106 protein-coding genes (1 of these 106 cut by a window edge) are annotated in these 115,343 nt (G+C 67.4%); 87 read left to right on the forward strand and 19 right to left on the reverse strand.

Going from position 1 to position 115,343, the window contains the following annotated elements; translation table 11 throughout:
- Positions 1-145: 145 nt before the first annotated feature.
- From M2317_RS06635 to M2317_RS06650, 4 genes are all read right to left on the reverse strand, one after another.
- Entirely contained in the window at positions 146-388 is a 243-nt protein-coding gene (locus M2317_RS06635) for a hypothetical protein (RefSeq protein ID WP_429458510.1), read from the reverse strand.
- A gap of 94 nt (positions 389-482) precedes the next feature.
- On the reverse strand, positions 483-1,208 hold the full coding sequence (locus tag M2317_RS06640; RefSeq protein ID WP_429458512.1) for a hypothetical protein: 726 nt from the start codon (positions 1,206-1,208) through the stop codon (positions 483-485).
- Complete coding sequence (locus M2317_RS06645) at positions 1,205-1,657, reverse strand: hypothetical protein (RefSeq protein ID WP_429458513.1); 453 nt, start codon at positions 1,655-1,657, stop codon at positions 1,205-1,207. Before M2317_RS06645 ends, M2317_RS06640 begins: the two co-directional genes overlap by 4 nt.
- The gene (locus M2317_RS06650) at positions 1,657-1,854 is read right to left on the reverse strand and encodes a helix-turn-helix domain-containing protein (protein WP_429458515.1); all 198 of its coding nucleotides are present in this window, start codon (positions 1,852-1,854) and stop codon (positions 1,657-1,659) included. The genes M2317_RS06645 and M2317_RS06650 overlap by 1 nt, the downstream gene beginning before the upstream one ends.
- Positions 1,855-1,955: 101 nt before the next feature.
- Here M2317_RS06650 and M2317_RS06655 point away from each other — a divergent pair, with 101 nt between their 5' ends.
- The 3 genes from M2317_RS06655 to M2317_RS06665 all read left to right on the forward strand — a co-directional run bounded on the left by M2317_RS06655 (position 1,956) and on the right by M2317_RS06665 (position 4,288).
- Positions 1,956-2,516: a helix-turn-helix domain-containing protein gene (locus M2317_RS06655; protein WP_429458517.1), complete on the forward strand. Its 561-nt coding sequence runs from the start codon at positions 1,956-1,958 to the stop codon at positions 2,514-2,516.
- A gap of 265 nt (positions 2,517-2,781) precedes the next feature.
- Complete coding sequence (locus tag M2317_RS06660; protein ID WP_429458519.1) at positions 2,782-3,600, forward strand: tyrosine-type recombinase/integrase; 819 nt, start codon at positions 2,782-2,784, stop codon at positions 3,598-3,600.
- Positions 3,590-4,288 (forward strand): restriction endonuclease, encoded by a 699-nt coding sequence (locus M2317_RS06665; protein WP_429458520.1) that lies wholly within the window; start codon positions 3,590-3,592, stop codon positions 4,286-4,288. Before M2317_RS06660 ends, M2317_RS06665 begins: the two co-directional genes overlap by 11 nt.
- A 64-nt stretch (positions 4,289-4,352) precedes the next feature.
- On the opposite strand, the gene M2317_RS06670 is transcribed toward M2317_RS06665, so the two are convergent.
- The gene (locus tag M2317_RS06670; protein WP_376177065.1) at positions 4,353-4,841 is read right to left on the reverse strand and encodes a YajQ family cyclic di-GMP-binding protein; all 489 of its coding nucleotides are present in this window, start codon (positions 4,839-4,841) and stop codon (positions 4,353-4,355) included.
- A gap of 187 nt (positions 4,842-5,028) precedes the next feature.
- Here M2317_RS06670 and M2317_RS06675 point away from each other — a divergent pair, with 187 nt between their 5' ends.
- The 10 genes from M2317_RS06675 to M2317_RS06720 all read left to right on the forward strand — a co-directional run bounded on the left by M2317_RS06675 (position 5,029) and on the right by M2317_RS06720 (position 15,791).
- Entirely contained in the window at positions 5,029-6,258 is a 1,230-nt protein-coding gene (locus M2317_RS06675) for a sugar ABC transporter substrate-binding protein (RefSeq protein WP_429458521.1), read from the forward strand.
- 64 nt (positions 6,259-6,322) lie between these two features.
- The gene (locus M2317_RS06680) at positions 6,323-7,936 is read left to right on the forward strand and encodes an ABC transporter permease subunit (RefSeq protein WP_429458522.1); all 1,614 of its coding nucleotides are present in this window, start codon (positions 6,323-6,325) and stop codon (positions 7,934-7,936) included.
- A 1-nt stretch (position 7,937) separates the two neighbouring features.
- Positions 7,938-8,825, forward strand: a complete 888-nt coding sequence (locus M2317_RS06685) for a sugar ABC transporter permease (RefSeq protein WP_429458524.1) — start codon at positions 7,938-7,940, stop codon at positions 8,823-8,825.
- Between the two features lie 163 nt (positions 8,826-8,988).
- A complete protein-coding gene (locus M2317_RS06690) occupies positions 8,989-10,866 on the forward strand; it encodes a glycoside hydrolase family 13 protein (RefSeq protein ID WP_429458526.1) in 1,878 nt (625 codons plus the stop codon).
- Between the two features lie 241 nt (positions 10,867-11,107).
- Positions 11,108-11,260: a hypothetical protein gene (locus M2317_RS06695; protein ID WP_429458528.1), complete on the forward strand. Its 153-nt coding sequence runs from the start codon at positions 11,108-11,110 to the stop codon at positions 11,258-11,260.
- Between the two features lie 86 nt (positions 11,261-11,346).
- Positions 11,347-12,504 carry an ABC transporter gene (locus M2317_RS06700; protein ID WP_429458530.1) on the forward strand — a complete coding sequence of 386 codons (1,158 nt, stop codon included), beginning with the start codon at positions 11,347-11,349 and terminating at the stop codon, positions 12,502-12,504.
- Between the two features lie 120 nt (positions 12,505-12,624).
- A complete protein-coding gene (locus tag M2317_RS06705) occupies positions 12,625-13,005 on the forward strand; it encodes a hypothetical protein (protein ID WP_429458532.1) in 381 nt (126 codons plus the stop codon).
- A gap of 154 nt (positions 13,006-13,159) precedes the next feature.
- The gene (locus tag M2317_RS06710) at positions 13,160-13,807 is read left to right on the forward strand and encodes a spermidine/putrescine ABC transporter substrate-binding protein (protein WP_429458534.1); all 648 of its coding nucleotides are present in this window, start codon (positions 13,160-13,162) and stop codon (positions 13,805-13,807) included.
- Positions 13,808-13,953: 146 nt separating this feature from the next.
- Positions 13,954-14,955 (forward strand): ATP-binding cassette domain-containing protein, encoded by a 1,002-nt coding sequence (locus tag M2317_RS06715; RefSeq protein WP_429458536.1) that lies wholly within the window; start codon positions 13,954-13,956, stop codon positions 14,953-14,955.
- Positions 14,952-15,791 (forward strand): ABC transporter permease, encoded by an 840-nt coding sequence (locus M2317_RS06720; RefSeq protein WP_429458538.1) that lies wholly within the window; start codon positions 14,952-14,954, stop codon positions 15,789-15,791. The genes M2317_RS06715 and M2317_RS06720 overlap by 4 nt, the downstream gene beginning before the upstream one ends.
- Positions 15,792-15,878: 87 nt before the next feature.
- Here M2317_RS06720 and M2317_RS06725 read toward each other — a convergent pair whose 3' ends face one another.
- Positions 15,879-19,076: an ATP-binding protein gene (locus M2317_RS06725; protein WP_429458540.1), complete on the reverse strand. Its 3,198-nt coding sequence runs from the start codon at positions 19,074-19,076 to the stop codon at positions 15,879-15,881.
- A gap of 250 nt (positions 19,077-19,326) precedes the next feature.
- Between M2317_RS06725 and rpsL the strand changes: the two genes are divergently transcribed.
- The 11 genes from rpsL (at position 19,327) to M2317_RS06780 (ending at position 31,262) form a co-directional block, all read left to right on the forward strand.
- Positions 19,327-19,695: a 30S ribosomal protein S12 gene (gene rpsL, locus M2317_RS06730; RefSeq protein WP_017201609.1), complete on the forward strand. Its 369-nt coding sequence runs from the start codon at positions 19,327-19,329 to the stop codon at positions 19,693-19,695.
- A gap of 5 nt (positions 19,696-19,700) precedes the next feature.
- Positions 19,701-20,171 carry a 30S ribosomal protein S7 gene (rpsG, locus tag M2317_RS06735; RefSeq protein WP_264156984.1) on the forward strand — a complete coding sequence of 157 codons (471 nt, stop codon included), beginning with the start codon at positions 19,701-19,703 and terminating at the stop codon, positions 20,169-20,171.
- Between the two features lie 111 nt (positions 20,172-20,282).
- Positions 20,283-22,397 carry an elongation factor G gene (gene fusA / locus M2317_RS06740; protein ID WP_429458545.1) on the forward strand — a complete coding sequence of 705 codons (2,115 nt, stop codon included), beginning with the start codon at positions 20,283-20,285 and terminating at the stop codon, positions 22,395-22,397.
- A 146-nt stretch (positions 22,398-22,543) separates the two neighbouring features.
- Positions 22,544-23,734 (forward strand): elongation factor Tu, encoded by a 1,191-nt coding sequence (gene tuf / locus M2317_RS06745; RefSeq protein ID WP_429458547.1) that lies wholly within the window; start codon positions 22,544-22,546, stop codon positions 23,732-23,734.
- Between the two features lie 118 nt (positions 23,735-23,852).
- Positions 23,853-24,527: a VanZ family protein gene (locus M2317_RS06750; RefSeq protein ID WP_429458549.1), complete on the forward strand. Its 675-nt coding sequence runs from the start codon at positions 23,853-23,855 to the stop codon at positions 24,525-24,527.
- A 274-nt stretch (positions 24,528-24,801) separates the two neighbouring features.
- Positions 24,802-25,512, forward strand: a complete 711-nt coding sequence (locus tag M2317_RS06755; RefSeq protein WP_429458551.1) for an acyltransferase — start codon at positions 24,802-24,804, stop codon at positions 25,510-25,512.
- Between the two features lie 495 nt (positions 25,513-26,007).
- Positions 26,008-26,700 (forward strand): hypothetical protein, encoded by a 693-nt coding sequence (locus tag M2317_RS06760; protein WP_429458552.1) that lies wholly within the window; start codon positions 26,008-26,010, stop codon positions 26,698-26,700.
- Positions 26,701-26,754: 54 nt separating this feature from the next.
- A complete protein-coding gene (locus tag M2317_RS06765) occupies positions 26,755-27,741 on the forward strand; it encodes a glycosyltransferase family 2 protein (RefSeq protein ID WP_429458554.1) in 987 nt (328 codons plus the stop codon).
- A 117-nt stretch (positions 27,742-27,858) separates the two neighbouring features.
- Positions 27,859-29,007: a polysaccharide pyruvyl transferase family protein gene (locus tag M2317_RS06770; protein ID WP_429458556.1), complete on the forward strand. Its 1,149-nt coding sequence runs from the start codon at positions 27,859-27,861 to the stop codon at positions 29,005-29,007.
- A 48-nt stretch (positions 29,008-29,055) separates the two neighbouring features.
- Positions 29,056-30,192 (forward strand): UDP-galactopyranose mutase, encoded by a 1,137-nt coding sequence (gene glf, locus M2317_RS06775; protein ID WP_429458558.1) that lies wholly within the window; start codon positions 29,056-29,058, stop codon positions 30,190-30,192.
- Positions 30,189-31,262 carry a polysaccharide pyruvyl transferase family protein gene (locus tag M2317_RS06780; protein WP_429458560.1) on the forward strand — a complete coding sequence of 358 codons (1,074 nt, stop codon included), beginning with the start codon at positions 30,189-30,191 and terminating at the stop codon, positions 31,260-31,262. The genes glf and M2317_RS06780 overlap by 4 nt, the downstream gene beginning before the upstream one ends.
- A 19-nt stretch (positions 31,263-31,281) precedes the next feature.
- Here the strand turns inward: M2317_RS06780 and M2317_RS06785 are convergent, their stop codons facing one another.
- The gene (locus M2317_RS06785; RefSeq protein WP_429458562.1) at positions 31,282-32,229 is read right to left on the reverse strand and encodes a glycosyltransferase; all 948 of its coding nucleotides are present in this window, start codon (positions 32,227-32,229) and stop codon (positions 31,282-31,284) included.
- Positions 32,230-32,403: 174 nt separating this feature from the next.
- On the opposite strand from M2317_RS06785, the gene M2317_RS06790 reads away from it, so the two are divergent.
- Positions 32,404-37,281 (forward strand): glycosyltransferase, encoded by a 4,878-nt coding sequence (locus tag M2317_RS06790; protein ID WP_429458564.1) that lies wholly within the window; start codon positions 32,404-32,406, stop codon positions 37,279-37,281.
- Positions 37,282-37,335: 54 nt separating this feature from the next.
- Here the strand turns inward: M2317_RS06790 and M2317_RS06795 are convergent, their stop codons facing one another.
- Entirely contained in the window at positions 37,336-39,672 is a 2,337-nt protein-coding gene (locus tag M2317_RS06795) for a glycosyltransferase (protein WP_429458566.1), read from the reverse strand.
- A 52-nt stretch (positions 39,673-39,724) separates the two neighbouring features.
- Between M2317_RS06795 and M2317_RS06800 the strand changes: the two genes are divergently transcribed.
- The 5 genes from M2317_RS06800 to M2317_RS06820 all read left to right on the forward strand — a co-directional run bounded on the left by M2317_RS06800 (position 39,725) and on the right by M2317_RS06820 (position 45,794).
- Entirely contained in the window at positions 39,725-40,891 is a 1,167-nt protein-coding gene (locus M2317_RS06800) for a nucleotide sugar dehydrogenase (protein ID WP_429458568.1), read from the forward strand.
- Between the two features lie 232 nt (positions 40,892-41,123).
- Positions 41,124-41,849 (forward strand): ABC transporter permease, encoded by a 726-nt coding sequence (locus M2317_RS06805; RefSeq protein ID WP_429458570.1) that lies wholly within the window; start codon positions 41,124-41,126, stop codon positions 41,847-41,849.
- A gap of 25 nt (positions 41,850-41,874) precedes the next feature.
- Positions 41,875-43,557, forward strand: coding sequence for an ABC transporter ATP-binding protein (locus tag M2317_RS06810; protein ID WP_429458572.1), 1,683 nt, complete (start codon positions 41,875-41,877; stop codon positions 43,555-43,557).
- A gap of 66 nt (positions 43,558-43,623) precedes the next feature.
- Positions 43,624-44,727 (forward strand): hypothetical protein, encoded by a 1,104-nt coding sequence (locus tag M2317_RS06815; RefSeq protein WP_429458574.1) that lies wholly within the window; start codon positions 43,624-43,626, stop codon positions 44,725-44,727.
- A complete protein-coding gene (locus M2317_RS06820; protein WP_429458575.1) occupies positions 44,724-45,794 on the forward strand; it encodes a glycosyltransferase in 1,071 nt (356 codons plus the stop codon). Before M2317_RS06815 ends, M2317_RS06820 begins: the two co-directional genes overlap by 4 nt.
- A gap of 3 nt (positions 45,795-45,797) precedes the next feature.
- Here the strand turns inward: M2317_RS06820 and M2317_RS06825 are convergent, their stop codons facing one another.
- Positions 45,798-46,763, reverse strand: a complete 966-nt coding sequence (locus M2317_RS06825; protein WP_429458577.1) for a glycosyltransferase family 4 protein — start codon at positions 46,761-46,763, stop codon at positions 45,798-45,800.
- The gene (locus M2317_RS06830; protein WP_429458579.1) at positions 46,760-47,869 is read right to left on the reverse strand and encodes a glycosyltransferase; all 1,110 of its coding nucleotides are present in this window, start codon (positions 47,867-47,869) and stop codon (positions 46,760-46,762) included. The genes M2317_RS06825 and M2317_RS06830 overlap by 4 nt, the downstream gene beginning before the upstream one ends.
- Positions 47,870-47,993: 124 nt before the next feature.
- Between M2317_RS06830 and M2317_RS06835 the strand changes: the two genes are divergently transcribed.
- From M2317_RS06835 to map, 29 genes are all read left to right on the forward strand, one after another.
- Positions 47,994-50,102: a hypothetical protein gene (locus M2317_RS06835; RefSeq protein WP_429458581.1), complete on the forward strand. Its 2,109-nt coding sequence runs from the start codon at positions 47,994-47,996 to the stop codon at positions 50,100-50,102.
- A gap of 74 nt (positions 50,103-50,176) precedes the next feature.
- Positions 50,177-51,913 (forward strand): DUF4012 domain-containing protein, encoded by a 1,737-nt coding sequence (locus M2317_RS06840; protein ID WP_429458583.1) that lies wholly within the window; start codon positions 50,177-50,179, stop codon positions 51,911-51,913.
- A gap of 56 nt (positions 51,914-51,969) precedes the next feature.
- The gene (locus tag M2317_RS06845) at positions 51,970-53,496 is read left to right on the forward strand and encodes a sugar transferase (RefSeq protein WP_429458584.1); all 1,527 of its coding nucleotides are present in this window, start codon (positions 51,970-51,972) and stop codon (positions 53,494-53,496) included.
- A 697-nt stretch (positions 53,497-54,193) separates the two neighbouring features.
- Positions 54,194-55,441: a DUF222 domain-containing protein gene (locus M2317_RS06850; RefSeq protein WP_429458586.1), complete on the forward strand. Its 1,248-nt coding sequence runs from the start codon at positions 54,194-54,196 to the stop codon at positions 55,439-55,441.
- A 532-nt stretch (positions 55,442-55,973) separates the two neighbouring features.
- Complete coding sequence (locus tag M2317_RS06855) at positions 55,974-56,186, forward strand: hypothetical protein (protein WP_429458587.1); 213 nt, start codon at positions 55,974-55,976, stop codon at positions 56,184-56,186.
- 178 nt (positions 56,187-56,364) lie between these two features.
- On the forward strand, positions 56,365-65,211 hold the full coding sequence (locus M2317_RS06860; protein WP_429458588.1) for a DUF5979 domain-containing protein: 8,847 nt from the start codon (positions 56,365-56,367) through the stop codon (positions 65,209-65,211).
- Positions 65,212-65,925: 714 nt separating this feature from the next.
- Positions 65,926-66,234 (forward strand): 30S ribosomal protein S10, encoded by a 309-nt coding sequence (gene rpsJ / locus M2317_RS06865; RefSeq protein WP_017201594.1) that lies wholly within the window; start codon positions 65,926-65,928, stop codon positions 66,232-66,234.
- An 8-nt stretch (positions 66,235-66,242) separates the two neighbouring features.
- Positions 66,243-66,902 carry a 50S ribosomal protein L3 gene (rplC, locus tag M2317_RS06870; protein ID WP_264156988.1) on the forward strand — a complete coding sequence of 220 codons (660 nt, stop codon included), beginning with the start codon at positions 66,243-66,245 and terminating at the stop codon, positions 66,900-66,902.
- A gap of 2 nt (positions 66,903-66,904) precedes the next feature.
- Positions 66,905-67,567, forward strand: a complete 663-nt coding sequence (gene rplD, locus M2317_RS06875; RefSeq protein ID WP_264156989.1) for a 50S ribosomal protein L4 — start codon at positions 66,905-66,907, stop codon at positions 67,565-67,567.
- Positions 67,564-67,887: a 50S ribosomal protein L23 gene (rplW, locus tag M2317_RS06880; protein WP_429458591.1), complete on the forward strand. Its 324-nt coding sequence runs from the start codon at positions 67,564-67,566 to the stop codon at positions 67,885-67,887. The genes rplD and rplW overlap by 4 nt, the downstream gene beginning before the upstream one ends.
- A gap of 21 nt (positions 67,888-67,908) precedes the next feature.
- Positions 67,909-68,748 carry a 50S ribosomal protein L2 gene (gene rplB, locus M2317_RS06885; RefSeq protein WP_264156991.1) on the forward strand — a complete coding sequence of 280 codons (840 nt, stop codon included), beginning with the start codon at positions 67,909-67,911 and terminating at the stop codon, positions 68,746-68,748.
- 12 nt (positions 68,749-68,760) lie between these two features.
- On the forward strand, positions 68,761-69,042 hold the full coding sequence (gene rpsS, locus M2317_RS06890; protein WP_120229702.1) for a 30S ribosomal protein S19: 282 nt from the start codon (positions 68,761-68,763) through the stop codon (positions 69,040-69,042).
- Between the two features lie 25 nt (positions 69,043-69,067).
- Positions 69,068-69,466 carry a 50S ribosomal protein L22 gene (rplV, locus tag M2317_RS06895; RefSeq protein WP_194421677.1) on the forward strand — a complete coding sequence of 133 codons (399 nt, stop codon included), beginning with the start codon at positions 69,068-69,070 and terminating at the stop codon, positions 69,464-69,466.
- Entirely contained in the window at positions 69,466-70,224 is a 759-nt protein-coding gene (rpsC, locus tag M2317_RS06900) for a 30S ribosomal protein S3 (protein ID WP_264156992.1), read from the forward strand. Before rplV ends, rpsC begins: the two co-directional genes overlap by 1 nt.
- A complete protein-coding gene (gene rplP / locus M2317_RS06905) occupies positions 70,224-70,643 on the forward strand; it encodes a 50S ribosomal protein L16 (RefSeq protein WP_264156993.1) in 420 nt (139 codons plus the stop codon). Before rpsC ends, rplP begins: the two co-directional genes overlap by 1 nt.
- Positions 70,643-70,957 carry a 50S ribosomal protein L29 gene (gene rpmC / locus M2317_RS06910; protein WP_429458594.1) on the forward strand — a complete coding sequence of 105 codons (315 nt, stop codon included), beginning with the start codon at positions 70,643-70,645 and terminating at the stop codon, positions 70,955-70,957. The genes rplP and rpmC overlap by 1 nt, the downstream gene beginning before the upstream one ends.
- Positions 70,957-71,274, forward strand: a complete 318-nt coding sequence (rpsQ, locus tag M2317_RS06915) for a 30S ribosomal protein S17 (RefSeq protein WP_429458596.1) — start codon at positions 70,957-70,959, stop codon at positions 71,272-71,274. Before rpmC ends, rpsQ begins: the two co-directional genes overlap by 1 nt.
- Positions 71,271-71,639, forward strand: coding sequence for a 50S ribosomal protein L14 (gene rplN / locus M2317_RS06920; protein ID WP_025102399.1), 369 nt, complete (start codon positions 71,271-71,273; stop codon positions 71,637-71,639). The genes rpsQ and rplN overlap by 4 nt, the downstream gene beginning before the upstream one ends.
- Before the next feature lie 2 nt (positions 71,640-71,641).
- Positions 71,642-72,001, forward strand: coding sequence for a 50S ribosomal protein L24 (rplX, locus tag M2317_RS06925; protein ID WP_243229792.1), 360 nt, complete (start codon positions 71,642-71,644; stop codon positions 71,999-72,001).
- Positions 72,001-72,591, forward strand: coding sequence for a 50S ribosomal protein L5 (gene rplE, locus M2317_RS06930; RefSeq protein WP_429458599.1), 591 nt, complete (start codon positions 72,001-72,003; stop codon positions 72,589-72,591). Before rplX ends, rplE begins: the two co-directional genes overlap by 1 nt.
- 131 nt (positions 72,592-72,722) lie before the next feature.
- Positions 72,723-73,121 (forward strand): 30S ribosomal protein S8, encoded by a 399-nt coding sequence (rpsH, locus tag M2317_RS06935; protein ID WP_376180653.1) that lies wholly within the window; start codon positions 72,723-72,725, stop codon positions 73,119-73,121.
- Positions 73,122-73,128: 7 nt separating this feature from the next.
- A complete protein-coding gene (gene rplF / locus M2317_RS06940) occupies positions 73,129-73,665 on the forward strand; it encodes a 50S ribosomal protein L6 (protein ID WP_429458601.1) in 537 nt (178 codons plus the stop codon).
- Between the two features lie 2 nt (positions 73,666-73,667).
- On the forward strand, positions 73,668-74,027 hold the full coding sequence (gene rplR, locus M2317_RS06945; protein ID WP_429458603.1) for a 50S ribosomal protein L18: 360 nt from the start codon (positions 73,668-73,670) through the stop codon (positions 74,025-74,027).
- Complete coding sequence (gene rpsE, locus M2317_RS06950; protein WP_429458605.1) at positions 74,024-74,713, forward strand: 30S ribosomal protein S5; 690 nt, start codon at positions 74,024-74,026, stop codon at positions 74,711-74,713. The genes rplR and rpsE overlap by 4 nt, the downstream gene beginning before the upstream one ends.
- Positions 74,713-74,898: a 50S ribosomal protein L30 gene (rpmD, locus tag M2317_RS06955; protein ID WP_179432942.1), complete on the forward strand. Its 186-nt coding sequence runs from the start codon at positions 74,713-74,715 to the stop codon at positions 74,896-74,898. Before rpsE ends, rpmD begins: the two co-directional genes overlap by 1 nt.
- A complete protein-coding gene (rplO, locus tag M2317_RS06960; RefSeq protein ID WP_429458608.1) occupies positions 74,898-75,497 on the forward strand; it encodes a 50S ribosomal protein L15 in 600 nt (199 codons plus the stop codon). Before rpmD ends, rplO begins: the two co-directional genes overlap by 1 nt.
- Before the next feature lie 101 nt (positions 75,498-75,598).
- Positions 75,599-76,921 (forward strand): preprotein translocase subunit SecY, encoded by a 1,323-nt coding sequence (gene secY / locus M2317_RS06965; RefSeq protein WP_429458610.1) that lies wholly within the window; start codon positions 75,599-75,601, stop codon positions 76,919-76,921.
- Positions 76,918-77,514 (forward strand): adenylate kinase, encoded by a 597-nt coding sequence (locus M2317_RS06970; RefSeq protein ID WP_429458611.1) that lies wholly within the window; start codon positions 76,918-76,920, stop codon positions 77,512-77,514. Before secY ends, M2317_RS06970 begins: the two co-directional genes overlap by 4 nt.
- 2 nt (positions 77,515-77,516) lie before the next feature.
- Positions 77,517-78,344 (forward strand): type I methionyl aminopeptidase, encoded by an 828-nt coding sequence (map, locus tag M2317_RS06975; RefSeq protein WP_429458613.1) that lies wholly within the window; start codon positions 77,517-77,519, stop codon positions 78,342-78,344.
- 144 nt (positions 78,345-78,488) lie between these two features.
- Here the strand turns inward: map and M2317_RS06980 are convergent, their stop codons facing one another.
- Positions 78,489-79,427, reverse strand: coding sequence for a hypothetical protein (locus tag M2317_RS06980; RefSeq protein ID WP_429458615.1), 939 nt, complete (start codon positions 79,425-79,427; stop codon positions 78,489-78,491).
- Between the two features lie 383 nt (positions 79,428-79,810).
- Here M2317_RS06980 and M2317_RS06985 point away from each other — a divergent pair, with 383 nt between their 5' ends.
- The 7 genes from M2317_RS06985 (at position 79,811) to rplQ (ending at position 83,694) form a co-directional block, all read left to right on the forward strand.
- Positions 79,811-80,491: a DsbA family protein gene (locus tag M2317_RS06985; protein WP_429458617.1), complete on the forward strand. Its 681-nt coding sequence runs from the start codon at positions 79,811-79,813 to the stop codon at positions 80,489-80,491.
- A 188-nt stretch (positions 80,492-80,679) separates the two neighbouring features.
- A complete protein-coding gene (infA, locus tag M2317_RS06990) occupies positions 80,680-80,901 on the forward strand; it encodes a translation initiation factor IF-1 (RefSeq protein WP_005050493.1) in 222 nt (73 codons plus the stop codon).
- A gap of 65 nt (positions 80,902-80,966) precedes the next feature.
- On the forward strand, positions 80,967-81,083 hold the full coding sequence (gene rpmJ / locus M2317_RS06995; RefSeq protein ID WP_005050492.1) for a 50S ribosomal protein L36: 117 nt from the start codon (positions 80,967-80,969) through the stop codon (positions 81,081-81,083).
- Positions 81,084-81,214: 131 nt separating this feature from the next.
- Positions 81,215-81,589: a 30S ribosomal protein S13 gene (gene rpsM, locus M2317_RS07000; protein WP_017829190.1), complete on the forward strand. Its 375-nt coding sequence runs from the start codon at positions 81,215-81,217 to the stop codon at positions 81,587-81,589.
- 30 nt (positions 81,590-81,619) lie between these two features.
- The gene (gene rpsK / locus M2317_RS07005) at positions 81,620-82,018 is read left to right on the forward strand and encodes a 30S ribosomal protein S11 (protein WP_376180669.1); all 399 of its coding nucleotides are present in this window, start codon (positions 81,620-81,622) and stop codon (positions 82,016-82,018) included.
- 139 nt (positions 82,019-82,157) lie between these two features.
- A complete protein-coding gene (locus tag M2317_RS07010; protein WP_264157007.1) occupies positions 82,158-83,147 on the forward strand; it encodes a DNA-directed RNA polymerase subunit alpha in 990 nt (329 codons plus the stop codon).
- A gap of 34 nt (positions 83,148-83,181) precedes the next feature.
- Positions 83,182-83,694, forward strand: coding sequence for a 50S ribosomal protein L17 (gene rplQ / locus M2317_RS07015; RefSeq protein WP_429458625.1), 513 nt, complete (start codon positions 83,182-83,184; stop codon positions 83,692-83,694).
- 77 nt (positions 83,695-83,771) lie between these two features.
- On the opposite strand, the gene M2317_RS07020 is transcribed toward rplQ, so the two are convergent.
- Positions 83,772-85,349: an AMP-binding protein gene (locus M2317_RS07020; RefSeq protein WP_429458627.1), complete on the reverse strand. Its 1,578-nt coding sequence runs from the start codon at positions 85,347-85,349 to the stop codon at positions 83,772-83,774.
- A gap of 113 nt (positions 85,350-85,462) precedes the next feature.
- Between M2317_RS07020 and M2317_RS07025 the strand changes: the two genes are divergently transcribed.
- The 11 genes from M2317_RS07025 (at position 85,463) to M2317_RS07075 (ending at position 95,233) form a co-directional block, all read left to right on the forward strand.
- Positions 85,463-86,248, forward strand: a complete 786-nt coding sequence (locus M2317_RS07025; RefSeq protein WP_429458629.1) for a class I SAM-dependent methyltransferase — start codon at positions 85,463-85,465, stop codon at positions 86,246-86,248.
- A gap of 34 nt (positions 86,249-86,282) precedes the next feature.
- A complete protein-coding gene (locus M2317_RS07030) occupies positions 86,283-87,074 on the forward strand; it encodes a sulfite exporter TauE/SafE family protein (protein WP_429458631.1) in 792 nt (263 codons plus the stop codon).
- A 96-nt stretch (positions 87,075-87,170) separates the two neighbouring features.
- Entirely contained in the window at positions 87,171-87,533 is a 363-nt protein-coding gene (locus M2317_RS07035; RefSeq protein ID WP_429458633.1) for a hypothetical protein, read from the forward strand.
- Entirely contained in the window at positions 87,526-89,079 is a 1,554-nt protein-coding gene (locus M2317_RS07040; protein WP_429458634.1) for an ATP-binding protein, read from the forward strand. The genes M2317_RS07035 and M2317_RS07040 overlap by 8 nt, the downstream gene beginning before the upstream one ends.
- Before the next feature lies 1 nt (position 89,080).
- Complete coding sequence (locus M2317_RS07045; RefSeq protein ID WP_429458636.1) at positions 89,081-89,740, forward strand: response regulator transcription factor; 660 nt, start codon at positions 89,081-89,083, stop codon at positions 89,738-89,740.
- Positions 89,737-91,320 carry an SLC13 family permease gene (locus tag M2317_RS07050; protein WP_429458638.1) on the forward strand — a complete coding sequence of 528 codons (1,584 nt, stop codon included), beginning with the start codon at positions 89,737-89,739 and terminating at the stop codon, positions 91,318-91,320. Before M2317_RS07045 ends, M2317_RS07050 begins: the two co-directional genes overlap by 4 nt.
- A gap of 102 nt (positions 91,321-91,422) precedes the next feature.
- Positions 91,423-92,625, forward strand: coding sequence for a glycerate kinase family protein (locus tag M2317_RS07055; RefSeq protein ID WP_429458640.1), 1,203 nt, complete (start codon positions 91,423-91,425; stop codon positions 92,623-92,625).
- A gap of 59 nt (positions 92,626-92,684) precedes the next feature.
- Positions 92,685-93,131 (forward strand): FAS1-like dehydratase domain-containing protein, encoded by a 447-nt coding sequence (locus tag M2317_RS07060; protein ID WP_429458642.1) that lies wholly within the window; start codon positions 92,685-92,687, stop codon positions 93,129-93,131.
- Positions 93,128-93,529, forward strand: a complete 402-nt coding sequence (locus M2317_RS07065) for a MaoC/PaaZ C-terminal domain-containing protein (protein WP_429458644.1) — start codon at positions 93,128-93,130, stop codon at positions 93,527-93,529. Before M2317_RS07060 ends, M2317_RS07065 begins: the two co-directional genes overlap by 4 nt.
- The gene (locus M2317_RS07070) at positions 93,529-94,665 is read left to right on the forward strand and encodes a UDP-N-acetylmuramate dehydrogenase (protein WP_429458646.1); all 1,137 of its coding nucleotides are present in this window, start codon (positions 93,529-93,531) and stop codon (positions 94,663-94,665) included. The genes M2317_RS07065 and M2317_RS07070 overlap by 1 nt, the downstream gene beginning before the upstream one ends.
- A gap of 172 nt (positions 94,666-94,837) precedes the next feature.
- On the forward strand, positions 94,838-95,233 hold the full coding sequence (locus M2317_RS07075) for a VOC family protein (protein ID WP_429458648.1): 396 nt from the start codon (positions 94,838-94,840) through the stop codon (positions 95,231-95,233).
- Between the two features lie 116 nt (positions 95,234-95,349).
- Here the strand turns inward: M2317_RS07075 and M2317_RS07080 are convergent, their stop codons facing one another.
- From M2317_RS07080 to aceA, 5 genes are all read right to left on the reverse strand, one after another.
- Positions 95,350-96,552: a pyridoxal phosphate-dependent aminotransferase gene (locus M2317_RS07080; RefSeq protein ID WP_429458650.1), complete on the reverse strand. Its 1,203-nt coding sequence runs from the start codon at positions 96,550-96,552 to the stop codon at positions 95,350-95,352.
- Between the two features lie 37 nt (positions 96,553-96,589).
- Positions 96,590-97,024, reverse strand: a complete 435-nt coding sequence (locus M2317_RS07085; RefSeq protein WP_429458651.1) for a hypothetical protein — start codon at positions 97,022-97,024, stop codon at positions 96,590-96,592.
- Between the two features lie 37 nt (positions 97,025-97,061).
- Complete coding sequence (locus M2317_RS07090) at positions 97,062-97,463, reverse strand: hypothetical protein (protein ID WP_429458653.1); 402 nt, start codon at positions 97,461-97,463, stop codon at positions 97,062-97,064.
- Between the two features lie 131 nt (positions 97,464-97,594).
- Positions 97,595-99,244 carry a malate synthase A gene (gene aceB, locus M2317_RS07095; protein WP_429458655.1) on the reverse strand — a complete coding sequence of 550 codons (1,650 nt, stop codon included), beginning with the start codon at positions 99,242-99,244 and terminating at the stop codon, positions 97,595-97,597.
- Between the two features lie 152 nt (positions 99,245-99,396).
- The gene (aceA, locus tag M2317_RS07100; RefSeq protein WP_429458657.1) at positions 99,397-100,734 is read right to left on the reverse strand and encodes an isocitrate lyase; all 1,338 of its coding nucleotides are present in this window, start codon (positions 100,732-100,734) and stop codon (positions 99,397-99,399) included.
- Between the two features lie 123 nt (positions 100,735-100,857).
- Between aceA and M2317_RS07105 the strand changes: the two genes are divergently transcribed.
- Together M2317_RS07105 and M2317_RS07110 are read left to right on the forward strand one after the other, a co-directional pair.
- Entirely contained in the window at positions 100,858-102,309 is a 1,452-nt protein-coding gene (locus M2317_RS07105; protein WP_429458659.1) for a helix-turn-helix domain-containing protein, read from the forward strand.
- Between the two features lie 10 nt (positions 102,310-102,319).
- Positions 102,320-103,174 carry a hypothetical protein gene (locus tag M2317_RS07110; protein WP_429458661.1) on the forward strand — a complete coding sequence of 285 codons (855 nt, stop codon included), beginning with the start codon at positions 102,320-102,322 and terminating at the stop codon, positions 103,172-103,174.
- A gap of 27 nt (positions 103,175-103,201) precedes the next feature.
- Here the strand turns inward: M2317_RS07110 and M2317_RS07115 are convergent, their stop codons facing one another.
- Positions 103,202-104,296, reverse strand: coding sequence for a substrate-binding domain-containing protein (locus M2317_RS07115; protein WP_429458663.1), 1,095 nt, complete (start codon positions 104,294-104,296; stop codon positions 103,202-103,204).
- A gap of 195 nt (positions 104,297-104,491) precedes the next feature.
- Here M2317_RS07115 and M2317_RS07120 point away from each other — a divergent pair, with 195 nt between their 5' ends.
- The 6 genes from M2317_RS07120 (at position 104,492) to M2317_RS07145 (ending at position 111,329) form a co-directional block, all read left to right on the forward strand.
- A complete protein-coding gene (locus M2317_RS07120; RefSeq protein WP_429458665.1) occupies positions 104,492-106,426 on the forward strand; it encodes a DUF2264 domain-containing protein in 1,935 nt (644 codons plus the stop codon).
- A gap of 56 nt (positions 106,427-106,482) precedes the next feature.
- Positions 106,483-107,766: an ABC transporter substrate-binding protein gene (locus M2317_RS07125; RefSeq protein ID WP_429458667.1), complete on the forward strand. Its 1,284-nt coding sequence runs from the start codon at positions 106,483-106,485 to the stop codon at positions 107,764-107,766.
- Positions 107,767-107,833: 67 nt separating this feature from the next.
- A complete protein-coding gene (locus tag M2317_RS07130) occupies positions 107,834-108,760 on the forward strand; it encodes a carbohydrate ABC transporter permease (protein WP_429458669.1) in 927 nt (308 codons plus the stop codon).
- The gene (locus M2317_RS07135; RefSeq protein ID WP_429458671.1) at positions 108,757-109,677 is read left to right on the forward strand and encodes a carbohydrate ABC transporter permease; all 921 of its coding nucleotides are present in this window, start codon (positions 108,757-108,759) and stop codon (positions 109,675-109,677) included. The genes M2317_RS07130 and M2317_RS07135 overlap by 4 nt, the downstream gene beginning before the upstream one ends.
- Positions 109,678-109,680: 3 nt before the next feature.
- Positions 109,681-110,349 (forward strand): DUF624 domain-containing protein, encoded by a 669-nt coding sequence (locus M2317_RS07140; RefSeq protein ID WP_429458673.1) that lies wholly within the window; start codon positions 109,681-109,683, stop codon positions 110,347-110,349.
- A complete protein-coding gene (locus M2317_RS07145; protein ID WP_429458675.1) occupies positions 110,346-111,329 on the forward strand; it encodes a hydroxyacid dehydrogenase in 984 nt (327 codons plus the stop codon). The genes M2317_RS07140 and M2317_RS07145 overlap by 4 nt, the downstream gene beginning before the upstream one ends.
- Before the next feature lie 95 nt (positions 111,330-111,424).
- Here M2317_RS07145 and M2317_RS07150 read toward each other — a convergent pair whose 3' ends face one another.
- The gene (locus tag M2317_RS07150; RefSeq protein ID WP_429458677.1) at positions 111,425-112,906 is read right to left on the reverse strand and encodes a PucR family transcriptional regulator; all 1,482 of its coding nucleotides are present in this window, start codon (positions 112,904-112,906) and stop codon (positions 111,425-111,427) included.
- A gap of 109 nt (positions 112,907-113,015) precedes the next feature.
- Here M2317_RS07150 and gabT point away from each other — a divergent pair, with 109 nt between their 5' ends.
- On the forward strand, positions 113,016-114,389 hold the full coding sequence (gene gabT / locus M2317_RS07155) for a 4-aminobutyrate--2-oxoglutarate transaminase (RefSeq protein WP_429458678.1): 1,374 nt from the start codon (positions 113,016-113,018) through the stop codon (positions 114,387-114,389).
- Positions 114,390-114,516: 127 nt separating this feature from the next.
- A protein-coding gene (locus M2317_RS07160) for a flavin monoamine oxidase family protein (RefSeq protein WP_429458680.1) crosses the window boundary here: on the forward strand, positions 114,517-115,343 show its 5' portion. It continues 601 nt past the right edge of the window; the window shows 827 of its 1,428 coding nt (coding positions 1-827); the start codon lies at positions 114,517-114,519; its stop codon lies off the right edge, out of view.

Below are 115,343 nucleotides of genomic sequence, written 5' to 3' on the forward strand. Positions count from 1 at the left end.
CGGGTCCTGCGTCCGGAGAGCCGTGGTGAGCGCGGACAGTTCGGTAGGGGCGTCGCGGGTAGACCTGGTGGGCGCGGTGTCGGTGCTCGCGGGGAGTCGGTCGCGGGGAGTCGGTCGCGGACGGACGGGGGAGGAAGTAGCGCGGTCACGATTTCGCCTCCGGCATGGTCCGCTCGAGTGCGGCGCGCCACGCGGGCGAACCTTCGGCGAGTGCTCCGTCGTCTCGGGTGCCGCATCCGCACCAGCCCGACACGGGGTCGAACATGTGGCGGGCGCACACGCGACCCGGTACGGGCGAGATCGTGCGGGAGATGCGCGCTGAGCGCTTCCCCTGCGTGGTCGAGCCGATCCCGCCGCCGAGATCCGCGTAGGTCGGGCTGATGCTCATACTGGGATCCCTTCGAAGATGGCGATGACGAACGCGAGCGATGCGGCACATGCGAGCGCGCACGCGCCGATGTCGGCCCATCGCGGATGGATGCTCATGCGACGTCCCACAGCGGGTCACGGCTCTCGCAGAAGTTGCACGTCCCGTTCGGCAGCCAGCGATGCTTGCCAGGACCGCAATCGATGACACGGGGACTCATCGTCGTTGGGGCACGACGCGTCCTCGTGGCTTCCGCTGCGCGGCGATCGACCGCACACGCACGGCACGGCTCGGAGTGCTCCCAATTCGGATGGCGGAGACAGGTTCGGGCGGGCGCGCTCGCGCGCGTCTCCTCCTCTCTCTCCTCTTCTTCCTTGGGCGGTACGGACCGTACCGCCTGTCCGGTACGGTCCGTACCGCCTCTCGGGGCGGTTCGTACCGCCTCTCGGACCGGACTGCCGGTGTGATCCGTACCGGCAGTCGTGTCCACTGGCGGGACGATTCGTACCGCCAGATTCGAGTTATCCACAAGGGCAAGGGGAGAGCCGGTGCCATCCTCGAGGAAATAGGTGGATCGTCGCCCGGTATGCGCCTTGCCGTTCTCGTCGAGCACGACGTAGCCGACCTCGCGAAGACGCCTGAGCGACTGTCGTACAGCCGACGACTCAGTACCGGCGATCGCTCGCAGGAGAGCATCCTGACCGCCGAAGAACGACGGGCGAGGATCGGCGTCGCGGGCGGTCAGCGCCATGTAGGCGAACAGACGCATACTGCGGTGATCCTGGAAACGGTCGGCGTCGGCGAGAGCAAACGCGGCCTTCACAAGTCCTGCGCCCATCATGGCCGTGCCTTCCCTGTTGCTCTGGCGGACGCCAGAGCGTCCTGCGGGATGCAGATGAACTCACCGTGCTCGTCGAGTGGGTCAGGCGTGGCGAGTATCTGCCACGTCCCGCGGAAGGTGAACGCGTACCCACGCCCGCGGCGGTGGGGCGTTCGCTGCGCCACGTTCTCTCGGCGGCACCAGTTGTCGGGGCAGCGCTGTGCGTCGTGTGCGGTTACGCGGGTGTATCCGCTCGACTCCTCGACTTGCTCGAGCACGTGCACGCGATCGCCGGGAGAACCGTCGACGTTCCTCGGCCGGATGCGCACGACCGGCACGTCCTGCCACGCCATATCGTCGACGAGCGCGGCGACCGCGTCGCGACGAGCGTGTCGAAGCCTGGCTATCCGGAGATCCAGACGGGCGATCTCAGCACGCGGGTCCCGCGCTTGTCGTTTCGACGTGGTCATCACGCGTCCGCGAAGCCCGCATCGATGAACGCATCGAGGTCATCCGGTCGGATGCAGACGCGGCCTCCGACCTTGCCGACCTTGAGTTGTTTCGTGGCGATCAGCCAGCGAACTGAGTGCTCGGAACGTCGGAGGATCGTCGCCACTTCATCAACGAAGTAGAAACGCGGACGCTCCGTGGTGACCGTTTCAGCCATAGCCTGACCTTTCTAATAGCGCAGATGCTTGCGTTATAGCGAAGGTATTGGAACTTGCGTTATATGTCAACTAGTCTCTTTGCATGGGAGCTAGCGGGCGCATGCGTGGAAACGACATCGGCGAGATCGGTCGACGCGTCGGCGAGCGAGTCCGTCTCATTCGCCGTGAGCGCGAGATGACGCAGGAGCATCTCTCGGCTACGCTCGCTGCTATCGGCCGCCCGATGCCGACTGCGAGTATTGGACGGCTTGAGTCGGGTGACCGACGCGTCGATGTTGACGACCTGATGGCGTTGGCGTACGCACTCGACGTCTCGCCGCTGTCGCTGCTGTTGCCGTTCACGGACCGGCCCGATGATCGGTTCAAGCCGGCAGGTGTGGGGCGTGAAGTCGAGGCCGTCAGCGCGTGGATGTGGGCGGCGGGTGTAGGTCCGGGACGATATGACAGCGGCAATGCGGAGTATCAGGAGAAGACGTGGCGCCAGTTTCGCGACGTGTCGCACCCGTGGTGGCTTCAAGTCGATGTGCGCCTCGACGAAAGACTGCGTCCGGCGTACGGCGATCTAGGCCAGCCAGCATTCGAGGAAAATCGCAAGTGGACACCGCCCTGGTGGCCGAAGGGACCGGAATCTGCCGATGGCGAGCATCAAGCAGAGGCCTGATGGGGTCTGGCGTGCACGATACCGCGATGACGCCGGTAAGGAACATGCGCGTCACTTCAAGCTGAAGCGGGACGCGCAGCGGTGGCTCGATGAGGTCGCGGCATCCGTGGTTACCGGCCAGTATGTCGACCCGAAAGCGGGTTCTGTTCGGTGGTCATCATGGGCGGCGGATTGGATAGCCCGGCAGTCATGGGCTACCGGGACGACCGATGCGGCACGTACGGCCGTTGAGAGCGTCTCCTGGGCTGAAGATCCGATCGGGGGAGTGAAGCCGTCCCACGTCCAATTGTGGATCTCGGCGGAGTCGAAGCGCGGCCTCGCCGCCTCGACGATCCGCACGCGTCTGAACTACGTCCAGATGGCATTCCGCGCTGCGGTGCTCGACAAGGTGATCTCCTCGAGTCCCGCGGCTGGCGCGAAGGCGCCACGAGTCCGGCGCACCGAAGCGTCGATGAAGATACTCACGGCGGAGCAGGTGCACGCTGTGCTCGAGGCGTCCGGAGACTTCCGCGCGTTCGTCGAGGTGTGCGTGTTCGCCGGGTTGCGGCTCGGTGAGGCGGCGGGGTTGCAACTCGGCGACGTGAACTTCCTCGCTCGCACGATCAGCGTCAACCGCCAGGTGCAGGGGTCGACGAACAAGGCCGCGACCCTCGTTCCTCCGAAGTACGGCAGTGAGCGAACGATCTTCGTCCCCGGTGAGCTCACGGCGGCGATGTCATCGCATGTCGCGACCGAGGGGATATCCGCACCTGGTGCGCAGATGTTCCGGACGCCTCTGGGGCGATTGTGGCACCGCAACAACGCGGCCGACGAGTGGCGACGGATCCGCGAAGCGGTGAAGCTCGGCGACGACGTCACGCTACATACGCTGCGCCACACATTCGCGTCCAACCTGATCGCGTCGGGCTGCGACGTCGTCACGGTCCAACGCGCGCTCGGCCACTCGCAGCCGTCGATCACGCTCAACGTTTACTCCCACCTGTGGCCATCCGCTGAGGACAAGACGCGCGCCGCTACATCTGCGTTCATGTCTGCGGTTTCGCAATCGCTGGTGACCCTCGATAGGAGATCGAATGCCCTCTGAGGTAACGACCGACTCGCCTCTGAACATCTCCTCCTCCGATCCGGAATGGAGAGTCTTCGAGAAGGACGTCGCCAACATGGTCGCGCGGCTCGACGTAGGTACGAGCCGCGTCACGCACGATGCACGGTTGATGGGGATCAACTCCGAGGTCGAACGCCAGGTTGATGTGTTGATCGAGGGGATGCTCCATGGCATGCCCATATCGATCGCGATCGAGTGCAAGAAGTACGGCCGCAACATTGATGTCGGCGACGTCGATGCCTTCATAGGAAAGTTGCATGATCTCGCCGTCGATAAGGGGGCGTTCTACATCTACAACGGTGTCTCAGCGGGAGCGCGTACGCGTGCATCCAGCGCTCGTCATCCAGCAGTAGTGCTTCGAGAAGATCTTGGAGGGGGAATCCCCGACGACTGGGATGAGATCCTTCCCGACTGCCCGAATGAGAATTGCTACGGCGGCACCATCGCGTGGACGAGCAGTAAGCAGCCGGCCGGCGGCGCGGATGTTGAGTGGGGATACTGCGACTTCTGCGGGACGGTCGCTTTCTGCTGCCGAGACTGCGGGGAGATCGAGATCGCCGATGCGGGGGAGTGCTTCACTTGCGGTGCAAAATACGAGGTATCGACCGTTGACTACCAGTCAACCGATGTGGGCGACGTAGTACAGATAACTCGCGGAGTCGACTGAACTTCCCTCTTCTGGCGGACTCTCTGCGGACCGCTCCGAAGAAATCCCAGGTCAGAGGCTACCCCTACCGGTAGTTGATGAACTGCAGGTCGACCTCGAGGTCCGACCCCTTGAGCAGCGCGATCACGGACTGCAGGTCGTCGCGGCTCTTGGACTGCACGCGCAGCTCGTCGCCCTGGATCTGGCTCTTCACGCCCTTCGGGCCCTCGTCGCGGATGATCTTGCTGATCTTCTTCGCGTTCTCGGAGGAGATGCCGTCCTTCAGGGACGACACGATGCGGTACTCCTTGCCGCTCGCGAACGGCTCGCCCGCGTCGAGGCTCTTCAGCGAGATGCCGCGCTTGATGAGCTTGGACTGGAAGACGTCCAGCACGGCCTTCGCGCGCTCTTCGGAGTTGGCCTTGATGAGGATCTGCTCGCCGCTCCACGCGATCGAGGCGTCGGTGCCCTTGAAGTCGTAGCGCTGCTCGACCTCCTTGCGGGCCTGGTTCAGGGCGTTCTCGGCCTCCTGGTGGTCGACCTTGGAGACGATGTCAAAAGAGCTGTCAGCCATACAGGAAGTGTAGCGAGCCTGTCGATCCGACGAACTCTTGAAAACGCTTCCAGCCCGAGAACACGCGACTGGGTACGGTCCCAGGCGGTTCTCTCGCCATCCGTCGTTGCAAAAGCAGGTGATCTCGTTGCATACTGTAAGCGCTTGCAGTCCTGCAGGCCATCAGCACTCAGAGAGGCACACACCAATGAAGGTGAACAAGAGGGGCATCGTCGCCGCCGGCGTCATCGCCATGTTTTCCACGCTGACACTGGCCGGTTGCTCGACCGCCGGCACCCCGGAAGAGGGCTCCGGCGAAGAGAGCACCGGGTCGCTGACGGTGTGGGTGGATGCCGAGCGCGTCGATGCCCTGGCCGGAGCGGCCGAGGCGTACGAGGAGAAGACCGGCGTCAAGGTCGAGATCGTCTCCAAGGACGTCGACACCATCAAGGACGACTTCATCCAGCAGGTTCCGACCGGCAAGGGCCCGGACATCACCATGGGTGCGCACGACTGGCTGGGCGAGCTGTCCACCAACGGCGTGGTCGCGCCTCTCGAACTCGGCGACACCGCAGAGGACTACCTCCCGGTCGCCCTCCAGGCCTCCACCTACGACGGCACCGTCTACATGCTCCCGTACGCGGTCGAGAACATCGCGGTCCTGCGCAACGCCGATCTCGTCCCCGAGGCCGCGACCAGCTGGGACGACATGCTCGCGAAGGGTCAGGCCGCCGGCCTGGAGCACCCCTTCGTCGTCGAGCAGGGTGCTGAGGGCAACCCGTACCACCTGTACCCGTTCCAGACCGCGTTCGGCGCTCCGGTGTTCGGCACCGACGAGTCCGGCAGCTACGACGCGACCGACCTGCAGCTCGGCAGCGAGGGCGGCTTCGCATTCGCCTCGTGGCTCGGCGCGCAGGGCGCCGCCGGCAACTTCAACACCGACATCGACGGTGAGATCGCCAAGCAGCAGTTCCTCGACGGCACGGCCGCCTTCTGGCTGACCGGCCCGTGGAACGTCGGTGCGGCCACCGATGCCGGCATCAACGTCGCGATCGACTCCGTCCCGAGCCCGACCGCCGAGGTCGCCTCGCCGTTCGCCGGCGTGAAGGGCTTCTTCGTCAGCTCCGAGTCCAAGAACAAGGTCGCCGCGAACGACTTCCTGGTGAACTACATCGGCACCGAGGACGTCCAGCTCGAGCTGTTCAAGACCGGCAACATCCTGCCGGCTCTGACGGCAGCAGCGGATGCCGCGGCATCCGACCCGATCATCGCCGGATTCCAGGCCGTCGGCCAGGATGCCGTGCCGATGCCCGCCATCCCGGCCATGGGCTCGGTGTGGGAGTACTGGGGCGTCGCCGAGGCGGCCATCATCAACGGCGAGGACCCGACCGCGACGTGGCAGAAGCTCGTCGACGACGTCACCGCCGCCATCAAGTAACGAAGTGCAACCCCCGTCGGGGCGGACCAGGCGTCCGCCCCGACGGCTTCACCACGGGGAAGACATGACTGACACCGTCGAGGTCGACGAGGCCGCAACGCCGCCGACAAAACGCCAGCGCCAGGCGGCGCAGATCGCCGAGGCCGCCTCCGGCCGCACCGGATGGATGCTGCTGAAGATCCTGCTGCTCGCGATCGTGGACGCCGTCGCGCTGTACGCCGTCTTCGTACTGTTCACGCACCAGGAGTGGCTGGTGCTGGGCATCGTCGTCGCTGTCACGGTGCTGGTCAACTACATCTACTTCTCCCGCAAGCGGATTCCGGCGAAGTACCTCACACCCGGCATCATCTTCCTGATCGTGTTCCAGGTGTTCACGCTGCTGTACACCGGATACATCGGGTTCACGAATTACGGCACCGGGCACAACGGCAACAAGGATCAGGCGATCTCGTCGCTGCTCGCCTCCGCCCAGGAGCGCGTCGAGGACTCGCCGACGTATCCGGTCACGGTCGTCGAGCAGCTCGGCACGCTCGGCCTGCTCGTCACGGACCCCGAATCGGGTGACGCCTCGGTCGGCACGAACGAGCAGCCTCTGCAGGACGTCGACGCGACCATGGAGGGCGACAAGGCGGTCGCGACCGACGGCTGGACCACGCTGGCCTTCGCCGACGTGCTGTCGCGCTCCGAGCAGATCGAGAAGCTCTCCGTCCCCTTCAGCGATGATCCCAACGACGGTGCCCTGCGCACGCCGGATGGGCAGAGCGGTTACCTCTACGTCTCGACGCTCGAGTACGACGAGGCCGCGGACGCCATCATCGACACGCAGACCGGCGAGGTGTACTCCGACATCGGCACCGGTGCCTTCACCGCCGAGGACGGCACCGAGCTGCTGCCCGGTTGGCAGATCACGGTCGGCTTCGACAACTTCGTCCGCGCCGTCACGGATGCCTCGATCCGCGGACCGCTCATCTCGGTCACCATCTGGACGTTCGCGTTCGCGCTGATCTCGGTCGCGACGACGTTCTTCCTCGGGCTGCTGCTCGCGCTGGTGTTCAACAACACCCGGATGCGGTTCCGCAACGGCTACCGGATCATCATGATCCTGCCGTACGCGTTCCCCGCGTTCCTGTCGGCCCTGGTGTGGGCGGGCATGATGAACGAGAGCTTCGGCTTCATCAACCAGGTGCTGCTCGGCGGCGCCGAGATCCCGTGGCTGACGGATCCGACCCTCGCGAAGGTGTCCGTGCTGCTGGTGAACCTGTGGCTCGGCTTCCCTTACATGTTCCTGGTGTGCATGGGGGCGCTTCAGGGCATCCCCGAGGACGTCAACGAGGCCGCCGTCATGGACGGCGCGAACCCGTGGCAGATCTTCCGCCGCATCAAGCTGCCGCTGCTTCTCGTGACGGTCGCTCCGCTGCTGATCTCGTCGTTCGCGTTCAACTTCAACAACTTCAACCTGATCTACATGCTCACCGGCGGCGGCCCGCGCTTCAGCGACGTGTCGATCCCGGTCGGACACACCGACATCCTGATCTCGATGGTCTACAAGGTGGCCTTCACCGGCCAGACGCGCGACTACGGTCTCGCCTCGGCCTTCACCATCCTGATCTTCATCGTGGTGGCGACGATCTCGATCGTCAGCTTCCGCAAGACCAAGGCACTCGAGGAGTTGAACTGAGATGAGCACCGACATCGCCTCGCGTCGCCGCCGGAGCTTCGGCGGTTGGTTCGCCGACACCGGATGGCGCCACCTCGTCGCCATCGTGGTCAGCATCTTCGCGCTGTTCCCGCTGCTGTACGTGCTCTCGGCATCCCTGAACCCGAACGGAACCCTCACCGGGTCGAACCGGCTGTTCTCGGCGATCGGGATCGACAGCTATGTGCGGATCCTGACCGATCCGCAGAACCCGTACCCGCAGTGGTTCCTGAACACGCTGATCATCGCGGTCGTGACCGGACTGGTCACGGTCTTCATCGGCGCGTGCGCCGCGTATGCCTTCTCGCGCATGCGCTTCGCCGGACGCCGCGTCGGGCTCGTCACGATCGTCGTCGTGCAGATGTTCCCGCAGCTGCTCGCCGTGGTCGCGATCTTCATGCTGATGTCGACCCTGGGGGACTGGTTCCCCGCGATCGGCCTCAACACGCACACCGGGCTGATCCTCGTCTATCTGGGCGGTGCGCTCGGCGTGAACACCTACCTGATGTACGGGTTCTTCAACACGATCCCGATGGAGATCGACGAGGCGGCCCGCATCGATGGCGCCGGCCACGCGCGCATCTTCTTCACGATCATCCTGCGTCTGGTGGCGCCGATCCTCGCGGTCGTCGGGCTGCTGTCGTTCATCGGCACGGTCAACGAGTACGTGATCGCCAGCGTCATCCTCATCGATCCGGAGCAGCAGACGCTCGTCGTCGGCCTCACCAAGCTCGTGTCCAACCCGCGCTACGCGGACTGGTCGGCGTTCTCGGCCGGTGCCGTGATGGCGGCGATTCCGGTGATGGTGCTGTTCCTCTTCCTGCAGAAGTACATCGTCGGCGGCCTCACCGCCGGCGCCACGAAGGGCTGACCCCCGCCCCGGCCCGGGCCCTCGGCCTCGGGGCTTCTGCTACACATCTCCGAGTTCGCGCCAGCAACTATCTGTCGCATTCTCAGAGAAGTGCAGCAGAACCGGAAACATGGGCCGGGTAGGGTGAGTCGCCCGCACGCCGTCGACCCCACCGGGAGAATCCATGACCCTGCTGCCGCACCACGACGGCTCGCCGCTGCACGTCTCGAACGATGCGCCGGTCCTCGGCGAGGTGGTGCGGGTCCGGCTGCGGGTTCCGACCGATTTCGGGGATCTGGATGCCGTGCGCACCCGCTCCAACCCCGACCACGAGCCGGAGTGGACGGATGCCGTCCGCATCGGGACGGCCGACGGCTGGGACTGGTGGGAGGCGCCGATCACGGTGCGCAACCCGCGGCACGGGTACCGGTTCGTACTGCTGCATGCCGACGGCGGCATCCAATGGCTCAACCAGACCGGTCTGCACCGGATCGAGACGCGCGACGATGATGATTTCGCTCTCGTCGCGCACCCGGCGCCGCCGTCGTGGCTGCACGACAGCGTGATGTATCAGGTGTTCCCCGATCGGTTCGCGCGGTCGGCGCAGGCCGACGAGCACGAGATGCCCGACTGGGCGATCCCGGCATCCTGGGATGACCCTGTCGACCCGGTGTCGCCCGGTCGCGGTCGGCAGTTCTACGGTGGCGACCTTCCCGGCATCGCCGAACACCTCGACCACCTCGTCTCGCTCGGGGTGAACCTGCTCTATCTGACGCCGATCTTCCCTGCGGCGTCGAATCACCGCTACGACGCATCGAGCTTCGACCGGATCGATCCGGTGCTGGGCGGCGAAGCCGCCTACATCGCGCTGATCGAGCAGGCGCATGCCCGCGGCATCCGAGTGATCGGCGATCTCACGAGCAACCATTCCGGCGACCGGCACGAGTGGTTCCGGGCGGCGTACGGGCATCCCGGCGCGCCCGAGCAGGCGTACTACTACTTCACGGATGCCGAGAACACCGCATACGAGTCCTGGCTGGGTCATGACTCGCTGCCGAAGTTCGACTGGTCGAGCGAGGAGCTGCGCGAGCGGTTCATCACGGGCGAGGACTCGATCGTCGCGAAGTGGCTGAAACCGCCGTACGGGATCGACGGCTGGCGCATCGACGTCGCGAACATGACCGGGCGCCTCGGCGCCGTCGACCTGAACGCCGAGGTGCGCGCACTGCTCGCCGAGACGGTGCGGCGGGTGAACCCGGATGCGATCCTGCTCGGAGAATCCACCAACGACGCGGCGAGCGATCTGCAGGGCGACGGATGGCACGGCGCGATGACGTACCCGTCGTTCACGCGTCCGGTGTGGGGCTGGCTGAGCGAGCCGACCGGTATTCCGTATGCGGAATGGGATGGCACGGTCACCGCCGAGCCGTGGTTCTTCACGCAGCCGCTGGGCGGGATCCCCCGGTACACAGCCCGCGATTTCGTGGATGCTGTGACTCGGTTCACCGCCGGGATGCCGTGGCGGGTGCGGCTGGGCAACATGCAGCCGCTCGATACGCACGACACCGCGCGGTTCGCCACGAACGCGGCTCCGGGGACCGTGCCCGTCGCGGTCGGATTGTCGATGACGCTGCCTGGGGTTCCTGTGGTCTTCGCGGGCGACGAGTTCGGGCTCGTCGGCGCCGATGGTGAGTCGAGTCGAACACCGATGCCGTGGGGGAGCGAGGGCGATCCGGCCGTGGCCGCGCGGCTCGCTCTGTACCGGTCGCTCGTGACGCTGAGGCGGGACCACCCGGTGCTCGCGACCGGCGGCCTGCGGTGGCTGCACGTGGACGACGAGTCGGTCGTCTTCGTGCGCGAGTCCGCGGAGGAGTCCGTGCTCGTTCTCGCCACGCGCGGGGGAGCGGACGTCGAGCTTCCCGCCGGGGCTGTCTCGGTGGCCGGTGCCGAGGCGCTGTTCGGGGATGCCACCGTGGCCGCGGCATCCGATGGGTCGGTGGTGCTGGCGGCCGAGGGCCCTGCTTTCGCCGCCTGGAGCCTCTCCGGCGTGCGTGTGCCCTGACCCGCGTTCGGCCGCCGTACCCGGCTGCTCCCGTCGCACTTGCTGTCGTTATCGGATGCCGTCGTCGGCTTCCCGTCGCAGTTCATGTCGCTTCGCGCGCGCGTCGACGGCACGAACTGCGACCGGAACCTGTGCGTCGCCTCGCGGAACGACGTGAACTGCGACCGGAACCCTCGAGACCGACCCCCGCAGCACGGCGTTTCACCCTGCCGCCTCGGTCACCCGGTCGTAGCCTCAGCACATGGCACGCGTGGGAGGGCGCAATCTGGCGATGAGCTGGATCGTCGGCATCCTGTGCGCCGGCGTCGTCGGCGCGCTGCTGTGGCTCGCGATCCCCGCCGGTCCCGCGGTGATCGAGATGGTCGGCGACAGCCTGCGCCAGCTCACGCCCTGACCTGTCGACACGTCGGCACGCCTCCCGGAGCGCCCGCGCCAGCGGCGATACCCTCGCAGTGCACATATCCGACGAGAGGCGCCCCCATGAGTGACCCCGAGGTTCCCCAGCCCGAGAAGCCGACCGACGTGAACGACGTCGTCGACAGCGCCAAGGCCGGTCTCGAAGAGGCCGCTGCTGCCGGTGCCGACGTCCCCGCTGCGAACGATTCCGGCGCCGGCGAGCCCGACGCATCCGAGCCCGCCGCCTCCGCATCCGACGCCGGCGAGCCGGGCGCGACCGACGCATCCGAGTCCGCTGAGTCGGCCACCGAAGCATCCGAGCCCGCCGTCGACCCCGACCTCGCCGCGTTCGAGGAGATGGAGAAGGCACACCCCGGCACGTTCTCGAGCCTGCCCGACGACATTCCGGCAGCCCACGACGGAATCGCCGGCGACGAGACGATCGCCGCCGAAGCATCCGCCGACTCCGCCGACTCCAAGGCCGCCGAGATCGCCACGGCCGCCGCCGCGAACGAAGCCATCAACGAGCGCTCAAACATCGTCGCCGAAGAGCCGACGTCGGTCACTTCCGTCTACGACGAGCCGACGGATGCCGAGACCCGCGTCCTCCCGTCCGAACCGGTCGTCGTAGCCGGAGCCGGAGCAGGAATCACCGCCGCCGCAGCCCCGGCCGCCCTCCAGCCGATCTTCGTCCAGGCGCCCGAGCCGCCCCGCGACCGCGGCAACCGCGGCACGGCGGGCCTCATCGGTCTGCTCGCGACACTCGTGTTCGCGGTGCTCTACCTCGGCGTGGTGCTCGCGGTCGGCGCGATCGAGGGCGACGTCATCGCCGAGAACATCGGCGATGCCGCTCTCGCCCCGCTGACGACGTGGGGCTTCTGGACGCCGGTCGTCGTCTTCTTCCTGTCGTTCTGGCTGCTGGGCGCGATCATCAACCGTGGACGCTGGGGCCTCTGGGTGATCTTCGGCCTGCTGGTCGGCGTCGCCACGTACTTCGGCTTCATCCTGGGGCAGCTCTTCGAGGCTCCGTTCTGGATGATCACGGCATCCCAGGGCGTCGAACTCGTCAACGAGCAGCTGTTCTCGCCGCTCGCGATCGCCGCCTTCGTGCTGGGCCGCGAGCTCACCATCTGGTTCGGCGCATGGGTCGCCCGCAGCGGGGCCCGCAAGTCCGAGCTGAACGCCGAGGCGCAGCGCGAGTACGAGCGCACGCTCGAGGCCGGCCCGACGCTGCCGAGGTAAGCCACGAACATCTCCACGCCGAACCCCCGCGGGCCCGAGTCCGCGGGGGTTTCGGCCGTCCTGGCGCTGGCGCTCTCGACCATCAGCTTCTTCGCGCTGGCCATCGTCGGCCTCGGGGCCGTGAGCTTCGCGACGGATGCCGACATCATCGCCGTTCCCGACCTCGGCCAGGGGCCCGGCGTGATCGGGATGGCCGCCGCCGTCGCAGCCTTCGCCGGCGTGCAGTGGGCGGCCGTGCGCATCGCGAGGCCGCTCTACCGGTCGGTGTGGGTGACGGCGCTGACGACCGCCCTCGCGCATCTGGTCGTCGTCGCGGTCAGTGCCCTGATCATCGCCGGCGACCCCGTGACAGCCCTCGCCGTCGCGGGCGACCTGGTCACTCGGGGTGCGAGCCTGGTGGTCCTGCTGGCCGCGGCGATCGCGGCCTGGGGAGGCATTGCGCTGCGCCGCACGCGTGCTCAGCATCCGCGCTGGCCCTGGGAGCGCGACGACGACGAGTAGCCGTCGACGCCCGGCGCCGACCTCTCCCGCGAGACTTGTTCTGCGGGGTGACACTTGCCTGGCCTGACCACGCATCACCGCACAAACCAAGTCTCGCGGGCCCGGGCGGGCGGGAATCACCCGAAACCCGCCGCACTCGCCGTACCCTGTAATCGTGGAGCGCTCACTGGAGACGCAGGTCGACCAGGCCGTCGAGGCCTGGCTGCGCTGGGTGCCGCGCTGGGAGCCGGCCACCCACCGCGGACGCGTCGCGCCCTGCCGCCGCTGCCTCGGCTCGCCGATCCTGTCCGCGGTCGGCATCGGCGGCAACGTCCCGCACGGCGTGCAGCACGGACTCTCGACGCGCATCAAGACGATCGTCGACCACGCCGTCGCCGACTACACCGCGCACAATCTCCCGACGCTCCAGCGCGAGCTCGACCAGCAGGCCGCCCGTAATCGCGCCCGCAGCTATCGGCCCAGTGAGGACCTCGCACCCGAGTTCGAGGGGATGCCGCTGGACCCCGACCCGGTACCGGGAGCGCCTTTCCTCTTCACGATCGCGGGTCTCGCCGACGAGGAGTCCTCCGAGCTGCCACCGCTTCCTCCGCTGAGCGACGACGCGAAGGCCGCCCTGCGGCAGGAGGTCACGCTCGCCGACGAGTACGCCAACATGGTCGGACGCGAGATCTGCGGCATGCTGCTGCGGCATCGGCTGTCGGTGCAGGCGGCGATCTCGCAGTACGTCGAACCGCAGATCGAGGCGATGCTGGAGGAGCTCACCCGCTCGCTGGATGCCCCGTTCGACCCGGACGCCCCCTGACTTCAGGCTTCGTCGAGGTACTGAGGCCTTGCCTTCATCGCCGGGTCCCGCCCTGCCCGCCCCGCTGTCACCCCCAGCCCCACCGCTGTCACCCTGTGACAGCGCCGCGACAGCATCCTGAAAGCGCCCGGCCGGATGCTGTGGGCATGACAGATCTCACCGCAGACTGGGCCGTCGAGGCCGAGGGACTCGTGAAGGTGTTCGGGCAGAACCGGGCGGTCGACGGCGTCGACCTCCGGGTCAGGACCGGCACCGTGTACGGAGTCCTCGGGCCCAACGGCGCCGGCAAGACCACGACCATCAACATGCTCGCAACGCTCATGCGCCCTGACGCCGGCAACGGCCGCATCTTCGGCCACGACGTCGTCCGCGAGGCGCAGATCGTGCGCCAGCTCATCGGCGTCACCGGGCAGTTCGCCTCGGTCGACGAGACGCTCTCAGCCAACGAGAACCTGATGATCTTCTCCCGACTGCTCGGGCTGTCGCGGGCAGAGGCACGCACCAAGACCGTCGAGCTGCTCGAGCGCTTCGGCCTGTCCGAGGCGGCGCGCCGCCCGCTGAAGGGCTTCAGCGGCGGCATGCGGCGGCGCCTGGATCTCGCGGCATCCCTCATCGCGCAGCCGCCGCTGATCTTCCTCGACGAGCCGACCACGGGCCTCGACCCCCGCACCCGCGGGCAGATGTGGGACACGATCCGCGAGCTCGTCGCCACCGGGTCCACGGTCCTGCTGACCACCCAGTACCTGGACGAGGCGGACCAGCTCGCCGACCGCATCGCCGTGATCGACCGCGGTCGGGTCGTCGCGGAAGGCACGGCAGACGAGCTCAAGGCCTCGGTCGGCAGCTCGAGCCTGCAGCTGCGCCTCGCGGATGCCGCGGACAACGCCGATGCGCTCATCGCCATCGAGCGGATCCTGGGCGTCGCGGGCACCCTGTCGCCGGAGGCCGCACGCATCACCGCGCCCATGGCCGATCCCGACCGCATCGCCGACCTGCTCATCGCCCTGCGCGAGGGCGGTATCGGCGTCGCAGAGCTCAGCGTTCAGAAGCCCACACTCGACGAGGTCTTCCTCACCATCACCGGCCACGACGCCGCCGATCAGGATGCCGCGGACGCGGCCGCACAGAAGGAAGAGGTGCCCGCATGACCGCCACCGCCATTGCGCCCGCGGGGCGCACGATGATCGTCCCGGCATCCGAACGCCGCCTGAAGAATCACACCGGCCTCGCCCAGACCGTGCAGAACACTCTGACGATGGCGTACCGCGGACTCGTCAAGATCCGCCGCACGCCGGAGCAGCTGGTCGACGTCACGCTCCAGCCGATCATCTTCACGCTGATGTTCACCTACATCTTCGGCGGGGCGATCTCGGGAGACGTCGCGTCCTACCTGCCGGTCATCATCCCCGGCATCCTCGTGCAGACGGTCATCACGACGTCGGTCGTCACCGGCACGCAGCTGCGCGAGGACATGGACAAGGGCGTGTTCGACCGCTTCCGGTCGCTGCCGATCGCCCGCATCGCACCGCTGTCCGGGGCGCTGCTGGCCGACACGGTCCGCTACGCCATCGCGACGGTGCTCACGTTCACGATGGGCTTCCTCATGGGGCTGCGGCCGGACGGCGGCCTCGCGGGCGTCGTCGCCGCAGGCCTGCTCGTGATCGCCTGCTCGTGGGCGATCAGTTGGATCTTCGCCTTCTTCGGCGTGATCGCGCGGAGCGCGTCCAGCGTTCAGGGCATCTCGATGCTGGTCCTGTTCCCGCTGACGTTCCTCTCCAACGCCTTCGTGCCCGTCGAGACGATGCCCGGCTGGCTGCAGTGGTTCGTGAACATCAACCCGGTGTCGCACCTCGTGACCGCCGTGCGCGACCTGGTCAACAACGGCGTCTTCGGCGTCGACGCCTGGGTGTCGCTGCTCGGTGCCGCGGTGATCGTCGCGATCTTCGCACCGCTGACCGTCCGCGCCTACATGCGCAAGGCCTGACGCAAACGCATCCTCGGCATGCGTCGCCGCGACGCGCCCGACCCCGATGCGCCCGATACCGCAGCACCCCGAAGCGCCCCGAACGGCTCAGTCCGTTCGGGGCGCTTCGAACACCCCGAACGCGCGCCGCACGAGCTCGTCGTCGGTGAGCGTCCTCGCCGCCGCGCGGGCACCGGCCACGGCATCCGCTCCGGCGTGCGCCTCGGCATGGGCGCGCAGGACGTCCAGGTGCAGGCTCGGCAGGTCCTGCCGGCAGCCGAGCGCCTCGGCGAACGCCAGTGCTTCGAGGGCGGTCGCTCGCGACTCGGGCACCGTGACCGCCCAGGCCGACCACCCAGCGAGGGTGGTGCCCAGCACCGGATGGTCGACCTGAGGGCGCAGCCGACGCGTCGCGATCACCCGGATGCGCAGCCGGTCCGACCAGAAGGCCGTCGTCTCCGCGATGGGCAGATCGTCCAGAGCGGATGCCGCGACGAAACTGGCGAGCGCCAGCAGGAACCACGGCGACGCCCGCTGATCCGGCGAGCGGAACGTCGCGATGGATCGCTCGTAGCGCGTCACGGCGAGCTCCAGATCTCCGCGGGAGCGGGCGATCTCGGCGAGGCCGAACCAGCCGACCGATGCGAACTCGAGTCCCTGCGCGGTGAGGTCGGTGACGAGGGTGAGGGCGTCGAACAGCCGCTCCGCCTCGTCGAGCCGGCCGAGGCTCAGCAGGCTCATGCCGCGGGTCCAGTCCTGTTGACGCAGTTCGTCGAGCGCGCCGAAGTCGTCGAAACCGTGTCGTGCGCGGTCGAGCCAGGCGAGCGTCTCCTCTGGCCGTGCGGACTGGCTGGCGACCTGGGCGGCCGACGATGCCGCGAGCGACGACAGCCATCGGTCGCCGATGCGCTCCGCGAGTTCCCAGGCGCGGTGCGATGCCGCCTCGGCCAGCACAGGGTCGCCGGCGTTCTCGGCGTACTGCGCGGTCATGAACTCGGCCACGAGCCGCACGGACGCCTCGGGCGATTCGCGCAGTTCGGCGAGCCGGGCGACGAGCCTGTCCGGTCGCGCGACGTCGGCGGCGACCGCGAGCAGGGCGCACCACGCCGGGCTGAGGCCCTCGGCATCCCGGCGCAGTCGGCGGATGCGGCCGAACACGCGCAGCCCGCGGGCATCGTCCCCCACGAGCGCGGCGAGAGCGCAGACGAGCAGCACCGGCGCGAGGGCATCCGCAGGGACGGCGTCGTCCGGCATCCGTTCGATCGCGGTGAGCATCGCAGGGGCGAACCCGGCGAGCTCCGTGAAGGCGCCGCGGACCACCCACGACGGCGTCAGTGCGGCGAACACGAGCACGGCCGCGGCCGCCTGGTCGGTGTCGAGCGCGTGACGGAGAGCGGCGACGAGGTTGTCGTTCTCCGCCTGCAGATCCCGCAGCACGTCGGCCCGCACGGGCGCGCAGGGGCCGAACAGCGCCGCCCCCGGCATCCGCGTCCAGCCGGCGGCCCACGTCAGCACTGCCGACCAGGCGTCGGCGGTCGCACCGTCGTCCAGTCGGGCCAGGCCGAACTCCCGAACGGTCTCCAGCATCCGGAAGCGGATGCCGCCGTGCGGAGCATCCGCGACGACCAGCAGCGACTGGCCGACGAGGCGGTCGAGCAGGTCGTCGACATCGTCCTCGCCGAGGACGGCGGCGGCGGTCGTCGCCGAGAATCCACCGGGGAGGATCGACAGGCGCGCGAGGGCCCGGCGGGAGTCGTGATCGAGCAGATCCCAGCTCCACTCGATCACGGCCTGCAGGGTGCGGTGCCGCTGGGGAGCCGCGCGGTCGGCGCTGGTGAGCAGCGCGAACCGGTTCGCGAGTCGTGATTCGATCTGCTCGGCGGTCATGGTCCGCACCCGGGCGGCGGCGAGCTCGATGGCCAGAGGCAGCCCGTCCAGCCGATCGCACAGCCGGACCACGACCTCCGGGGTGAGCGCGGCGCCGGGGCGCACGGCGGCCGCGCGCTCGAGGAAAAGACGCACGGCGGGGCCCGGTTCGTCGGATGCCGAGGTCGCCAGCGCCGCGAGCGGGTACACGGTCTCCGCCGCGATCGACACCGGTGTGCGAGAGGTGGTGAGGATGCGCAGACTCGGCAGCGAGGCGAGCAGGTCGGCGGTCCAGGCGGCGACCGCGTCGATGATCTGCTCGCAGTTGTCGAGCACGAGCAGGGCGGGGCGCTCGCCGAGGAATGCCGCGATGCGCGCGTGGAGGTCCGGCTGGGCGCGGGCATCGGCCAGCGTCCCGCTCGTTCTGGCCTCGCTGATACCCAGCGCCGCGCCGATGGCCGGCTCGAGATCGTCGTCGGCGCGCACTCCGGCCAGGGCGACGACGGCGACGAGGCGGGAGGCGGATGCCGCGGCGGCCGCCTGCGCGAGACGGGTCTTGCCGAGCCCGCCGGGTCCGAGGATCGTCACAAGACGCGAGCGGGTCAGCAGATCGGCGATCTGCTCCAGGTCGTCGTCGCGGCCGATCAGGTCGTTGGGCGCGGCGCGCAGTCCGATCCGCATCGGCGCGTGTGCGGGGGCGGTCTCGCCGCGGAGGATGCGGGCGTTGAGCGCCGCGGATGCCGCGCCGGGGGAGGAGCCGAGGTCGTCGCGCAATCGTGCGCGCAGTCCGGCATGAACGGCGAGGGCCTCCTGCGTGCGCCCGGCGTCGGCGAGCGCCGTCATGAGCAGCATGTGCACGTCCTCGTCGTACGGGTGGGCGTCGGCCTGCCCGCGGAGGGTGTGCACGGCATCCGTCGGCCGGCCCAGCGCGATCAGCGTGCGCGCCCGTGCGGTGTCGAGCCGGTCCCGGAGAGCGGCGGCGTCTTCGGCGAGGACCTCGGCGATGGGCGCGCCGCCGAGGTCGGCACCGGGCTCGCCGTGCCAGAGGGCGACGGCCTCGTCGAGCAGGGTGAGCCTGGCCGGGTCGGCTTCCGCGAGAGCTGTCGCGCGTCGTTCCAGGTCGCGAGCCAGGGCGAGATCGGAGGAGACCCCCTCGCCGAGTGCATAGCCGGCGACGTCGCTGCGCACGAGTCCGACTCCGGCCGCTGCGCGCAACCGGGACACGAGGGTCTGCACCGCGCCGCGCGGGTTGCCCGGTGCGTGTTCCTCGTCCCAGACCTCGGCGGTCAGAGCATGGATGCTGCGGGACGCGTCCGCACCGAGAGCGAGCGCTGTTAGCAGGGCGCGTGCGGTCGCGCCGGCCGGCTCGACGGCGGTGCCGTCCTCGGTCGTCACGGTCACCGGCCCGAGCACCGCGACGCGAGGAGGCTGCTTGTCCACCGTGCCAGCCTAGAACCAGACTTCGCAGAACCCGGCGTGGCCACCATGCCTCATTTGACCGCGTACGTTACGCGGCATTACACTTGATCAGGTGTGTGCACGTCTCGGCGTGCCTGCACACGGGCTCCGGTCCATACCGGTCTGCCCCCACGGCATACCCACCACACCAAAAGCGCGTCGATTCCGGCGTGCCGGTGGGTCTGATGTGATTCCATCGCGCTGTCACCGTGCAGCACAACTAGGAGAGAACGTGCCAACCATTCAGCAGTTGGTTCGCAAGGGTCGCTCGCCCAAGGTCACCAAGACCAAGGCGCCCGCCCTGAAGTCGAACCCGCAGCAGGCCGGGGTCTGCACCCGCGTCTACACCACCACCCCGAAGAAGCCGAACTCGGCGATGCGCAAGGTCGCTCGTGTGAAGCTGCGCAACGGGACCGAGGTCACCGCCTACATCCCCGGTGAGGGCCACAACCTGCAGGAGCACTCCCTGGTGCTCGTCCGCGGCGGTCGTGTGAAGGACCTCCCCGGTGTGCGTTACAAGATCGTCCGTGGCGCCCTGGACACCCAGGCAGTCAAGAACCGTAAGCAGGCTCGTTCCCGCTACGGCGCGAAGAAGGGTTGAGTTAGATGCCTCGTAAGGGTCCCGCCCCCAAGCGCCCCGTCGTCAACGACCCGGTATACGGCGCTCCGATCGTCACATCGCTCGTGAACAAGATCCTCGTCGACGGCAAGAAGTCGCTCGCCGAGTCGATCGTGTACGGCGCACTCGCCGGTGTCCACGCCAAGAACGGCGAGGACGCTGTCGCCACCCTCAAGAAGGCGCTCGACAACGTGCGCCCGACCCTCGAGGTCCGCAGCCGCCGCGTCGGTGGCTCGACCTACCAGGTTCCGGTCGAGGTCAAGCCGCACCGTGCGAACACGCTCGCGCTGCGCTGGCTCGTCAGCTACGCGAAGGGTCGTCGTGAGAAGACGATGACCGAGCGTCTGCAGAACGAGATCCTGGACGCCTCGAACGGTCTCGGTGCCGCGGTCAAGCGCCGTGAGGACACGCACAAGATGGCCGAGTCGAACCGCGCGTTCGCTCACTACCGCTGGTAAACAGCTTCGCCCGCTCCCGGCTGACATCACGGCTTTCGCCGAGAAGGATGCCGGGGGCGGGCACCCTCCCTCTCCTCGCAGCAATCCTGCAAGAAAGATAAGGACACTCCTGTGGCACAAGACGTGCTCACCGACCTGAGCAAGGTCCGCAACATCGGCATCATGGCGCACATCGATGCCGGCAAGACCACCACGACCGAGCGCATCCTGTTCTACACGGGCGTCAACCACAAGCTCGGCGAGACGCACGATGGCGCCTCGACCACCGACTGGATGGAGCAGGAGAAGGAGCGCGGCATCACGATCACGTCTGCCGCCGTGACCTGCTTCTGGAACAACAACCAGATCAACATCATCGACACCCCCGGTCACGTGGACTTCACGGTCGAGGTGGAGCGTTCGCTCCGCGTCCTCGACGGTGCCGTCGCCGTCTTCGACGGCAAGGAGGGCGTCGAGCCCCAGTCCGAGACCGTGTGGCGTCAGGCCGACAAGTACAACGTCCCCCGCATCTGCTTCGTCAACAAGATGGACAAGCTGGGCGCGGACTTCTACTTCACCGTCGACACCATCGTCAGCCGCCTGGGCGCGAAGCCGCTGGTCATCCAGCTGCCCATCGGTGCCGAGAACGACTTCGTGGGCGTCATCGACCTCGTCGAGATGCGTGCGCTGGTCTGGCCCGGCGATGCCAAGGGTGACGTGACCATGGGCGCCTCGTACGAGGTCCAGGAGATCCCGGCCGACCTCAAGGACAAGGCCGACGAGTACCGTCAGCAGCTCCTCGAGACCGTCGCCGAGACCGACGACGTCCTGCTGGAGAAGTTCTTCGGTGGCGAGGAGCTCACGGTCGCCGAGATCAAGGGCGCGATCCGCAAGCTCGTCGTTGCTTCCGAGATCTACCCGGTCCTGTGCGGTTCGGCGTTCAAGAACCGCGGTGTCCAGCCGATGCTGGATGCCGTCGTCGACTACCTCCCCAACCCCCTCGACGTCGGTGCCATCGAGGCGCACGACCCGAAGGACGAGGAGAAGGTCATCGAGCGTCACCCCGACGCGAAGGACCCGTTCTCGGCCCTCGCGTTCAAGGTCGCCGTGCACCCGTTCTTCGGTCGCCTGACCTACGTGCGCGTGTACTCGGGTCACCTGGACTCCGGCTCCGCGGTCATCAACTCGACCAAGGGCAAGAAGGAGCGCATCGGGAAGATCTTCCAGATGCACGCCAACAAGGAGAACCCGGTCGACTCGCTCACCGCCGGCAACATCTACGCCGTCATCGGCCTGAAGGACACCACCACCGGTGACACCCTGGCCGACATCAACGCCCCGGTCGTCCTCGAGTCGATGACGTTCCCGGAGCCGGTGATCGAGGTCGCGATCGAGCCGAAGACGAAGGCCGACCAGGAGAAGCTGGGTGTCGCCATCCAGAAGCTCGCTGAAGAGGACCCGACCTTCCGCACCGAGCTCAACCCCGAGACCGGTCAGACGACCATCAAGGGCATGGGCGAGCTGCACCTCGACATCCTGGTCGACCGCATGAAGCGCGAGTTCCGCGTCGAGGCGAACGTCGGAAAGCCCCAGGTGGCGTACCGCGAGACGATCAAGAAGGCCGTCGAGAAGTACGACTACACGCACAAGAAGCAGACCGGTGGTTCGGGTCAGTTCGCCAAGATCCAGTTCACGATCGAGCCTCTCGATCTGGACTCGGAGAAGACGTACGAGTTCGAGAACAAGGTCACCGGTGGTCGCATCCCGCGCGAGTACATCGCTCCGACCGATCAGGGCTTCCAGGACGCCATGGCGGCCGGTGCACTGGCCGGTTACCCGATGGTGGGCGTGAAGGCGATCCTGCTCGATGGCGCGTCGCACGACGTCGACTCCTCGGAGATGGCGTTCAAGATCGCCGGTTCCATGGGCTTCAAGGAGGCCATGCGCCGCGCGAACCCCGTGCTGCTCGAGCCGCTGATGGCCGTCGAGGTCCGTACTCCTGAGGAGTACATGGGCGACGTCATCGGCGACCTGAACTCGCGTCGTGGTCAGATCCAGTCGATGGAGGATGCCGCTGGCGTGAAGGTCGTGCGTGCTCAGGTTCCGCTGTCCGAGATGTTCGGCTACATCGGCGACCTGCGCTCGAAGACCTCTGGTCGCGCTGTCTACTCGATGGAGTTCCACTCCTACGCCGAGGTCCCGCGGGCCGTGGCGGACGAGATCGTCCAGAAGACCAAGGGCGAGTAAGCCCTTATCCGGGGGCGCTCCGGCGCCCCCGGACAACACACAACTTCATAACGCTCTCTCTACTAAACTGAGAATCAAACCCCGTAGGGAACCGGTCACAATCCAGTGCCCGACAACCTCTACACGAACGTCCTGAGGAGGACCCAGTGGCCAAGGCCAAGTTCGAGCGGACCAAGCCGCACGTGAACATCGGAACGATCGGTCACGTCGACCACGGCAAGACCACGCTCACCGCAGCGATCTCGAAGGTTCTTGCTGACAAGTACCCGTCGGCGACCAACGTTCAGCGCGACTTCGCGTCGATCGACTCCGCTCCCGAAGAGCGTCAGCGCGGTATCACGATCAACATCTCGCACGTCGAGTACGAGACGCCGAAGCGCCACTACGCGCACGTCGACGCCCCGGGTCACGCTGACTACATCAAGAACATGATCACCGGTGCTGCTCAGATGGACGGTGCGATCCTCGTCGTCGCCGCCACCGACGGCCCGATGGCTCAGACGCGTGAGCACGTTCTGCTCGCCAAGCAGGTCGGCGTTCCGTACCTGCTCGTCGCGCTGAACAAGAGCGACATGGTCGACGACGAGGAGATCCTGGAGCTCGTCGAGCTCGAGGTCTCCGAGCTGCTGGCTTCGCAGGGCTTCGCCGAGGACGCTCCTGTCGTCCGCGTTTCGGGCCTGAAGGCGCTCGAGGGCGACGAGAAGTGGGTCCAGTCGATCCTCGACCTCATGGAGGCCGTCGACGAGAACGTTCCGGACCCGGTGCGCGACAAGGACAAGCCGTTCCTGATGCCGGTCGAGGACGTCTTCACGATCACCGGTCGTGGAACCGTCGTCACGGGCCGCGCCGAGCGTGGCACGCTGGCCATCAACTCCGAGGTCGAGATCGTCGGCATCCGCCCGACGCAGAAGACCACGGTCACGGGTATCGAGATGTTCCACAAGCAGCTCGACGAGGCATGGGCCGGCGAGAACTGTGGTCTGCTGCTCCGTGGCCTCAAGCGTGAGGACGTCGAGCGCGGTCAGGTCGTCGTCAAGCCGGGTTCGGTCACGCCGCACACCGACTTCGAGGGCACCGCGTACATCCTGTCCAAGGACGAGGGTGGCCGCCACAACCCGTTCTACACGAACTACCGCCCGCAGTTCTACTTCCGTACCACGGACGTCACCGGCGTTATCACGCTGCCCGAGGGCACCGAGATGGTCATGCCCGGCGACACCACCGACATGACGGTCGCGCTGATCCAGCCGATCGCCATGGAGGACGGCCTCGGCTTCGCCATCCGTGAGGGTGGACGCACCGTCGGCGCCGGTACGGTCACGAAGATCATCAAGTAAGTACTTCTCTTACTCCTCAGCGGGGTCGGGCCTTCGGGTCCGGCCCCGCTGTCGTTTTTGCCCGGGGGATTCTCGGGATGCCGTCGCTACTCTTGAACTCCGTCATCGAAGGAGCCCCATGAGCGAGATCCACGTCGGTCCACCGCCGCCGCGCAGCTACGCGCGCCTGTGGGTCTCGACCCTGCTGCTGGTCCTCTACACCGCGTTCGTGCTGCTCGTGACGATGTGGCCGCGCCCCCAGGATCTCGAGTTCGACAGCATCGCGTCGCGCGTACTGCGGGCGCTGCACAACCTCGGCGTCCCCGAGACGTTCGGCTACGACAAGCTCGAGTTCACCGCGAACATCGCGATGTTCGTGCCGCTCGGGTTCCTGTTGGGCCTGGCGCTGGCGCGCAAGGCGTGGTGGGTGGCGCTGTTCCTGCTGCCGGCGTTCTCGGCCGGCATCGAGCTGACGCAGGGCTTCGCGCTGGAGAGTCGCGTCTCGACGTTCTACGACGTGATGGCGAACTCGATCGGCGGGTTCCTCGGTCTGCTGTTCGCGATGATCATCCGCGCGATGATCCACGTGCGCGATCGCACGATGATCGAGCGCGAGCTCTGGGAGCGCCGCCGCGCGGCCGCCGAACTGCAGCGCCAGAACGCCGCGAGGGCGGCCACACGCAGGCCTCAGCCCGCGCCGGCCTGGGCCGCGCAGGCAGAGCCGGTCTATGTCGAGCCCGATCCCGTCACGCGGGTGCTGGATGCCGACTTCTGGGCGTCGCCGGATGCCCCGACGCAGCGGATCTCGGTCTGAATCCGGATGCCGTGAAGTCGGTGCTGTGAGATGACCGCTTGTGCCACTTGGCGCGGGTTGCATCCGTGCAAGCCTCATCGCCGAGGCACACGCCCCTCTTTCTCGCGAAGCTCAACGACTGAAAGTGCGAACATGGCTCGACGCGTACGAGACCACAGGTCGCATCGTTTCTCAGCCCACTAGAGCACGAACACGTCAGCTCGTTCTGGCAGCCTAAGCAATCAACTACCTGTCCGGGATACGGGATTAACTTTGGTGCGATAACATCGCAGACATGACCGAGAATTCCCTGAGCATCGTTCGCTCTGACGGTACGCAGTTTACTGTGGAGGAAGTCGCGGGGCTGACCGTGTCATTCGCGGGTCACGGGAGCACCGTCGAGATCGGGGAAGGATCGGTTTTTCACAACTGTAAACTCTTCATCGGCAACGAGGGCAGAGTACAAATTGGGACAACCCATCCTCGTGGGATCCGGAACTCCACCATCAACATGGGCGGGAAATCGGTAGGGAAAGCCCTCACGATTGGCGCTGACACCTCGATCGAGAGTTGTCGTTTCGCCATGGCGAACGAAGTGGGCGAGGAAATCATCATCGGAAAGGGGTGCATGTTGAGTAGCAACATAACCTTCCGAACAAGCGATGGTCACTCAATATACGACATGACATCCAAGAGGCTTGTTAATCGCACTCGTCCTATCACCGTAGGCGACAATGTCTGGATCGGCTCGGGGGCGACGCTCACGAAAGGAAGCCGCGTACCGAGCAATACCGTAATTGCAACTATGGCTTTGGTCTCACGGCGTTTCGAAGAGGAAAACACCGCGATCGGCGGTAATCCAGCGCAAGTCTTGAAGCGAAACATTGGTTGGTCGCGAACGTATGTGCCGAAGTACATCGAGCCTCTGCCGGAGGATGAGCCGTCGCAACTCGAAGCGGTGGGCGCATCGCGATGGCGCAGGCTTGAACTTTTTCGTAGACGCTGACGTTCGCCGGTCAGTCGAAGCCGCTGCGGCGTAGCGATAGCAGTGGAGACGCGTTGGAGGATGACCTGGTCATACATGCGGGCGTCGACGGAGTGCGCATAGCGGGTTCGTTGCCACACCATGGACGCTACCCAGGCCTTTCGACGCTCAGCCAGTACGCAAGCCGCACCCCACAGGCTGGGGCCTACGCATGTCCCGCCACTCGGGCACTATGGATTGCGCGGACGCACGGGGCCAGGGCGCGCCACACCGTGCTCAGCGACGACGCACTGGGGACCTCAGGCTCGTCCCAGACCTGCAGTGTGTCCGCGCCCGAAATCAGACTGCACCGTCTCCCATGGGTGGCGTGGTGAGACGGAACGAACGCTTCCGTTGACAGCCCGGTGCCGATCATGAGCCTGCTAGCATGAAACATCGCGTGCTGACGCGTCGAATGCCCCCAGAGTTAGGTCAACGGTGAAGTCTGTATTCTATTGGAGCCCAATTCTCGACTCAGTGACCGGCCAATTCAAGGTCAAAGAGGTCCAAGAGGGGCTTCCCGCGTTCAACTTTGGTGATGTGCTCGGCATCGAGATCCTTAAGCACGTTGCGCGCAAGCGATTCGCGTATGGAGCAATCAAGATCGCGGACATCTTCGTCACAGGCACCGTAGGCCAGTTGATCGAGATGCACGGTGGCGCGAAGGAAGGCGCCGTGATTGCGGGGATTGGCACGGACCCTACGCGTGAGACCAAGATCGACTGGCAAGGGACGTACGACGTTCGTATGGTCCGTGGCCCGCTTACACGCGAACTCTGGCGTCTGCCTAAGGAGATTCCGATGGGCGACCCTGGACTTCTCGCGCGGGAGGTCTACGGCGAGGTGGAAAAGCGCTACACAACGGGTCATGTTCGGCATTTCAAAGATCGCACTCCGATCCCAGACCACGTTGCCAACGACCCCAACGCGATTGTGATTGAAGCGGCCGGCGCGCCTGCCGACGTTATTCCATTGATCGCTGCGTGCAACCAGATTTCTACGAGTTCACTTCACGGCGCTATTGTCGCCGATTCGTATGGAATTCCCTGGAGTAGGCACGGCGCGCCTGTCGGTCTTGGGCGCAAATGGGAAGACTACTCGCTCGCGCTGGAAGAGCGTGGGATCGAACGCCTCAAGTCCGACATCACGGATGTCCTGAGCGTGCTTTGACGATTCGATCATCAAGATAGGAGCACTGGTAGCGTGAGGCATCCAATTCTCACCGTGGGAATAACGACCTATGAGCGCCCAGGCGCGCTCCGACGTGCTATTCGTAGCATTCTGGAGCAGGAAAAGATTGACGCGGGCACTGTTGAGCTGGTCGTGGTCGACGACGCTTCACAATCGGAACCCGCGGTGAAGTATCTCGAGTCGATCAAGGATCTCTCCAGCGAATCGATCTCTGTTCGACTGCTTCGACATGCGGACGGAACGGGCGGACCTTCGGTCGGCCGGAACGAGATCATCGACGCTGCAACAGGTGATTACGTCTTGTTTCTCGACGACGACAACTCTATTTTTCCCGGAACCCTGAATCTGGTCGTAGCACACCTCTCAACTACTTCGGCCGATTGGGTGTCTTTGCGTCGGCACCGCAACGGCAAGTCTTTCTTTCGTGCTCCGGAGTCGATTAACGAGAACCTGACGCGCGCAGGTGCGTTGTGGACTCTTCTGATCGCCGGCGCATTTAGGAGAACGGCGCTGTTGGAATCGGGTATCAGGTTCGATCCCGCCATATCGTATGGGGAGGACAATGAGTTCGTCCTTCAGTTTGTAACGCACTTCACCCGATTCACGGCAATGTCAGACCGTGACTATCTCCTCGAGGGTGACCCGCTTTCTGGTGAGCTTCCCCATATTTCGCACCTCCGTCCTGGTGCTGAGTTTGTACAGATCCTTGTTGCTCATGTTGGACGCTTGTTTGGTATTATCGCCGACGCGAATCTGTCGGATTCGGAAGCCGATACCCTTGCTGCCATTATCCTCAATAGAGCCACTGGATCGTACAATCTGCATCGCAAGATTGCTGGTCTTGCGGATGATGGCGTCGTTAGGCAGTTCCTGCTGCAGTGGTCGGCGGCAATCTCACGCGTTTTGACTACGGAGCGCGCCGTTGAACTCGCCTCGAAGCGGGATCTCGATCGCGTCATGCGTGCTGTATTCTCCGCGGATGTCCAGGAGCTTCGAGAATCTGTGCGCTCTTTGGCGTGAGTCGCTACATCGGAGTTTCGTCGTCGAGACTGCTGCAGCGTTCATGTCAGCCGCGCTTCTCTGGTCTAGGAGCCGCTGGTGCGAGTGTTTCCGGTTCGTCCCATCTCAGAGGACCTGATGATCTTTCGACGTGACAGACAAACTAAGTTCGCGAACGACGCTATCCAGCGTGAGCTCGAGACCGAGTTGCGCGGACTGCTGAAGCCGCGTATCGGAATCACCGGTTCGTTTGGTCGCGGCAACTACGGCGATGAGCTTTTTGTTCGGGTGTACGAACACTGGCTCGGGCAGTGGGCGGATCTCACTTTACTGACGGCCCTGCATCGCCCGTGGTACTTCCGAGATATTCGCACGACGCAGGCTGATCTGATGGATGCCGTGGTTCTTGGCGGGGGCGACCTACTTTGTCCTTACCGGGAGTGGATCGATCCGGACTTTATCAATCCCATGTACCTTCGGCGCCCTGTCCACGTGGCCGGAATCGGTGTCGAAAATGACAGGGTGGAAATTGACTCTTCGGTAGTCGAGCGTTGGACTGACTTCCTTACGCACCCGAGCGTGCGTTCGATCTCGACTCGAGACGTCGGTTCGGCCGAGTGGATCACGGAGCAAATCAACCCTCATGTGAGAGTGACTTCCCACGCGGACCTCGTCTGTGCTTTGCCGTTACCGCCAGTCGATCGCCGCGAGGACACGCCTATCCTCGGAATCGTTACGCGGTACGCCAGAGACCCCAAGGACTACCGGCAGCTCGAGGAGATCGCAGCAGCTTTCATCTCGAAAGGCTGGCATGTTCGCCACATCATCGGTGGTGTCGAGGACCACGGCCGGCGTGATCTCAGGAACGCTGAGCAACTCAGGGTGGAAGGTAAGGAGACCTTTCACTCCAACCAGATCGATGACGTCACGCGCGCGCTCGGTGAGTGCAGCCTCCTGCTGAGCATGAAGTTGCACACGACGATCGTCGCAACTATGTACGGTGTTCCGACCGTATCTATTCATCCCGTACCTAAGACTCGCGCCTTTATGGCGTCGATTGGACGGGAGGAATTGGTTGTGGAACCAACCGATCCCCGGTTGTTCACGATCCTTGAGGAAGGCGTTCCAGACGTGTCGATGGACAAGGTGGACGAGCTTCGAGCGCAGGCCGTCGCGTACCTCAAGGAACTCAGCCAGCGAATCTGGGACGACTACCGGAACGCTTCGGCCGCACGCCAACACGTTCTTCCCGCGACCGTGGCCTGGGTTGACGGAGACGAGTCATAGTCCCGCAAGGGTTCGTGAGCACGTGCCTGGCCTGGATACGATGGTGGTATGGATCTCCTTGTCGTCGGGTCGGGTTTCTTCGGCCTCACTATTGCTGAGCGTGCTGCTGCTGCGGGTCGTAAGGTCACTGTCATCGATCGTCGTCATCACATCGGTGGGAATGCGTACAGTGAGGCGGAGGCGTCGACGGGGATCGAGGTGCACCGGTATGGGGCGCATCTGTTCCACACGTCGAATGCGACGGTGTGGGAGTACGTGAACCGGTTCACGTCGTTCACGGATTATGTGCACCGGGTGTACACGAACCATAAGAGCGTGGTGTTCCCGATGCCGGTGAATCTGGGCACGATCAATCAGTTCTTCCAGGCGGCGTATTCGCCGGCTGAGGCGCGGGCGCTGGTGCGGGAGCAGGCGGGGGAGTTCGATGTCGCGACGGCTGCGAACTTCGAGGAGAAGGGCATCGCTCTGGTGGGGCGGCCTCTGTTCGAGGCGTTCTTCCGTGATTACACGGCGAAGCAGTGGCAGACGGACCCGCACAAGCTGTCCGGCGACATCATCAGCCGTCTCCCGGTGCGGTACACGTATGACAACCGGTACTTCAACGACACGTGGGAGGGGCTTCCCACGGACGGGTACACGGCGTGGTTGGAGCGGATGGCGGATCACCCGAACATCGAGGTGAAGTTGAATGTGGACTTCTTCGACGAGTCGCAGCCGTTGCACAAGAAGGCGATGGTCGGTCAGGTTCCGGTCGTGTACACGGGTCCGGTGGACCGGTACTTCGAGTACACCGAGGGGGCGTTGAGCTGGCGGACGCTGGACTTCGAGCAGGAGGTCCTGGAGATCGGTGACTTCCAGGGCACGAGCGTGATGAACTACCCGGACATGGATGTCCCGTTCACCCGGATCCACGAGTTCAAGCACTTCCACCCCGAGCGCAAGGACATCTTCGCGCAGGACCGCACGGTCATCATGCGGGAGTTCTCCCGGTTCGCGGAACGCACCGACGAGCCGTACTACCCGGTGAACACGACGGACGACCGGGCCGGGCTGCTCGCGTACCGGGAGCTCGCGAAGGGCGAGAAGGACGTCCACTTCGGCGGACGCCTGGGCACCTACCAGTACCTCGACATGCACATGGCCATCGGCTCCGCCCTGTCCATGTGGAACAACCAACTCGCATGATCCGTCCGCTCTGGAGCGGAACGGATCGAACGAGGAAGAGCGACAAGCGGGCACTCATCGTCGGCCCGTATCGGGTGCACAATTTCGGTGACGATCTCATCGGTGCGGTCATAGCCACGCATCTGCAGGAACGCGGGTATCGCGTCTCGATTCCTAGGCTTTCGGCGGAGAACGCGAGATGGCTGGGCACGCAGCACGCGGAATCCTACGATGGGCTCTTCGAGACCGCTGATCTGGTGGTCGTCGGTGGCGGCGGCATCATGTCGGATACTGCGGGGGCCAAGCCGGGGGCGTCTTACCTGGAAATCATCTCGCGGGCAGTGGACCAGGGCGCGTTGACGACTCAGCCTCTCGTTGTCACCGGTGTAGGGGCTGGCCCATGGCTGCGCGACAAGTCGCGGCGTTTGGCGCTTGAGGTCTCGGGGATCGCTCAGGCAGTCGGGGTTCGTGACCAAGAGTCATACGAACACTTGACGGACCTCGGCGTCGACGAGAACAAGATTGTGGCTGGTGCCGATCTGGCGTTGCTCACTTCGGACTACCTGCGGTTCGGTCGCCGTCGAACTCGTGCACGAAAGATCGGAATTCAGTTCGATATTGCCCTTTTCGAGGATATGAAGGAGAACTCCAACCTCGGTGCGATCCAAGACGCCGTGGTCGAGTTCGCGAATGACAATGCGCGAAACGTCGTGCTCGTCAGCAACGGCCGGCACCGATCACAACTGGCTGATGCCGCGCCCGGGTGCGAGCTTCTGCGCTATTCAACGCTGAAGGATTTCTTGCCGAAGCTGGCGGGTCTCGACGTGCTCATGACGTCTCACCTGCATCTTGCGATAACGGCGTACTCGCAACGCATCCCATCGTTCTCGCTCTTCGTCAGAGAGAAGACTCGTCGCTTCTATGACCAGATCGGCCACCCCGAGCGGGCCGTGGATCTGCGGACTGCGACCCTCGATGACGTACATCGCCTGGTGGAATCGCTCGAGGGTGCCCGGTGGATGCCAGATGATGAGGCGAGGCTGCGAGCGCTGAAGGCGCAGTCCCGAGCATTGCTTGACCTGCTGCCTTAGCGCGCGCCGGCAAAGCTTGTCAGCGTGGACGTGAACGCGACGGTCGCAACGCGCGCAAAACGAGCTGTGCGTCCATGCCGCGGTCGAGCGCGGCCAAGGCATCGATTTCTTCGAGAGGGAGGTAGGCGATTTTCTGCTGCGCACCGCGGAACACGCCATATACGACTTCAGTGACCATGTCGGATACTTCGGGCGCGAGGTCTCTTGATCCCAGCTCGCGGATCATCGCCAGGTAGCTGAGATAGTAGCCCTTCGCTGAGCGGAGATCATCGAGGCCCGTGATCGTGGATCCCGGGCGGATACGACGCGCGTAGAAGTCGAGCCGCACATGGGCGACCCGCTCCGCATGGAGAAGCAACGAGAACGTGTAGGGGTTGTCCTGGTGCACGATCCCAGGTACAAACCTGGTGCCGACCTTTCGGACGAACTCGGTGCGCGCGAGATACAGACCGACGTGTGGGCGGTAGTCGCGCCTATCGCGCATGTCGGCGAGCATCTGCACGCCGGATCGCGCGCTCCGGTACTCCTGCGACCGCTGGTAATAGGTCGCGTATCGCTCCCACGTAGAACTTGCCACTTCACCATCGCGAAACGCGAACGAGTCGAAGAGCAGGAGGTCCAAGTGCGCGGATTCCGCGTATTCGACCAGTTCGGAAAGCACGTCGCCCTGCCAGAAATCATCACTGTCGAGGTAGATCAGGTACCGACCGGCTGCCTCATCCAAGCCACGGTTGCGTCCGACCGATTGACCGCTGTTCGCCTGCGTGACGATTCGCACGCGCTCGTCCTTCTCTGCGATGCGCTGAAGAATGATCGCCGACCCGTCCGTGGAGCCATCGTCCACGCAGATGAGTTCCAGTGTGACTCCGGTCTGCGCGAGAACGCTGGACAGGCAATCCTCGAGCCATGCCTCAGAGTTGTAGACCGGAATCACAACACTCACGTCGGGAGAATCGACGAGCGGCATAGGCGTCCACGAGCGAACAGGGTGAGGTGTGGGAACACTCTCGCCCATCGCAGAAGATGTCGCCGCGCCAGCACGGGATTTGACGGCTCGGGACGAACGTCCGCGGGCCGACTTGAGAGCGCGTGGCAACCATGTGGCGGCGCGCCCGATTCGGTACGAAGGCGACGTCTCGAGGTGTCGCAGCCGCGTCACGGCGGCGTCTCGCTGTCGACGCGCGATCGCAAGTTCTTCTGCGACATCCTGCTCGTCGTCGGGGGTCTCGTTGACAGTCATTTTCCCGCAATCTCACGTGGGTGCACGGACAACGTACAGTACGTCACCTGTTCGGGCGCGTCGGTCCAGACCCGTAAGATCGAGCATATGATTCGCTCGGGGGATGCTGCGACTGCGCGGCGCTGGCACACTAACGACTTCCTGATTCGACTCGCGAACGGTGAGGAGCCGACGTCGTCAGCCGCGGACGTTCCGGCTTGGGCTTCGACGGACACCTCATCCAGCGCAGGCGCTTCCTTCGGCGTTCCTTCTCTCTCGCTCGTCGCCGGCGACGCACCGCGCCATGAACAGTTGTCCGTGTTGCGCAACGACGCCTGGGAGGACCGCACGCTGGAGGTGTTCGGAGCCCGGACCCGCTCACGGTGGGCGCTCGACGTGCTCGTCGGCAGGGCGACGCACTTCGGCCATGACTGGGCATCTTTACGCGCAGCGGGTCTCGCGGGGACGAATGCGGATGGCAAACGTCGATCGCCCCTTGATTCCATCTCGGTCAACAAGCTGTTCGCGCTCGTCGAGACGCTCCACGAACGCGGGATTGATCGCGAGGCGGAGAAGGCTCTTCTTAGCGTGATCGCCGAGCGGTTCATCAACGGGGAATCTCTGGGCAAGAGCCACCAGAGTTCCTTGGCGGTGCTTCTGGTCCAGAACGGCCTGATCGATCAAGCGCGACTGGTCTCGCCTCTGTTCGTGAAGGACACATGGCTGACGCACGCGGTATCCGTTCAGCTGGAGCACCCTGGCCTCGGGGGCTCGATCGACACGATGCTGGCACGAATGAACGAGCCCTATCGACGGTTGGCTATCGAGAGCATTGAGCTGGACGGCGTTGAGCCGTCGTTCGCCGGTCTTCGTGCCTCGGCCCAAACACAGGTTAACGATGGGGCTCTGGTCAGCGTCGCGGTGATCTACGACCGTGTTGACGAAGCGCTGCTCGCCTCGGTGCGGTCGATCCTCGCGCAGACTTACCAGAATTGGGAGCTGCTGCTTGTGGGCGCATCGCCGAGTGCCGCGCTCAAGAAGCTCGCCTCGTCCGATGCACGCATTCGTCTCGTCTCCATCGTCAAGTCTGCAGACCCGCGATCCTTGCGCAACGAAGCGCTTCAGACAGCGACGGGTGAGTACTTCACATTGCAGGGTGCAGCCTCGTGGGCTCATCCCCACAGGCTCGAAGCTCAGGTCTACGATCTGACGGCGAACCCGTCGCGAATCGCGAACACCGTGCACGGACTTACGGTATCCGAGCGTCTTGATTTCGTCACCGGCGCTGGCGCCGCGTTGGCCATGTCCGACTCGACGCTCCTGTTCCATCGGAGTACGGCACTTGAGGTGGTCGGTTATTTCGATGCTTCCAGCCCCATCATCGACATCGATTACCGGACCAGGCTTGAGGCGGCCAGCAAGACCACGGTCGAAGCGCTCGTTCCCGGTGCACCGCTGATCTTCGACCTCGAATCGGAAACGAACGCGCCAAGCACCGGCGTATGGCACCCGTTCGCGAAACTGGCTGCGCTTTCGGCGGAAAGTTACCGTGCGAAGCTCATCGAGACGGGTGAGCTGGATCCGCATGTGGACATCTCGGGACCGGGAGCCCCAGTCGATAGCCCTTCGGACGCTCATTTCGACATCATCGTGGTGCTCGACGGACGGGAACTCTCAAGCCGTCGCAGATTCCTGCGGGCCGTCGTGGCGGAGGTCCGTGCCGCACGTGCAGCGGGGAAGAGCGTCGCTCTCGTGCAGTCGTACTCGATGCTCGGTCCGCGAGCGAATGCGAAGTTCCCAACTGACCTGCAGGGTCTGATCAGCAGAGGCGACGTCACGCTTCTCGCCGATGATGCTGACGCCGATGCTAGGACGGTGATCGTTCGGCATGCTGGTGCCGCCCAAGGGCACCCCGCCGAGAAGCGAGCGATCACTGCGGAACGTGTGGTCGTCGTCGAAGACACGCGCGCCGGAGACGAACGTGGCCGCACGATCGCAAGCTCGGACGTCATCGGAACAGTCAGCGCATGGTTCGGCAAGGCGCCGGAGTGGGCGATCGCCCTCCCGGAGATGCCGGTAGCCACGGTCAGCGCAGTGGCGTTCGATGCTTCCGGTCTCCGACTGATGATCTCCGACTCGTCGCCCGAGCGGATCCGACGAGTCCGGGTAATCAATGGCGAAACGACCGTCACCTTAACACCGACCGTCGTCTCGGCAGAGCTGGTCGCGGCGGCCGATCCATCCGGTGAGTTCGTGGCTGGTGAGTGGAAGGTCGTCCTCGAGACCGATGCTGGCGGCGGCATCCTGGTTGATCAAGCATGTCCGATCTCGCCGGACGTCGTCATCTGGAACAGCCAGGACAACGTGGCAGTTCGAGTCGCGAATGGCGAGGCGCTCCGCCTGCTCCCTGACCGCTCTTCCGACGATGCGTTGAGCAGCGTCGAGTTCAGCCGAAAGTACCTGATCGCCTCGGTGACTGAAGCGAAGGCCGACCAAGGGCGCTTCGTTCTCGCGATCGACGGCAAGAATGCTTCGCCGCTCACGGGCGTGTACGCGCTGCGTGAAGTCGACGGTGGCGTCGTACGCCGGCGCGACTTCACAGCCGCGACCGAAACGGGCCAGAAGACATGGCGACGTACGCTGGCGAAGTTCGCCGGCTCGCGCTGGCGCCTGTTCGGCAGTTTCCAGACCCCGCTCGGGCGAGTGGAATTCCCCCTCGTGCTCGACGCAACCGCAACGACCGCGGGAACTCGGGACTGGCAGCCACAGGTTCTGTCGGGTGGACGTATTTTCATCGCGCCGCCAGTTCCTGGACGAATCGCGTCTGTCGGTCAGCGGGTTTCGAAGGCGGCCCAGGGAGCGGTCATCGAGCCCGCGTGGAAGGCTCTGCGCACGATCGCACCGCGCGGTGGCACGAAGGACCGGATCGTGTTCGGGCCTCAGCACGCCGTATCGCGGTTGGCGAGCGCGCCGACGGTCTCGATGGTCATGCCCGTCTACAACGTCGAGCCCTATCTCGACGTCGCCATCTCCTCGGTGCTCGACCAGGATTTCGCGGATCTCGAGCTGATCATCGTCGATGATGCGTCGACGGACAACGGGCGCGCGATCATCGAGAAGTACTGGAAGAAGGACAAGCGCGTCCGTGTCTTCGGGCTCGACCACAACACACTGGGCGGGGCGGGGATTCCAAGCAACGTCGGAATCCGCGCGGCCCTCGGCACGTACGTCGCTTTCGCGGACAGCGACGATCACGTCACTCGTGACGGGCTCGCAATGCTCGTCGCGAGCGCTCAGAGCAACAAAGCGGATCTCGCGGTCGGCGACTTCCGCACTTTCACCGCGGAAGACGCGACAGGTACGGAATCGTACGACCGTGCCGTGTGGGCAGACCTCCCCGTAGGAGAAGTGATCTCCGCCGCCAGCAACCCCGACCTGTTCCGGCTCTCGCCGGTCCCGTGGCGGAAGCTGTATCGCCGTGAGTTCCTGCAGGAGCACGACATCCTGTACCCCGAGGGTGACTACTTCTACGAGGACAACCCCCTGCACTGGTTTGTGCTGTCCCGGGCCGAGCGCGTCGTGCTGTGTGACACCGTCGTGAGCTTCCACCGTATGGAGCGCGAAGGCCAGACGATGAGCGCTCAGACGTACAAGCTCGGCGCGTTCGTAAATCATGCGAACACGACGATGCGGTTCCTGGAAGGCGCCAAGGGCGCTAATCGCACGGCACTCTTCGAGGCGTTCATCGGTTACCTCGACCGCACGCATTGGACGGCAACGCGGCAGAGTCAGCCGGTGGCGTCGGCGCTGGTCAAGCGAGGTTTCGGCGAGGTATATCGCAAGTCAGTCGCAGCGGCTCCCGGCGTGAAGCTGTCGCCGCGGACCAAGACGAAGATGGCTGAAGACCAGGCTGCGTATCCGGACGTGGACCTCACGATCGTCATCCCTGTGTTCAACAACGCCGATCTCGTCAGCGGGACCATTGACTCGCTGCTCACACTGCGCGGCATCAGCTTCAACGTGCTGCTCGTGGACGACGGGTCCACCGACGACTCGCTGGCTGTCATGCAGGGGTACGAGTCCCGGCACTCCAACGTGCACGTCTTCGCCCAGGGAAACCGAGGTGCTGGCCGTGCGCGCAACTCAGTGATCCCTCTCGCCACGGGTCGCTACACCTACTTCCTCGACGCGGACGACCACATCGACAGCCGGTCGCTCGCCGCCGCCGTTCGGCATGCCGACGCCACCTCCGCCGATCTCGTCTTCGTGAAGTATCGGATCGACTACGTGGACGAGGGGCGCACACGGGGCATGTTCGACGCCGACCGGGATCTGTGGAAGCAGGCGGAATCGGCGAAGACCGGGCCGGAAAAGGAGAATTTGGCGGTCCGGCTGATCAATTATCCGTGGAACCGGATCATCCGCACGACACTGTTGCACGACGCGAACATCTTCTTCGGTGCAACGATCGTCCACAACGACGTCCTGTTCCACTGGCACAGCATCGTGAGCGCGAACGCGATCGAGTTCTTCGATGTTGAGGTATGTGTCCATAAGAAGTTCGCGGTGCGCCAGCAGGTGACGAACGTGAACGATGGGCGTCGCATGGCAGTTCTCGAGGCATTGAGGGACACGCATTCGCGCATCTCTCACCTGGACCACTACAGCGACGTACGCGAGGAATGGCAGAAGTTCGCAGCGCATCTGCTCACATGGGCACAGGAGCGCATCCCTGCAGACTTGCAGAGTGAGTACGCCCGAAGGCGGGCCCAGCTCACAGCCTCGTTCGAGCAGAACTGAGACGTAATGGCCCCGGTGCAGTGATGCGCCGGGGCCACTTGTTTCTGAGTGCAGCTATCGGGCGCGCAGCCAGCCCTTTGCCCTGTGTGCCAACGGGCGCAATCCGGGGACTTTCTGGAGTGCCTGCCTGCCGAGTGGCGCAGCCCAGGTCCACAGGCGAATGCCCAGTTCCGCTGGCGCAGCGGACGGGCGCGCCGAAGGGCGCGAATGGGAACGGGCGGCGTAGAAGGCGAACAGCCCGAGCAGGACCCGAGCATCGTCCGGTGCGGGTGGTGGTGAGAGCTCCGGCGATGGTGAACCGTTCAGTAAATCGACGTACAGGCGCATGTAGTCGCGATCGAGTACGCGCCTGGCGCTGACGATCGAGGCTCGAGAGAGCCCGAGATACGTCTCTCGTGTTCCGGTCGCGCGGACTATCTGGCGCGCCAAGCCGCTCGAGTCGCCTTGTGGAACTGACACGATGCCGTCATTGTCCTGAACGAGAGTGAGCCAGGGCAGGTCGTACATGAACACAGGAAGACCACGCGCCTGAGCCTCGGCGATCGTCAACTGATATCCCTCGATCAGACTCGTCGTCACGAAGGCATCGGCAGCATCGATCTCGGCCTCGAGACGGGCACCGCGCAGAGGGCCGATCGCGACGACTGCGTCAGCGACACCGCGCTGTCGGGCTCGCGCGTTGAATTTCCGCGCGGTCACATCATCCCAGTCGGGACCGATGACGGTGATCGAGAACGATGCTCCCTGTGCGCGCAGTTGGACGCCGACTTCGATCAGCTCATACACCTGCTTCGTCTTCTGCTCCAGACGACCCCACCACACCAGACGAATCGTCTCGCCTGGAGAGTTCTTTTCCGGCGCGTGCGAGAGGCTGTCAAGCAGCAAAGGTGACGGGGGGTTCGGCGCGAATGAGACATGATCGATTCCGCGAAGCTTGAAATAGGCCACGTCGAGCGGGGAGAGCACCGTGATGTGCGCGAGGGTGTTGGCGCAGGCCTCGATCAGCTCGAGCCGATCAGTGCCGTCCAGCACGGGGCGTGCGACGAAGTTGTGAATCCAACCGACGGTCAACGCACCTTCCGCGCGTGCAGCGAGGGCGAACTCCGGCCAGTACTGCGTGTACAGGACCTGGTGATCGATGACCACGTCGATGTCGTGATCTCGGCAGATCGCCCGCCATTCCGCGAGTCGGGCGAGCAGATCACGAGAAGCGAGCTCTACGAAGTCGACGCCTTCCGGAACCGCGTGAGGTTCGCTCCCCGCGCTTCGGGCGACGACCGTCACGTGATATCCGGCGTCGGTGAGATACCGAGCTTGGGATGTGAGGACGGCAGATACGCCGCCGGTGCGAAGATTCGACGTCGCCAGCAGAACGTTCCGCACAGGCCGGGTGCCCAGAGACGCACGCGGCATGTGGAACTTCAGAGTCTTCAGCGTCACAGGATAGAAGCGTGCGGCCGCGCGGACGATATCGTCCGCTGGCGCGAGAGACATGAGATGGGCGAGCGCCATGTCGAGGACGTCTGCATCGCTGCGTTCGACGAGCTGGAAGCAGACATAGCCGATGATCGACGACCGCGCTGACTCGTACGTTGCTTTGAGCAACGCGGCATCGCCATGCGACCTTGAGAGGTCATCGACCGCATGGCGAATACTGTCGATCGATCGGATCGCTGACGCATAGAACTCGGCGCGCGCAGGGGAGTCGACGCGGTGACCGCTGCCGCCGCGTCCGAAATGGTAGCGGTAGAGCTTGTCGTTCGTGGAGACGTAGCTCTCAGCCAGCCCAGCGACGAGAAACATCAACGGAAGATCGTTGATACGCGGGAGCTCGAGATCTTCCGGCAGCATCGCGTATGCAGAACTCAGCACGCTCGTACGGAAGAGGTATCTCCAGAGCTGCCCCTGGGCGGGTTTGTCGATGGGGAACAGGCCGCGCAGCACATCATCACCGCGCAGCGCGCCGTGGATCGGCTGCAGACGCCGCTCGTAGGCGTTTCCTGTGCGGCCGTCGCTTTCAACGATCGTCACGCCGAAACCGACGAGATCAGCATCGCTCGAATCAGCGAGCGCCAGGGCCGTCTGCGCCGCGGCGGGGACCAGTTCGTCGTCGCCGTCGAGGAAGAGCAGGTGCTTGGCTCGTGCGGCGAGCACGCCTGTGCGTCGGGCCTGGAATGCGGAGGCGTTCTTTTCATGGCGGATGAGGCGAACGCGCTCATCTCGCGCGACGAAGCGCTCGATGACTGCATCAGTGCCATCCGTGGACGCATCGTCGACGCAGATGATCTCCACGTCGTGGAGCGTTTGAGCGAGCGCGCTCTCGAGGGCGAGTGCGATCGTCGCCGCATCGTCGAAAACCGGCATCACGATCGATACAAGCGGCGCAGTCATCGGTCTGACTTTACTCGCTCGGGGGCGTCCGACCCGCAACTAGGCTGGGCACATGAAGATCGCCATCGCCGGGACCGGCTACGTCGGCCTGTCCAATGCCGTCATCCTCGCTCAGCATCACGAGGTGTTCGCCGTCGACATCGACCCGGCGAAGGTCGAACAACTCAGCCGTCGAGTTTCACCGATCGCTGATGTCGAGCTCGAGGACTACCTCGCCACCCGTGAGCTCAATCTCACGCCGACGCTCGACGTCGATGAGGCGTACCGCGACGCGCAGTTCGTCGTCATCGCGACGCCGACGAACTACGACGAAGTCACGAACTACTTTGACACGTCGTCGGTCGAAGGCGTCATCGAGACGGTGCTGGCAGTCAATCCAGACGCCGCGATCGTGGTCAAGTCGACCGTGCCCGTCGGATTCACTGCTCGCATGAATGCTGAGTACCCCCGCGCGACGATCATCTTCTCGCCGGAGTTCCTGCGCGAGGGACGTGCGCTGTATGACAACCTGCATCCGTCGCGCATCGTGGTGGGTGATCGGGGCCCCGTCGGGCAGCGCTTCGCCGAGTTGCTGCTCGAAGGTGCGATCGCCACCGACGTCCCCGTGCTGCTGACGGATGCGACCGAGGCAGAGGCGATCAAGCTCTTCGCCAACACCTACCTGGCACTGCGCGTGGCGTACTTCAATGAGCTCGACACTTACGCGGCGGTACACGGGCTCGATACCAAGCAGATCATCGAGGGCGTCGGACTCGACCCGCGCATCGGATCGCACTACAACAACCCGTCGTTCGGCTACGGCGGGTACTGCCTGCCAAAGGACACCAAGCAGTTGCTGGCCAACTACTCCGAGGTGCCGCAGAATCTCATCGCCGCCATCGTCGACGCCAACAGCACACGCAAGGACTTCGTCGCCTCGGACATTCTCGCCCGCGGGCCTCGGACTGTCGGCGTGTATCGTCTCGTGATGAAGTCGGGATCGGACAACTTCCGCGCCTCGTCGATCCAGGGCATCATGAAGCGCATCAAGGCGAAGGGCGTCGAAGTCGTCGTCTATGAGCCCTCGCTCGAGGATGACGAGTTCTTCCACTCAGAGGTCGTCCGCGACCTTGACGAGTTCAAGTCGCGCGCCGACGTCATCATCGCGAACCGCGCAGCGGAAGCACTCGACGACGTCGCGCACAAGATCTACACCCGCGACATCTACGGCCGCGACTGATTCTTCTGCGGCGGGTGCCTCAAGGCGGTGGGGTATTATCTTCCGATATGCCCGCCCGGTGCGGGCGTATCGTGCGTCAGGGCAGAGAGATAGAGGATTCCGAATGGGAGCGATGGCTGTGTCGCCCGCGACCGCGGGCCTGACAGAGCTCGGGACGCGACCCCCGCTTGGCGCCTACTTAGCCGAGACCTGGCGCATGCGCGCATTCGCACTACGGCTGGCCGGTAGCCGCATGATCGCTGGCCTCTTGCCGAATCGACTCGGTGTGCTCTGGATCGTTCTGAAGCCGCTGTCGTTGGCGATCATCTACGGAACGATCTTCCATTTCATCCTCTCCGGAGCCGCTCGGCCGGCGAACTTCGTGCAATACGTCATCGTCGGCGTGTTCGTCTTCGAGTTCTTCACCGGATGTTTCGGGGCCGGATCGAAATCGATCACGAACAATGCCAAGCTCGTGCAGAGCTTCGGATTCCCGCGTATCCTGCTCCCGATCTCGATCGTCGTCGAGCAGGCGATGCGGATGATCCCCGTCGTGCTGTTGCTGGGCATCCTCCTACTCATCTTCGGTGAACCGATCACCTGGTCTTGGTTGCTCATCTTCCCGATCTTCGTGGTCATGGGGGTGTTCAATCTCGGCCTCGCTCTCGTCGTCGCCCGGATTTCCGTGCGCACACGGGACATCCAGCAACTGATCCCGATCATGAATCGTGTGCTGTTCTACGCCAGTGGGATCTTCTTCAACATCGACGGTGCGCTCGCCGACTACCCGACTCTCCTCACGATCGCGCACCTGGTCCCGACGTACGAGTTCATCTCTCTCGCTCGAGACGTGCTGCTGGATGGGTACTCGGCCCCGTTGCTCGCCTGGATCGCGGCACCGATCTGGGCGCTGGTCATGATCGTCGGCGGCACGATCTTCTTCTGGCGTGCTGAGGCGAGGTACGGCCTCAGTGAGTGAACTCCTTCTCCCCAGCGAGACGCGGGTGCCCATCGATGACGGTGGGAGGCCGATGATCGTCGCCGACAACGTGCACGTGAACTATCGCGTGTACGCGTCGGGTAAACGGGTGAACACGAACGAGTCGTCGTTCAGCCTGCGTGCTATTCGGGGCGGGCGTGATCTGAAGACCATCCCGGCGTTGCGTGGCGTGTCCTTCACGGCGAGGGAAGGCGAGTCGATCGGTGTCGTCGGGCATAACGGATCCGGCAAGTCGACACTCTTCAAAGCCATGACGGGGCTCATTCCCCCCTCCGAGGGTCACATCCTCGCGCGTGATCGCCCGGTGCTCCTCGGGGTGAACGCGGCACTGGTGCCCGAGCTCTCCGGCGAGAACAATATCCGACTCGGCCTCTTGGCAATGGGGTTCAGCCCGGAGGAAGCGGCGGCACAGGTCGATGAGATCGCCGAGTTCGCCGAGCTCAACGATTTCATCTATCACCCCATGCGCACCTACTCGTCCGGCATGGCCGCGCGATTGCGGTTCGCCATCGCGTCGGCGAAAGCCCACTCGATCCTGCTCGTCGACGAGGCGCTCGCGGTGGGCGACCGTCGCTTCCGCACGAAGAGCGAGAAGCGCATCAACGAGCTGCGTGCGAGCGCGGGTCTCGTGATGATCGTCAGCCACTCGGCAGGTTCACTCAAGGAGACCTGCGAGCGTGTGCTCTGGGTGCACAAAGGTGAGCTGATCGCTGACGGCCCCAGTGGCGATGTCATCAAGGAGTACCTCGCCTGGACTAAGAAGCCGGGGGCCGGAGCGGTCGGCGCTGCTTCGGCTGCGAGGCCCCAGTCGAAGAACGCCCCCATCGCTGTGGGCTTTGAAACGCGCGCGGAGGCGGGCGAGCAGACGCCGATCGCTCCCGCGGCAAGTGTCCTGCCGGCAACGGCCATCGCGTCCGAAACCACCGAGACACCCCGTGCCCTCGCCCGCCGCGAGCGCCATCGCCGAATGGAGCAGCGCCAGCGCAAGCGCAGCTACCTGCTCATGGCGCTCACCGGCGTCGCGATTCTCCTGGCTGTTGCCGCCGGCGCGATCATCGGAACGCTCGCGAGCGCCGGCGCGCCGGCAGACACCACGCCGTCTCCGCGGCCCACGCCCGAAGAGACGGCGGGCGCCAGCGCGGATCCGGTGATCACGAGCTTCAGTGCCAACGCCACCACAGTCGCCTGCGAGACGGACGAGGGCGAAGCCCAGGTGCTGCTGAGCTGGGACATCGAGAACGCGAAGAGCGTCGCCATCGGGTCGGGCAACGCGCAGGTCGACGCGCTCGAGTTCCCGCTGGCCGCAGCTTTGCCGGCGAAGCTCACTGATCGGGCGGTTCCCTTCGACTGCACGCAGGAAGCTGTCGTCTACACGGTGACCGCCGAGAACGAAGACGGCGTACGGGTCAGCTTCCCCTATATGGTCACGCGCGTGCTGCCGGTCGAGACCGAGGAGCCCGACGAGGACAACTCGTCCAACGAGCGCCCGCGCGAGGACCCGGTCGAGCCGGACCCCGCACCCGAGCCCGAGCCGTCGACTCCGGTCGAGCCCGAGCCGACGACTCCAACCGAGCCGACGCCGACGACCCCGCCGGAGACGACCCCGCCGGTCACAGACCCGACGACACCGCCGGTCACCGAGCCGAGTCCGCCCGCCACCGACCCCACCGCCGCGGCGACCAGCTGATCGCTCAAGGCGGGATGCGCGCCGTCCGACAACGGTCGGCGCGGGGCGACCGACTAGATTTGCTTCATGCGCCGCCGGGATTCACGACCATCCACACCGCCGCGCCCGAGCACAACCTTCGTCTCTCTGACCGGCCCCGCGGGCAACATCGGCGACGCCCTCATCCGCCGCGAGACCCTCGAGTGGGCGGCCGGGACGAGCGATGAGCTCGTCGCCTACACGGGCGACGCCCCCGACGTCTGGCTGACCCAGCTCAGCATCCCCGACGATGCCGTGGTGCTGAGGTCCAAGAAGTCCGTACCGCGATGGCTCTGGCTGCTCGTCACCGCACCGCGGCATCCGGTGCTCGTGTTCGAAGCGGGGGAGATCCCGCTCGACCGCGGCAACGGCGTCAGGGAGCTCGTGTTCCTCGCCGAGACGCTCATCGTCCGCCTCAAGGGCGGCGTCGTCGTCCGCCCGCCCCGCGGCATCCGGGCGCCGTCGCAGCCGTCGCTCGGCATCCATCGCCTGGCGACCCGCCTGTCGCAGGTGACGCTGTGGCGCGACGCGGCCACGCTGGCCACCGCCAGGACGGGACGCCTCGCCCCCGACATCGGCTTCTCCGCCGGCATCCGCCCAGGGCTCGACTGGAACGAACGTACCGACCTGATCGTGAGCCTGCGCGGGGCGCGGCCTCTGCCCGACGAGCGCTGGATCCGCGCCGTGCGCGACAGCGCGGAGCGTGCAGGCCTCGGCATCCGCACCATCGTGCAGGTGCGGGAGGACGAAGACCGGGCCCGCGAACTCGCCGAGCTCCTCGGCGGCGTGTTCGAGGAGTGGGGCGACACCGATCCGCTCGTCCAGGAGGAGCGCCTGCGCGAACGCTACGACGCCGCGCAGCTCGTCATCAGCGACCGGATGCACGTCCTCGTGCTCGCCGCCCTCAGCGGAGCCGTTGCCCTCGAGCTGGTGCCGCAGCCGACGGCGAAGATCCGGGAGGCGTTCGCGGCCATCGGGCTGGACCGCGTCTCGGTCGACGCATCCACGAGCGATCCGGAGCACCTTCGGGAGGCTCTGCGCCCGACGCCGGAGCGCGCCGCCGAGGTCGTCGAACGCGTACGCGGTGCGGAGGCATCCCTCGCCGGCATCCGGCAGATGATCCGTGCCGGCATCCGCAGGGTGCGCGCATGACGCGACTGCTGTTCCTCTCGCACAGCCATCCGTTCGGTCCGTTCCGGGTCGGCAGCCACCACTACGCGCGCGTGCTCGCCGGGCGAGGAGCGGATGTCGTGCACCTGAGCACGCCGATCTCGCTGGCGCATCGCGTGACCGGACGTGTCAGCCGGGCGGATCTCGCAGTCGTGCCGAGCCGCCCGCGGCGCGACGCGGACGGCGTCCTGAACATCGTGCCCCGCACGGCCCTGCCGGTGCCGGTCGGCGCCCCCACCGTCGCGCGGATGCTGAAACGCGCCGGAATCGATACCCGGTTCGATGCGGTGCTGATCGACCAGCCCCTGCTGTGGGACTCCTCTGTGCGCTCGCTTTCGGATGCCGTGATCTACCGGCCGACCGACCTGTACCCGTCCGGGGTCAAGCACCGGCTGCAGCAGCAGATTCTGGATGCCGTCGACGGCGTCATCGCGACCTCCGACGAGGTGCTGCGGGGACTCGGGCCACTGCGCGTGCCGACGCTCGTGCTGAGCAACGGCGCGGACGTCGCGCGCTTCGCGGCGCCGGCCGGTGCAGATGCTGCGCGTGCTGCCCGCTGCGTCTACGTCGGCGCGCTCGACGATCGGTTCGATTGGGCGCGTGTCGACGGCTGGGCGCGTGCTTTCGGCGACGTCGAGTTCGTGATCGCCGGGCCCGGTCGATCACCGCAGCCGCTGCCGGCGAACGTCTCGCTGGTCGGCGCTGTGCCGTACGCCGACGTCCCGGCGCTGCTGCACACCGCGCGCGTGGGTCTGCTGCCGCTCTCCGACAACCCGCTCAACGCGGGACGCAGCCCGATGAAGCTGTACGAGTACTTCGCGGCCGGTCTCGCGGTCGTGGCTCGCGAGACGCCGGGGATCCGGGGGCGATCGGATCTCGGCATCGAGGTCTACACCGGTGACGAGGATGCGGATGCCGCGCTCGAGCGTGCGCTGCGGCATCCGTCTCCGAACGTGGCGGGGGAGCGGGCCGCGGCCGACGCGTCGTGGGAGCGCAAGACGGACGCGCTCGAGGAGTTCCTGCGGGCGGTGCGAGACCGTTCCGCGTAGCGGTCAGCCCAACATCCGGCTGATCGTCTCCGAGACGATCCGTGCCGTGCGGCCCCAGTCGTACCCCTCAGGCGGATCGACCCGCCGCGCCGAGGACACCGCGCCGGTCAACGCATCGGCCCACTCATGCGCGTCGTCGGGCGACGAGACCGCCCACCCGCGCTCGCCCACGATCTCGGCGACCGCTTCGCACCCGGCCCAGTACAGCACCGGCACACCGCAGCGGATCGACTCCAGCGCTGGTAGCCCGAATCCCTCCAACATCGACGGCATCACCGTCGCGGCGGCGCCGCGATAGAGCCCGGCGAGCTGCTCGTCGTCGACGCCGCTCACCCAGCGCACCCTGGCGCCGACGCCGCGCTGCGTCGCCCGCGCGCTCAACTCGGTGATCTCGCCCGCGGGCACGACGGCCACCAGGCGCACGTCGCGCGCCGAGCCGAGCGCGTCGAGCACCGTGTCGAGGTTCTTGTGCGCGCGCCCGTTGCCGACGAACAGCAGGTACGGATCGGCGGCATCCGCGGCATCCCCGGGGAAGAACGCGTCGGAGCATCCATTGCCCGCGTTGACGATCTCCACCGCGTCGTCCTCGACCCATTCCCGCAGCGCCCGCGCGGACGTCTCCGACACGGTGAGCACGACCCCGGCCCTGCGCACGACCCGTCGCACCGGTCCGGCGTAGTAGGCGGCGAACTTCCACCTCGAGAGCCCGGGCGCCTGCAGCTGGATCAGATCGTGCAGCGTGAGCAGCTGCCGCCGGGCCCGCACGAGCGCGCCGTAACCGGGGGAGTAGACCACGGCATCCGGGGCGGCGGCCGACGGAACCGATCGGAACGCGTCGGTCGGACGGAACGGCGTGCCGTCGAGCCCCAGGTCCTGCCACGGAACCGTCAGCCGGGGGAGCACCTCGGCCGCGTACCGGCCGATGCCGTGCGTGCCGCGGTACCGGTCGTCCACCAGCACGCGCGTCATGCGCCTGCTCCGTCGACCGAATCGTGCACCCACGCGCGGATGCGGTCGGCGAAGACCTCTTCCGAGAACAGCATCCCCTGCGTCCGGCAGTCCTCGGACGAGACCCCGGATGCCGTCGTGACCGCCCTGCGCAGCTCATCGTGCGACCAGTGCTCGACGAGCGCGCCGGTACGTCCGTGCACGATCGTCTCGGCAGTGCCGCCGATCGCGTTGGCGATGACGGGGCGTCCGGCGGCCATCGCCTCGACGGGGACGATGCCGAAGTCCTCGATGGCCGGGAACACGAGTGCGAGGCAGCGCTGCAGCAGCGCCCGGTACAGCTCCGTGCCGGGGGAGTCGACGAAGACGACCCGGCCGGGCGCGCGCTCCGCGGCGAAGGAGCGCAGACGGGCTTCGTCCGGGCCGGCTCCGGCCAGCACCACCGGCACGTCGGCCGCGACGCCCGCCTCGATGACGAGATCCAGCCTCTTATAGGGGATGAACCGCGAGAACCCGAGCAGGAACGTCTCCGGCAGGGCGTCGAGCGTCTCCGCGTCGTGCTCGTCGAGCTGCGCGGGACGCAGGAACCCGGTCACATCGACCGGCGGGTGGATGACCGTGCTCTCGCGATGCCAGGCCTGCGCGATCCGCTCCTGCACGAACACGCTGTTCGCGGCGATCGCTGCCGGCTCCTGCGCTCGCCGCCGATCGAGCCGCTTCAGGGGCGCGGCGATGGCGCGGGCGGGAAGCGAACTCCCTCGGCCGTCCAGTTCCGGGTTCCAGATGTAACGCGCCGGGGTGTGCGCGTAGACGAGCTTGGGCGCGTGACGTGCGGTGCCGCCGAAGCGCGCGTGGTGCGCGAACAGGTGCGAGCTGGCGAGGATCCACTCGGCATCCACGTCCGGCAGGCCCCGCCAGGCGAAGGGCATCAGGGGGAGCGCCGCGGCCTTGTGGCCGCGCAGCGGCGTGCGGGCGAGCCAGGTCTCGCCGTCCACCGTGAACCGGCCGTCGCTGTCGTTCCAGAGGCAGTAGCGCGCGGCATCCGGGAAGATCCGCGTCAGCGACTCGAAGACGTTCTCGGACCCGCCCCTCGGGGCGAGCCATTCGTGCACCAGCACGCCGCTCACGGCACGGGCCTTGCACGAAGAAGCATGCACCGAGTCTAGGGAGGAATGCTCGCACGACCGACTCCGGGGTCTGTCAGGTTGATGCCGGTAGGTTTGAAGCGACCACCCGGGGGGAAAGGACACGATGGCTCTGCGCTTGACGAAGAAGACCACGATCATCATCGCGAGCGCGGCGGCCGTGCTCCTGGCCGGAGGAGGCGTCGCGACCGCTGCGGTGATCCTGTCGCAGCAGCCGGAGCCGCAGCCCACTGCGGAGTCCGAACCCACACCGAAGCCCACGGCGACCACGCCGCCGCCCGAGCCGCTGGCCGAGGTGCCGGTGACGAACGTCGCGCGTGCATCGATCGACGGGTGGACGCTCGCCGACCGCACGGTCGTCGGCGCCGTGCTCCCGGAGGTCGGCGACGCCGCCACCGGTGCCGTGTCGCTGCGGGTGGATGCTCCGGCCGACGACCCCGACATCATCGCCGCCTCCGCGCCGGTCGCCCTCGTGCCCGAGACCGAGTACACCCTCCGTCTCTCCGCGCGCCTGCTGGCCGAGAAGAAGGCCGACACCGGCATCCGCCTGAATGTCGCAGGCCAGACGTTCACGCTCGACGAGCTGGATGCCGAGTGGGAGACGATCGAGTTCCCGTTCACGACTCCGGCCGACCAGGCCGCCGCCTCGACGGTCGACATCGTGCTCTCCGGAGCGGTGCGCGGGTTCGGCGTCGACGACGTCTCGATCACGGGTGCGAGCGGAGAAGAGTTCGTCGCGAACGGCTCGTTCGAATCCGTGCAGGCCCCGGGCGGCATCGTCAACGACTCGCTCATCCTCACCGACAAGAGCGCGGTCATCGCCGTCGCGGCCCCAGCGGGAGCCGTGACCTGGAGCGCGACGTCCACCTCCGGCGGCGACCCGATCACCGGCCAGGCGACGGCCGAGGGGCCCCTGACCGCGCTGCCGCTGACCGGCGTGCCGCAGGGGCACTACGCGATCGCGGTCGACGACGCATCCGGTCGGCACATCGAGACGAACGTCGCGGTGATCGACACCGGAACCTTCTACGTCCCGCACGACTCGCGCTTCGGCGTCGCCGCCCACGTCGAGAAGGAGACCTTCGTCGGCACGGGGACCATGGCCTCGGCGCTCGGCTTCGCCGAGGTGCGCAACGACATCTCGTGGGAACGCAACGAGAAGACCAAGGGCCAGTACACCTGGGATGAGAACTACGTGCGCGAGTTCTCGCGCATGCATGCCAACGACGTCAAGCTGCTCGGCATCGTCGCGTACGGCAACCGGCTCTACGGCACCCGTCGGGCGCCGTCGGGCGAGGAGTCGATCCAGGCGTATGGCGCGTATGCGAAGGCCGTCGCCGACCGGTTCGACATGGTCGGCCTCGAGGTGCTGAACGAGTTCAACCACCGCGAGACCGACGTCCCGTGCGGCCAGGCACCGTCCTGCTACGTGCCGATCGCGCAGTCGGCCTGGGATCACGTCAAGCCGGCGCATCCCGACCTTCCGCTCGTCACGGGCTCCACTGCGCTGTACGACCGCGACTGGTTCGTCGGGTTCTGGCAGGCCGGAGGGATGCCGGTGACGGACGTCGCGAGCTACCACCCGTACGAGTCCTGGATCGACCGGGACGCCGACCTCATCGCCGGAACCGTGCAGCAGTCGATCGCGGACATGCAGGAGGTCGCCGGCGAGACGCGTCCGGTGTGGGTCACCGAGATGGGCTTCCCCACGCACTACGACGGCGTCACCGCTGCCGAGCAGGGTCAGATGATGGTCCGCAACGAGGCGCTCGCCTTCGCGAACGGCGTCGAGAAGTACTTCTGGTACGACCTCGTCAACGACACCCCCGATCTCGCCGCCGGCGAGGCGAACTTCGGTCTCTACGAGAACGGACCGCGGGCGGACGTCGTCGCGCTGGCACCCAAGCCGGGAGCCTTCGCGCAGGCGCTCATGATCACGCAGATCCGCGACCGGGGCTTTCTGGCCGACGAATCCGACGACACGAGCTCCGTGCAGGTTTTCGGCACGGGTGACGACGAGCTCCGGGTCGCATGGGCGAAGGATGCCGACGTGCAGCGCGCCTTCGCATCCGACGTCGCGCTGTCGGTGACCGACCTGTCCGGGCACACCGAGCTCGTCCAGCCGGTGGACGGTCAGGTCACGGTGGCCCTCGGCGCATCCCCGGTGTTCATCGCAGCGCTCGAGGCGGAGGAAGCGGAAGCGGAAGCGGACTGACCGCTCTCGGCATCCTCCAGAATCGTCGCAGGTAGACTGCACCGGTTGCATCCCGTACGAAAGGCAAGCCCTCCATGAGCGCTGAGAGCAGGCGCGCGCAGAGCGTCGACGAGCAGACGTCGGACAAGTCCCGTCGGCGGCGACGCGTCTGGTTGATCCTCACGCTCGTGATCATCGCCCTCCTCCTCGCCGTGTGCTGGGTGGGTCTGCGTGCCATCGCCGTCAAGGACGGACTCGTCAAGAGCCAGGAGCTCGTCAGGGAGATCCAGGCCGGCGGGAGCCTCGATGAGGCGCTCCCCGCGCTGTCCGAGAGCGCCGCGAGTGCGGCGTCCGCGGCATCCGATCCGGTCTGGTGGCTGATGGAGTGGGTCCCGGTGGCGGGCGACAACCTGCGGGGCGTGCGCCTTGCGGCGCAGTCCCTGGACGCGCTCGTCAACGGGGTCGCGATGCCCGTGATGGATGACGGTGATGACAGCATCCCCGTCACGGTGCGTCTGCTCGATGCATCCGAGGAGGAGGGCGAGCGCATCACCCAGCTCGCGGACGGGCTCGAGTCCGTCTCGAAGTCGCCGTTCCTCATCTCCGTCGTGCGCGACGGCGTCGATCAGGTCGACGAGGTGATGTCGGCGGCGGCACCGATGATCGGCATCCTGCCCGAACTGCTCGGAGGCGACGGCGAACGCAACTACCTGCTCGTCTTCCAGAACAACGCCGAGTCGCTCGCGCTCGGCGGCAGCGCCGCGGCGCAGACGCTGGTGAAGGTCGACAAGGGCGTGATCTCGATGGGCGCGCAGGGCGACAGCGGGAGCTACCAGAACGGCACCGCCGTGGACGTCGCCGTCCCGGACAGCGCGATCCAGTTGTACACGAGCTACCTCGTCGACCACATCAACACGTCGACGAGCCGCCCTGATTTCCCCACGGCGGCGCAGATCCTGCGCGCCTGGTGGCAGCGGGACATCGCGCCGGATGAGGTCGCTGGCGTCATCTCGATCGACCCGATCGCGCTGTCGCGCATCCTCGTCGCGACCGGACCCATCGAGCTCGCATCGGGCGAGGTGCTCTCCGAGGAGAACGCGGTCTCGCTGCTGCTGAGCGAGGTCTACGGACGCTGGGACTCGTACAAGGAGCCCGAGCTGGTCGACGGATTCTTCGCCGACACTGCCGCCGCCGTCTTCGACGCGATCGCCAAGGGAGACTTCAACATCAAGGACATGATGTGGGCGATCACCGAGAGCGCGAAGCAGGGCAGTGTCCTCGTCTGGGGCGATGACGAGCAGATCGCCGAGGCGATCAAGGGCACCCGGATGAGCGGCATCCTGCCCGAGAACAACAAGAACACGACCTCGGTCGGCATCTACTTCAACAACAGCAACGGGTCGAAGATCGACTACTTCACCGAGACCGCGACGTCGGCGACGGCCGTCTGCGAAGGGGACACGGCGACGTACACGGTGACCGGGGCGCTGACCCTTCCCCTGACGCAGCGCCAGGCCGAGGCGCTGCCGCGCTACGTGCAGAGCATGACGTTCGGTGCGCGTTTCCGTGACTGGATCTACGTCTACGGCCCTCCGGGGACGACGCTTGCGGATGCCACGTTCAACGGCGACGAGGTCTCGGTGATGCACCGCGACGTCGACGATCTCGGCCGTCCGGTCGTCGCGTTCGAGGCGTGGTTCGACCCGAGCGACTCGGTCGACGTGACCGCCACGTTCGTCGGCCCCAGCGGCGATTACGGCCCGCTCCAGGTGCTGACCAACCCGATGGTCAACAGCGAGAAGCCGGTCGTCAAGGACGGCTGCGCCGGCTGAGAACGGGGCGTCCCCTCCCCGGAAATTCCAAGACCGCTAGAATGACTGCGGTTCTGGTGTCCGTACAGGGGGTGATGGTCGTCGTCGTTCAGCTTGAGCGCGGCAGCTCCGACTCCTCGGAGGAGCCGATGAGGCCTGCGCGGATTCCGGTCCAGAAGGCTCGCCCGGGTGCATGGACGCGACGCTATGCGAGCCGGCTGTTCTACAGCGACGTCGTCGTCATCCTGATCGCGCTGGTGGTCTCGGCGACCATCGTGCTCCCCGCGCTGTCCACCGGCGTCTCCTGGCCGAGCGGGCCGCGGATCTCGTACATCACGGCGCTCGTCGTGATCGGGGTGCTCTGGCTGCTCGCGCTCGACGCGACGGATTCCCGCGACCGGCACATCGTCGGTCAGGGTGCGGATGAGTACCGCCGCATCGTCAACGCGTCGGTCGTCGTGTTCGCGGTGACCGTCGCGATCGCGTTCTTCCTCGGGATGAACTTCTCGCGTGCACTCGTCGCGGTGGTCTTCCCACTTGGGCTCGTGCTGCTCCTGCTGTCGCGCTGGCTGTGGCGTCAGTGGCTGCGCCGACGGCAGAAGGCCGGGCGGTACCTGCACAGGGCCGTGGTGGTCGGCGAGCCGTCGAAGGTGGCCCATGTCGCGCGCGAGATCCGCCGGGCCAAGAGCAGCGGGTACGAGATCGTCGGCGTCATCACCGAGGGCGCGTCCGAGGACGTCGTCGCCGGCTTCGAGGTGCTCGGCGACATCGCGAACGTCGAGACGCTGCTGGACGACGTCCGCTTCGATGCGCTGATCATCGTCGGGTCGGACGATCTCGATCCGCTGACGATGCGGCATCTCGGGTATGCGGTGTCGGACCGCGACATCCAGCTCATCATGGCGCCGGTCCTCACCGACATCGCCGGCCCCCGCCTGCACACGACGCCGGTCGCAGGCCTGCCGCTCGTGCACGTCGACTTCCCGCGGATGGAGGGCTCCAAGCGGTTCCTCAAGCGCACGTTCGACATCATCGGCTCGATGCTCATGCTCGCGCTGCTCTCGCCCGTCTTCCTCATCACCGCGATCGCGATCCGCGTCGACGGGCCGGGGCGGATCTTCTACTACCAGGACCGCGTCGGCCGCGGCGGGCACACGTTCGGCATGCGCAAGTTCCGGTCGATGGTGGCCAACGCCGACGACCAGCTCGCCACGCTGCTCGACCTGCAGGGCAAGGGCGGTTCGCCCCTGTTCAAGGTCGAGGACGACCCCCGCATCACCCGGGTCGGTCGGTTCCTGCGCAAGCATTCGATCGACGAGCTGCCGCAGCTGATCAATGTGTTCCGCGGAGAGATGAGCCTTGTCGGCCCTCGCCCGCAGCGCGCGTCCGAAGTGGCGCTGTACGACGACGTCGCGCACCGGCGCCTGCTCGTCAAGCCAGGGATGAGCGGACTCTGGCAGGTCTCCGGGCGCTCCTCGCTGTCGTGGGAGGAGACCATCCGTCTCGACCTCTACTACGTCGAGAACTGGTCGCTCATGCAGGACATCATCATCCTGTTCCGCACCGTCCGTGCGGTCTTCCGGCCCGGCGCGACGGCGCACTGATTCTCGGGGGTCGTCCGCGGGCTTCGGGGGTCGTCGGCGGGCTTCGGGGCCGTCGGCGGGCTTCGGGAGTCGCGGCGCGGGGACCGGCTGGCGTGGCGGGCTTGCGATGCCGTGGCGGGGATCGGCTTTGGATGTCGTGGCAGGGAGCGGTTGGCGTGGCAGGAATGCGGCGGCGGGCGGGCGGCAGGCAGGGTGGGCATCGAGTGTCAGCGTCATCAGCGCCGTCATGTGCGTTCACGGGATCGTGCAGCCGGTGAAGCTGTGGTCCGCCCATTGGGCGAGGGGCCGGCCGTGCGCTGAGGTTGTCGCGGAGTCTGGCCGGGGCGGTGAGGCTGCAGTGGCGGGGCTGGCGGGGCTCGGCCGTGTGGCGGGTTCGTCGGCGGGCGGTCGGGCGGTGGGCGTCGAGCGCCGTGGTCATCAGCGTGGTCATGTCTGCCGGGGACCGTGCATTCCCTCGCGGCACAGTCCGCCCTGAAGCTGATACCAGGCGGTCTGCGTCTGTGGCCGGTGGGAGCAACTACGTCGACTAGAGATATTCGAATATTTCTTTCGAACATCTCTTCCATTTTGGATGCTGTCGGGGTAGTCTGGGGTTATGTCGACGACGCATCTGGATCCTCTGCACGAGGCGGTTAGCCGCCTCGATGCGGTGTGGTCGGATGCTTCGGATGCGGCGGGTCTGGACCGGGCGGGACTCGTGGCCGCGAACGCGGCACTCGGGGTGCTGCACCGGCTGGTGGATGGGTTGGAGGCGGAGGTCGCGGCGCGGATCGCGCACGAGTCCCGGCCCGAGCTCGGCGCGGAGTCGCTGGCGAAAGAGCAGGGGTTCCGCACCGCGGGACAGTTCGTCGCGACCGTCACCGGACGGTCTTCCGGGGAGGCGTCGCGGTTGGTGAGGGTCGGGGAAGCGACCGCACCGCGCAGCGACCTGCTCGGGGCGCGGCTGCCGGCGAAGTACCCGGCCGTTCAAGCCGCCCTCGCCGGTGGGCGGATCGGGGCCCCGGCGGCCGGGCTCATCATCGCCCTGCTCGACCGGGTCCGATTCAAGATCGACATGGATCGGCTTGCCGAGGCAGAGGCCGCCCTGGCAGACAAGGCGGCCGGGTTGTCGTTGGACGAGGTCCGTAAACTCCTCACCCACACCGAAGCGCACCTCGACCCCGACGGAGTCCTGCCCCGGGAGGAAGCAGCCCGCGCGCAGAACAGACTGGTCATGTTCGAACGCGAGGGGCGCCTGCACATCGACGCCGATGTCGACGTCGCCACCGGTGCGCCGATCAAAACCGCGATCGAAGGGCATGTCACCGCGGTGCTGAACGCGCGGGCGAACGCCCTCGACCCGGACGCTCCGGACGCCGACCGGCGCAGCATCGGACAGTTGCAGGCCGACGCTCTCGCCGATATCGCCGCCCACGCCCTCGGCTGCGACAGCAACTCCCCCGCCCTGGCCGGGGCGACCGTGATCGTCCGGGTCGGGGTGAACGACCTGACCGATGGAACCGGATACGCGACCATCGACGGCATCGACCAGCCCATCAGCATCAGCGCCGCCCGACGCATGGCCGCATCCGGGGGCGTCATCCCCTACGTCCTCGGCACCGACAGTGAGATCCTCGACTGGGGCCGGGAGAAACGCTTCTTCACCCGCACCCAACGCCTCGCCCTCGTCGAACGCGACGGCGGCTGCGCCGGATGCACCCTCCCACCCTCCATGACCCGCGCCCACCACATCGACTGGTGGCAACGCGACCAAGGACGAACCGACCTCGACCGCGGGGTCCTGCTCTGCGACAACTGCCACCACCGCGTCCACGACAACGGGTGGGAAATCAGAATCGAAGGCACCGGTGTGACCGCGAAAGTCTGGTTCATCCCCCCACCCAGCGTCGACCCCGAACGCACCCCACGCCTCGGCGGCACCGCCCGCTATAACCTCGCCGCCTGACACCGGCGACGCCTGAAAGCTTGTGCGTCGATGGCGCTGAGCACCTTTAGCGTTCCAGCATCGAAAGCACTTGAGCGCCGCTGGCGTTTCGAGCGCCGACAGCACTTGCGAATCAGTCTGCCCGAGCGCCGACAGCGCCTAACCTCCTCGCCGTCTGCGCGCCGACAGTGCCTGACCTCCTCACCGTCTGTGCGCCGACAACGCCTGACCCTCACCGTCTGCGCGCCGACAACATCTGGTCTCCTCACCGCCTGACGCCGATGGCACGTGCGGGATGCGCAGACGCCGGAGCGCACCCGCCCGCACGAGCACGGCGCCCATCGTCGGGAAGGCGTCAGCGCAGATGCGAAGCGATGCCATACACCGGCACCGCTGGCAACACGCCCGCCGCCTGACGCCAACCGCACGGGTGGGCACGCGTGAGACGTGGGGTGACACCGCATCCGTCCCGACTCTTCCCCTCGCGGCATCCGCCGGACAGAATGTGAGAGTCGGCCGGAACAGGCCGGCAGAGAACCGGATAGGGGATGCAATGGGAATCGATGAGGCAGTCAACAAGGGCAAGGACCTCTACGAGGAGCACAAGGACAAGATCGCCGAGGCCGTGAAGAGCGAGCAGGCTGAGGACATCAGCGACAAGGTCCTCGACGGAGTCGCCGACTTCGCGAAGAAGGTCGCCCCCGGCGCCGCCGACAAGATCGACGAGATCCGCGACGGAGCAGACAAGGCCGTCGGCAACGAGTGAACTCCCGAAGCGCCTCTGCAGCCTGATCCGACGGCTGCAGAGGCGCTTCGTCGTTCCGGTGCGCGGTCGCCCGTTGCGGACGAGGGGGCCTTTACGCTCCCAGTCTTCGTTCAGTAGGTTCATAGGCGGAGGGGGGCTCCGTCGGTGCTCCCTCAACGAACGCACGGAGAGTCACAGCATGCCCTCGAACGCAGCGGACACCAGGTCGCCATTCCTCCGAGTCCTCGTCGCAATCGCCGCGGCCTTCGCCTTCATCCTCGCGGGGCTCGTCGTGCCGACCGCCGCACAAGCGGCGGAATCGGCCGTCACGATCGACAAGCAGGTCGACGGGCTCGATCTTCAGGACGGGCTGGCACCCGGCGACGAGTTCATCTACACCGTCGACCTCGCCTGCTTCGATGCGGACTGTCAGAACGTCGTCCTGACCGACACGCTGCCGGCCGAGCTCGCCGGCTTCGAGATCGTGGGCGCGACCTACACGCCGACGACGGTTCCGCTGACCCTCACGAGCGAAGGATGCGTCGAGGACGGAGCAGGCAACCCCGTCGAAGTCAGCGATTCGTGCACGTACGAAGTGGACTTCCAGCAGCCGATCGACGACGGCGCCGGCGAAGGGCTGGCCGCGGGCGGAACACTGAAGCTCAGCCTCGCGCTGCAAGTCCCTGCGGATCTGCCCGCCGACTGGGAGTACAACACCGATCAGGTCACCAACACCGCCAGCACCACGTGGGACAACGGGCCGGGCGAGGTGCCGACCACGATCACGGACTCCGCCGACGTCATCGTCACCGTTCCGACGACGGTCGCGGTTGAGGCATCCAAGTCCTGGGAGCCTGCGTCGCAGCAGTTCGAACCGGGCGTGGAGTCGACCATCACCATCGGTGCGCAGAACCAGTCGAACCTCGGCGGGGACTCCCTCGTCATCCAGGAGCCGACCAGCGCCGCCGACGGCGCGAACTCCCTCGGCGCCGACAACCCCTTCCGCATCGTCGACTTCGCCGGCTTCGCGTCCACGACCCTCCCGCCGGACGCCACCACCGTCCAGGTCGACGCATACGTGTACGACGAAGGGACGGGCACCTGGAGCTGGGTGTCCGGTGCCCCGGCGGCGGCCCCCGCACTGCCCGACGGCGTCGAACCCGCAGAGGTCGGCGGCATTCGGCTCACCTATGCCGGCGGGACGATCGAGGCGGATGCCGCGGCATCCACTGCCTTCACCGTCGAACAGCGCTCGACCGACCGCAACGACGACTCGAGCCTGAACACCGGTTCCGCCGTCACCAACGAGATCACCTCGACCGTGAACGCGGGCGATCAGACCGACAGCGACACAGCGGAAGCGCCCTACACGATCGGTGCGCTGACCATCGATGTCGGCGCCGAGAAGACGATCACCCCGGGCGAGCTGGCCGCCGGGGGAGAGTCGACCGCGCAGCTCGTCGTCCGCAACGACTCCAACGGCCCAGTGCAGACCATGACGGTGTCCGAGCAGGGCTTCTTCGACGCCGACATGGTGTTCGGCGGGTTCCCCACCGGCATCGCATACCCGGCCGGCGCGACCGCGGCCACCATCACCTGGTATGTGGACGGAGTGGCGCAGACGCCGGTGCCGTTCGCGAACGGCGAGGCGCCGGTCGCGCCGGCCGGCGTCATCACCGGGTTCGACATCGTCTTCACCGGTGACATCGAAGCGGGCGCCGCAGCCACCTTCGACGTCACCATCCTGCCCGCCGTGACCTTGGTCAGCGAGGCCGAGCCGACAGCCAGCCGCACCAACACGATCGACGTCACCGCCGAGAACGCGGTCGGCGAAGCGACGAACGAGGCAGAAGCTCCGATCACGGTGTACTTCCCCGAGATCAGCATCGCGCTCCAGAAGAACATCAGCCCCGGCGGCGCGGTCGAGCCCGGCACGAGCGTCGTCGCGGGGCTCACCGCCACGACCGGATCCGGCACGGCACAGGTCTCGCCGACCCAGATCGTCGTCGAGGACTCCTGGCGCGAAGGCGACAGCGGCGACTTCTGGAACGCGTTCGACGTCGCCGGCATCGCCCCCACCCAGGTGCCGGCCAACACCACGCTGACGGTCGTCTACTGGACCGCGGACGGTGTCGAGAAGACACTGACCGTCGTGCCCGCGCAGCCGACGGCGCAGACGTTCCAGATGACGAGCGCCGAGATGGCCGCCGCGCTCACGCCGCCCGACACGCTCTCCGACGTCACGGGCATCCGCTTCGTCTTCGACAACCCCGACGGCTTCCCCCAGGGCTTCAGCGTCGAACCCAACGTCGTCTTCGACGCCCGCAGCGAGCTGCGCGACGGCAGCGGCCCGACGGACGCCCGCGACGAGCCCGAGGATGACGCCGCCGCTCAGGAGCCGACGATCTACGAGGACGAGGCCCGCGCGCAGAGCCACGCGGATGTCGACGGCATCCCTGATGGCATCTCCAGCGACATCGTCCCCGCCACTGACACCATCGGCGTGCAGGTTCCGGCCGACGGCGAAGGGCCGGTCGGCGTCGACAAGCGCTGGGTCGACAGCGGCGACAAGACCACCGACGTCAACGTGCTGGATGCCCAGTCCGGCGCCGTCGTCTCCACCCGCAACGAGTGGCGCGTCGGCACGCCCGGTGTGCAGCAGCTCATCCTCAGCGACCCGGCGACCCCGGACGGCCAGAACCCGGACGGCCCCGCCGACACAGTGTTCCAGGCGTTCGACCTGCTGAGCATCGACCCGGTCAGCCTCGCGGACGATCCGCTGCTCGCGTGGGATGACATCGCCGAGGTGCGTCTGTTCACCGACGGCGCGTGGACCGTGATCCCCGCTCCGGACGGCAGCTGGACCGCTGCCGACGGCAGCTTCAAGGGGTACACGCTGACCGCGGAGCAGACGGCGGGCACCACCGGCGTCGCGCTCGTCTACGTTTCCGACGACGCGGCCCGAGCCGCCAGCACCGACCCGACCAGGCCCGAACCCGGCTCGGGTCTGGCGACGTCGGCCGTCGGACAGTACCGCCCCAGCTTCCTCACCTGGGAGCTGCGCAACGTCGTGCGTGACGACGCCGGCCTCGACGCGCCCTGGGTGACGCAGGACCAGCTGTTCAACGACGACGAGAGCGGCACGATCTGGAACACGGTGCGCGGCGACTACGTGACCGCAGAAGGGCCGGGCTTCGACAGCGATCAGGACAACATCGCGTTGATCGACCAGCCGCCGCTCGTGAACGTCACCAAGACCGCGGAGCCGGCCACGGTCACGATTCCCGAGTCGGCCGACGTAGACCCGGCGAACTACCCGACCGTGACCTTCGACATCGTGGGTGGGAATGGCAGCACGGCGCGCGCGTCGTACGTGCGGCTCACCGACCCGATCACGTGCGAGGCCGGAAGCATCGAGGACTGCGTCAGCGCTCCGGACGCGTGGGACGCCGACCCCTTCGACGGGGCCGCCTACGACGCCGACTCGAACCCGTACGAGCGGCTGAACATCCTCTCGCTCGCGTTCGCCTATCCCGCGTCGGTCGACCCGACGGCCTCGATGGCCACCCTTTGGGATCGCGCCGAGGACGGCACGCTCTCCACGAGGACGATGTCGATCACGGATGCCGCGGCACTCGCCGAGGGCGATCTCGCGACCGTCGTCGGTGTGAGCGCCGTTTTCCAGGGCACCGACCCCGAGACCGACGGCGGGCTCATCGCGAACGGCGACGATCTCGGCATCACGATCCAGACCCGCGTGCGCCAGTACGAGCGCAGTGACGCCGACCAGCTCGTCGCACCGGGAACCGTCGACAACGACGTGATCGCGCAGTCGTACGATCCGGTGCTCACCCCGAGCGGGCAGGCTTCGACGCCGTTCGACCAGAGCGACGCGTCGGTGCAACTGCTCGTCGCGATGCTCGACGCGACCCTGGAGAAGACGATCGCGCCGGAGACGCTGCTCGAACCGCAGCTCGGCGACCCGGTCGCCGTCACCCTCGACGCCACCGACGGCGAGTCCACCGCTGCGACGCACCAGGTCGTCATCACGGACGACGACGCCGACTTCTGGAACGGAGTCCGGCTGGCGGACACGCCGAACCTCGCGGCCACGCTTCCCGCAGGTGCCGATCAGGTGCGCATCGACGCGCTTGTCGGAGCTGACTGGACCGAGGGCGCGTTCGGTCCCACCGCAACCCTTCCCGCCGTCGACCCAACCGCGGTCGTCGGTCTTCGCGCCGTGTACTCGAACTCGACAGGCGAAGTGCTCTCGCACGCCAATCCGCCCGCCGACTGGACGGCTCAGCTGCGCTTCGACGTGCAGGTGCTCACCACCCAGCGCGACGGCACCGAGCTCGCACCGCCGGCGACGATCCCGAACCAGGCCACGGTCCTCAGCGAACGAACCGACGGGCGCTACGCCGATGCGGACGACACCGCCGACGCCTCTCTGAACGTCGAGCCCGGCACGCACACGATCGACGTGGTCAAGGCCCAGCCGGGAACGAGCCACATCGTGGGGATCGGCTCGTCGCTGCCCTGGACGCTGACGTTCACGAACACCGGCACCGGGTTCCTGACCATCGACGAGCTGGTCGACACGCTGCCCGAATACCTGGAATGGGACTTCTCCGACCCCACGTACGTGACCAGCGACGGGGGAACGCTCTCGACGGATGTCACCGCGGTCGCCGACGAGACGGGCAAGATCATCACGTTCACCTGGCCGGAGGGCGGGCAGCAGATGTCGCCCGGCGAGTCGTTCACGATCACGATCAACCTCACGCTGCTGCCCGGACTCGGGCTCGAGGAGTTCACCACGAACTCGTTCGTGGTGACCACGGCGGAGGAGCTGTCGGCCTGCACCAACACGTCGGGCAACGGCGAGGGCACGATCGATGGGCTCGACGCGAACCAGTGTGGCACGACCAACTACGTCCAGCCCGCACCCGGTGGCGCGCTTTCGGCCAGCAAGTGGGTCAAGGGCGAGATCGACGGCGCCCTCGTGGACGGCCAGGTGAACCCGGCCAACCCTGCCCAGGCATGCCCGCTCGACGCGGACGGCTACACGCGCATGCCGTGTGCCGCCTACACGGCCGTCGGTGCGACCGATGACTGGAAGGTGTCGGTGCTCAACGCCGGCACGGTCGGCTTCCCGACGGTCTCGATCGTCGATCCGCTCCCGCAGCCTGGCGATCGGATGCTGGCCACGGGCTCCGCACGCAACTCGACGTTCGCGAACGTCCTGATCCGGGAGTCGCTCTCGCCGGAAGCTCTGCCCGCGGGGGCGACCTACACCTTCGACGTCACCACGTCGGCGGCCCCCTGCTACGGAACCGGAACCGGGTCGGCCTGGTTCGGCGACCTGCTGTGCGACACCACCGCGGACTGGGTGCCCATCCTCGACTACACCGGCGCGTGGGAGGCCGTGACCGGCATGCGTGCCACGATCGATTTCGCCGCGACGGCATCCGGAGTGTTCGGCCCCGGCGACGAGCTGGGTCTGCACTACCAGACGCGCAACACCCCGGCATCCGCCGAGTTCCCCGACCTGGCGCCGATCGAGGTGCCCGATCAGGGCGGCTTCGCCTGGAACCAGATCGGTGCCGTCGGCACGGATGCCGCTGGTGCCGAGTACTCGGTCGCCCCGGTGCAGGCCGGCGTCACACTGCTCAACGGCGATCTCGGGCTCGAGAAGGTCATCGACGGCGCTGCCGACCTGGCCCCGGACGCCTTCCAGTTCGACGTCGTCTGCACCGTCGACGGCGTCCCGCTGACGCTGCCGGGCGGAGGGAGCGTCACGCTGACCGCCGACGCCGACTACACGTCGCGCATCGACGGCCTGCCGCTCGGATCGGTCTGCGACGTCACGGAGACCGGCGACCCCGGCAGCTACGGCGAGATCGACCGCTCCGAACCTCAGCAGGTCGAGATCACGACTCCGGCGACCGACGATGGCGAGATCCCGGAGACGCAGGTCGCCTCGATCACGAACACGTTCCAGTACAGCGGTCTGTCGGTCACCAAGACGGTGGAGACGGATGCCGAGGGCGCGTCGTTCGGTCCGTTCGACTTCACGCTGTCCTGCACGGACCCGCTCGGGGAGCCGGTGGAGTTCGAAGGCGGCGTCACGGAGCTGCCGTTCACCCTCAGCGACGGTGAGACGTTTACCGCACCGGAGGACACGATTCCGGCGAACTCGACATGCCTCATCACCGAGGTCGACAGCGCCGCCGCGGACGAGATCGTCGTGGTCGGGAACAACGTGACAGACAACGGGGACGGCAGCGCGACCGTGCTGGTCGGCACCACGGACGCCACGGTCGAGTTCACGAACGGCTTCGACTCGGGCATCCTCACCGTGCAGAAGATCGTCGACGGCGAGGGCGGCGCACTCTACGGCGACGGTCCGTTCGACTTCACGGCCGTGTGCACCTACCAGGGCCAGACGCTGCTGGATGAGACGTTCGTGCTCGAGCCGGGCGCGCAGCGCACGTTCGGCGTCTACCCGACCGGAACGGAGTGCGTCGTCGCGGAGACGAGCACCGGCGGTGCGACCAGCACGGTGCTCGACCCGGTCGACGGCGTCGTCGTGATCAGCGACGACGCGGATGCCGCGGCCACCGTGACCGCGACGAACACGTTCGATCTCACGTCGATCCAGATCGTCAAGGAGATCACGGGGCCGGCAGCCGCCTACGCCGACGACGAGTACCTCGTCGACGTCGTCTGCACCGTCCGCGGACAGGACGTCCCGCTCGGCGACGACGCGGTGGTCGAACTGAACGAGGCGAACGGGTTCGCCTACCGCATCGACGGCATTCCGACCGGCGCGTCCTGCGACGTGACGGAGCAGGGCGAGCTCGGCGAGTACGGCGAGACCGGACGCACCGGGTCGCCGACGGTCATCGACGTGACCGAGGTCGTCGCACCGGATGCCGAGGTCCCCGCCGCGCAGGTCGCGACCGTGACGAACGACTACACGTACTCCGGCCTGTCGATCAGCAAGATCGTCGACACCGAGGCGGAGGCCGAGTTCGGTCCGTTCGGCTTCACTCTGACCTGCACGAGCGCGACCGGCATCCCGGTCGTCTTCGACGGCGACGCCACCGAGGTGGCGTTCACGCTCGAAGGCGGTGAGACGTTCACGGCTCCGGAGGACACCATCCCGGCGAACTCGACCTGTCTCATCGCCGAGGTCGACAGCGCAGCCGCCGACGAGATCGTCATCGTCGGCGACAACGTCACAGACAACGGCGACGGCACGGCGACCGTGCAGGTGGGCACGGAGCCGGCGAGCGTCGAGTTCACGAACGGCTTCGACGCCGGCATCCTGACGGTCCAGAAGGTCGTCGACGGCGCCGGAGCCGAACTGTGGGGCGCAGGTCCCTTCGAGTTCACCGCCGTCTGCACCTACCAGGACCAGACGCTGCTGGACGAGACGTTCGTGCTCGAGCCGAACGCCCAGCGCACATTCGGGACTTACCCGACCGGTACCGAGTGCACCGTCGCCGAGACCGAGACGGCCGGCGCGACCACGTCGGTGCTCGATCCGACCGACGGCGTCGTCACGGTGGGCGAGGACGAGGGTGCGACGGTCACGGCGACCAACACGTTCGCCCTCACGTCCATCGAGGTCGTCAAGACCGTCACCGGCGACGCGGCGGACTACGCGTCCGACGAGTTCCGCGCGGACGTGGTCTGCACGGTCGGCGGCGCGAACGTCCCGCTCGGCGCCGACGCATCCGTCGTGCTGAACGAGGCGAACGGCTTCACCCAGCGCATCGACGGCATCCCGACGGGTGCCACGTGCGAGGTGACCGAGCAGGGCGCCGTCGGCGAGTTCGGCGAGACGACCCGCCCTGCGCCGGTCGCGATCGTCACGGCAGATGCCGTCGTGACCGAGGACGACGAAGTGCCGGCGGAGCAGACGGCCGAACTCGTGAACGACTACGCCTTCTCCGGCCTGTCGATCACGAAGCGGGTGGATGCCGAGGCCGAGGCGGGCTACGGTCCGTTCGACTTCACGCTGTCGTGCACGAGCGCCACCGGGATCCCGGTGACCTTCGGCGACGCGGGCACCGAGCTGACGTTCTCCCTCGAGGCGGACGGCACCTTCACCGCCCCGGAGAACACCATCCCGGCACGCTCGGAGTGCCTCATCACCGAGGTCGGCGCCACCGCTGATGGCATGGTCATCACAGGCGACGGCGTCACAGACAACGGCGACGGCACGGCATCCGTTCAGGTCGGAGTCGATGAGGCGGAGATCGAGTTCACGAACTCGTTCGACTCCGGCGTCCTCACCGTGGGCAAGGTGGTCGACGGAGCTGGAGCGGACCTCTACGGCACCGGCGAGTTCACCTTCACCGCGGTCTGCACCTACGACGGACAGACGCTGCTGGACGAGACGTTCGCGCTCGCCGGCGGTGCGACGCGCTCGTTCGGTCCGTACCCGACGAACACCGAGTGCGTCGTGGAGGAGACGGATGCCGGTGGCGCGACATCCACCGTGCTCGACCCGAGCGACGGCACCGTCGTCCTCGAGGCGGACGGCACCGCGACCGTCACGGCGACCAACACGTTCGATGTCGCATCGATCACGGTCACCAAGGAGCGCGTCGGAGACCTGAACGCCGACGGCGCGCACGGATCGTTCACGGTCCGCCTCGAGTGCGCGGACGGCGTGACCGTCCCCGGCGGCGCCGAGCGGGTGCTGAGCGCTCAGGGCGGCTACACCACGGTTTTCCGGGACCTCCCGGTGGGTGCGGACTGCCGCATCTCCGAGACGGATGCCGGGGGAGCGGTGAAGACGACCATCGTCGTCACCGCAGCCGACGGGACCGCGGCCACGAGCGACGGCACCTCGGCCGATGTCGCGCTGGACGGCGACGTCGACGTCGAGATCACGAACGAGTTCGTCGCCGGCCTCCCGGCCACCGGACTCGCGATGCCGATCATCCTCGGCATCCTCGTGCTGCTGCTCCTCGGAGGCGGTGCGCTGGTGCTGCTGATCGCCCGCCGACGCCGGGCACTGGACGCCTGACGACGCGGTGAGAAGGCCGGGTGCGAAATGCTCGCACCCGGCCTTCGTCATCCCCTATGCTGAGTGCAGCCGCCTGGGGATCTTGCGGCTGGGATCGCGAAGGGGTTCGCGATTCCGAATCGCACGGCTGGGCCGTGCACACGACTGGGGAACGACTTTGGGGATCGATGCTTCCGCGACGCCTTCTGCGCGTCGCGCGCTGCCGCAGCGGCAGTCGATCCGCCGAGCCTCCGACGGGGATCGGGGCGCTCCTCCCGCGCCCTGAACCCCGCGTTCGGCGCGCCCCCTCGCGCTGAACGCATCCCCACGTGGGGCGAGGCATGGGGATGCCTCGCCCCACGGTCGTGGCCTCGGATGCCGGCGCGACACGCCCGGGTTTGCAGAACCGAAATCAGTCATGGCAGAATAGGTGAGTTCCACATTCCGGGGGTGCGCTGTGCGCGTCGGCCGGATCACTACCAGGGCAGTGCATAGACGGCGCCTCTTCGTGAGGCAGCAGGGTTCTAGGCCGCGGGTAGAAGAACTCCCCGACACCTCTGCTGAGAGGTTCTGCCGTGCGCCGCGAGGGGCACGGACTGACAGAAGAACAGTGGTGCGCAGATCGGCTCTTCGGAGTCGTTCGAGTGCCGAGGCGTGAACAGCGCCATGGTGCGTCCAATGCCCCTGAGTCACCCGGCCCAGGACGGTAAGACGCTTGAAGAGAGTGAGCAGACAATGGCGGGACAGAAGATCCGCATTCGCCTGAAGTCGTATGACCACGAGGTCATCGACACGTCGGCGCGCAAGATCGTCGACACTGTGACCCGTGCGGGCGCAACCGTCGTCGGCCCCGTGCCGCTTCCGACCGAGAAGAACGTCGTGTGCGTCATCCGGTCGCCCCACAAGTACAAGGACAGCCGCGAGCACTTCGAGATGCGCACCCACAAGCGTCTGATCGACATCGTCGACCCGACGCCCAAGGCCGTCGACTCGCTGATGCGTCTCGACCTGCCGGCTGACGTCAACATCGAGATCAAGCTCTGAGGATCGACATGGCTGACATCAACGCAAAGATTTCCAAGGGTCTGCTGGGCACCAAGCTCGGCATGACGCAGGTGTGGGACGAGAACGGCAAGATCGTTCCCGTCACCGTCATCGAGCTCGCACCCAACGTGGTCACGCAGGTCCGCACCCCCGAGAAGGACGGCTACAACGCCGTTCAGATCGCCGCGGGCCAGATCGACCCCCGCAAGGTGAACAAGCCCCTGACCGCTCACTTCGAGGCCGCTGGCGTCACGCCGCGTCGCCACGTCACCGAGATCCGCACCGCGGATGCCGCTGACTACGCGCTCGGCCAGGAGCTCACGGTCGATGGCCTCTTCGAGGCCGGCCAGCTGGTCGACGTCGTCGGCACCAGTAAGGGCAAGGGCACCGCGGGTGTCATGAAGCGTCACAACTTCAAGGGCGTCTCCGCATCGCACGGTGCACACCGCAACCACCGCAAGCCCGGCTCCATCGGCGCATCGTCGACCCCGAGCCGCGTCTTCAAGGGCATGCGCATGGCCGGCCGTATGGGTGGCGAGCGCGTGACCGTCCTGAACCTCACGGTGCACGCCATCGACGCCGAGAAGGGACTCATGCTCGTCAAGGGCGCCGTCCCCGGTGCACGTGGCCGCGTCGTCTACGTCCGCAACGCAGTGAAGGGTGCCTGAACATGGCTGACTCGACTCTCGCGCTCGACGTCCTGAAGGCCGACGGCAAGAAGGCCGGCTCCATCGAGCTGCCCGCCGAGCTCTTCGACGTCAAGACGAACATCCCGCTGATCCACCAGGTCGTCGTCGCACAGCTCGCCGCTGCGCGTCAGGGCACCCACTCGACCAAGCGTCGTGGTGAGGTCTCCGGTGCCGGCCGCAAGCCCTTCAAGCAGAAGGGCACGGGTAACGCCCGTCAGGGTTCCATCCGCGCGCCGCACATGACCGGTGGTGGCATCGTCCACGGTCCGAAGCCGCGCAACTACGCGCAGCGCACCCCCAAGAAGATGATCGCGGCCGCCCTGCTGGGTGCGCTGAGCGATCGCTTCCGCGGCGAGCGTCTGCACGCAGTCGAGACCTTCGGCATCGACTCCGCTCCTTCGACCAAGACCGCCGCGAGCCTGCTCGCCCAGGTCGCCGGCCCGAAGAACGTCCTGGTCGTCACCCAGCGTGACGACGAGGTGACGCTGAAGTCCGTTCGCAACCTGCCGAACGTGCACTGGCTCACCTACGACCAGCTCAACGCCTACGACGTGCTCGTCTCCGACGACATCGTCTTCACCAAGGCCGCACTCGAGGCGTTCATCGCTTCGAAGACCGGCGCAACCGAGGAGGTCTCGGCATGACCGAGCAGGCAACCGTCCTGACGACCGCTCTCAACAAGGACCCGCGCGACATCATTCTGAAGCCGGTCGTGTCCGAGAAGAGCTACTCGCTCATCGACGAGGGCAAGTACACGTTCCTCGTCGACCCGCGCGCCTCGAAGACGGAGATCAAGCTCGCCATCGAGAAGATCTTCAACGTCAAGGTCGCAGCGGTCAACACGATCAACCGCGTCGGCAAGGCCCGCCGCACCCGCTTCGGCACCGGCAAGCGCAAGGACACCAAGCGCGCCATCGTCACCCTGAAGTCGGGCACCATCGACATCTTCACGGCAATCGGCTGATCCGGGGGATAAAGGACAATCATGGCTATTCGCAAGTACAAGCCCACGACCCCGGGTCGTCGCGGTTCGTCGGTGGCCGACTTCGCCGAGATCACCCGATCGACGCCCGAGAAGTCGCTGCTGCGTCCCCTGTCGAAGACCGGTGGCCGTAACAACCAGGGCCGCATCACGACCCGTCACATCGGTGGTGGCCACAAGCGCCAGTACCGTGTCATCGACTTCCGTCGCAATGACAAGGACGGCGTCAACGCCAAGGTCGCTCACATCGAGTACGACCCCAACCGCACCGCACGCATCGCACTGCTGCACTACTTCGACGGCGAGAAGCGCTACATCCTCGCGCCGAACAAGCTGAGCCAGGGCGACATCATCGAGTCGGGTGCATCGGCTGACATCAAGCCGGGCAACAACCTGCCGCTGAAGAACATCCCCACCGGTACCGTGATCCACGCGATCGAGCTCCGCCCCGGCGGCGGCGCGAAGCTGGCTCGTTCGGCCGGCACCTCGGTGCGTCTCGTCGCCAAGGACGGTCCCTACGCGCAGCTCCGTCTGCCGTCGGGCGAGATCCGCAACGTCGACGCACGCTGCCGCGCCACCATCGGCGAGGTCGGCAACGCCGAGCAGTCGAACATCAACTGGGGCAAGGCCGGCCGCAAGCGCTGGAAGGGCGTCCGCCCGACCGTCCGCGGTGTCGCCATGAACCCGGTCGACCACCCGCACGGTGGTGGAGAGGGCAAGACGTCCGGTGGACGTCACCCCGTCACTCCTTGGGGCCAGGCTGAGGGTCGCACCCGCCACGCCAACAAGGAAAGCGACAAGTACATCGTGCGTCGTCGTAACGCCGGCAAGAAGCGCAAGTAGGAGTAAGAGAAGATGCCTCGCAGTCTTAAGAAGGGCCCCTTCGTCGACGAGCACCTGCTTCGCAAGGTGGTCGTGCAGAACGAAGCCGGCACGAAGAACGTCATCAAGACCTGGTCGCGACGCTCGATGATCATCCCCGCCATGCTGGGACACACCATCGCCGTCCACGACGGTCGCAAGCACATCCCTGTGTTCGTGACCGAGACCATGGTCGGTCACAAGCTGGGCGAGTTCGCGCCCACCCGCACCTTCCGCGGCCACGAGAAGGACGACAAGAAGGGCCGCCGCCGCTGACGCGGGGGCGATAGAGGAGAGAGAAATGGTGGAGTCCATCGCACGCGTGCGACACATCCGCGTGACCCCTCAGAAGGCTCGTCGTGTCGTCGCGCTCATCAAGGGCAAGCAGGCCCAGGAAGCTCTGGCGATCCTGAAGTTCGCACCGCAGAGCGCCAGTGAGCCGATCTACAAGCTTGTCGCGTCGGCTATCGCCAACGCGCAGGTGAAGGCGGATCGTGACGGCGAATACCTCGACGAGCAGGACCTGTACGTGGCTAACGCCTACGTCGACGAGGGCACGACGCTCAAGCGTTTCCGCCCCCGTGCACAGGGTCGCGCTTTCCAGATCAAGAAGCGCACGAGCCACATCACGGTCGTGCTCTCGACGCCGGAGGTCGCTGCCGCGGCCGAGGGTGACAGCAAGAAGAAGGCGAGCAAGTAATGGGACAGAAGGTAAACCCGTACGGCTTCCGCCTCGGTATCACCACCGACCACGTCTCGCGCTGGTTCTCTGACTCGACGAAGCCGGGTCAGCGCTACGCGGACTACGTCGCCGAGGACATCAAGATCCGTAACCTGCTGAAGACGCAGCTGGATCGCGCCGGTGTCAGCAACATCGAGATCGAGCGGACCCGCGACCGCGTGCGTGTGGACATCCACACCGCGCGCCCTGGCATCGTCATCGGTCGTCGAGGAGCAGAGGCCGAGCGCATCCGCGGCGACCTCGAGAAGCTCACCGGCAAGCAGATCCAGCTGAACATCCTCGAGGTCAAGAACCCCGAGGCCGACGCTCAGCTCGTCGCGCAGGGCATCGCCGAGCAGCTCTCTGCTCGTGTGGCGTTCCGCCGCGCGATGCGCAAGGGTCTGCAGGGCGCTCAGCGCGCCGGCGCCAAGGGCATCCGCATCCAGGTCTCCGGCCGTCTCGGCGGCGCCGAGATGAGCCGGTCGGAGTTCTACCGCGAGGGTCGTGTGCCGCTGCACACGCTGCGCGCGAACATCGACTACGGCTTCTACGAGGCCAAGACCACCTTCGGCCGCATCGGCGTGAAGGTCTGGATCTACAAGGGTGACCTCACCAACAAGGAACTCGCTCGCGAGCAGGCCAACGCGCCCAAGTCGCGCGGTCGTGACGACCGCGGTGGCGACCGTCGCCGTGGCCCTCGCAACGAGGCCCCCGTCGCAGAAGGAGCGTCTGCCTGATGCTTATTCCCCGTAAGGTCAAGTTCCGCAAGCAGCACCACCCGGGTCGCAGCGGCCAGGCAACCGGCGGCACGAAGGTCTCCTTCGGCGAGTACGGTATCCAGGCGCTGACCCCCGCTTACGTGACGAACCGTCAGATCGAGTCCGCTCGTATCGCGATGACCCGTCACATCAAGCGCGGTGGCAAGGTGTGGATCAACATCTACCCCGACCGTCCGCTCACGAAGAAGCCGGCCGAAACCCGCATGGGTTCCGGTAAGGGCTCCCCCGAGTGGTGGGTCGCAAACGTCAAGCCGGGTCGCGTCCTCTTCGAGGTCGCCGGTGTCAGCGAGCAGCTCGCTCGCGAGGCCCTGACCCGTGCCATTCACAAGCTGCCGCTCAAGGCACGCATCATCAAGCGCGAGGAGGGCGACGCGTAATGGCGATCGGCACCAAGGAGCTCGCTCCCAGCGAGCTCGACACGTTCGAAGACCAGCGCCTCGTCGAGGAGCTGCGTAAGGCCAAGGAGGAGCTGTTCAACCTCCGTTTCCAGTCGGCCACCGGTCAGCTGGAGAGCCACGGCCGCATCCGCGCCGTCAAGCGCGACATCGCGCGCCTGTACACCGTGATCCGCGAGCGCGAGCTGGGCATCCGTGCGACGCCCGCTCCGGTCGAGGTTCCGGCGAAGAAGGCGTCCAAGGCAAAGGCGAAGAAGGCCGACACGGCTGACGCGCCGAAGGAGGAGGCCGAGTAATGGCTACCAAGAAGGAAGCCGCCGTCGAGGCTGAGCACGCTGCGCACGACGTGCGCGACGCGGACGCCCGCGGTTACCGCAAGGCACGCCGCGGCTACGTCGTCAGCGACAAGATGGACAAGACCATCGTCGTCGAGGTCGAGGACCGCGTGAAGCACCCGCTGTACGGCAAGGTCATCCGCCGCACCTCCAAGGTGAAGGCGCACGACGAGGGCAACACCGCCGGCATCGGCGACCTGGTCCTCATCAACGAGACCCGGCCGCTCAGCGCCACCAAGCGCTGGCGTCTGGTTGAGATTCTGGAGAAGGCCAAGTGATTCAGCAGGAGTCCCGCCTCAAGGTCGCCGACAACACCGGCGCGAAGGAACTGCTCACCATCCGCGTCCTCGGCGGCTCGCGCCGTCGCTACGCCGGCCTCGGTGACACCATCGTCGCGACCGTCAAGGACGCGATCCCGGGCGGCAACGTGAAGAAGGGCGACGTCGTCAAGGCGGTCATCGTCCGCACCAAGAAGGAGACGCGTCGTCCCGACGGCTCGTACATCAAGTTCGACGAGAACGCCGCCGTGATCCTGAAGAACGACGGGGAGCCCCGCGGCACCCGTATCTTCGGGCCGGTCGGTCGTGAGCTTCGTGACAAGAAGTTCATGAAGATCGTCTCGCTCGCCCCGGAGGTCATTTGATCATGGCGAACATCAAGAAGGGCGACCTGGTTCAGGTCATCACGGGCCGCAAGCAGGACAAGGGCGGCGACCGCGGCAAGCAGGGCAAGGTTCTCGAGGTCCTCGTGGCCGAGAACCGCGTCATCGTCGAGGGCGTCAACTACGTCACCAAGCACACGCGCGTCGGCCAGACGCAGCGCGGCACGAAGACGGGCGGCATCGAGACCATCGAGGCTCCCATCCACATCTCCAACGTCCAGGTCATCGACCCCTCGACGAAGAAGCCGACCCGCGTCGGCCACCGCGTCGAGGAGCAGACCAAGGACGGCGTGAAGCGCACCGTCCGCGTGCGCTACGCGAAGAAGTCAGGTAAGGACCTCTGATGAGCACCGACACTGCCGCGCCGGCTGGCAAGATCCAGCCGCGCCTGAAGCAGAAGTACAAGGCCGAGATCCAGCAGAAGCTGCAGGACGAGTTCGGCTACGAGAACGTGATGCAGATCCCCGGCATCGTCAAGGTCGTCGTCAACACCGGTGTCGGTGAGGCTGCCCGTGACAGCAAGGTGATCGATGGTGCGGTCGAAGACCTCACCAAGATCACCGGCCAGAAGCCGATCGTCACGAAGGCCCGCAAGTCCATCGCGCAGTTCAAGCTGCGCGAGGGTCAGGCCATCGGCGCGCACGTCACCCTCCGTGGCGACCGTGCGTGGGAGTTCATCGACCGCCTGGTCTCGCTCGCGCTGCCCCGTATCCGCGACTTCCGCGGCCTCTCGGGCAAGCAGTTCGACGGCAACGGCAACTACACGTTCGGTCTCCAGGAGCAGAGCGTGTTCCACGAGATCGATCAGGACAAGATCGACCGCGTCCGCGGCTTCGACATCACCGTGGTGACGTCGGCCAAGACGGATGACGAGGGCCGCGCGCTTCTGCGCCACCTCGGCTTCCCGTTCAAGACCGACGACGCACAGGCGTGATGCGGTGACGCGGGGAGGGTCCGTCGCAAGGCGGCCCTCCCCGCGTGCCGTACAATTGAAGATTGCGTGCTCATCGCAGGCCGTCTGTCGTGTAACGGCAGCCGGAACCTCATGACTGAAAGAAGAACACAATGACAATGACAGACCCGGTCGCAGACATGCTGACCCGTCTGCGCAACGCGAACTCGGCACACCACGACTCCGTGACGCTTCCGTCGAGCAAGCTGAAGACGCACATCGCTGAGATCCTCCAGCAGGAGGGCTACATCTCCAGCTGGGAGGTCACCGACGCCCGCGTCGGCAAGAACCTCACGCTGTCGCTCAAGTACGGTCCGAACCGTGAGCGCTCCATCGCCGGCATCAAGCGCGTCTCGAAGCCCGGCCTCCGCGTCTACGCGAAGTCCACGGAGCTGCCCAAGGTCCTCGGCGGCCTCGGCGTGGCCATCCTGTCCACCTCCTCCGGTCTTCTCACCGACCGTCAGGCAGAGCAGAAGGGCGTGGGCGGAGAAGTTCTCGCCTACGTGTGGTGATACGAAAATGTCGCGTATTGGACGACTTCCCATCGAGATCCCCGCGGGCGTGACCATTTCGGTCGACGGCCGTGTGGTCGCGGTGAAGGGCCCCAAGGGTGAGCTCACCCTGACGGTGGCCAGCCCCATCGAGGTCGCGGTCGAGGAGAACCAGGTTCTCGTCTCCCGTCCCGACGACGAGCGCGAGTCGCGGTCGCTTCACGGCCTGACCCGCACGCTCATCAACAACAACATCATCGGCGTCACCCAGGGCTACACCAAGGGCCTCGAGGTCGTCGGCACCGGTTACCGCGTGCAGCAGAAGGGCGGCTCGGTCGAGTTCGCACTCGGCTTCTCGCACCCGGTCCTGATCGACCCGCCCGCCGGCATCACCCTGACGGTCGAGGGCAACAACAAGCTCACGGTCAGTGGCATCGACAAGCAGGCTGTCGGCGAGGCAGCTGCGAACATCCGCAAGATCCGCAAGCCTGAGCCGTACAAGGGCAAGGGTGTCCGCTACGCGGGCGAGGTCGTGCGTCGCAAGGCCGGAAAGAGTGGTAAGTAACCATGGCTCTCAAGTCAAAGTCTGACGCCCGCGCGCGTCGTCACGCCCGTCTTCGCAAGAAGATCGTCGGCACCGAGCAGCGTCCGCGCCTCGTCGTGAACCGCTCCGCCCGTCACGTCTTCGTCCAGCTGGTCGACGACAGCAAGGGCTTCACCGTCGCCTCGGCATCCACGCTCGAGACCGACCTTCGTGGCTTCGAAGGCGACAAGACCGCCAAGGCCCGCAAGGTCGGCGAGCTGCTCGCCGAGCGCGCGAAGGCCGCCGGCTTCACCGAGGCCGTGTTCGACCGTGGTGGCAACCGCTACGCGGGTCGTGTCGCGGCGATCGCCGATGGCGCCCGTGAAGGGGGGCTGGCACTGTGAGTGACAACAAGGAGAACGAAGTGACCGAAGCGGCACCTGCCACTTCCGAGACGGCCGCAGGCACCACGCAGGCTGAGCCGCAGCGCGAAGGCCGCCGCGGCGGTCGTGACCGCAACCAGGGTGGCCGTGACCGCAACTCGCGCGACCGTGGCGACAACCAGTTCCTCGAGCGCGTCGTGACCATCAACCGCGTCTCCAAGGTCGTGAAGGGTGGACGTCGCTTCAGCTTCACCGCCCTCGTGGTCGTCGGAGACGGCAACGGTCTGGTCGGCGTCGGCTACGGCAAGGCCCGTGAGGTGCCCCTGGCCATCTCGAAGGGTGTCGAAGAGGCCAAGCGCAACTTCTTCCGCGTTCCCCGCGTCGCGAAGTCCATCCCGCACCCTGTGCAGGGTGAGGCCGCGGCCGGTGTCGTGCTGCTTCGTCCGGCCGCTGCCGGTACCGGTGTCATCGCCGGTGGTCCGGTTCGCGCCGTGCTCGAGTGCGCCGGTATCCACGACGTGCTGTCGAAGTCGCTCGGCTCGTCGAACACGATCAACATCGTGCACGCGACCGTTGCCGCCCTGAAGCAGCTCGAGGAGCCCCGTGCGGTCGCCGCACGTCGTGGCCTCGAGTTCGACCAGGTCGCACCGGCGCGTCTCGTCCGCGCGGAGGCCGAGGCGGCCGCAGCGCAGAAGGTAGGTGCCTGATGGCTGCGCGCCTCAAGGTCACGCAGATCAAGTCCAAGGTGAGCGAGAAGCAGAACCAGCGCGACACGCTGCGCAGCCTCGGTCTGAAGCGGATCGGTGACACCACCGTCCGCCCCGACGACGCGCAGACGCGCGGTTACGTCCGGACCGTCGCCCACCTCGTCAAGGTTGAGGAGATCGACTAATGGCTGAGAAGAACGAAGCCGTCGAGGCCGAGAAGGCCCCGAAGAAGGCCGCCCCCAAGGCTGCCGCTTCGAAGGCCGCCACGGCCGAGAAGAAGGCTCCGGCCGCCAAGAAGCCGGCTGCCAAGAAGCCCGCCGCCAAGAAGGAAGCCGAGACCACGCGTCCCGGCGTCCTGAAGGTGCACCACCTGCGTCCGGTCCCCGGCGCCAACACCGCGAAGACCCGTGTCGGTCGCGGTGAGGGCTCCAAGGGCAAGACCGCCGGTCGCGGCACGAAGGGCACCAAGGCCCGCAACACCGTGCGCGTCGGATTCGAGGGTGGGCAGATGCCGCTGCACATGCGCACCCCGAAGCTGCGCGGCTTCAAGAACCCGTTCCGCGTCGAGTACCAGGTCGTGAACCTGGAGAAGCTCGCCGAGCTCTACCCCAAGGGTGGAGACGTCACCGTCAGCGACCTCGTCGCCAAGGGTGCCGTTCGCAAGAACGAGAAGGTCAAGGTCCTCGGTAACGGGGACATCGCGGTGAAGCTCACCGTCTCGGTCGACAAGGTCTCGGGTTCTGCCGAGCAGAAGATCGTGGCGGCCGGCGGTTCCGTCAAGTAACCACAGTTCAGAGGGGTCGGAGAATTCTCCGGCCCCTCTGTGCGTTACTCTGGTCTTTCGGCCGTCTGCCTGTCGACGGCGACCTTTCTGGAGGAAATCCCTTGTTTAGCGCCATTGCGCGGATCTTCCGCACGCCCGACTTGCGTCGGAAGATCGGTTTCACCCTGGCGATCATCGCCCTGTACCGGTTCGGCTCGCACATCCCTGCTCCGTTCGTGAACTTCCCGAACGTCGAGCAGTGCATCGCCGCCACCTCGGGCACCGAGGGCCTGCTGAGCCTGGTCAACCTCTTCTCCGGCGGGGCGCTGCTCCAGCTGTCGATCTTCGCGCTGGGCGTGATGCCGTACATCACGGCCACGATCATCACCCAGCTGCTGCGCGTCGTCATCCCGCACTTCGAGACCCTGCACAAGGAGGGGCAGTCCGGTCAGGCGCGCCTCACGCAGTACACGCGGTACCTCACGATCGCCCTGGCGCTGCTGCAGTCGACGACGCTCGTCACCGTGGCGCGAAGCGGCCAGCTGTTCGGCACCACCGACATCGCAGCCTGCCAGAACCTGCTGACCAACGACGTGTGGTGGGCGCAGCTGCTGATGATCATCACGATGACAGCCGGAACCGGCCTCATCATGTGGTTCGCCGAGCTCGTCACCGAGCGCGGCATCGGCAACGGCATGTCCCTGCTCATCTTCACCTCGATCGCCGCGACCTTCCCGACCTCGATGTGGATGATCTTCGAGGCCAAGGGCCTCGAGGTGTTCCTGCTCGTCCTCGCCGTCGGCATCGTCGTGATGGGGCTCGTCGTCTTCGTCGAGCAGTCGCAGCGCCGCATCCCGGTGCAGTACGCCAAGCGCATGGTCGGCCGTCGCACGTACGGCGGCACCAACACGTACATCCCGATCAAGGTGAACATGGCCGGTGTCATCCCGGTGATCTTCGCGTCGTCGCTGCTGTACATCCCGATGCTCATCGCGCAGTTCAACACCCCGCAGGACGGCACGGAGCCGGCCGCGTGGGTCACGTGGATCTCGCAGTACTTCACGACGGGCGATCACCCGCTGTACATGCTGGCGTACTTCCTGCTGATCATCGGCTTCACCTACTTCTACGTCGCGATCACCTTCAACCCCGTCGAGGTCGCCGACAACATGAAGAAGTACGGCGGGTTCATCCCCGGCATCCGTGCGGGTCGCCCGACGGCCGAGTACCTCGACTACGTGCTGACGCGCATCACGTTCCCCGGTTCCATCTACCTGGGTCTGATCGCTCTCATCCCGCTGGTGGCGCTGGCCACTGTCGGCGCGAACCAGAACTTCCCGTTCGGCGGCGCGTCGATCCTCATCATCGTCGGTGTGGGTCTCGAGACGGTCAAGCAGATCGACGCTCAGCTTCAGCAGCGCCATTACGAAGGGCTCCTCCGATGACATCATCCGCACGTCTCCTCATCGTCGGCCCGCAGGGCTCCGGCAAGGGCACGCAGGGTGTGCGCATCGCATCGGCGTTCGGCATCCCGGTGATCTCCACCGGCGACATCTTCCGCGCGAACATCAAGGGCGGCACCGAACTGGGCAAGCAGGTCACCTCGATCCTCGACCGAGGCGATCTCGTCCCGGACGAGCTGACCAGCGAGATCGTGCGCGACCGGCTGTCGCAGGAGGACGCCGCCCACGGCTTCCTGCTCGACGGATATCCGCGCAACGCGGTTCAGGTCCAGCACCTCGAGCAGTTCCTGTCGTCGCGCGGCGAGGCGCTGGATGCCGTCATCCTGCTCGACGTCCCGCGCGAGGAGAGCATCGAGCGCCTGCAGTTGCGCGCTGCGGAGCAGGGCCGCTCGGATGACACGGCCGAGGCCATCGCGCACCGCCTGGACATCTACGAGCACGAGACGGCTCCGATCCTTTCGACGTACTCGGAGCGCGGTATCGTCGACCGGATCGACGGCACAGGCGAACTCGACGAGATCACCGAGCGCATCTCCGCTGCGCTGGACGCACGCGGCCTGCGCGTGACGGTCTGAGCGTGTTCCGCCGCTCGATCTACAAGACCCCCGCGCAGCTGCGCGCGATGGTCGAACCCGGTCTCATCACCGCGGCATCCTTGGATGCGGCAGCCGCGGCCATCGCGCCGGGCGCGACGACGGCCGACGTGGATGCCGCGGCATCTGCCGCCGTGCTCGCTCGCGGGGCGGAGTCGAACTTCAAGCTCGTGCGCGGGTACAGTCACACCACCTGCATCTCGGTCAACGAGCAGGTCGTCCACGGCATCCCCGGATCCCGGGTGCTGGAGCCGGGCGACATCGTGTCGGTGGACAGCGGGGCGCAGTACCAGGGGTGGAACGGCGACAGCGCGCGGACGTTCGTGGTCCCGGACGCGTCCCGGCCTGAGGTGGTGGCTTCACGGCTCGAGTTGTCCCGCGTGACCGAGGGATCGATGTGGGCGGGCATCGCCGCCATGGCGTCGGCTCGGCATCTCGGCGACATCGGCGCGGCGATCCAGGACTACATCGAGGCGCAGGGGGACTACGGCATCCTGCGCGAGTACGTCGGCCACGGCATCGGTCGCAAGATGCACGAGGCCCCCAGCGTCTTCAACTACCGGACACCGGATGCCGGGGCAGAGGTCAAGCCCGGACTGGTGCTCGCCATCGAGCCGATGGTGACCGCCGGCGGCGAGGCCACGTTCGTGGAGGACGACGATTGGACCGTGTCGACGGTCGACGGCAGCGACGGCTCGCACTGGGAGCACAGCGTCGCACTGCACGCTGACGGCATCTGGGTGCTGACGGCGGCTGACGGCGGTGCCGCTGGCCTCGCGCCCTTCGGCGTCGTGCCGACCCCCATCGCGTAGTTCGCTCCCGGCGCTCGGCACGCGGTTCGCGAGAAACCAGCTGAGTTCCGGCGAGAAACCAATCGCGGCGCGAGAAACCGCAGCAGAGATGGTTTCTCGCGCGTGAAGTGGTTTCTCGCCGGCAGCGCATACTGGCCTTCGCGCCTAGCGCCCTGACCTCTGTGCCTGGCGGCGTCGGTCTCGCAGCGTCGCAAGCATCCCCGGCTCGCTCGGTCGAACACGCTGGACGGATGCCGCATGCAGGGCGTCACCCAGCGGAGTCACGCGAAACACATCCTTCAGCTCCCAACGAGCGAAGGGATGACCGCGGCGACGTAGTCGATCTTCACGGCGCTTCTCGTCTTTGAGAAGCTCGGCCGCCCGCGTGGGGTCCTGCTCCATCTTGTACTTGCCCCACCCGTCGGACTCGCCGATGGTTTTCGTGTCCTCGAAGAGGAAGTCGACACGATCCGTGCAGCCGTCGTAGTGGAAGGTGGCCTGCGGCACGGGTGCGGGAAATCCGCACCACGCGATCACGGCGCGGCTGAGGCTCTCGCCGGATGATTCCGAGCGAGGATCCGCGTGCGCCCACAGCCAGCGCAGTTGGACGGCACCACGCTGATTCTGTTGGGCGGAGGCGTGCTCCTGAAGCGTCGCCGCCGTCAGCGTCCCGCCCTGCGCAGGAGCGATCGCCGCGTCTACGACAGCCAGCGAGAATGCCGGCGGCAGCACGCGCGCGAGATCGATCGTGGTGTCGAGGAGCCCGGTGACGAAGACTCCATCCACTTGGACGACCTGGCGGGGGTCCGCGCTGGTATGCACGCACACATCGCCGAAACGCCGAGATGAACCGCGGTCGGGGTCGTACACGTGGATGTCGCGCGCCTCATCGAACAGCGGGAGTCCGAGGACTACGGCCGCCGATTCCAGGCACAGCACAGCGTCCGGATGCATCCGAGCGAATGCATGCACGCGGACCGCGTACTTGCGCCATGGCGGCAGTTCCTCGAACGCGACCCGGTCCACGTAGATGCCGTGTCGCACGCGCTGCCACCGGGGCGAGGAGACGTCATGACCCAGCATCCTGGCTTCGGATGCTGTCATCAACGGCAGGGGAGATGACGTCATCGCGCGATCGGCAAGAAGCAACGGCATCCAGACATCGTGCCGCGTCGGAGAGTGCAATCCCACGTTCGGTGGACAACGCCGCTTCTCGTCGCTCTGTGGAGGGCGAGTGCACAGAGCTCGAGAAACCAATTCACGCTCGAGAAACCAGACCTGCGATGGTTTCTCGCGCGCCGAATGGTTTCTCGCGCGCCGAATGGTTTCTCGCGCGGGGAGGAGGGACGGGAGGCGGGACGGGGGGATAGGGGGTTCACAACGGGCGCATAGGATGGGGCGGCAGGATTGAGGGGGCGCTGTGCGCGCCGGAGGACTTCGAACTGTGGACCGCGCGATCGCGCGCGTCTCGAGAGAACGGGAAAGCAATGGCAGCAGCGCAGGGCAAGACCAATTGGTTCGCCATCTGGATCTCGGCCGCTGTGGTCGTCGTCCTGGTGGCACTCGGCGGCGTCGTCGTGTTCCTGAACAACCAGGCCACGGCCCCGGGAACCGCACCCGAGACCGCCGGCATCGTGAACGGCGACACGGGCGCGATCTCGTTCGGCGAGGGCGACACGACGATCGACACGTACGTCGACTTCATGTGCCCGATCTGCGGTGACTTCGAGGACGCGTACGGCGCTGCGCTTCAGGATGCCGCGGCGAACGACACGATCACGCTGAACATTCACCCGATCTCCATCCTGGATGACGCGTCGCAGGGGACCGAGTACTCGTCCCGTGCCGCCAGCTCGATGTACTGCGTCGCCGCCGAGGCACCGGACGCGGCGCTGGACTACTTCAACCTCCTCTTCGAGAACCAGCCGGAGGAGAACACGACCGGCCTCACCGACGAGCAGCTCGCCGGGTTCGCCGAGCAGGCCGGCGCAGGCGCGGCTGCCGACTGCATCGCCGACGGCACGTACATGAAGTTCGCGCAGGACCAGGTCGCGAACACGCCGCCGGACCCCGAGACCGGGCGCGTCGGCACGCCGACCGTCGCGATCGACGGTGACCGCATCAGCAACGCCGACATCGGTACCCGCTTCGCCGAGATCCTCGGCTGAGGCACGCCACCGCCCGGTTCCACCCCGGATCGACACGACGGCGGCGCATCCCATTTGCCGGATGCGCCGCCGTCGTCTAATATTGATCTTTGGTGCTTTGCGCCTAGTTCGGCGTGTCCGGCTAAGGTGCGCATCCAACCCATCCATCCACCGCAGATCGGCCGATCTGCAGAAGCGTCAGCGAGTTTATGGCTAAGAAAGACGGTGTCATCGAAATCGAGGGCGTCGTGTCCGAGGCGCTGCCCAACGCGATGTTCCGCGTCGAGCTCACCAACGGACACAAGGTTCTTGCAACGATCTCCGGAAAGATGCGGCAGAACTACATCCGCATCATCCCCGAGGACCGCGTGGTCGTGGAGCTCAGCCCCTACGATCTGACCCGCGGCCGCATCGTTTACCGCTACCGCTGATCGGTCGAGAAGTAACGCCCCAGGCGATCACGCCTGCCCGGTGAAGACAGCGAACAGGAAACATCATGAAGGTCAACCCCAGCGTCAAGCCCATCTGCGATCACTGCAAGGTGATCCGCCGTCACGGCCGCGTCATGGTGATCTGCAAGAGCAACCCGCGCCACAAGCAGCGCCAGGGCTGATCTTCCGGATCTGACTCCACAACTCAATACACACAGGCAGGATCAGAACCCACTCCGGTGGGGGACACCTCGGGGCGGAGGCCCGGGCACCGATCCTGCTCCACACCTCCATCACATTTCAGGAGATTCGCATGGCACGTCTTGCCGGCGTTGACATCCCGCGCGATAAGCGCGTGGTGATCGCACTTACATACATCTACGGCGTTGGCCGTACCCGTTCGGTCGAGATCCTCAAGGCCACCGAGATCGACGAGTCGATCCGCGTGAAGGACCTGAGCGACGACCAGCTCATCGCACTGCGCGATCACATCGAAGGCAACTACAAGGTGGAGGGTGACCTGCGCCGCGAGGTCGCCGCAGACATCCGCCGCAAGGTCGAGATCGGCTCCTACGAGGGCATCCGCCACCGTCGTGGTCTTCCGGTCCGCGGCCAGCGCACCAAGACCAACGCCCGTACCCGCAAGGGCCCGAAGCGCACCGTCGCCGGTAAGAAGAAGGCCCGCTAAGCAGCGGCCAGGGAATAGGAGAAAACTTTCATGGCTGCACCCAAGGCCGCCGCGCGCAAGCCGCGCCGCAAGGAAAAGAAGAACATCGCGCTGGGCCAGGCCCACATCAAGTCGACGTTCAACAACACGATCGTTTCGATCACCGACCCGACCGGCGCTGTCATCGCGTGGGCATCGTCGGGTGGCGTGGGCTTCAAGGGCTCGCGCAAGTCGACCCCGTACGCCGCAGGCATGGCCGCCGAGTCGGCCGCCCGCCAGGCTGCGGAGCACGGCGTCAAGAAGGTCGACGTGCTCGTGAAGGGTCCGGGTTCGGGCCGCGAGACCGCGATCCGCTCGCTGCAGGCCGCTGGCCTCGAGGTCGGTTCGATCCAGGACGTCACGCCCCAGGCTCACAACGGCTGCCGTCCGCCGAAGCGCCGTCGCGTCTGATTTCGTTCGAGGATGCCGGTGCTTCGACGGGCTCAGCGGCCCGTCGAAGCAACCGGCATCCTCGCCGCAGGTTTCCACAACTCAAGAACCTCACCCACCACATGTCATATAGCGGGCATGTGATCGAAAGGAACACACAGTGCTCATCGCACAGCGTCCCACACTGACCGAGGAAAAGATCGTCGAGAACCGGAGCCGGTTCATCATCGAGCCGCTCGAGCCCGGTTTCGGCTACACCATCGGCAACGCGCTGCGTCGCAGCCTGCTCTCGTCGATCCCCGGCGCTGCTGTCACCAGCATCCGCATCGACGGCGTGCTGCACGAGTTCAGCACCATCCCCGGCGTGAAGGAGGATGTCACCGAGATCATCCTCAACATCAAGCAGCTGGTCGTCTCCAGCGAGCGTGACGAGCCCATCACGGCCTACCTGCGCAAGACCGGCGCCGGCGAGGTCACCGCAGCCGACATCTCGGCTCCGGCCGGTGTCGAGGTGCACAACCCCGAGCTCGTCATCGCGACCCTGAACGACACCGCGAAGTTCGAACTGGAGCTCACGATCGAGCGCGGCCGCGGCTACGTCTCGGCCACGCAGAACCGCAACGAGTACGCCGAGGCCGGTCAGATCCCGATCGACTCGATCTACTCGCCGGTCCTCAAGGTCAGCTACCGCGTCGACGCCACCCGTGCCGGCGAGCGCACCGACTTCGACAAGCTCGTCCTGGATGTCGAGACCAAGTCCTCGATCAGCCCGCGCGACGCCGTCGCCTCGGCTGCGAAGACCCTCACCGAGCTGTTCGGTCTCGCCCGCGAGCTGAACGTCGAGGCCGAGGGCATCGAGATCGGCCCCGCACCGGTGGAAGCTGTCGCCTCCAGCGAGCTGTCGATGCCGATCGAGGACCTCGACCTGTCCGTGCGCTCGTACAACTGCCTCAAGCGCGAGGGCATCAACACAGTGTCCGAGCTCGTCGCCCTCTCGGAGACGCAGCTCATGAACATCCGCAACTTCGGCCAGAAGTCGGTCGACGAGGTGCGCGACAAGCTCATCTCGCTCGGTCTGTCGCTCAAGGATTCGGTGCCCGGTTTCGACGGCGCCCACTTCTACGGCGGCAGCGAAGACGAGTCCTTCTGACCTTCCCGAAATTCTGACCAGGAGTTAGACGAATATGCCTAAGCCCACCAAGGGTCCCCGCCTCGGAGGCGGCCCCGCACACGAGCGCCTGCTGCTTGCCAACCTCGCGGCTGCTCTGTTCACCCACAAGTCGATCAAGACGACCGAGACCAAGGCCAAGCGCCTGCGTCCGCTCGCCGAGCGCCTGATCACCTTCGCCAAGCGCGGCGACCTGCACGCCCGCCGCCGGGTGCTGTCGGTCATCGGCGACAAGACCGTCGTGCACGAGCTGTTCACCGAGATCGCCCCGCTCGTCGCGGACCGCGAGGGTGGCTACACACGCATCACCAAGGTCGGCAACCGCAAGGGCGACAACGCGCCCATGGCCGTGATCGAGCTCGTCCTCGAGCCCGTCACGCCCAAGAAGAAGGCCGCCAAGGCCGCCCCGAAGGCTCCGAAGGCCGAGAAGGTCGAAGAGGCTCCGGCTGAAGAGGTCGTCGAGGAGACCACCGAGGCTCCGGCCGAAGAGGCTCCCGCCGAGGCCGCTGCCGAGGAGAAGTCCGAGTAAGCACCCGCTTGCGCACGAAGCCCGCCATCCCGAAAGGGATGGCGGGCTTCGTCGTTCCCGTGCGGCGATGCGCGCGGTCAGTCCCGCGCCCGGAGATCCTTGCGCAGGATCTTCCCGGATGCCGACTTCGGCACCGCCTCGATGAACTCGACCAGCCGCACCTTCTCATGCGGGGCGACGCGTGCGGCGACGAAGTCCATCACCTCGGCATCCGACAGGTCCGCACCGGGCTGGCGGACGACGAAGGCCTTCGGCACTTCCTGACCGTCCTCGTCGAGGGACCCGATGACCGCGGCATCCGCGATCGAGGGATGCTCGAGCAGCACGGCCTCCAGAACGGCCGGTGCCACCTGGTAGCCCTTGTACTTGATGAGCTCCTTGAGCCGGTCGACGATGCGGAAGATGCCGTCGGCCGTGACGGTCGCGACATCGCCGGTGTGCAGCCAGCCGTCGTCGTCGAGCATGTCGGCGGTGGCATCCGGCCGGTTCAGATAACCTTTCATGACCTGCGGGCCGCGGATGAGCAGTTCGCCGGGTTCGCTCGCGCCGTCCGCGGGCACCGGCACGTCCATGCCGCTGTCGGCATGGATCAGGCGCGCCTCGGTGTTGGCGAGCAGGATGCCGACGCTCGAACGGTCCAGCTCCGGGCGACCCACGGGGATGACGTGCGTGACAGGACTCGTCTCGGTCATGCCGTATCCCTGGCAGACGGTGCATCCCAGGCGGGCGGCGACGGCGGAGGCGAGTGCGCCGTCCAGCGGAGCAGCCCCCGAGAAGATCACCTTCACGCCGGACAGGTCGTACTGGTCGACGAGCGGATGCTTGGCCAGCGCGACCGCGATCGGCGGCGCGATGAACACCCAGGTCGTGCGGTGCTCGGCGACGATGCGCAGGAACTCGGTGAGCTCGAACTTCGGCATCGTGACCAGCGACGCGCGCTGGCGCAGCGCGAAGTTCAACAACACGGTCATGCCGTAGATGTGGAAGAACGGCAGCACGGCGAGGACCCGGTCTTCGTCGGTGAGGGAGATCGTGGACGAGCACTGCGCGACGTTCGCGACGAGGTTGCGATGCGTCAGCATGACGCCCTTGGGTCGTCCGGTGGTGCCGGATGAGTACGGCAGGACGGCCAGGTGCTCGGCCGGGTCGAACTCCACAGCGGGAGCCGGACGCCCTTCGCCGAGCAGGGAACGCAGGTCGGGGTGGCCGTCGGCGCCGTCCAGGACGATGACGTGGTCGTCCGCGATGCCGAGTTCGGCAGCGGCCGCCTTGGCACCGGCGAGCAGAGGCGTCACGGTGATGAGCCAGCCGGCCTCGGCATCCCGCAACTGGTTCGCGATCTCCTCCGCCGTGTACAGCGAGTTGATGGTCGTCGCCGTGGCGCCGGCGCGCAGGATGCCGTGGAACACGGTCGCGAAGGCCGGAACGTTCGGGCAGAGCAGTCCGACTTTCGTCCCCACCCCGACGCCACGGGCCGCGAGCGCCCCGGCGAACAGGTCGATCTGCCCGATCAGTTGACGATAGGTGGTCGTCGCCCCGCTCGTGCCGTCGATCAGGGCGACCGTATCGAGCCGCGATTCGTCGAGATTCCCGAACAGGTAGTCGTACACCGGGACATCGGGGATGTCCACGTCGGGAAGGGTGCTCTGGACCATGCGATCTCCTTTGATCGTCGGGTGCGATGGTGGGATTCAGTTTCGCACACAACGGTATGCAGTCCCATGCGTGGGCGCCATGGCAGGATGCTGGACAGGGGAGAGGAGCCGCCGTGCAGGATCAGGGCGAGATCGACCGGCGCGTGCGCGCGTACTACGGCGGCCTGTTCGACGAGGGCGCGCGGCTGACGACCCGTTCGGCGCAGGGGCCGCTCGAGCATCGGCGTACCCAGGAGCTGATCGCCGAACATGTCAATACGGGACGTGTGCTGGACGTCGGCGGAGGCACCGGAGTGCATGCGCGATCGCTGCGGGCCCGTGGCCTCGATGTCGTCCTGATCGACCCGGTGCCCGAGCACGTGGCTGCTGCCGCGGCATCCGGCATCGACGCCGTGCGGGGCGATGCCCGCAGCCTGCCCTTCGAAGACGACGCTTTCGACGCCGTGCTCATCCTGGGCCCGCTCTACCATCTGGCCTCCGAGAGCGAGCGCCTGCAGGCGCTACGCGAAGCACGCCGGGTCACGCGCAGCGGCGGTTTCGTCTTCGCGGCGGGCCTGTCGCGTTTCATCGCCCTCGGCGCGAACGTTCTCGGTCGTCCGGTGCGGTCGGATGGCGCGATCACGGCACTGTGGGAGCAGGGTCTTCCCCCGGAGGGCGATCGATTCCCGGCCGGGCACTTCCACACCGCGGAGGAGCTCGCGGATGAGGTGGCCGATGCCGGGCTCGAGGTGATCGCCGTCCACGGCGTCGAGGGCCCCGCGGGGCTCGCGTTGGAGGGGATGCCGATCGATCGTGACGACCTGACCGAGGCCGCGCTTGTGCTCGCACGCGCGATCAGCGCCGAACCAGGCATCCGCGACTTCAGCGCCCACCTGCTGGCCGTCGCGCGCGTGCGCTGACGGAGCCGCGATCCGGCGGGCGTAGGGTGGACGGGTGAGTGACGCCCGGATTCAGCGCAGCCCCCGGGCGTACGCATCGTTCATCGTCATCGGCCTGCTGGCGGGTCTGCTCTCCGGACTCTTCGGCGTCGGCGGCGGGACGGTCATCGTGCCGCTGCTGGTGCTGCTGCTGCGTTTCGACCAGCGCCTCGCCGCAGGCACCTCGCTCGCCGCGATCGTCCCGACCGCCACCGTCGGTGTGATCTCCTACGCCGTGCACGGCTCGGTGGCATGGATCCCCGCCATCATCCTGGCCGCCGGAGCCGTCGTCGGCGCACAGATCGGCACGCGCCTGCTGCCGCGGATCTCGCAGACCGCACTGCGGTGGGGCTTCGTCGCCTTCCTCGTGGTCGTCATCATCATGCTGTTCGTCGTGATCCCGTCGCGCGGCGTCGAGTTCGACCTGACCTGGCTCTCGGGGTCCGCGCTCGTGCTGGTCGGCGTGGGCACCGGCATCCTGTCCGGCCTGATCGGGGTCGGCGGCGGCGTCGTCGTCGTGCCGGTGCTGATGCTGGCCTTCGGGACCAGCGACCTCGTCGCCAAGGGCACCTCGCTGCTCATGATGATCCCTACCGCGATCTCGGGGACCGTCGGCAATCTCCGGCACCGCAACGTCGACCTCACGGCAGCGGTGACGATCGGCCTGGCCGCCTGCACGACGACGGCGCTGGGCGCGTGGCTCGCGACCCTGATCGACCCGCTCGCAGGCAACATCCTGTTCGCCGCGTACCTCGTGGTGATTGCGGTTCAGATGGCGCTCAAGGCGGTTCGCGGGCGCAAGCGCTGAGGTCTTCCCTTGCGGATGCCGGGGGGATCGCCGAAAGTGAAGAAACCCTTATGTGAGCCTCATATCCGCCTCACAATGGGCCGACACCATGGGGTCATGACCTTCTCACGCCGTATCCTCGTCCCCAGCCTCCTCATCTCGCTGCCGGTGGTCGTCGCCGCGGGAAGCATCGCGCTCGCGCAGACGCCTGGGGCACCGCAGCTGCCCCAGGATTCGGTGGTCGTCGAGTTCGCGACGCCGACTCCGACGCCCGAGCCGGAGGCACCGCGTCCGGCTCCGTCCGCTGCGCCGGTCGCGCCGCCGGCACCGCCTGCCACCGGAGATGACGACGGTGCTGGCGACGGCGCCGGTGCAGGAGACGACGGTGCTGGCGACGACGGAGACGACGGCGGCACCGGAGACGACGATGACGACGACGGTGCCGGAGATGACAACGGAGACGATGGCGACGATGACTGACACGACGACAGCGCCCATTCCGACGACGGCGGCGCCCGCTCCTTCGGCCGAGCCGCTCCCCGCCGAACCGGCGCGACCGCCGCGGAGCCGGTTGCGCGCACTCCCGGCGCGCTGGCGCATCACTGCCTGGATCATCGCCAGCACGGTCGTCACGCTGCTCGCGGTCGGCCTGATCGGACGCAGCATCTTCCTCGCGGACATCGAGCAGTCCGCCAACGCGGACGTCGAACAGGAGGCGCAGGAGTTCCACCGGTTCCTCGCCCAGTCCGCCTCGGACTTCACCTCCGCCGACGAGCTGCTCGTTGACTATCTCGGCAGGCAGTCCGTACACGCGGGCGAGGTCATCGTCGGCGCCGTCGACGGCAAACCCGTGGCACTGGCCAACGGGCTCGTCGAGGGCGAGTCATCGCTGGGAATCTCCGGGGGAGACGCACTCGCCCTCCGGCTGCTCGGCAGCGAGGAGAAATCGGGAACCGTGTCGTCGTCCGAAGCCGGGCCGCTGCGCTGGGGGCGCGTGGACTTCGCCGCCGGCGACACCGAGGGCTCGCTCCTGGTGATGCAGTTCACCCAGGCGCGGAGCGCTGCCGTGGATCAGTCCGTCGTGACGATCGCGTGGGTGGCCTTCGCCGGTCTGCTGCTCAGCTCGGGGATCGCGTGGCTCGTCGCCGGTCAGATCCTCGCCCCGGTCCGAGAGGTGCACCGTGTCGCCCGCGAGATCAGCGAGCACGACCTCACCGCGCGCGTTCCGGTCGAAGGCAACGATGACATCGCGGCCGTCGCCACCACGTTCAATCAGATGCTCGACCGACTCGAGGGCGTCTACGCCACCCAGCAGCGCTTCGTGGACGACGCCGGACACGAGCTGCGCACTCCGATCACGATCGTCCGCGGACACCTCGAACTGCTCAGCGACGACCCGGTCGAGCGCCGCGAGACGCTGCGTCTGGTGAGCGGCGAACTCGACCGGATGAGCAGGATCGTCACCGACCTGCTCGTGCTCGCCCGCGCCGAGCAGCCCGACTTCGTCCGCGTCGCCGGATGCGACATCGCGTCGCTCACGCTCGACATCGAAGCCAAGGCGCAGGCGCTCGGCGATCGGCGCTGGCAGCTCATGGAGGTCGCCGAGGGGCAGGCGCGGCTGGACCCCCAGCGCATCACACAGGCTGTGCTGCAGCTGGCCGCCAACGCCGTCCAGATCACCGAGTCCGGGGCCCGCATCCGCATCGGATCCCGCTTCGAGGGCTCCGGCCCAGAGCGGATGCTGCGGCTCTGGGTGCAGGACGAGGGACCCGGCGTCGCCCCGGCGGACGCCGAGCGAATCTTCGAGCGCTTCGTCCGCGGCGGCGCGTCGGGGGAGGGCACTGCGCCCCGACGCGGCTCCGGACTGGGCCTGGCCATCGTCCGCGCGATCACGGATGCCCACGGCGGCTCCGCCTGGGTGGACAGCGTGCTGGGTGAAGGAGCGACCTTCGGTCTCGACATCCCCGCCCCGAACGACGCCGACCCCGTCATCCCCCTCGACAGCACCCTCGTGAAGGAGGCCTGACATGCGCCGCATCCTGATCGTCGAAGACGATCCCCACATCACCTCCTTCGTCCGACGCGGCCTTCGCACCGCCGGCTACGAGACCTCCGAGGCCACCGACGGCGAGAGCGCCCTCATCATGGCCCGAACCCGTCAGTTCGACCTCATGCTGCTCGACATCGGCCTGCAGGGGATCGACGGCTTCACGGTCCTCTCGCACCTCCGAGGCGAGGGGGTCACGGCTCCCGTCATCATCCTCACCGCACGCGATTCCGTGATCGACACGGTCCGAGGGCTCGAGAGCGGCGCAAACGACTACGTCACCAAGCCGTTCCAGTTCGCCGAGCTGCTCGCCAGAGTGAAGCTGCGCATCGGCGACGGCGAGCAGCGCGTCGCCGGAGCGGTCCTCGCGCACGGCGACGTGACCGCAGACATCCGCACCCGGAGGGTCACGGTCGGCGACGAGTCGGCCGACCTCACCTCGCGGGAGTTCTCGCTGCTCGAGGTGTTCCTCCAGCATCCGGGTCAGGTGCTGTCGCGCGACCAGCTGATCGGACAGGTGTGGGGAATGGACTTCGACCCGGCATCCAACGTGGTCGACGTGTACGTGCGAGCGCTGCGCAGCAAGATCGGTGCGGAGCACATCGAGACCGTCCGCGGCGCAGGGTATCGGTTCCAATGAACACCGCACCCATCCGCGTCCTGTACGCCACTCGTCCCCCGGAGCGGTTCGCGCCGCCGACCCCGGCGCGGCCTCCGCGACCGCCCCGCGCCTCCCGCCCGCCGCGCACGCCGCGACCGCCCCGCGACCGCATGCGTCTGCGGAGCGTCGTCGGTCTCGTCGTCGTCGCGGTGGCCGTGATCGCACTCTGCGTCGCCGCCCTCGCGTCTCCGGCGGGCGACAGCGGTGCGCCGACGCTGCCGATCGCCGCCACGATCTCGGTCTTCCTCCTCGCCGTCTGGGCGTGGATCTGCACCTCGCTCGATGACACTCTGGTGGCCTTCCTCGCCGCGGTCGCGCTCATCGCCATCGGCGTGCTGCCCGACGAGGACTTCTTCGCTTCGCTGGGCGACGAGACGATCTGGCTGCTGCTGTGCGCCTTCATCATCGCGGCCGGGGTCAGCGCGTCCGGGCTCGCGCTGCGAGGCACCGCGCTGCTGCTGCGCCGGGCGCGCACACCGCGCGCACTGTTCCACCTCACGACCTTCGCTCTCACGGTCACGACGTTCGCCGTCCCGGCGACCTCGGGGCGCGCCGCGCTGGCGATCCCCGTGTTCACAGCGCTCGCGGTATCGCTGGCCGATCGTCCGGCGCTCATCCGGGCCCTGTCGATGCTGTTCCCCACGGTGATCCTGCTGTCCGCCGTCGGCTCGCTCCTCGGTGCCGGCGCGCACGTGATCACCTCGCAGCTGCTGGAATCCGTCGTCGGGCAGGGCTTCGGATTCCTCGACTGGCTGTGGTTCGGCCTTCCGCTGGCGATCATCTCCTCCCACCTCGCGTGCGAGATCGTGCTGCTGCGGTTCACCGGCAGGGCAGAACGCCGCCGCGGCATCCCGAACGTCGTCGCCGACCTCGCCCGCACCGCACCGACCCCGATGAGCGGACCGCTCACGGGGATCGAGCGCCGCGCCGGCCTGCTGCTCGTCGCGGTGGTCGTACTGTGGTGCACCGAGCCCGTGCACCACATTCCGCCCGCACTCGTCGCGCTGTTCGGCGCCATCGTCGTGGTGTCACCGAAGATCGGATGCATCACACTGCCCGTGGCCGTGAAGAAGGTGCCGTGGGGGCTGCTGCTGTTCCTCGCGGCCACGCTCGCACTCGCCTCGGCGCTCACCGCCACGGGTGCCGCCGATTGGCTCGGCACCTGGGCGCTCGGGCCGATGGCGGGGCTCGGCTCGTCGGCCGGCGTCGCCTTCGTGCTCACCGTCATCGCCCTGTCGCTCGGCGCGCACCTGATGATCCCCTCGCGCTCCGCACGGTCCGCGGCGATCATCCCCATGGTCGTCGCGCTCGCCCCCGGACTCGGCGTCGACCCCGCCGCCGCGGCCTTCGCCTCGACCGCGGCCGCCGGGTTCTGCCACACCCTGCCCAGCTCGGCCAAGCCCGTCGCCATGTTCGCCGACCCGGAGATCGCACCGGGCGGATTCCATCCGCGCGACCTCCGCTCGCTCTCGGCAATCCTCGCACCGGCGATGTTCCTGCTCGTCGTCTGCTTCTCGTTCTGGATCTGGCCGGCCATGGGGATGCCCCTGCTGCGCTGAGCCCGCGCACCACAGCATCCCCTCGTCCTCGCCCTCGTCCTCACCTCTCCACCACCTCGACGTTCGTCGTACCCGGATTCGGGTCCATCAGAAGGAGTCCCCATGTCCATCCACATTCCCCAGCGCGTTCTCGTGGCCCCCAGCGGATTCAAGGAGAGCCTCGACGCCGAGACGGTCGCCCGCGCGATCGCATCGGGTGTGCGCCGCGTCATCCCCGGCATCCAGGTCGACGAGTTCCCGATCCCCGACGGCGGCGAGGGCACCGCCGCCGCGCTCGCCGCAGCGACTGGTGGCGAGCTCGTCCCCGTCACCGTCACGGGTCCGGTCGGCGATCCCGTCGTCGCGCACTACGCCCGCCTCGGCGGATCGGCACGCGGCACGGCCGTCGTCGAGATGGCGCAGGCGGGAGGGCTGCGCCTGGTCCCGCGCGATCGGCGCGACCCCGGCGCCACGACGACGCTGGGCGTCGGACAGCTGATCGCCGCTGCGCTCGACGGCGGCGCGGAGCGGATCATCGTCGGCTGCGGCGACTCCGGCACCAGCGACGGCGGGGCCGGCGCGCTGGAAGCACTGGGCGTCCGGGTGCTCGACCGGAACGGGAACCCGCTTCCCCGCGGCGGTCGGAACCTCGTCGACGCGGCGTCCCTGGATCTCAGCCACCTGCATCCGCGGGCCGCCGAGGTCGAGATCGTCCTCGCTTGCAACATCCACAACGTGCTGTGCGGACCCCGAGGCGTCGCACGCGTGTTCGGCCCGCAGAAGGGCGCTTCGCCGGCCGACGTCGAGCAGCTGTCTGAGGCGCTCGACACCTGGGCCGACGTGCTCGAGCGCTTCGGCACCCACGGCGCGGCGATGGATGTGCGCACCGGCCCGGGTACCGGGGCATCCGGTGGCCTGGGAGCAGGACTCGCGGCGGTCCTCGGCGCCCGCCTGGCACCGCGATTCGAGGTGCTGCTGGACGGCGACCTGCTGCCGCGCAACCTGGACGACCTGCTCGAGAAGGCCGACCTCGTCATCACGGCGGAGGGCGCGATCGACTTCCAGACGCCGCGGGGGAAGGTGCCGGCCGAGGTCGCCATGCGCGCACGCATCGCAGGCGTCCCGGTGCTCGGCATCGCCGGTTCGCTCGGCGAAGGAGCTCCGGCCGTGCACGACATCGGCATCGGCGCGATCGCGTCCATCCTCACCGTGCCGATGCAGCTCGAGCAGGCCGTCGAACAGGGGGAGGCTCTGCTGCGGGACGCCGCAGAGCGCAGCATGCGGCTGGTGATGCTCGGCTCGGCCCTCGCCGCCAGGGCGGCCTGAGTCGTGTTTCCCCGGCCGGCGACAGGGAGTCGGTCGGGGACGGTCGGTAGACTCGTCTGGTGCCAGTCAACACCGAACTTGTCGGCCGGGAGTTCCCGCCGACGGCCCCGTACCTCGTCGGTCGTGAGAAGGTGCGCGAGTTCGCCCGCGCCGTCTTCGCCGACGCTCCGCTGCACACCGATGTGGATGCCGCTCGCGCGCTCGGCTACGCCGACGTCGTCGCACCGCCGACGTTCGCGATGGTCATCCAGGACCAGACGCTGCAGCAGCTGCTCAGCGAACCGGGGTCCGGCATCGAACTGGCGCGGACCATCCACGCCGAGCAGCGCTTCGCCTACAGCCGTCCGATCGTCGCCGGCGACGAACTGAGCGGACGCCTGAAGGTCACCGGCATCCGCACGGTCGGCGGCAACGCGATGATCACCAGTGAAGCCGAGATCACGGACGCCGAGGGCGCCCACGTCGTCACGGCGACCAGCGTGCTGCTGGTCGGAGCGGGGGAATGATGTCGTTCACTGTCGGAGATGTCATCGCCGAGCGCGACATCCACCTCACCCGCGAATCGCTCGTCCGCTACGCGGGAGCCTCGGGCGACTTCAACCCGATCCACTACCGCGACGATGTCGCCGAGTCGGTCGGTCTTCCCGGCGTGCTCGCGCACGGGATGCTGACGATGGGCATCGCGTCCTCCGTCGTGGTGTCGGCGCTCGGGGATGCCGCGACGATCACCGAGTACGGCGTGCGGTTCACGAAGCCCGTCGTCGTCGACCGCGCGGACGGAGCGGACGTGCACGTGCTCGCCACAGTGGGTGCCGTGGACGAGTCCAGCGCACGCATCGACCTCAAGGTCACCTTCGGCGAGACCACGGTCCTCGGCAAGGCGCAGCTGCGCGTCGCGATCTGATGCGCGACGTCTCACCGATCGCGCTCTCGCAGCTCACGACGCTGCGCACCGGCGCGGCACCGGAGCGGATGCTCGAGGCGCGCACCGCCGACGAACTGGTCGAGGCGCTGCGCGAGACGTGGGCGCGCGGTGACGAGTGGTTCGTGCTCGGCGGCGGGTCCAACCTGTTCGTCGGAGACGAGCCGTTCGAGGGCACCGTGATCCGCGTGCTCACCACCGGCATCGAGCGACTCGAGTCGCCGCACCCCGGCCGCGCCCGCGTCCGCGTGCAGGCCGGCCACGACTGGGACGCGCTGGTCGCGTACACGGTCGAGCACGGCCTCGCCGGCATCGAGGCGATGAGCGGCATCCCGGGCACCGTCGGCGCTGCCCCCGTGCAGAACGTCGGCGCCTACGGGCAGGAGATCCAGGAGACGCTCGTCGAGGTCGAGCTCATCGACGAGGCCACCGGCGAGGTGTCGGTCGCCTCGGCATCCGAACTCGGACTCGGTTTCCGCACGTCCGTCCTCAAGCACCACTACGGCGGAGCCCCGCTGCGCCGGGCGGTCATCCTCTCGGTCACGCTGGATCTCGCCGATGTGGGGGATGCCGGGCGCATCGTCCGCGGCGAGCAGCTGCGTCGCGCGCTCGCGCTGCAGGACCACGCGCCCGTGCCGCTCGCGTGGGTGCGCGGGCGGATCCTCGAGACGCGTGCGGCGAAGGGCATGCTCCTGAACCCGGAGGACCCGGACACGTCGAGCGCCGGGTCGTTCTTCCAGAACGCGATCGTGCCGGAGGCCGTCGCGCGAGCGCTTCCGCCGGAGTGCCCCCGCTGGCCCGTGACTCCCGACCTGGATGCCGTGACGGTCATTCCGCTCGGCGCATACGACGGGCACGTGCCGCCGCTGACGCATCAGCCGACCGACGTCAAGGTGTCGGCAGCCTGGCTCATCGAGCACGCCGGGATCTCGAAGGGATTCCGGTTGCCGCGCTCCCGCGCCGGAGTGTCGACCAAGCACGCTCTTGCGCTAACCAACCGCGGCGGGGCGACGGCCGGGGAGATCGCCGAACTCGCGCGCTACATCTCGGGTCGGGTGCACGCCGAGTTCGGCCTGCTGCTGCAGCCGGAGCCCGTGCTCGTCGGCGTCGACATCTGACGCACCCACCGGCGTCCACCGGCCACGGTGTGCGGCGGCGTCCACCGGCGGCGTGAGACTTGACTTGCGGGGTGATACTTGGCCTGGCAGGGCAAAGGTCGGCCCGCAAGGTAAGTCTCGCGGTCGGATCGGCGTACCCCGCCCGTCCGGCGCAGGGCGTAGGCTCACGTGCATGCCCGGACTCGTCCCGTACCTGTTCTTCCCCGGCAACGCAGGCGAGGCCCTGACGTTCTACCGCGATGTGTTCGGCGGCGAGCTGACGACGTTCACCTACGCGCAGTTCAGCCGCGTCGACGGCCCGGATGACGCGATCGCGCACGGCATGCTCACGGGCGCCGTGCAGCTGTTCGCCGCGGATGCTGGGCCCGATGAGGATGCCGTGCACATCGTCGGCGCGAGCTTCTCGCTGCTCGGAGCGGCGGAGCCCGCGAAGCTCACGCGCTGGTTCGACGCGCTCGCCGAGGACGGGACGGTGGCGGATCCGCTCCAGAAGCGTCCCTGGGGGGACTATGACGGCCAGGTCGTCGATCGCTACGGCATCCGCTGGCTGATCGGGTTCGAGGACTGACGCGCCGTTGCGGCGCTGCCCCCGATACCCCGTCTGAATGGCGAGGCCCCGTCGTCTCCGCGCGAATACGACGGGGCCTCGCCGTCACCGAGAGGTCTCGGGGCGGAAAACGATCCTCAGGAGGCGAACAGGCGCTGCAGGCGCTGCACGCCCTCGAGCAGCTGGTCGTCGCCCAGCGCGTACGACAGGCGCAGGTAGCCGGACGGTCCGAACGCCTCGCCCGGAACCACGGCGACCTCGGCCTGTTCGAGGATGAGGTCGGCCAGTTCGAGCGAGGTCGTGGGCGTGACGCCGCCCCAGGCCCGCCCGAGCAGACCCTGCACGTCGGGGTAGACGTAGAACGCGCCGAGCGGGTTCGGCACCTTCACGCCGTCGATCTTCGACAGCTCCGACACGATGAGTCGGCGACGGCGGTCGAACGCCTCGCGGAACTGCTCCGCCTCGGTCTGCGGACCGGTGAGCGCGGCGATCGCGCCCTTCTGCGCGACGTTGTTCACGTTGCTGGACAGGTGCGACTGCAGGTTGCCCGCGACCTTGATCGCGTCGGCCGGGCCCACCATCCAGCCCACCCGCCACCCGGTCATCGCGTACGTCTTCGCGACGCCGTTGACGAGGATCGTCTGGTTCGCAGCCGCAGGCACCGCCTCGACGATCGAGACGGCCTTCACGCCTTCGTACGTGAGGTTCTGGTAGATCTCGTCCGAGATGATCCAGATGCCGTGCTCGACGGCCCACTCGCCGATCGCCCTGGTCTCCTCTGGCGTGTAGACCGAGCCGGTCGGGTTCGACGGCGAGACGAACACCAGCACGGTGGTGCGCTCGGTGCGCGCCGCCTCCAGCTGCTCGACGGTGACCTTGTAGTCCTGGTCGGACCCGGCGAACACCTCGACGGGGACGCCGTCGGCGAGGCGGATCGCCTCGGGGTACGTCGTCCAGTACGGCGCGGGCAGCAGCACCTCGTCGCCGGGGTTCACGACCGCCTGGAAGGCCTGGTACACGGACTGCTTGCCGCCGTTGGTCACGATCACCTGCGAGGGGGAGACCGCAAGGCCCGAGTCGCGCAGCGTCTTCGCGGCGATCGCCTCGCGCAGCGCCGGAAGGCCGGGGGCGGGCGTGTACCGGTAGCTCGCCGGATCGGCCAGGGCCTCTGCCGCGGCATCCACGATGAACTGCGGCGTCGCGAAGTCCGGTTCGCCGGCGGCGTAGGAGATGACCGGCTTGCCTTCGGCCTTCAGGGCCTTGGCCTTGGCATCCACCTTGAGCGTCGCGGACTCGGCGATAGCGGACAGTTTGCGGGAGAGAGGAGCGCGTTCGGTCACGCTTTGAATGCTACTCGCGCGAGGGGAGCCGTGCGCGTCAGCCGCTGCAGCACTCCGCGGTTCCGCACGAATCCCCATATCGCCGGTACGGAGCCGTCGGGTCGGTCATATCGACCAGGGAGGATGCATCCGGGTGCGTCGGTTCGTCCCCGGCGGTGTTCCAGAGCGTGAAATGCCACATCCCGCGGTTCTCGTCGGCCAGCAGCCGGTCGGGTCCGGAGAGCACCAGGACGCGGTCGCGTGCACGATCCGCCCGGAACGGGGCGACGATCCGCTCGCGCAGCAGCGCGGGGTCGACCGCATGCGTGTCGGCGCGTTCGACGCTCTCGCCGTGCGCCTCCAGCGCGGTCGCGAGGGCATCGGCGGCGCGTCGCGAACGGTCGTGCTCGGCCCCGGCGACGACGACGAGGCGCGCGCCCGTGGCGTTGTTGTGCAGGAACTCGCCCGCGATGGCCTCCCACGTGTCCGTCATGCCTCCAGGGTAAGCCGGAGCGGCCGGCATCCACGGGTCACCCCGCCCCTGACGTCAGCACGCCGACGAGGAACAACGCGCCGGAGATCAGGACCACCGCCTGCGGGTACACGTACGACGCCAGGCACAGCCCGGCGGCGACGATGCCGAACGTCAGCGGCCAGGTGAGCGGCGATCTGCCGGGGGAGGCCGGCTTCGGCATCCGGATCAGCAGACCCAGCGCGATCATCGGCAGGAAGAGCAGATACTCGCGCGCGTCGATGATGATCCTCTCGACCGGCGGGAGCCCGGACATCCCGACGCTGAGGAAGATCTCCGGCTGCGTGATGAAGATCACGAGAATGCCCGTGGACAGGACGATGGTCAGGATGCTGAGGGCGATCGAGACGATGCGGCGCACGCGGGACGCTTCTCGATAGGCGATGGCGAAGCTGGACATGGTCGGGACAGTACGCCGGGCGGGGGACCGGCATGCGGAGTTATCCACAGGCCGCATCACTGGGGCGGAGAGATCCCGCCGGTCGGACGCGATCCGGGGAACGCGTCCGGCCGACGGGATCTCAGACCAGCTCACTCCGTGTCGACGAGGTACCGGTTGTACGCGCTCAGCGTCAGGAACGCCGGGAACTCCGTCCCGAGGGCGACGTCACGGAACACATCGGCCGCGTCATCGAACCGATCGCCGTCCCGGCGTTCGACCGCGGAGAGCACGTCGGAGATGAGCGACTCGACGTACTGCGCCGTGATCGGCGTGCCCTCTTCCGTGGAGAGGCCCTGGTGGATCCACTGCCACACCTGCGAGCGGGAGATCTCCGCGGTCGCGGCATCCTCCATCAGGTTGTCGATCGCGACGGCACCAAGGCCCCGCAGCCACGCCTCGATGTAGCGGATCGCGACGGCGACGTTGTCGCGCACGCCCTGGTCGGTGATCGGGCGCCCGATGTGCAGGTCGAGCAGATCCGCAGGGCTCACGTCGACGTCGTCGCGCTGCCGGTCCACCTGGTTCGGGCGGTCGCCGAGCACAGCGTCGAACTCGGCCTGCGCGGTCGGGATGAGATCCGGATGCGCGACCCACGTGCCGTCGAACCCGTCGCCGGCCTCGCGGCGCTTGTCGGCGGAGACCTTCTCGATCGCGCGGGCGGTCACCTCGGGGTCGCGGCGGTTCGGGATGAAGGCGCTCATGCCGCCGATCGCGAATGCGCCGCGGCGGTGGCACGTCTGCACCAGCAGCTCGGTGTACGCCCGCATGAACGGCACGGTCATCGTGACCTCGCTGCGGTCGGGCAGGACGAACCGCGCCCCGCGCCCGCGGTAGTTCTTGATGATCGAGAAGATGTAGTCCCAGCGGCCGGCGTTGAGGCCTGCGCAGTGGTCGCGCAGTTCGAACAGGATCTCGTCCATCTCGAACGCCGCCGGCAGCGTCTCGATCAGGACGGTCGCGCGGATCGTCCCGTGCGGGAGACGCGCGTGCTCCTCCGCGAACGTGAAGATGTCGTCCCACAGCTTCGCCTCCTCGCTGGATTCGAGCTTGGCGAGGTAGAAGTACGGTCCGCGCCCGGCGTCGATCAGCGCCTGCGCGTTGTGCAGGAAGTACAGCCCGAAATCGACGAGGGAACCGGATGCCGCCATCGCCCGACCCGAGCGATCGATGAACGTCAGGTGCTTCTCGGTGAGGTGCCAGCCGCGAGGACGCATGACGATCGTCGGCGTGCGTTCGGCGGTGACGCGGTACTCCTTGCCCTCGGCGCTCGTGTAGCTCAGCTCGCCGCGGATCGCATCGCGCAGCGACAGCTGCCCGCCGATGACGTTCGCCCAGGTGGGACTGGTGGCGTCCTCCTGGTCGGCGAGCCAGACCCGCGCGCCGGAGTTCAGGGCGTTGATCGTCATCTTCGGATCCGTCGGACCCGTGATCTCGACGCGGCGGTCCTCGAGCCCCGGTCCTGCGCCGGCGACCTGCCACTCGGCATCCTCGCGGATGTGCGCGGTGTCGTCGCGGAACCGAGGGTCGTGGCCGTTGCCGATCTCGAAGCGGCGCCGCATCCGGTCGGCGAGCCGGTCGTGCCGTCGGTGCGCGAACCGGTGGTGCAGTTCGGTGAGGAACGCGAAAGCCTCCGGTGTGAGGATCTCGTCGTAGCGGTCGCGCAGAGGTCCGTCGATCCGGATGGCGGGGCCCCGCAGGGTCTCGGTCGGGGCGGTCGGGGGAGCGGTGGGAATGGTCATGATGTGTGTCCTTTGGGTCGTGAAGAGCCGGGAGGCGTTGGTGCAAGCGGGGCCCCCGCGCCCGGAGGCTCAGGTCAGCGCGAAGCGGTGGCTGGGACGTGAGAAGGCAGGAGGCGTCAAAGCAAGCGGGGCCCCGCGCCCGGAGGCTCAGGTCAGCGCGAAGCGGTGGCCTGAGTGGGCGTGGGGTGGAATTGCGCCGTCTCGGTGGAGCCGGCGAGGGCGAGCGTCGCGCTGTCGGGGTTGAGCGCGGTCGAGATGACGTCGAAGTATCCGGTGCCGGCCTCGCGCTGGTGCCTGGTGGCGGTGTATCCGGATGCCTCGGCGGCGAACTCGGCCTCCTGAAGGTCCACGTACGCGCTCATGGCGCGCTCGGCGTACCCGCGGGCGAGGTCGAACATGGAGTGGTTCAGTGCGTGGAAGCCAGCCAGCGTGATGAACTGGAACCGGTAACCCAGCTCGGCCAGTTCCTGCTGGAACGTGGCGATCTCGGCATCCGACAGGTGCTTGCGCCAGTTGAAGCTGGGGGAGCAGTTGTAGGCCAGCAGCTTGCCGGGGAACTGCGCGTGGATCGCCTCGGCGAACGACCGGGCCAGCGCGATGTCCGGCTCGCCCGTCTCGACCCAGAGCAGGTCGGCGTACGGGGCGAAGGCGAGTCCGCGGCTGATGACCGACTCGAGGCCTGGACGGATCCGGTAGAACCCCTCGCTGGTGCGCTCGCCGGTGGTGAACGGCTGGTCGCGCTCGTCGACGTCGCTGGTGAGCAGGTCGGCGGCGAGGGCATCCGTGCGGGCGATGATGACGGTGGGGACCCCGGCCACGTCGGCCGCGAGGCGGGCCGCGTTCAGCGTGCGGATGTGCTGCTGCGTCGGCACGAGCACCTTCCCGCCGAGGTGTCCGCACTTCTTCTCGCTCGCGAGCTGGTCCTCCCAGTGGATGCCGGCGGCACCGGACTGGATCAGCGACTGCGCCAGCTCGTACGCATTCAGCGGCCCGCCGAAGCCGGCCTCGGCATCCGCGACGATCGGGGCGAGCCAGTCCTGCGTGAGCTCGCCCTCGGCGTGCTCGAGCTGGTCCTGGCGCAGCAGCGCGTTGTTGATGCGACGGACGACGGACGGCACCGAGTTCGCCGGGTACAGCGACTGGTCGGGGTAGGTCTGGCCGGCGAGATTGCCATCGGCGGCGACCTGCCAGCCGGAGAGGTAGATCGCCTTGAGCCCTGCGCGCACCTGCTGCACGGCCTGGCCACCGGTGTACGCGCCGAGAGCCCGGACGTACTCCTCGGTGTGCAGGAGATTCCACAGGTTCTCGGCTCCGCGGTGGGCGAGCGTGGCCTCCTCGCGGACCGAGCCGCGGATGCGGATGACGTCCTCGGCGCTGTACGTGCGCTCGACGCCGTCCCAGCGCGGGTCGGTCTCCCAGATCTCCTGGAGCTCGGCCGCGGTCTGGACCTGGTCACCGGCTCGCAGTCCGGTCGGGGTGTTGTTCGTCATGATCTCTCTCCTCCGTTGGATCGGGGTGGCTTGGCATCCACTCTGCGTGAAGATCTCGGATGCTGATGGCCGATGAGGAGGAGAAGTTTGGCCGTATTTCTGTTTTCGTGACAGAATCCCGGCATGACCCCGGCGCAGATCGAAGAAGACACCGACGCCCTCACCATCGGACGGCGCATCCGGCAGCTGCGCGCCTCCCGCGGGATGACCCTGGAGGCGCTCGCCGCAGCGGTCGACCGCGCCCCCAGCCAGCTCTCCATGATCGAGACGGGCAAGCGCGAGCCGAAGCTCACGCTGCTGCAGGCGATCGCCCGCGCGCTGGGGACGGGCATCGACGCGCTGCTCGAGGGCGAGCCGCTCGATGAGCGCAGCGCTCTGGAGATCTCCCTGGAGCGCGCGATGAAGGGGCAGACGTTCCAGGCGCTCGGGATCGAGCCGTTCCGGATCGCCAAGAGCGTTCCGACGGATGCCCTGAAGGCGCTGCTCGCTCTGCACGGCGAGATCGACCGCCTCCGGGATGAGCGTGCGGCGACCCCGGAGGAGGCCCGACGTGCGAACGTCGAGCTGCGGCACCTCATGCGCCGGCAGGACAACCACTTCGCGGAACTCGAGGCGAAGGCGTCCGAGATCCTCGCGGCGGTCGATCATCCAGGAGGTCCCCTCACGCAGCGCACCGCGTCCGAGATCGCGGCTCACCTCGGATTCACACTGCACTACGCATCCGATCTTCCGCAGACGACCCGCAGCGTCGCCGATCTCGCGAACGGCCGGCTCTATCTGTCCGGCCAGGTGCAGGCCAAGGGCGATGCGCGTACGGCCGTGCTGCAGGCGCTGTCGAGCCGCATCCTCGGGCATGCCGAACCCCGCAGCTACGCGGAGTTCCTGCGGCAGCGCGTGGAGACGAACTACCTGACCGGGGCGCTGCTCATCCCCGAGGCGCACGTCGTGCCCGCGCTGCGCGAGGCCAAGGCGCGTCGGGAGATCTCGATCGAGGACCTCAGGGATGCCTATTCGGTGTCGTATGAGACGGCGGCCCACCGGTTCACGAACCTCGCGACGCGGCACCTCGACATCCCGGTGCACTTCCTCAAGGTGCACGAGTCGGGCACGATCACGAAGGCGTACGAGAACGACGACGTGAACTTCCCGACCGATCGCCTCGGCGCGATCGAGGGGCAGATGTGCTGCCGGCGGTGGACGAGCCGGGTGGTCTTCGACGAGGACGACCGGTTCAACCCGTACTACCAGTACACCGACACCGGTAACGGGACGTACTGGTGCACGGCCAGGGTGGAGGCGTCCAGTGAAGGGCTGCACTCGGTCAGCGTCGGTGTGCGCTTCGACGACACGAAATGGTTCGTCGGGCGGGACACCCCGCATCGCGGCGTCTCGAAGCACTCGGTCGAGGTGTGCTGCCGGAGGGCCCCCGCGGAGCTCGAGCAGCGCTGGCGGGAGCAGTCCTGGCCGAACGTGAAGACTCCGCGGACTCTGCTCGCGACCCTGCCCACCGGGGCGTTCCCCGGCGTCGACACGACGGACGTGTACGAGTTCCTCGAGGCCCACGCCCCTCGGTAGCCTTGCGGTGATGGTGCTCGACGGAGGGGATGAGATGTCGGATGAAGCGGCGGCGCCGCCGGACGATCACTCATGGCGGACGGAGCTGCGTTCGCTCGTCAGCGGTGTCGACCTCATCGTGCTCTCGCTTGCGATCGTCGCCGGCGTGTGGGGTGTTCTCGTCACCCTGGCGGATGCGTCCGGGGATGGAATCGGCGGCAACCTCGCCGTCATCGCCCCTGGCCTGTACGCCGGCTGGTGCATGCTCGAGATGGCATGGAAGCGTGCGCCCTCCATCGGCCACGTCCTCATGCGGATGCTCACCGCGTGCTTCGTCGCTCCGGTGTTCGTGGCGATTCCGATCGGCATCGTCCAGGCGATCGCCGTCGCCTTCCCCGCCGTGCGGCAGACGATCGCCGAATCCGGAGCCCAGAACGGCGGCTTCCACTACTGGTGGAGCGAGGGCGTCGTCGCGCAGCTGTTCCTCGTGCCGATGGCCGGCTACGTGATCGGCATGTGCATCCCGCTCGGCGTGGTGCTGATCATCGTGATGCCCGTGCTCTCGATCCGGGCACCGAGGATCGCCGCAGCAGGCTCCCACCTCGAGCGCGTCGATGGACGGGCCGGCCCGTCGGCGACGGCCTTCGTGTTCGTCGGCCTCGGGGCCACGACGCTCGGGATCGTGCTGTGGGTGTTCGGCGACGGCGGCAGCATCCTGGAGTTCCCCGATGGAGTCGCGCGGTCGCTCGACGCGCTGTCGTACGGCGACGTCTCGCTGGAGGTCTTCTGGCCGCTGGGCGTCGTGCTCGTCGTCGCCGGGGTCCTCAGCATGATCTGCGGCTGTATACCGGTGCTCATCGCGCGCGGCCGGGCCGCGGACGCGTAGGTCACTCGGCCCTGGTCGTGCTTCCGTCTACGCGCGGGGAGCGGCCGTGCTGTCGCGGACGTTGAGCTGCGGGCTCAGCTGCACCCGGTGCACCGGGCGATCGGGGTTCCCCATCCGGTGCAGCAGCAGGTCGACGGCCGTGCGGCCGACGGAAGCGCGCGGCGGGCTCACAGCGGTCAGCGCCGGGGTGAACAGCTGCGCGACCTCGTCGTCGTAGGCGATGATCGACAGGTCCTCGGGGACCGAGATCCCGCGGTTCAGGGCGAGATCGACGACCGCCATCGCCTCGGGGTCGGAGTGCACCAGGAGCCCGGTGATCCCGGCATCCATCATCGCGTCCAGCGCTGTGTTGACCTCTGCGGTGAAGTCGGGGCTCGAGCGATCGGGCAGCACGGTCTCGACATGGCGCGCAGGCCCGAGCTTCAGGTCCGTCACCGCCTGATGCCAGCCCGACGCGATCTTGCGCGACGTCGGCGAATTGCGCGACAGCACGAGCCCCACGCGACGATGGCCGAGCGATGCCAAGTGCCGGGCGGCGAGCATCGCACCCAGCGCGTGGTCGGTCGTCACGGACTCGACGGGCGCGCCTCCGGCGGAGACCGCATCGCGCTCGACGAGCACGGTCGGGATGCCTGACTCGTCCAGCCAGCGTGCGACGTCCTTCGCATGCGGAGTGTCGGTGTTCGGCGCGACGATGAGGCCTGCGATGTCCTCGCTCGCCACGAGCCGTTCGAGCACGGGGCGCTCGTCCTGCAGTTCGTAGGACGCGCCGCGCAGCAGCACCTTCAACCCACGGGCGCGGGCCTCGGCCTCCATTCCGCGGACGACGCCGGGCCAGTAGTAGTTCAGGGACGGCACGAGCACTGCGATGGTGCGGACCTCTGGCTCCTTCGGAACGGATGCCGCGGCAGCCGCCGCCTTCGACGGCACGGCGCCTCCGTGCACGCGGACGAGCACGCCTTCGCGCTCCATCTGCGCGAGGTCGCGGCGCAGCGTCACCGGCGTCACTCCGAGATCGTCGACGAGCTGCGAGATGCGCACCGCGCCGTCGCGCGCGAGCGCGTCGAGCACGTGCTCGCGGCGCTTCGCCGCCAGCAGGACGTGCACGTTGTCGTCGGTCATGCTTCCTCGCCTCTCCCCAGTTCTTTCTATCGTCATCCGCGTCCGTCAGGCGGAATTCCGGCGCCGCGATCCTTAAACGATCATAACCGAACATAACAAAACCAAAACCATCTTGTTCTGTACGAAAAAGATTGCTAATCTCCGAAAGCGGTCAATCCACCCGACCAGACCGCCCGCATTTCAAAGGAGAGATCCGTGCCCGACTGGACCCGCGAGGACTGGCTCGCGTTCGCCGACCGCCTTCTCGACGGTTCCCGCGTCTGGGCATCCGAGAACTTCGCCCGCATCACGCCGCCCGGAGCCTCCGGCGGCTACGGGCGCGACGTCGACGGGCTCGAGGGCTTCGCCCGTACGTTCCTGCTCGCCGGATTCCGCATCGCCGGTGCCCGCGGCGAGGGCGTCGATCAGCTGATCGCGGACTACTCCCGCGGCATCGTCGCCGGTGTCGACCCTGAGGCACCCGACCGCTGGGTGCGTCTCGACGAGCATGCGCAGGCCAAGGTCGAAGCGGCGTCGATCGCGCTGATCCTCGACATGACCCGCCCATGGATCTGGGACCGCCTCGACGCCGTCACGCAGGGGCGGCTGATCGACTATCTGGCACCCGTGGTCGGCGACGACACCTACCCGCAGACGAACTGGGTCTGGTTCCGCATCGTGGTCCAGACGTTCCTGCGCTCGGTCGGCGGCCCCTGGTCCCCGGCCGACATCGATGCGGATCTCGCTAGGCACGACTCGTTCGTCCGGCAGGGCGGCTGGCTCTCCGACGGCGACGAGCGCTCGTACGACCACTACGTCGGCTGGGCGCTGCACCTGTACCCGATCCTCTGGGCGCGCATGCAGGGCGCCGCCGACCTGGCGGACGGGCGGACGGCGAACGACGTCGCCCGCCTCGACGCCTATCTGCAGGATGCCGTGGCACTCGTCGGCGGCGACGGATCGCCGCTCATCCAGGGCCGCAGCCTCGTCTACCGGTTCGCGGCCGCCGCCCCGTTCTGGGCTGGCGCCTTCGCCGAGGTGCCGTCGGTTCCGCTCGGACGACTGCGCCGCGCGGCATCCGGCATCGTGTCGCACTTCGCCGACCACGGCGTTCCGAACGCCGACGGCCTGCTCGACCTCGGCTGGCACGGAGAATGGCGCCGCCTCGCGCAGAACTACTCCGGCACCGGCTCGCCCTACTGGGCCGTGAAGGGGATGCTGGGGATCGCCCTCCCCGCCGACCATCCGGTGTGGGCTGCCGAACCCGCCACGCTGCCGGTCGAGACCGCCGACGTGCTCCGGGTCGTGGAGAGTCCAGGCTGGATCATCTCGGCCACGCACGACGACGGCATCGTCCGCGTCATCAACCACGGCACCGACCACGCGAACGCCGGCGACCTCGTCGGGGATTCGCCGCTGTACACGAGGATCGGCTACTCCACGGCCGCGAGCCCGCTCCTGAACGGCGATGCGTGGCAGGAGCCGCTCGAGCAGTCAGTGGTACTGGTCCACATCGACGGCCGCGCGACGCATCGTGCCGGTATGGAACTGCTCGGCGTCCGCCGCGACGGCGACGCCGCGATCGCCGGATCCACCGCGCGGGCGCACTGGATCGCCCCGGCCGCCGTCCAGGTGCGCCACGGCTCCGGCATCACGGGCGACGTCGCGCTCGCCGGCGCCATCACGACGGTCTCCATCGTCCGCGGATCCTGGGAGGTGCGCCTGGTGCGCATCGACTCCCTCGAGCCGGGTGCGGAGCCTGCGGCCGTGCGCATCGGCGGCTGGGCGATCGCAGCGGATGCCGTGGCGATGGAGGCCGCAGGGGTCACCGCGCGAGCCGCGGCGAACGGCCGGGTCAGCGAGATCGTGGCGCTCACGCCCGGGGGAACGCCCAGCGTCGAGGAGCGCTTCGAGGCGAGCCCGCTCGGCCCGGTCGCCGGCGTGCCGGTGATCACGTACGCCCCGGTCGTCGGCAGGTGGATCGCCACGGCCGTCCGGCTCGCGGGAGACTCCTCGATCGCTGCGGCGCCGGACGTCGACGTCGCCGGCGACGTCGTCGCCGTCACGTGGCACGACGGCATCCGCACAGCGGCGGGTCTGGCCAGCGCAGATCTGGCCGCCGAACGACCGACAGACCCCCGGACCGACTGACCGTCCGGTACCCGACCCATCCCTGGGCCCACGCAATCGCAAAGGAGCAGCACCCCATGAACCGCAAGATCCTCGCCGCGGGCAGCATCGCAGCTGTCGCGGCTCTGACCCTGGCCGGCTGCAGCGCAGACTCCGGAGAGAGCACCGCCGATCCGGACGCGCCGGTCACGCTCAACGTCTCCGCATGGAGCATCGAGACGACGCCGGAGTTCCAGCTGCTGGCCGACGAGTTCGAGAAGAAGCACGACAACGTGAAGGTCGAGCTCAAGGAGTACGACCCTGCTGAGTACAACACGCTGGTGACGGCCGACCTCGCCGCCGGTTCCGGCCCCGACATCATCACTCAGAAGGAGGTCAAGTACGTCACCACCTTCCAGGAGGGCGGTCAGCTGCTGGACGTCTCCGACGTGGCGCTGCCGGACGGCATCGGGGGAGCGAGCTCCTATGAGGTCGACGGCACGGCGTTCGCGGTGCCATACCGCCAGGACTCGTGGGTGCTCTTCTACAACAAGGCGCTGTTCGACGCCGCGGGCGTCGAGTACCCGGACGGCTCCTGGACGTGGGAGGACTACGCGACCGCTGCCGAGGCGCTGACGACGGATGCCTCGAAGGGCGCCTACCTGCACAACTGGCAGTCCACCGTGCAGGGCTTCGCGAACGCGCAGACCGGCACCGACATCCTCGAGGGCGACTTCAGCAACCTCAAGGACTACTACGACAACACGCTGGCGCTGCAGGATGCCGGGGCGCAGGTCGATTTCAACACCGCCAAGGCCAACCAGCTGACCTACCAGGGCGAATTCGGCACGCAGAAGGCCGCGATGCTGCTCATGGGCACGTGGTACACCGCGACCCTGATCGCGCAGCAGGCCTCCGGTGAGGCCGGCGACTTCGAGTGGGGCATCGCTCCGGTGCCGCAGCTCGACGACTCGACCGCCGGTACCGACAACACGCCGGTGACCTTCGGCGACCCGACCGGGTTCGGCATCAACGCGAACATCGACTCCGCGAAGACGGACGCAGCCAAGGCGTTCCTCGAGTTCGCCGCATCGGAGGAGGCCGCGCAGCTGCTCGCCGGCATCGGCATCACGCCGGCGCTGACGAACGACGCGATCGCCGAGACCTACTTCGGCGTCGAGGGCGCGCCCACCGACGAACTGTCCGCCTTCGCGTGGGCGACGCACGAGACCCTGCCCGAGAACCCGACCTCGAGCAAGACCGCCACGATCCAGGGCATCCTCGCGGATCTGCACACCGCCGTGATGTCCGGAGCCGAGCCGATCGATGCCGCGATCACGACCGCCGAAGAGCGCGTGAAGAGCGAAGTCGGCCTCGACTGATCGACCGGGGGCGGCCCGCTGCGCTGGCCGTCCCCGACACACTCCACGCTTGCCCACAGGAGACGACATGACCACGACGGATGCCCCCGAGGCACCACCAGTCCCGCTGAAGCGCCGCCGCTCGGCGCTGCGCCGCCGCAACGCGCTGATCGGCTGGAGCTTCATCCTGCCGAACTTCGCCGGGTTCGGGTTCCTGACCCTGCTGCCCGTGCTGATCCTCTTCTACATGGCGTTCACGAACTGGAACGTGTTCGGCAAGGCCGACTGGGTGGGGATCGCGAACTTCCAGCGGCTGCTGGGCGACGGCAGCTTCCACATCGCGTTCTGGAACACCATCTACTACTCGGTCATGCACATCCCGCTGACCATCGTCGTGTCGCTGGGGCTGGCGCTGCTGTTGAACAACAAGCTGCGCGGCGTCGCGTTCTTCCGCACCGCGGCGTTCTTTCCGTACATCACCTCGATCGTCGCGATCGCGGTGGTGTGGAATCTGCTGTTCAGTCCCGACTACGGCCCCATCAACGAGATCCTCCGGGCCATCGGCATCCAGAACCCGCCGGGGTGGCTCACCTCGCCCGAGTGGGCGATGCCCGCCGTGGTGATCGTGTCGACCTGGCGCGACATGGGCTACTACATGATCCTGTTCCTCGCCGGGCTCCAGACCGTCCCGCGTGAACTGCACGAGGCCGCGCGCGTCGACGGTGCGAGCGTGTGGCAGCGGTTCGTGAACGTCACCCTGCCGTGCCTGCGGCCGACGATGTTCTTCGTCACCGTCATGCTCACGATCAACTCGTTCAAGATCTTCGACCTGATCCTCGTGATGACCGACGGCGGACCCGGCCAGGCGACGCTGGTGCTGTCGCAGTTCATCTACAAGAAGGGCTTCGAGGAATCGCAGTTCGGCTACGCGTCCGCCGCCGCTGTCGCGCTGTTCTTCCTCTGCATCCTCGTCACCATCGGGCAGTTCCTGTGGAACAAGAAGCGGAGCGCATGATGACTCAGACAGAACTCCTGGTCACCGGGCGCCGCCCGCTGCGCAAGCTGACCGATCCGGCCCCGCGGCGCTCGCGCGTCGGCACATCATCCACGCGCCGCCGCGTCGGCCGGGTCCTCGGCTACCTCGCGCTCGCCGTCTTCGCCGTCGGGCTGCTCCTGCCGTTCTTCTGGATGCTGATGAGCTCCCTGAAGACGGCGAACGAGGTGTTCTCGGTCCCCGTGGTGTGGATCCCCGAGACCTTCGTCTGGCAGAACTACATCGACATCTGGACCAAGGCGGACATGCTCACGTGGATCCGCAACACGCTGATCCTGGCGGTGTCGGTCACCTTCCTGCAGGTGCTGACCGGCTCCTTCGCCGCGTACGGATTCGCCCGGATGCGCTTCGCGGGTCGCGACATCCTCTTCCTCATCTACGTGGGGACGATCGCCGTGCCGTGGCAGTCGTACATGATCCCGCAGTTCATCCTGCTGTCGAACCTCAAGGTCTCCAACACGCTGTGGGCGATCATCCTGCTGCAGGCGTTCGGCGCCTTCGGCGTGTTCCTCATGAAGCAGTACTACGAGACGATCCCCGAAGAGCTCAGCGAGGCCGCACGTCTGGACGGCCTCAGCGAGTACGGCATCTGGCGCCGCATCATGCTGCCGCTGTCGGTCCCGGCCATCGCGAGCCTGTCGCTGCTCACCTTCGTGAACACCTGGAACGACTACCTCGGGCCGCTCATCTACTTGCGCAACCCGGATCTGTGGACCATCCAGCTCGGACTCAAGAGCTTCGTGAGCAACCTCTTCGACACGAACTACGCGCTGCTGTTCGCAGGACTCACGATCTCGGTCATCCCGATCGCGATCATCTTCCTGCTCGGGCAGAAGTACTTCGTCGAGGGCATCGCCACCAGCGGGATGAAGGGCTGAACCATGAAGCGCGTCTCGCACAGCACCTGGGCGACGATCCTCGGGGTCGTCTACCTCGGCCTCGCCGTGAACTTCCTCGTCCTCGTGGCGGCGGCGCCGTTGGTGGTGCTGCTCATGACCACGGATCCGGCGCACTCCTGGCCGCTGCTCGCGCTGGCGGCTCCGCTCGCCGCACCCGCACTGACCGGCGCGTTCGCGGCGTTCCGCGAGAACGCCGCGGGTGAGACGCAGGTGGTCCGCGCGTTCTGGCGCGGCTGGAAGGCGACCTGGCGCAAGGCGATGCTGCTCGGCCTCGTCGGGACGGCGCTCCTCGTCGTCCTGCTCGTGGATGTCCGCGCGGTCGCCGACACCCCGGCATCCGTCGTGGTCATCCCCGTCCTCGCGATCCTGACGCTGGTGACCCTGGCGGCGGGCCTCGTGGGACTCGGTGCGCTCGCCGAGGTGCCGACGGCGCGGATGCGGGATGCCGTCAAGGCGGCGCTGTACCTCGGCATCCGGCGCTGGTATCTGACGGCGCTGTCGTTCGCAGTGCTCGGCGTGCAGGCGGCGCTGTTCACCACCATGCCGGCCATCGCGATCGGACTCACCGCGGCGCCGGCGCTCTACGTCGTCTGGGCGAACGGCCGGTACGCGCTGCGTCCCGTGCTCGAGCTCGCCGAGGTGCAGGCGTGAGCGGTGTCGTGCGCACGGCGATGAGCGCCGACGTGTTCGACCTGCTCTTCGACGAACCGCGGATGCGGCGGCTGATCTCGCTGAGCTCGGCGGCGTCGCTGCGGTTCGACGACGGACCGGTCGGCGACACCGAGATCCTGCTGACTTCCTGGGGCGCGCCGCGGCTGGACGCGGCGGCCCTGGATCGGATGCCGCGACTGCGCGCCGTCGTGCATGCCGCCGGCAGCGTGCAGGATCTCGTCTCGGACGAGCTGTGGGACCGGGAGATCGTCGTCACCTCCGCGGCGGACGCCAACGCGGTGCCGGTCGCGGAGTTCGCGTTCGCATCGATCGTGCTCGCCTTCAAGCGCGCGTTCGCGCACGTCCGCAATCAGGAGCGCGAGTCCCTCGGGTGGGGAGATCTCGTGACGTCCGCCGCCTACGGGAGCGCGGGGCGCACGGTGGGCATCGTCGGCTTCTCGCGGATCGGACGCCGCGTGGTGCAGATGCTGCGTCAGATGGACGATGTCGCGGTGGTCGTGGCCGATCCCGTCGTCGATGCGTCGGCGGTCGCCGAGTCGGGGGCGCAGCTCGTGACGCTCCCCGAACTGCTGCGTCGGGCGGATGTGCTGTCGCTGCACGCGCCGGCGCTGGCGGAGACCCATCACATGATCGGTCGTGCCGAGCTCGCGGCCCTGCGCGACGGGGCGACGGTGATCAACACCGCTCGAGGATCGCTGATCGACCACGACGCCCTGTTCGATGCGTGCGCATCCGGGCGCATCGGCGCGGTGCTCGACGTGACGGATCCCGATCCGCTGCCGGTGGATGCTCCGCTGCGTCACCTGCCGAACGTCGCGCTGACGCCGCACATCGCCGGGTCCATGGGCACCGACGTGCGACGGCTCGCGGACGCCGCCCTCGACGACGTCGAGGCGCTGCTCGCGGGGGAGACGCTGCCCTGGGCGATCACGCGCCGGGACATGCAGGTCAGCGCGTAGCCCCTGATCCCCGCGAGACGTGCTTTGCGGGGTGAGACGGGGCCAGGCTGGCCAAATCTCACCCCGCAAGGTAAGTCTCGCGAATAGGTGGGCCGTCACCGCACGGTCTGCAGCGCCGCCCACAACTCGGCCCTGGCGGGGAATGTCGACAGGTCGGTGCCGAGCAGCGCTGACGCCTGCGCGATGCGCGTGCGCAGGGTGTGGCGATGGATGCCGAGCGCGACCGCCGCCTGCTCGAACCGCGCGTCGTGCTGGAGCCACACCCGCAGCGCCTCCTCCAACCCGTCGTGCGCGCGCAGCGGTGCCAGCCGCGCCTCGGCGACCAGCCGAGCCTCGTCGGTCGCGAACGCGGACAGGATGCTCGACGCGACCGTGTCCGCATAGCGCACAGCCCCGGTGCCGCCGTGCCGCTGCGCGGCCAGCGCCTGAGCGTGCGCACGGGAGAACGCCGCGTATCCGTCCGGCTCGGAGACTCCGAGGCGGATGCCGAACCGCTCGGCGATCTCGTCGAACACGCCGGCGTCCTCCGCGGACGCGCACATCACGACGCCGTCGTCCGTCGATGCGCCGAACAGTGCCGTCCCGGCATCCGTCCTCGTCCGCTCCCACCACTCCTCCAGCGCTTCGACGGGTGCGTCGGCATCCGCCACGGCGACGACGATCGGGGCGTGCGGGAGCGAGCCGAGCACGCGACGCGCGAGCGTCGGGTCGTCCAGCATCAGCGATGCCAGCACCTGGGCGTGCAGGCGCCGGCGGCGGCGCGCGAACTGCTCGTTCTGCTCGAGTGCGAGGCCCGCCATCGCGATCACCGAGGTGACCACGGCGCGCGCCTCGGCATCCAGCGATGCCGTCGCGATCGCGATGACGCCGCGCAGGTGCCCGGTCCGGCCGAGTGTGAAGAGCGTGTACGACTCGGACCCCAGCGTCAGGGACTGGCCGGCCTGACCCCCGCGCGCGATGAGGTCGGTCGCCCTGGCGGCGAGGACCTCGGCATCCGCCGCGGCGAGCAGGCCTTGCGGATGCTCGTGCACGAGGACGCCGGCGGCGTCGAACATCCCGGTCCAGCGCTCCAGGCGCCTGGCGAGTTCGGTCAGCGTCGCGAACAGGCCGCGCGGGCGCAGGGCCGCCACCGCCAGAGCGCGCTGCGTGTCCAGCGCCCACGTCCGCCGGGCGTAGGCCTGGGCGGCGATCGCCTCGGAATGCGCACGCGCCACCGCGATGAACGGGGTGTCGTACGGCACCTCGAACAGCGGCATCCGAAGGGCGGCGCACGCGGCGATCAGTTCGTCGGGGATGCCGGAGCGGTGCACCTCGGTGCCGAACCCGAGTCCCACGACGCCGCGCTCGTGCAGCCGCCGCACGTAGGCATGGACGCCGTCGGCCGTGTCGAACTGAGATCCGGTCGTGAGCAGCGCGAGCTCGTCGGCGAGGAACGGCGTCGGATCGGCCAGGTCGGAGGAGTGCACCCAGCGCAGCGGCAGATCCAGGGCGCCGTCCGGCAGCGTCCGCTCGTCCGAGATCAGGCGCAGTCCGAGGTCGCGGCGTCCCAGGAGCGCTCGCAGCGTCGGCTGATCCATGAGACCCCTTTTCCGCCCCGCCCGGGGTTGTACAGGCGGGCGAACACCTGAGACAGATTGTACAGAGCGGCGAGTGCGCGGGGCATCCGCCTCGGCCTACGCTCGCCGCATGGCACTTCTCGAGACCGCAACCGCTGCTCTGCCCCTCGGGGGACCCGACCTCCCACAGGAGCGTCGCCTGGTCACCGAGCTCCCCGGCCCCCGCTCGGCCGCGATCCTCGCGCGCAAGGCGGATGCCGTGCCCGCCGGCGTCGGCCACACAATCCCGGTGGCCGCCGTCGCGGCGGGTGGCGGAGTCGTCGTCGATGCCGACGGCAACTCGCTCATCGACCTGGGCAGCGGTATCGCCGTCACCACGGTCGGCAACGCGCATCCGAAGATCGCCGCGGCGGTCGCCGCACAGGCCGCGCAGTTCACGCACACCTGCTTCATGATCTCGCCGTACGAGTCGTACATCGAGGTCGCCGAGGCGCTGAACCGACTCACCCCCGGCGGCTTCGCGAAGAAGACCGCGCTGTTCAACTCCGGCGCCGAGGCCGTCGAGAACGCGATCAAGATCGCCCGCAAGCACACCGGTCGCCCGGCCGTCGTGGCGTTCGACCACGGATACCACGGCCGCACCAACCTGACCATGGCGCTGACCGCGAAGGCCATGCCGTACAAGAGCGGCTTCGGCCCGTTCGCCCCCGAGGTCTACCGCGCCACCGCGTCGTACCCCTTCCGCGACGGACTCGCAGGCGCCGAGGCGGCAGCCCGCGCGATCGGTCAGCTCGAGAAGCAGATCGGCGCCGACAATCTCGCCGCGGTGATCATCGAGCCGATCCAGGGCGAGGGCGGATTCATCGTCCCGGCCGACGGCTTCCTGCCCGCGATCGTCGACTGGTGCCGCGCGAACGGCGTCGTCTTCATCGCCGACGAGGTGCAGACCGGCTTCGCCCGCACCGGCGCGATGTTCGCCAGCGAGCTGTTAGGCATCGAGCCCGACCTGGTCACGACGGCCAAGGGCATCGCTGGCGGACTGCCGCTGGCGGCCGTCACCGGCCGCGCCGAGGTCATGGACGCCTCGCACGCGGGCGGTCTCGGGGGCACCTACGGCGGCAACCCGATCGCGTGCGCCGCCGCGCTCGCCGCGATCGACGTCTTCGAGAACGACGGCCTCATCGAGCGCGCCCGCGAGATCGGGGCGATCCTCGAAGGCCGGCTCGCCGAGATCCAGCAGGGCGATGCGCGGATCGGCGACATCCGCGGGCACGGCGCCATGATCGCCGCCGAGTTCGTGGATCCCGAGACCAAGGCTCCGGATGCCGCGCTCACCGCGGCCGTTGCGAAGGCCGCCATCGCGCAGGGCGTCATCGTGCTCACGTGCGGCACCTACGGCAACGTGATCCGGTTCCTGCCGCCGCTCTCGATCGGCGACGACCTGCTGAACGAGGGCCTCGACATCATCGCCGAGGCGCTGGCCGCGAACCCGGCCGCCTCCTAGAACGTCCGGTCGCGACTCGGATCGGGGGATTCCGAGTCGCGACCGGCGACTGCGTGCACGACGCAGACGCACCAACCGCAGCATCCGAAGACGCACCATCAACGCAACCAACGAAGGAGCAGCCCTCATGGCCGAGATCTCACGCGACGTCGTCGTCATCGGTGCCGGAGCCGCCGGGCTCACGGCGGCCAACGACCTGCGCAAGGCGGGCTTCTCCGTGGCCGTCCTCGAGGCGCGCGATCGGGTCGGCGGGCGCCTGTGGACCGACGTGATCGACACCGCGATGCTGGAGATCGGCGGCCAGTGGGTCTCGCCCGACCAGGACGCGCTGATCGATACGATCGCCGAACTGGGACTCGAGACCTTCAGCCGCTACCGCGACGGCGACAGCGTCTACGTCGGCCCCGATGGTGTCGCGCGTCGCTTCACCGGTGAGATGTTCCCGGTCGCGCCCGAGACCGAGCGCGCGATCGGTGAGATCACCGAGCGCCTGGATGCGATGGTCGCCGAGATCGACCCGGACCGGCCCTGGGAGCACCCGAACGCGCAGGCGTGGGATGAGATCTCCTGGGATGCGTGGCTGCGGGAGCAGACCGACGACGACGAGGCCGTCCGCAATCTCGCCTTCGCCACCGGTTCCGCGATGCTCACCAAGCCGACGCACGCGTTCTCGCTGCTGCAGTCGCTGCTCATGGCGGCATCAGCCGGGTCATACTCGAACCTGGTCGACGCCGACTTCATCCTCGACAAGCGCGTGGTCGGCGGACTGCAGCAGGTGCCGCTGCTGCTCGCCGAACGCCTCGGCGACGACGTGCTGCTGAACCAGCCGGTGCGGAGTCTCGAATGGAGCGACCCTTCGGCGGGCTCAGGGCAGGCCGCAGGCTCGGGGCAGGCCGGCACCGGCGGGCCAGGCGTGGTGGCCACGACGGACGAGCACACGGTCCGCGCGCGCTT

It is taken from the genome of Microbacterium sp. ZKA21, from assembly GCF_050434165.1.
In the GTDB taxonomy this organism is placed as follows: Bacteria; Actinomycetota; Actinomycetes; order Actinomycetales; family Microbacteriaceae; genus Microbacterium.

Bases quoted from the DNA above. Each gene is read 5' to 3' on its own strand.
- M2317_RS06785 (WP_429458562.1), bottom strand. From the start codon at position 32,229: ATGCCGCTCGTCGATTCTCCCGACGTGAGTGTTGTGATTCCGGTCTAC.
- rpmD (WP_179432942.1), top strand. From the start codon at position 74,713: ATGGCTGCGCGCCTCAAGGTCACGCAGATCAAGTCCAAGGTGAGCGAG.
- rpsH (WP_376180653.1), top strand. From the start codon at position 72,723: ATGACAATGACAGACCCGGTCGCAGACATGCTGACCCGTCTGCGCAAC.
- M2317_RS06855 (WP_429458587.1), top strand. From the start codon at position 55,974: ATGGGAATCGATGAGGCAGTCAACAAGGGCAAGGACCTCTACGAGGAG.
- M2317_RS07110 (WP_429458661.1), top strand. From the start codon at position 102,320: ATGGTGCTCGACGGAGGGGATGAGATGTCGGATGAAGCGGCGGCGCCG.
- M2317_RS06675 (WP_429458521.1), top strand. From the start codon at position 5,029: ATGAAGGTGAACAAGAGGGGCATCGTCGCCGCCGGCGTCATCGCCATG.
- M2317_RS07055 (WP_429458640.1), top strand. From the start codon at position 91,423: ATGTCCATCCACATTCCCCAGCGCGTTCTCGTGGCCCCCAGCGGATTC.
- M2317_RS06770 (WP_429458556.1), top strand. From the start codon at position 27,859: ATGATCTTTCGACGTGACAGACAAACTAAGTTCGCGAACGACGCTATC.
- M2317_RS06970 (WP_429458611.1), top strand. From the start codon at position 76,918: ATGACATCATCCGCACGTCTCCTCATCGTCGGCCCGCAGGGCTCCGGC.
- rpsM (WP_017829190.1), top strand. From the start codon at position 81,215: ATGGCACGTCTTGCCGGCGTTGACATCCCGCGCGATAAGCGCGTGGTG.
- M2317_RS07130 (WP_429458669.1), top strand. From the start codon at position 107,834: ATGACCACGACGGATGCCCCCGAGGCACCACCAGTCCCGCTGAAGCGC.
- rplC (WP_264156988.1), top strand. From the start codon at position 66,243: ATGGCTGACATCAACGCAAAGATTTCCAAGGGTCTGCTGGGCACCAAG.
- rplX (WP_243229792.1), top strand. From the start codon at position 71,642: ATGGCGAACATCAAGAAGGGCGACCTGGTTCAGGTCATCACGGGCCGC.
- rpsQ (WP_429458596.1), top strand. From the start codon at position 70,957: ATGGCTACCAAGAAGGAAGCCGCCGTCGAGGCTGAGCACGCTGCGCAC.
- M2317_RS07115 (WP_429458663.1), bottom strand. From the start codon at position 104,296: ATGACCGACGACAACGTGCACGTCCTGCTGGCGGCGAAGCGCCGCGAG.
- M2317_RS06805 (WP_429458570.1), top strand. From the start codon at position 41,124: ATGATCGCTGGCCTCTTGCCGAATCGACTCGGTGTGCTCTGGATCGTT.
- M2317_RS06860 (WP_429458588.1), top strand. From the start codon at position 56,365: ATGCCCTCGAACGCAGCGGACACCAGGTCGCCATTCCTCCGAGTCCTC.
- M2317_RS06700 (WP_429458530.1), top strand. From the start codon at position 11,347: ATGAGTGACCCCGAGGTTCCCCAGCCCGAGAAGCCGACCGACGTGAAC.
- M2317_RS06645 (WP_429458513.1), bottom strand. From the start codon at position 1,657: ATGACCACGTCGAAACGACAAGCGCGGGACCCGCGTGCTGAGATCGCC.
- M2317_RS06720 (WP_429458538.1), top strand. From the start codon at position 14,952: ATGACCGCCACCGCCATTGCGCCCGCGGGGCGCACGATGATCGTCCCG.
- M2317_RS07105 (WP_429458659.1), top strand. From the start codon at position 100,858: ATGACCCCGGCGCAGATCGAAGAAGACACCGACGCCCTCACCATCGGA.
- M2317_RS07020 (WP_429458627.1), bottom strand. From the start codon at position 85,349: ATGGTCCAGAGCACCCTTCCCGACGTGGACATCCCCGATGTCCCGGTG.
- rplP (WP_264156993.1), top strand. From the start codon at position 70,224: ATGCTTATTCCCCGTAAGGTCAAGTTCCGCAAGCAGCACCACCCGGGT.
- M2317_RS06655 (WP_429458517.1), top strand. From the start codon at position 1,956: ATGCGTGGAAACGACATCGGCGAGATCGGTCGACGCGTCGGCGAGCGA.
- rpmC (WP_429458594.1), top strand. From the start codon at position 70,643: ATGGCGATCGGCACCAAGGAGCTCGCTCCCAGCGAGCTCGACACGTTC.
- rpsK (WP_376180669.1), top strand. From the start codon at position 81,620: ATGGCTGCACCCAAGGCCGCCGCGCGCAAGCCGCGCCGCAAGGAAAAG.
- glf (WP_429458558.1), top strand. From the start codon at position 29,056: ATGGATCTCCTTGTCGTCGGGTCGGGTTTCTTCGGCCTCACTATTGCT.
- M2317_RS06755 (WP_429458551.1), top strand. From the start codon at position 24,802: ATGACCGAGAATTCCCTGAGCATCGTTCGCTCTGACGGTACGCAGTTT.
- rpmJ (WP_005050492.1), top strand. From the start codon at position 80,967: ATGAAGGTCAACCCCAGCGTCAAGCCCATCTGCGATCACTGCAAGGTG.
- rplE (WP_429458599.1), top strand. From the start codon at position 72,001: ATGAGCACCGACACTGCCGCGCCGGCTGGCAAGATCCAGCCGCGCCTG.
- M2317_RS06985 (WP_429458617.1), top strand. From the start codon at position 79,811: ATGGCAGCAGCGCAGGGCAAGACCAATTGGTTCGCCATCTGGATCTCG.
- M2317_RS06800 (WP_429458568.1), top strand. From the start codon at position 39,725: ATGAAGATCGCCATCGCCGGGACCGGCTACGTCGGCCTGTCCAATGCC.
- aceA (WP_429458657.1), bottom strand. From the start codon at position 100,734: ATGACGAACAACACCCCGACCGGACTGCGAGCCGGTGACCAGGTCCAG.
- M2317_RS06780 (WP_429458560.1), top strand. From the start codon at position 30,189: ATGATCCGTCCGCTCTGGAGCGGAACGGATCGAACGAGGAAGAGCGAC.
- M2317_RS07070 (WP_429458646.1), top strand. From the start codon at position 93,529: ATGCGCGACGTCTCACCGATCGCGCTCTCGCAGCTCACGACGCTGCGC.
- rplD (WP_264156989.1), top strand. From the start codon at position 66,905: ATGGCTGACTCGACTCTCGCGCTCGACGTCCTGAAGGCCGACGGCAAG.
- M2317_RS06820 (WP_429458575.1), top strand. From the start codon at position 44,724: ATGACGCGACTGCTGTTCCTCTCGCACAGCCATCCGTTCGGTCCGTTC.
- M2317_RS06635 (WP_429458510.1), bottom strand. From the start codon at position 388: ATGAGCATCAGCCCGACCTACGCGGATCTCGGCGGCGGGATCGGCTCG.
- rplF (WP_429458601.1), top strand. From the start codon at position 73,129: ATGTCGCGTATTGGACGACTTCCCATCGAGATCCCCGCGGGCGTGACC.
- M2317_RS07140 (WP_429458673.1), top strand. From the start codon at position 109,681: ATGAAGCGCGTCTCGCACAGCACCTGGGCGACGATCCTCGGGGTCGTC.
- M2317_RS07045 (WP_429458636.1), top strand. From the start codon at position 89,081: ATGCGCCGCATCCTGATCGTCGAAGACGATCCCCACATCACCTCCTTC.
- M2317_RS06825 (WP_429458577.1), bottom strand. From the start codon at position 46,763: ATGACGCGCGTGCTGGTGGACGACCGGTACCGCGGCACGCACGGCATC.
- rplV (WP_194421677.1), top strand. From the start codon at position 69,068: ATGGTGGAGTCCATCGCACGCGTGCGACACATCCGCGTGACCCCTCAG.
- rplQ (WP_429458625.1), top strand. From the start codon at position 83,182: ATGCCTAAGCCCACCAAGGGTCCCCGCCTCGGAGGCGGCCCCGCACAC.
- M2317_RS06685 (WP_429458524.1), top strand. From the start codon at position 7,938: ATGAGCACCGACATCGCCTCGCGTCGCCGCCGGAGCTTCGGCGGTTGG.
- M2317_RS06665 (WP_429458520.1), top strand. From the start codon at position 3,590: ATGCCCTCTGAGGTAACGACCGACTCGCCTCTGAACATCTCCTCCTCC.
- rplR (WP_429458603.1), top strand. From the start codon at position 73,668: ATGGCTCTCAAGTCAAAGTCTGACGCCCGCGCGCGTCGTCACGCCCGT.
- M2317_RS06840 (WP_429458583.1), top strand. From the start codon at position 50,177: ATGAGCGCTGAGAGCAGGCGCGCGCAGAGCGTCGACGAGCAGACGTCG.
- rplO (WP_429458608.1), top strand. From the start codon at position 74,898: ATGGCTGAGAAGAACGAAGCCGTCGAGGCCGAGAAGGCCCCGAAGAAG.
- M2317_RS07085 (WP_429458651.1), bottom strand. From the start codon at position 97,024: ATGACGGACACGTGGGAGGCCATCGCGGGCGAGTTCCTGCACAACAAC.
- M2317_RS07125 (WP_429458667.1), top strand. From the start codon at position 106,483: ATGAACCGCAAGATCCTCGCCGCGGGCAGCATCGCAGCTGTCGCGGCT.
- M2317_RS06695 (WP_429458528.1), top strand. From the start codon at position 11,108: ATGGCACGCGTGGGAGGGCGCAATCTGGCGATGAGCTGGATCGTCGGC.
- rplW (WP_429458591.1), top strand. From the start codon at position 67,564: ATGACCGAGCAGGCAACCGTCCTGACGACCGCTCTCAACAAGGACCCG.
- rplB (WP_264156991.1), top strand. From the start codon at position 67,909: ATGGCTATTCGCAAGTACAAGCCCACGACCCCGGGTCGTCGCGGTTCG.
- rpsS (WP_120229702.1), top strand. From the start codon at position 68,761: ATGCCTCGCAGTCTTAAGAAGGGCCCCTTCGTCGACGAGCACCTGCTT.
- M2317_RS06815 (WP_429458574.1), top strand. From the start codon at position 43,624: ATGCGCCGCCGGGATTCACGACCATCCACACCGCCGCGCCCGAGCACA.
- M2317_RS06650 (WP_429458515.1), bottom strand. From the start codon at position 1,854: ATGGCTGAAACGGTCACCACGGAGCGTCCGCGTTTCTACTTCGTTGAT.
- M2317_RS06980 (WP_429458615.1), bottom strand. From the start codon at position 79,427: ATGACAGCATCCGAAGCCAGGATGCTGGGTCATGACGTCTCCTCGCCC.
- infA (WP_005050493.1), top strand. From the start codon at position 80,680: ATGGCTAAGAAAGACGGTGTCATCGAAATCGAGGGCGTCGTGTCCGAG.
- M2317_RS06640 (WP_429458512.1), bottom strand. From the start codon at position 1,208: ATGATGGGCGCAGGACTTGTGAAGGCCGCGTTTGCTCTCGCCGACGCC.
- M2317_RS06670 (WP_376177065.1), bottom strand. From the start codon at position 4,841: ATGGCTGACAGCTCTTTTGACATCGTCTCCAAGGTCGACCACCAGGAG.
- M2317_RS06795 (WP_429458566.1), bottom strand. From the start codon at position 39,672: ATGACTGCGCCGCTTGTATCGATCGTGATGCCGGTTTTCGACGATGCG.
- M2317_RS06835 (WP_429458581.1), top strand. From the start codon at position 47,994: ATGGCTCTGCGCTTGACGAAGAAGACCACGATCATCATCGCGAGCGCG.
- M2317_RS06690 (WP_429458526.1), top strand. From the start codon at position 8,989: ATGACCCTGCTGCCGCACCACGACGGCTCGCCGCTGCACGTCTCGAAC.
- aceB (WP_429458655.1), bottom strand. From the start codon at position 99,244: ATGACCATTCCCACCGCTCCCCCGACCGCCCCGACCGAGACCCTGCGG.
- M2317_RS06750 (WP_429458549.1), top strand. From the start codon at position 23,853: ATGAGCGAGATCCACGTCGGTCCACCGCCGCCGCGCAGCTACGCGCGC.
- M2317_RS07050 (WP_429458638.1), top strand. From the start codon at position 89,737: ATGAACACCGCACCCATCCGCGTCCTGTACGCCACTCGTCCCCCGGAG.
- M2317_RS07135 (WP_429458671.1), top strand. From the start codon at position 108,757: ATGATGACTCAGACAGAACTCCTGGTCACCGGGCGCCGCCCGCTGCGC.
- rpsC (WP_264156992.1), top strand. From the start codon at position 69,466: ATGGGACAGAAGGTAAACCCGTACGGCTTCCGCCTCGGTATCACCACC.
- gabT (WP_429458678.1), top strand. From the start codon at position 113,016: ATGGCACTTCTCGAGACCGCAACCGCTGCTCTGCCCCTCGGGGGACCC.
- M2317_RS07065 (WP_429458644.1), top strand. From the start codon at position 93,128: ATGATGTCGTTCACTGTCGGAGATGTCATCGCCGAGCGCGACATCCAC.
- rpsJ (WP_017201594.1), top strand. From the start codon at position 65,926: ATGGCGGGACAGAAGATCCGCATTCGCCTGAAGTCGTATGACCACGAG.
- M2317_RS07075 (WP_429458648.1), top strand. From the start codon at position 94,838: ATGCCCGGACTCGTCCCGTACCTGTTCTTCCCCGGCAACGCAGGCGAG.
- M2317_RS06715 (WP_429458536.1), top strand. From the start codon at position 13,954: ATGACAGATCTCACCGCAGACTGGGCCGTCGAGGCCGAGGGACTCGTG.
- M2317_RS07090 (WP_429458653.1), bottom strand. From the start codon at position 97,463: ATGTCCAGCTTCGCCATCGCCTATCGAGAAGCGTCCCGCGTGCGCCGC.
- M2317_RS07040 (WP_429458634.1), top strand. From the start codon at position 87,526: ATGACTGACACGACGACAGCGCCCATTCCGACGACGGCGGCGCCCGCT.
- rpsG (WP_264156984.1), top strand. From the start codon at position 19,701: ATGCCTCGTAAGGGTCCCGCCCCCAAGCGCCCCGTCGTCAACGACCCG.
- M2317_RS06680 (WP_429458522.1), top strand. From the start codon at position 6,323: ATGACTGACACCGTCGAGGTCGACGAGGCCGCAACGCCGCCGACAAAA.
- M2317_RS07150 (WP_429458677.1), bottom strand. From the start codon at position 112,906: ATGGATCAGCCGACGCTGCGAGCGCTCCTGGGACGCCGCGACCTCGGA.
- M2317_RS07035 (WP_429458633.1), top strand. From the start codon at position 87,171: ATGACCTTCTCACGCCGTATCCTCGTCCCCAGCCTCCTCATCTCGCTG.